The organism is Flavobacterium sp. SLB02 (assembly GCF_009664855.1).
GTDB lineage: Bacteria > Bacteroidota > Bacteroidia > Flavobacteriales > Flavobacteriaceae > Flavobacterium.
Genome location: NZ_CP045928.1, coordinates 173,014 through 288,356, shown reverse-complemented (window position 1 = coordinate 288,356; position 115,343 = coordinate 173,014). Strand labels below are relative to the sequence as shown.

108 protein-coding genes (2 of these 108 only partly in view) are annotated in these 115,343 nt (G+C 34.4%); 67 read left to right on the top strand and 41 right to left on the bottom strand.

The window, feature by feature from the left end:
- The 7 genes from GIY83_RS01295 to GIY83_RS01265 form a co-directional block, all read right to left on the bottom strand.
- Nucleotides 1-266 carry the 5' end (the start) of a peptidase domain-containing ABC transporter gene (locus GIY83_RS01295; protein ID WP_194615617.1) on the bottom strand. 1,390 nt of this gene lie to the left of the window's left edge, so the window shows 266 of its 1,656 coding nt (coding positions 1-266); the start codon lies at nucleotides 264-266; its stop codon lies beyond the left edge, outside the window.
- 107 nt (nucleotides 267-373) lie between these two features.
- On the bottom strand, nucleotides 374-709 hold the full coding sequence (locus GIY83_RS01290) for a hypothetical protein (RefSeq protein ID WP_229029182.1): 336 nt from the start codon (nucleotides 707-709) through the stop codon (nucleotides 374-376).
- A 390-nt stretch (nucleotides 710-1,099) separates the two neighbouring features.
- On the bottom strand, nucleotides 1,100-2,923 hold the full coding sequence (locus GIY83_RS01285) for an alkaline phosphatase (protein ID WP_208684164.1): 1,824 nt from the start codon (nucleotides 2,921-2,923) through the stop codon (nucleotides 1,100-1,102).
- A 441-nt stretch (nucleotides 2,924-3,364) separates the two neighbouring features.
- A complete protein-coding gene (locus GIY83_RS01280) occupies nucleotides 3,365-4,900 on the bottom strand; it encodes a RagB/SusD family nutrient uptake outer membrane protein (RefSeq protein WP_208684162.1) in 1,536 nt (511 codons plus the stop codon).
- Between the two features lie 19 nt (nucleotides 4,901-4,919).
- Nucleotides 4,920-8,309, bottom strand: a complete 3,390-nt coding sequence (locus GIY83_RS01275; protein ID WP_208684160.1) for a SusC/RagA family TonB-linked outer membrane protein — start codon at nucleotides 8,307-8,309, stop codon at nucleotides 4,920-4,922.
- 246 nt (nucleotides 8,310-8,555) lie between these two features.
- A complete protein-coding gene (locus GIY83_RS01270; RefSeq protein WP_208684158.1) occupies nucleotides 8,556-9,476 on the bottom strand; it encodes a FecR family protein in 921 nt (306 codons plus the stop codon).
- A 115-nt stretch (nucleotides 9,477-9,591) separates the two neighbouring features.
- Nucleotides 9,592-10,149 (bottom strand): RNA polymerase sigma-70 factor, encoded by a 558-nt coding sequence (locus tag GIY83_RS01265; protein ID WP_208684156.1) that lies wholly within the window; start codon nucleotides 10,147-10,149, stop codon nucleotides 9,592-9,594.
- A 499-nt stretch (nucleotides 10,150-10,648) separates the two neighbouring features.
- On the opposite strand from GIY83_RS01265, the gene nagA reads away from it, so the two are divergent.
- The 5 genes from nagA (at nucleotide 10,649) to GIY83_RS01240 (ending at nucleotide 16,314) form a co-directional block, all read left to right on the top strand.
- Nucleotides 10,649-11,767, top strand: a complete 1,119-nt coding sequence (nagA, locus tag GIY83_RS01260) for an N-acetylglucosamine-6-phosphate deacetylase (RefSeq protein ID WP_208684153.1) — start codon at nucleotides 10,649-10,651, stop codon at nucleotides 11,765-11,767.
- A 315-nt stretch (nucleotides 11,768-12,082) separates the two neighbouring features.
- Complete coding sequence (locus GIY83_RS01255) at nucleotides 12,083-13,324, top strand: hypothetical protein (RefSeq protein ID WP_208684151.1); 1,242 nt, start codon at nucleotides 12,083-12,085, stop codon at nucleotides 13,322-13,324.
- Nucleotides 13,315-14,343 carry a hypothetical protein gene (locus GIY83_RS01250; RefSeq protein WP_194618566.1) on the top strand — a complete coding sequence of 343 codons (1,029 nt, stop codon included), beginning with the start codon at nucleotides 13,315-13,317 and terminating at the stop codon, nucleotides 14,341-14,343. The genes GIY83_RS01255 and GIY83_RS01250 overlap by 10 nt, the downstream gene beginning before the upstream one ends.
- A gap of 192 nt (nucleotides 14,344-14,535) precedes the next feature.
- On the top strand, nucleotides 14,536-15,414 hold the full coding sequence (locus GIY83_RS01245; RefSeq protein WP_194618564.1) for an AraC family transcriptional regulator: 879 nt from the start codon (nucleotides 14,536-14,538) through the stop codon (nucleotides 15,412-15,414).
- Between the two features lie 72 nt (nucleotides 15,415-15,486).
- Nucleotides 15,487-16,314 carry an SDR family oxidoreductase gene (locus GIY83_RS01240; RefSeq protein WP_208684149.1) on the top strand — a complete coding sequence of 276 codons (828 nt, stop codon included), beginning with the start codon at nucleotides 15,487-15,489 and terminating at the stop codon, nucleotides 16,312-16,314.
- A gap of 399 nt (nucleotides 16,315-16,713) precedes the next feature.
- Here the strand turns inward: GIY83_RS01240 and GIY83_RS01235 are convergent, their stop codons facing one another.
- The 5 genes from GIY83_RS01235 to GIY83_RS01215 form a co-directional block, all read right to left on the bottom strand.
- Nucleotides 16,714-17,967, bottom strand: a complete 1,254-nt coding sequence (locus GIY83_RS01235; RefSeq protein ID WP_208684147.1) for an MFS transporter — start codon at nucleotides 17,965-17,967, stop codon at nucleotides 16,714-16,716.
- Between the two features lie 16 nt (nucleotides 17,968-17,983).
- A complete protein-coding gene (locus GIY83_RS01230) occupies nucleotides 17,984-18,214 on the bottom strand; it encodes a hypothetical protein (protein WP_208684145.1) in 231 nt (76 codons plus the stop codon).
- A gap of 6 nt (nucleotides 18,215-18,220) precedes the next feature.
- Nucleotides 18,221-18,817, bottom strand: coding sequence for a TetR/AcrR family transcriptional regulator (locus tag GIY83_RS01225; protein ID WP_194618555.1), 597 nt, complete (start codon nucleotides 18,815-18,817; stop codon nucleotides 18,221-18,223).
- A gap of 834 nt (nucleotides 18,818-19,651) precedes the next feature.
- Complete coding sequence (locus GIY83_RS01220; protein WP_194618553.1) at nucleotides 19,652-21,106, bottom strand: glycosyltransferase family 2 protein; 1,455 nt, start codon at nucleotides 21,104-21,106, stop codon at nucleotides 19,652-19,654.
- A 569-nt stretch (nucleotides 21,107-21,675) separates the two neighbouring features.
- Nucleotides 21,676-23,277 carry a Na+/H+ antiporter gene (locus GIY83_RS01215; RefSeq protein ID WP_194618551.1) on the bottom strand — a complete coding sequence of 534 codons (1,602 nt, stop codon included), beginning with the start codon at nucleotides 23,275-23,277 and terminating at the stop codon, nucleotides 21,676-21,678.
- Nucleotides 23,278-23,838: 561 nt separating this feature from the next.
- Between GIY83_RS01215 and GIY83_RS01210 the strand changes: the two genes are divergently transcribed.
- The 3 genes from GIY83_RS01210 to GIY83_RS01200 all read left to right on the top strand — a co-directional run bounded on the left by GIY83_RS01210 (nucleotide 23,839) and on the right by GIY83_RS01200 (nucleotide 31,078).
- Nucleotides 23,839-26,229: a mechanosensitive ion channel family protein gene (locus tag GIY83_RS01210; RefSeq protein ID WP_194618549.1), complete on the top strand. Its 2,391-nt coding sequence runs from the start codon at nucleotides 23,839-23,841 to the stop codon at nucleotides 26,227-26,229.
- A 406-nt stretch (nucleotides 26,230-26,635) separates the two neighbouring features.
- Entirely contained in the window at nucleotides 26,636-27,085 is a 450-nt protein-coding gene (locus GIY83_RS01205; protein WP_194618540.1) for a response regulator, read from the top strand.
- Between the two features lie 12 nt (nucleotides 27,086-27,097).
- Entirely contained in the window at nucleotides 27,098-31,078 is a 3,981-nt protein-coding gene (locus GIY83_RS01200; RefSeq protein ID WP_194618538.1) for a PAS domain S-box protein, read from the top strand.
- Between the two features lie 102 nt (nucleotides 31,079-31,180).
- Here GIY83_RS01200 and GIY83_RS01195 read toward each other — a convergent pair whose 3' ends face one another.
- Together GIY83_RS01195 and GIY83_RS01190 are read right to left on the bottom strand one after the other, a co-directional pair.
- On the bottom strand, nucleotides 31,181-31,597 hold the full coding sequence (locus tag GIY83_RS01195) for a lipocalin family protein (RefSeq protein ID WP_194618536.1): 417 nt from the start codon (nucleotides 31,595-31,597) through the stop codon (nucleotides 31,181-31,183).
- 217 nt (nucleotides 31,598-31,814) lie between these two features.
- Complete coding sequence (locus GIY83_RS01190) at nucleotides 31,815-32,843, bottom strand: hypothetical protein (protein ID WP_194618534.1); 1,029 nt, start codon at nucleotides 32,841-32,843, stop codon at nucleotides 31,815-31,817.
- A 356-nt stretch (nucleotides 32,844-33,199) separates the two neighbouring features.
- Between GIY83_RS01190 and GIY83_RS01185 the strand changes: the two genes are divergently transcribed.
- The 12 genes from GIY83_RS01185 to GIY83_RS01130 all read left to right on the top strand — a co-directional run bounded on the left by GIY83_RS01185 (nucleotide 33,200) and on the right by GIY83_RS01130 (nucleotide 42,269).
- Nucleotides 33,200-33,373 (top strand): hypothetical protein, encoded by a 174-nt coding sequence (locus GIY83_RS01185; protein WP_194618531.1) that lies wholly within the window; start codon nucleotides 33,200-33,202, stop codon nucleotides 33,371-33,373.
- A gap of 161 nt (nucleotides 33,374-33,534) precedes the next feature.
- Entirely contained in the window at nucleotides 33,535-35,127 is a 1,593-nt protein-coding gene (locus GIY83_RS01180; protein WP_347349840.1) for an ATP-binding protein, read from the top strand.
- 6 nt (nucleotides 35,128-35,133) lie between these two features.
- Complete coding sequence (locus GIY83_RS01175) at nucleotides 35,134-35,802, top strand: response regulator (RefSeq protein ID WP_208684142.1); 669 nt, start codon at nucleotides 35,134-35,136, stop codon at nucleotides 35,800-35,802.
- 162 nt (nucleotides 35,803-35,964) lie between these two features.
- On the top strand, nucleotides 35,965-36,171 hold the full coding sequence (locus GIY83_RS01170; RefSeq protein ID WP_194618525.1) for a hypothetical protein: 207 nt from the start codon (nucleotides 35,965-35,967) through the stop codon (nucleotides 36,169-36,171).
- A 5-nt stretch (nucleotides 36,172-36,176) separates the two neighbouring features.
- On the top strand, nucleotides 36,177-36,407 hold the full coding sequence (locus tag GIY83_RS25125; RefSeq protein WP_194618523.1) for a DUF4236 domain-containing protein: 231 nt from the start codon (nucleotides 36,177-36,179) through the stop codon (nucleotides 36,405-36,407).
- A gap of 2 nt (nucleotides 36,408-36,409) precedes the next feature.
- A complete protein-coding gene (locus GIY83_RS24810; protein WP_229029181.1) occupies nucleotides 36,410-36,736 on the top strand; it encodes an excalibur calcium-binding domain-containing protein in 327 nt (108 codons plus the stop codon).
- On the top strand, nucleotides 36,733-37,128 hold the full coding sequence (locus GIY83_RS01155) for a hypothetical protein (RefSeq protein ID WP_194618521.1): 396 nt from the start codon (nucleotides 36,733-36,735) through the stop codon (nucleotides 37,126-37,128). The genes GIY83_RS24810 and GIY83_RS01155 overlap by 4 nt, the downstream gene beginning before the upstream one ends.
- A 3-nt stretch (nucleotides 37,129-37,131) precedes the next feature.
- Nucleotides 37,132-38,400 carry an ABC transporter permease gene (locus tag GIY83_RS01150; protein ID WP_194618519.1) on the top strand — a complete coding sequence of 423 codons (1,269 nt, stop codon included), beginning with the start codon at nucleotides 37,132-37,134 and terminating at the stop codon, nucleotides 38,398-38,400.
- Between the two features lie 5 nt (nucleotides 38,401-38,405).
- Nucleotides 38,406-39,305 (top strand): hypothetical protein, encoded by a 900-nt coding sequence (locus GIY83_RS01145; RefSeq protein WP_208684140.1) that lies wholly within the window; start codon nucleotides 38,406-38,408, stop codon nucleotides 39,303-39,305.
- Between the two features lie 189 nt (nucleotides 39,306-39,494).
- Nucleotides 39,495-39,785, top strand: coding sequence for a DUF3892 domain-containing protein (locus GIY83_RS01140; RefSeq protein ID WP_194618515.1), 291 nt, complete (start codon nucleotides 39,495-39,497; stop codon nucleotides 39,783-39,785).
- A 296-nt stretch (nucleotides 39,786-40,081) separates the two neighbouring features.
- On the top strand, nucleotides 40,082-40,492 hold the full coding sequence (locus tag GIY83_RS01135; RefSeq protein WP_194618513.1) for a hypothetical protein: 411 nt from the start codon (nucleotides 40,082-40,084) through the stop codon (nucleotides 40,490-40,492).
- A gap of 424 nt (nucleotides 40,493-40,916) precedes the next feature.
- A complete protein-coding gene (locus GIY83_RS01130; RefSeq protein ID WP_208684138.1) occupies nucleotides 40,917-42,269 on the top strand; it encodes a GH1 family beta-glucosidase in 1,353 nt (450 codons plus the stop codon).
- Between the two features lie 75 nt (nucleotides 42,270-42,344).
- On the opposite strand, the gene GIY83_RS01125 is transcribed toward GIY83_RS01130, so the two are convergent.
- A complete protein-coding gene (locus GIY83_RS01125) occupies nucleotides 42,345-42,713 on the bottom strand; it encodes a hypothetical protein (protein WP_194618509.1) in 369 nt (122 codons plus the stop codon).
- Between the two features lie 1,097 nt (nucleotides 42,714-43,810).
- On the opposite strand from GIY83_RS01125, the gene GIY83_RS01120 reads away from it, so the two are divergent.
- Together GIY83_RS01120 and GIY83_RS01115 are read left to right on the top strand one after the other, a co-directional pair.
- Complete coding sequence (locus GIY83_RS01120) at nucleotides 43,811-43,999, top strand: hypothetical protein (protein ID WP_194618507.1); 189 nt, start codon at nucleotides 43,811-43,813, stop codon at nucleotides 43,997-43,999.
- A 56-nt stretch (nucleotides 44,000-44,055) separates the two neighbouring features.
- Complete coding sequence (locus GIY83_RS01115; protein WP_194618505.1) at nucleotides 44,056-45,780, top strand: ATP-binding protein; 1,725 nt, start codon at nucleotides 44,056-44,058, stop codon at nucleotides 45,778-45,780.
- A gap of 89 nt (nucleotides 45,781-45,869) precedes the next feature.
- Here the strand turns inward: GIY83_RS01115 and GIY83_RS01110 are convergent, their stop codons facing one another.
- The 5 genes from GIY83_RS01110 to GIY83_RS01090 all read right to left on the bottom strand — a co-directional run bounded on the left by GIY83_RS01110 (nucleotide 45,870) and on the right by GIY83_RS01090 (nucleotide 52,812).
- Nucleotides 45,870-47,321: a TolC family protein gene (locus GIY83_RS01110; protein WP_194618502.1), complete on the bottom strand. Its 1,452-nt coding sequence runs from the start codon at nucleotides 47,319-47,321 to the stop codon at nucleotides 45,870-45,872.
- A complete protein-coding gene (locus GIY83_RS01105; protein ID WP_194618500.1) occupies nucleotides 47,314-50,481 on the bottom strand; it encodes an efflux RND transporter permease subunit in 3,168 nt (1,055 codons plus the stop codon). The genes GIY83_RS01110 and GIY83_RS01105 overlap by 8 nt, the downstream gene beginning before the upstream one ends.
- A 25-nt stretch (nucleotides 50,482-50,506) precedes the next feature.
- Nucleotides 50,507-51,589, bottom strand: coding sequence for an efflux RND transporter periplasmic adaptor subunit (locus GIY83_RS01100; protein ID WP_194618498.1), 1,083 nt, complete (start codon nucleotides 51,587-51,589; stop codon nucleotides 50,507-50,509).
- Between the two features lie 176 nt (nucleotides 51,590-51,765).
- The gene (locus tag GIY83_RS01095) at nucleotides 51,766-52,149 is read right to left on the bottom strand and encodes a hypothetical protein (RefSeq protein ID WP_228520553.1); all 384 of its coding nucleotides are present in this window, start codon (nucleotides 52,147-52,149) and stop codon (nucleotides 51,766-51,768) included.
- Nucleotides 52,150-52,407: 258 nt separating this feature from the next.
- The gene (locus tag GIY83_RS01090; RefSeq protein ID WP_194618496.1) at nucleotides 52,408-52,812 is read right to left on the bottom strand and encodes a GNAT family N-acetyltransferase; all 405 of its coding nucleotides are present in this window, start codon (nucleotides 52,810-52,812) and stop codon (nucleotides 52,408-52,410) included.
- 177 nt (nucleotides 52,813-52,989) lie between these two features.
- Between GIY83_RS01090 and GIY83_RS01085 the strand changes: the two genes are divergently transcribed.
- Together GIY83_RS01085 and GIY83_RS01080 are read left to right on the top strand one after the other, a co-directional pair.
- Nucleotides 52,990-53,157, top strand: coding sequence for a hypothetical protein (locus GIY83_RS01085; RefSeq protein ID WP_194618494.1), 168 nt, complete (start codon nucleotides 52,990-52,992; stop codon nucleotides 53,155-53,157).
- Between the two features lie 156 nt (nucleotides 53,158-53,313).
- Nucleotides 53,314-53,553, top strand: coding sequence for a hypothetical protein (locus GIY83_RS01080; RefSeq protein ID WP_194618492.1), 240 nt, complete (start codon nucleotides 53,314-53,316; stop codon nucleotides 53,551-53,553).
- A 171-nt stretch (nucleotides 53,554-53,724) separates the two neighbouring features.
- Here the strand turns inward: GIY83_RS01080 and GIY83_RS01075 are convergent, their stop codons facing one another.
- The 5 genes from GIY83_RS01075 to GIY83_RS01055 form a co-directional block, all read right to left on the bottom strand.
- Nucleotides 53,725-54,975 (bottom strand): alpha/beta hydrolase-fold protein, encoded by a 1,251-nt coding sequence (locus GIY83_RS01075; protein WP_229029180.1) that lies wholly within the window; start codon nucleotides 54,973-54,975, stop codon nucleotides 53,725-53,727.
- A gap of 90 nt (nucleotides 54,976-55,065) precedes the next feature.
- Nucleotides 55,066-56,937, bottom strand: coding sequence for a M1 family metallopeptidase (locus GIY83_RS01070; protein WP_208684136.1), 1,872 nt, complete (start codon nucleotides 56,935-56,937; stop codon nucleotides 55,066-55,068).
- 362 nt (nucleotides 56,938-57,299) lie between these two features.
- The gene (locus tag GIY83_RS01065) at nucleotides 57,300-57,620 is read right to left on the bottom strand and encodes a hypothetical protein (RefSeq protein WP_194618488.1); all 321 of its coding nucleotides are present in this window, start codon (nucleotides 57,618-57,620) and stop codon (nucleotides 57,300-57,302) included.
- Nucleotides 57,621-57,868: 248 nt separating this feature from the next.
- Nucleotides 57,869-59,449 (bottom strand): NADP-dependent glyceraldehyde-3-phosphate dehydrogenase, encoded by a 1,581-nt coding sequence (locus GIY83_RS01060; protein ID WP_208684134.1) that lies wholly within the window; start codon nucleotides 59,447-59,449, stop codon nucleotides 57,869-57,871.
- Nucleotides 59,450-59,527: 78 nt separating this feature from the next.
- A complete protein-coding gene (locus GIY83_RS01055; protein WP_072963814.1) occupies nucleotides 59,528-59,839 on the bottom strand; it encodes a rhodanese-like domain-containing protein in 312 nt (103 codons plus the stop codon).
- Between the two features lie 726 nt (nucleotides 59,840-60,565).
- On the opposite strand from GIY83_RS01055, the gene GIY83_RS01050 reads away from it, so the two are divergent.
- On the top strand, nucleotides 60,566-61,198 hold the full coding sequence (locus tag GIY83_RS01050; protein WP_194618484.1) for a Crp/Fnr family transcriptional regulator: 633 nt from the start codon (nucleotides 60,566-60,568) through the stop codon (nucleotides 61,196-61,198).
- Nucleotides 61,199-61,614: 416 nt separating this feature from the next.
- Nucleotides 61,615-62,400: a sulfite exporter TauE/SafE family protein gene (locus tag GIY83_RS01045; RefSeq protein WP_208684132.1), complete on the top strand. Its 786-nt coding sequence runs from the start codon at nucleotides 61,615-61,617 to the stop codon at nucleotides 62,398-62,400.
- Nucleotides 62,401-62,512: 112 nt separating this feature from the next.
- Here GIY83_RS01045 and GIY83_RS01040 read toward each other — a convergent pair whose 3' ends face one another.
- The 5 genes from GIY83_RS01040 to GIY83_RS01020 all read right to left on the bottom strand — a co-directional run bounded on the left by GIY83_RS01040 (nucleotide 62,513) and on the right by GIY83_RS01020 (nucleotide 67,656).
- Nucleotides 62,513-62,959, bottom strand: a complete 447-nt coding sequence (locus GIY83_RS01040) for a GNAT family N-acetyltransferase (protein WP_194618480.1) — start codon at nucleotides 62,957-62,959, stop codon at nucleotides 62,513-62,515.
- A 381-nt stretch (nucleotides 62,960-63,340) separates the two neighbouring features.
- Nucleotides 63,341-64,324, bottom strand: coding sequence for a DUF6438 domain-containing protein (locus tag GIY83_RS01035; protein ID WP_208684130.1), 984 nt, complete (start codon nucleotides 64,322-64,324; stop codon nucleotides 63,341-63,343).
- Between the two features lie 47 nt (nucleotides 64,325-64,371).
- Nucleotides 64,372-65,448 (bottom strand): cytochrome d ubiquinol oxidase subunit II, encoded by a 1,077-nt coding sequence (cydB, locus tag GIY83_RS01030; protein ID WP_194618476.1) that lies wholly within the window; start codon nucleotides 65,446-65,448, stop codon nucleotides 64,372-64,374.
- A 2-nt stretch (nucleotides 65,449-65,450) separates the two neighbouring features.
- Nucleotides 65,451-66,797 (bottom strand): cytochrome ubiquinol oxidase subunit I, encoded by a 1,347-nt coding sequence (locus GIY83_RS01025; RefSeq protein WP_194618474.1) that lies wholly within the window; start codon nucleotides 66,795-66,797, stop codon nucleotides 65,451-65,453.
- 265 nt (nucleotides 66,798-67,062) lie between these two features.
- The gene (locus GIY83_RS01020; RefSeq protein WP_194618472.1) at nucleotides 67,063-67,656 is read right to left on the bottom strand and encodes an HD family hydrolase; all 594 of its coding nucleotides are present in this window, start codon (nucleotides 67,654-67,656) and stop codon (nucleotides 67,063-67,065) included.
- A 311-nt stretch (nucleotides 67,657-67,967) separates the two neighbouring features.
- Here GIY83_RS01020 and GIY83_RS01015 point away from each other — a divergent pair, with 311 nt between their 5' ends.
- From GIY83_RS01015 to GIY83_RS00995, 5 genes are all read left to right on the top strand, one after another.
- Entirely contained in the window at nucleotides 67,968-69,386 is a 1,419-nt protein-coding gene (locus GIY83_RS01015) for a rhodanese-like domain-containing protein (protein ID WP_208684128.1), read from the top strand.
- 175 nt (nucleotides 69,387-69,561) lie between these two features.
- Complete coding sequence (locus tag GIY83_RS01010; protein ID WP_208684126.1) at nucleotides 69,562-70,131, top strand: YeeE/YedE family protein; 570 nt, start codon at nucleotides 69,562-69,564, stop codon at nucleotides 70,129-70,131.
- 10 nt (nucleotides 70,132-70,141) lie between these two features.
- Complete coding sequence (locus tag GIY83_RS01005) at nucleotides 70,142-70,621, top strand: DUF6691 family protein (protein ID WP_208684124.1); 480 nt, start codon at nucleotides 70,142-70,144, stop codon at nucleotides 70,619-70,621.
- A gap of 17 nt (nucleotides 70,622-70,638) precedes the next feature.
- Nucleotides 70,639-71,160: a GNAT family N-acetyltransferase gene (locus GIY83_RS01000; protein WP_208684122.1), complete on the top strand. Its 522-nt coding sequence runs from the start codon at nucleotides 70,639-70,641 to the stop codon at nucleotides 71,158-71,160.
- A gap of 85 nt (nucleotides 71,161-71,245) precedes the next feature.
- On the top strand, nucleotides 71,246-72,019 hold the full coding sequence (locus tag GIY83_RS00995; protein WP_208684120.1) for an alpha/beta hydrolase: 774 nt from the start codon (nucleotides 71,246-71,248) through the stop codon (nucleotides 72,017-72,019).
- A 203-nt stretch (nucleotides 72,020-72,222) separates the two neighbouring features.
- Here the strand turns inward: GIY83_RS00995 and GIY83_RS00990 are convergent, their stop codons facing one another.
- On the bottom strand, nucleotides 72,223-72,993 hold the full coding sequence (locus GIY83_RS00990) for a DeoR/GlpR family DNA-binding transcription regulator (protein ID WP_194618435.1): 771 nt from the start codon (nucleotides 72,991-72,993) through the stop codon (nucleotides 72,223-72,225).
- 155 nt (nucleotides 72,994-73,148) lie between these two features.
- On the opposite strand from GIY83_RS00990, the gene GIY83_RS00985 reads away from it, so the two are divergent.
- The 23 genes from GIY83_RS00985 to GIY83_RS00875 all read left to right on the top strand — a co-directional run bounded on the left by GIY83_RS00985 (nucleotide 73,149) and on the right by GIY83_RS00875 (nucleotide 95,834).
- A complete protein-coding gene (locus GIY83_RS00985; protein WP_208684118.1) occupies nucleotides 73,149-74,726 on the top strand; it encodes a glycerol-3-phosphate dehydrogenase/oxidase in 1,578 nt (525 codons plus the stop codon).
- Nucleotides 74,727-74,778: 52 nt separating this feature from the next.
- The gene (gene glpK, locus GIY83_RS00980; RefSeq protein ID WP_208684116.1) at nucleotides 74,779-76,275 is read left to right on the top strand and encodes a glycerol kinase GlpK; all 1,497 of its coding nucleotides are present in this window, start codon (nucleotides 74,779-74,781) and stop codon (nucleotides 76,273-76,275) included.
- Nucleotides 76,276-76,287: 12 nt separating this feature from the next.
- Nucleotides 76,288-77,019, top strand: coding sequence for an MIP/aquaporin family protein (locus GIY83_RS00975; RefSeq protein WP_194618428.1), 732 nt, complete (start codon nucleotides 76,288-76,290; stop codon nucleotides 77,017-77,019).
- 28 nt (nucleotides 77,020-77,047) lie between these two features.
- Nucleotides 77,048-77,815 carry a hypothetical protein gene (locus GIY83_RS00970; protein WP_194618426.1) on the top strand — a complete coding sequence of 256 codons (768 nt, stop codon included), beginning with the start codon at nucleotides 77,048-77,050 and terminating at the stop codon, nucleotides 77,813-77,815.
- A 423-nt stretch (nucleotides 77,816-78,238) separates the two neighbouring features.
- Entirely contained in the window at nucleotides 78,239-78,700 is a 462-nt protein-coding gene (locus tag GIY83_RS00965; protein ID WP_068844590.1) for a MarR family winged helix-turn-helix transcriptional regulator, read from the top strand.
- A gap of 4 nt (nucleotides 78,701-78,704) precedes the next feature.
- The gene (locus tag GIY83_RS00960; protein ID WP_194618424.1) at nucleotides 78,705-79,337 is read left to right on the top strand and encodes an NAD(P)H-dependent oxidoreductase; all 633 of its coding nucleotides are present in this window, start codon (nucleotides 78,705-78,707) and stop codon (nucleotides 79,335-79,337) included.
- 31 nt (nucleotides 79,338-79,368) lie between these two features.
- On the top strand, nucleotides 79,369-79,935 hold the full coding sequence (locus tag GIY83_RS00955) for a YceI family protein (protein ID WP_194618422.1): 567 nt from the start codon (nucleotides 79,369-79,371) through the stop codon (nucleotides 79,933-79,935).
- A gap of 209 nt (nucleotides 79,936-80,144) precedes the next feature.
- Entirely contained in the window at nucleotides 80,145-81,425 is a 1,281-nt protein-coding gene (locus tag GIY83_RS00950) for a hypothetical protein (protein WP_194618420.1), read from the top strand.
- A 298-nt stretch (nucleotides 81,426-81,723) separates the two neighbouring features.
- Nucleotides 81,724-83,124: an anthranilate synthase component I family protein gene (locus GIY83_RS00945; protein ID WP_194618418.1), complete on the top strand. Its 1,401-nt coding sequence runs from the start codon at nucleotides 81,724-81,726 to the stop codon at nucleotides 83,122-83,124.
- A 98-nt stretch (nucleotides 83,125-83,222) separates the two neighbouring features.
- Nucleotides 83,223-83,669 carry a hypothetical protein gene (locus GIY83_RS00940; protein WP_194618416.1) on the top strand — a complete coding sequence of 149 codons (447 nt, stop codon included), beginning with the start codon at nucleotides 83,223-83,225 and terminating at the stop codon, nucleotides 83,667-83,669.
- Nucleotides 83,670-83,747: 78 nt separating this feature from the next.
- Nucleotides 83,748-84,314: an aminodeoxychorismate/anthranilate synthase component II gene (locus GIY83_RS00935; protein ID WP_194618414.1), complete on the top strand. Its 567-nt coding sequence runs from the start codon at nucleotides 83,748-83,750 to the stop codon at nucleotides 84,312-84,314.
- Nucleotides 84,315-84,367: 53 nt separating this feature from the next.
- On the top strand, nucleotides 84,368-84,775 hold the full coding sequence (locus tag GIY83_RS00930; RefSeq protein WP_194618412.1) for a GNAT family N-acetyltransferase: 408 nt from the start codon (nucleotides 84,368-84,370) through the stop codon (nucleotides 84,773-84,775).
- Nucleotides 84,776-84,850: 75 nt separating this feature from the next.
- A complete protein-coding gene (trpD, locus tag GIY83_RS00925; RefSeq protein ID WP_194618410.1) occupies nucleotides 84,851-85,843 on the top strand; it encodes an anthranilate phosphoribosyltransferase in 993 nt (330 codons plus the stop codon).
- A gap of 74 nt (nucleotides 85,844-85,917) precedes the next feature.
- Entirely contained in the window at nucleotides 85,918-86,697 is a 780-nt protein-coding gene (gene trpC / locus GIY83_RS00920) for an indole-3-glycerol phosphate synthase TrpC (RefSeq protein ID WP_194618407.1), read from the top strand.
- A gap of 148 nt (nucleotides 86,698-86,845) precedes the next feature.
- A complete protein-coding gene (locus GIY83_RS00915; RefSeq protein ID WP_194618405.1) occupies nucleotides 86,846-87,478 on the top strand; it encodes a phosphoribosylanthranilate isomerase in 633 nt (210 codons plus the stop codon).
- Nucleotides 87,479-87,490: 12 nt separating this feature from the next.
- A complete protein-coding gene (trpB, locus tag GIY83_RS00910; protein ID WP_055095721.1) occupies nucleotides 87,491-88,672 on the top strand; it encodes a tryptophan synthase subunit beta in 1,182 nt (393 codons plus the stop codon).
- 144 nt (nucleotides 88,673-88,816) lie between these two features.
- The gene (locus GIY83_RS00905; protein ID WP_194618403.1) at nucleotides 88,817-89,137 is read left to right on the top strand and encodes a gamma-glutamylcyclotransferase family protein; all 321 of its coding nucleotides are present in this window, start codon (nucleotides 88,817-88,819) and stop codon (nucleotides 89,135-89,137) included.
- Between the two features lie 8 nt (nucleotides 89,138-89,145).
- Nucleotides 89,146-89,883 carry a carbon-nitrogen hydrolase family protein gene (locus GIY83_RS00900; RefSeq protein ID WP_208684114.1) on the top strand — a complete coding sequence of 246 codons (738 nt, stop codon included), beginning with the start codon at nucleotides 89,146-89,148 and terminating at the stop codon, nucleotides 89,881-89,883.
- Nucleotides 89,884-90,114: 231 nt separating this feature from the next.
- A complete protein-coding gene (gene trpA, locus GIY83_RS00895; protein WP_208684112.1) occupies nucleotides 90,115-90,876 on the top strand; it encodes a tryptophan synthase subunit alpha in 762 nt (253 codons plus the stop codon).
- Between the two features lie 336 nt (nucleotides 90,877-91,212).
- Nucleotides 91,213-91,842 (top strand): TetR/AcrR family transcriptional regulator, encoded by a 630-nt coding sequence (locus GIY83_RS00890; RefSeq protein WP_194618397.1) that lies wholly within the window; start codon nucleotides 91,213-91,215, stop codon nucleotides 91,840-91,842.
- The gene (locus GIY83_RS00885; protein ID WP_194618395.1) at nucleotides 91,832-93,151 is read left to right on the top strand and encodes a TolC family protein; all 1,320 of its coding nucleotides are present in this window, start codon (nucleotides 91,832-91,834) and stop codon (nucleotides 93,149-93,151) included. The genes GIY83_RS00890 and GIY83_RS00885 overlap by 11 nt, the downstream gene beginning before the upstream one ends.
- A 12-nt stretch (nucleotides 93,152-93,163) precedes the next feature.
- Nucleotides 93,164-94,243 carry an HlyD family secretion protein gene (locus GIY83_RS00880; RefSeq protein ID WP_194618393.1) on the top strand — a complete coding sequence of 360 codons (1,080 nt, stop codon included), beginning with the start codon at nucleotides 93,164-93,166 and terminating at the stop codon, nucleotides 94,241-94,243.
- A gap of 4 nt (nucleotides 94,244-94,247) precedes the next feature.
- Nucleotides 94,248-95,834 (top strand): DHA2 family efflux MFS transporter permease subunit, encoded by a 1,587-nt coding sequence (locus tag GIY83_RS00875; RefSeq protein ID WP_194618391.1) that lies wholly within the window; start codon nucleotides 94,248-94,250, stop codon nucleotides 95,832-95,834.
- A 261-nt stretch (nucleotides 95,835-96,095) separates the two neighbouring features.
- On the opposite strand, the gene yaaA is transcribed toward GIY83_RS00875, so the two are convergent.
- Nucleotides 96,096-96,854, bottom strand: a complete 759-nt coding sequence (yaaA, locus tag GIY83_RS00870) for a peroxide stress protein YaaA (protein WP_194618390.1) — start codon at nucleotides 96,852-96,854, stop codon at nucleotides 96,096-96,098.
- Between the two features lie 473 nt (nucleotides 96,855-97,327).
- On the opposite strand from yaaA, the gene GIY83_RS00865 reads away from it, so the two are divergent.
- The 3 genes from GIY83_RS00865 to GIY83_RS00855 are packed head-to-tail and all read left to right on the top strand — an operon-like array spanning nucleotide 97,328 to nucleotide 100,151.
- Nucleotides 97,328-98,758: a CCA tRNA nucleotidyltransferase gene (locus tag GIY83_RS00865; protein WP_194618387.1), complete on the top strand. Its 1,431-nt coding sequence runs from the start codon at nucleotides 97,328-97,330 to the stop codon at nucleotides 98,756-98,758.
- Nucleotides 98,758-99,129 carry a hypothetical protein gene (locus GIY83_RS00860; protein WP_194618386.1) on the top strand — a complete coding sequence of 124 codons (372 nt, stop codon included), beginning with the start codon at nucleotides 98,758-98,760 and terminating at the stop codon, nucleotides 99,127-99,129. The genes GIY83_RS00865 and GIY83_RS00860 overlap by 1 nt, the downstream gene beginning before the upstream one ends.
- Nucleotides 99,126-100,151, top strand: coding sequence for a COX15/CtaA family protein (locus GIY83_RS00855; protein WP_194618384.1), 1,026 nt, complete (start codon nucleotides 99,126-99,128; stop codon nucleotides 100,149-100,151). Before GIY83_RS00860 ends, GIY83_RS00855 begins: the two co-directional genes overlap by 4 nt.
- Nucleotides 100,152-100,320: 169 nt before the next feature.
- Here GIY83_RS00855 and GIY83_RS00850 read toward each other — a convergent pair whose 3' ends face one another.
- The 9 genes from GIY83_RS00850 to GIY83_RS00810 all read right to left on the bottom strand — a co-directional run bounded on the left by GIY83_RS00850 (nucleotide 100,321) and on the right by GIY83_RS00810 (nucleotide 107,468).
- Entirely contained in the window at nucleotides 100,321-101,088 is a 768-nt protein-coding gene (locus GIY83_RS00850; protein ID WP_194618382.1) for a LytTR family DNA-binding domain-containing protein, read from the bottom strand.
- A 36-nt stretch (nucleotides 101,089-101,124) separates the two neighbouring features.
- Nucleotides 101,125-101,511, bottom strand: coding sequence for a 2TM domain-containing protein (locus GIY83_RS00845; protein WP_194618380.1), 387 nt, complete (start codon nucleotides 101,509-101,511; stop codon nucleotides 101,125-101,127).
- 16 nt (nucleotides 101,512-101,527) lie between these two features.
- Entirely contained in the window at nucleotides 101,528-101,833 is a 306-nt protein-coding gene (locus tag GIY83_RS00840; protein WP_228520551.1) for a 2TM domain-containing protein, read from the bottom strand.
- 2 nt (nucleotides 101,834-101,835) lie between these two features.
- The gene (locus GIY83_RS00835; protein WP_194618376.1) at nucleotides 101,836-102,165 is read right to left on the bottom strand and encodes a 2TM domain-containing protein; all 330 of its coding nucleotides are present in this window, start codon (nucleotides 102,163-102,165) and stop codon (nucleotides 101,836-101,838) included.
- 2 nt (nucleotides 102,166-102,167) lie between these two features.
- Nucleotides 102,168-102,470, bottom strand: coding sequence for a 2TM domain-containing protein (locus GIY83_RS00830; protein ID WP_194618374.1), 303 nt, complete (start codon nucleotides 102,468-102,470; stop codon nucleotides 102,168-102,170).
- Entirely contained in the window at nucleotides 102,470-103,828 is a 1,359-nt protein-coding gene (locus tag GIY83_RS00825; protein WP_173972694.1) for a 2TM domain-containing protein, read from the bottom strand. The genes GIY83_RS00830 and GIY83_RS00825 overlap by 1 nt, the downstream gene beginning before the upstream one ends.
- Before the next feature lie 23 nt (nucleotides 103,829-103,851).
- Nucleotides 103,852-104,475 carry a hypothetical protein gene (locus GIY83_RS00820; RefSeq protein ID WP_194618372.1) on the bottom strand — a complete coding sequence of 208 codons (624 nt, stop codon included), beginning with the start codon at nucleotides 104,473-104,475 and terminating at the stop codon, nucleotides 103,852-103,854.
- 50 nt (nucleotides 104,476-104,525) lie between these two features.
- Complete coding sequence (locus GIY83_RS00815) at nucleotides 104,526-104,933, bottom strand: DUF2141 domain-containing protein (RefSeq protein WP_194618370.1); 408 nt, start codon at nucleotides 104,931-104,933, stop codon at nucleotides 104,526-104,528.
- A 369-nt stretch (nucleotides 104,934-105,302) separates the two neighbouring features.
- Nucleotides 105,303-107,468, bottom strand: a complete 2,166-nt coding sequence (locus GIY83_RS00810; RefSeq protein ID WP_208684111.1) for a TonB-dependent receptor — start codon at nucleotides 107,466-107,468, stop codon at nucleotides 105,303-105,305.
- 146 nt (nucleotides 107,469-107,614) lie between these two features.
- Here GIY83_RS00810 and GIY83_RS00805 point away from each other — a divergent pair, with 146 nt between their 5' ends.
- From GIY83_RS00805 to GIY83_RS00760, 10 genes are all read left to right on the top strand, one after another.
- Nucleotides 107,615-108,343 carry a carbon-nitrogen hydrolase family protein gene (locus tag GIY83_RS00805; RefSeq protein WP_194618366.1) on the top strand — a complete coding sequence of 243 codons (729 nt, stop codon included), beginning with the start codon at nucleotides 107,615-107,617 and terminating at the stop codon, nucleotides 108,341-108,343.
- A gap of 79 nt (nucleotides 108,344-108,422) precedes the next feature.
- Entirely contained in the window at nucleotides 108,423-108,881 is a 459-nt protein-coding gene (locus GIY83_RS00800) for a DinB family protein (RefSeq protein ID WP_194618365.1), read from the top strand.
- Nucleotides 108,882-109,159: 278 nt separating this feature from the next.
- Nucleotides 109,160-109,618, top strand: a complete 459-nt coding sequence (locus tag GIY83_RS00795) for a YciI family protein (RefSeq protein WP_194618364.1) — start codon at nucleotides 109,160-109,162, stop codon at nucleotides 109,616-109,618.
- 9 nt (nucleotides 109,619-109,627) lie between these two features.
- Nucleotides 109,628-110,200 (top strand): sugar O-acetyltransferase, encoded by a 573-nt coding sequence (locus GIY83_RS00790; RefSeq protein ID WP_194618363.1) that lies wholly within the window; start codon nucleotides 109,628-109,630, stop codon nucleotides 110,198-110,200.
- Nucleotides 110,201-110,590: a VOC family protein gene (locus tag GIY83_RS00785; RefSeq protein WP_194618362.1), complete on the top strand. Its 390-nt coding sequence runs from the start codon at nucleotides 110,201-110,203 to the stop codon at nucleotides 110,588-110,590.
- Nucleotides 110,591-111,082: 492 nt separating this feature from the next.
- A complete protein-coding gene (locus tag GIY83_RS00780; RefSeq protein ID WP_208684109.1) occupies nucleotides 111,083-112,363 on the top strand; it encodes a chloride channel protein in 1,281 nt (426 codons plus the stop codon).
- Nucleotides 112,364-112,444: 81 nt separating this feature from the next.
- Nucleotides 112,445-113,044, top strand: coding sequence for an HPP family protein (locus tag GIY83_RS00775; RefSeq protein WP_194618360.1), 600 nt, complete (start codon nucleotides 112,445-112,447; stop codon nucleotides 113,042-113,044).
- A gap of 207 nt (nucleotides 113,045-113,251) precedes the next feature.
- Nucleotides 113,252-113,791, top strand: a complete 540-nt coding sequence (locus GIY83_RS00770) for a hypothetical protein (RefSeq protein WP_072963653.1) — start codon at nucleotides 113,252-113,254, stop codon at nucleotides 113,789-113,791.
- A 139-nt stretch (nucleotides 113,792-113,930) separates the two neighbouring features.
- A complete protein-coding gene (locus GIY83_RS00765; protein ID WP_208684107.1) occupies nucleotides 113,931-114,251 on the top strand; it encodes a four helix bundle protein in 321 nt (106 codons plus the stop codon).
- Nucleotides 114,252-114,297: 46 nt separating this feature from the next.
- On the top strand, nucleotides 114,298-115,343 hold the 5' portion of the coding sequence (locus GIY83_RS00760; protein ID WP_055095663.1) for a nucleoid-associated protein. 13 nt of this gene lie beyond the right edge of the window; the window shows 1,046 of its 1,059 coding nt (coding positions 1-1,046); the start codon lies at nucleotides 114,298-114,300; its stop codon lies beyond the right edge, outside the window.

The window sequence follows — 115,343 nt, the reverse complement described above, 5'->3', positions numbered from 1 at the left end:
ACAAAAATTCGCTGCTGGAGGTTTTCTACTATTCGGAGTTGTAATATGATCAGAACCCCGCCAAAACCAACTCCAACGGTGACCAAAAATACAAGTACTACCCAGGAAACACTGAGCTGCCCGCTCTGAATAAAATTAATAATAGCCTGAATTCCTAAAGGCAGTGAAAGATTTACAAGACCGGCAAAAGCGGCGTAAAATATAATTTGATATACGTCGCGCTTATCAAGTGCGAGTAAATTATAAAAACGTTTTAATGGTGTCATGAATTTATATATAAATACAAGATTAATAGATAGACATTAACATACGGTAAATACCATATTAAGGTTGGTAGATTTTCATTTAAATCTACAAAAAAAAAGTGAAATATTTATACAATCATCTCAGGTGGAGGCAAATAAATCTTGCCATGAAATGCAAATAAAAAAAGTGGATTGTCTATGTAGTTTTTTCTCTTAGATCCGTTTTTGAAATATAAACCCGCTATAGCTGCATTGTGAGGAACCAGATAATCTAATAAAACAATGCCTTTTGCAAGCTTGGTGGTTTTAGCATCTTTGGTTTCATAATCATCCAGTTCTTCAGCAATTCCGTCGCATTTGAATATTTTTTTCAGGAAATTGCAGGTCATTCCCTTTACGGAATTTACCTCAGCATTATCATTTATAATTTGGCTGAAACTGTTAGACAAATTGATACTGCTCATTAAAAAATAGCCGATCAGCAACGCCTGAAGGCATTTGCATAAAAAACTATTTTTGATTTTATTCAACATTTCTAAAAGTTATATTATTTGCAGCAATCACATTAAAAAAGGGCTATTTCAAATCAATTATTATCTTCAGAAAATAGCCCTGTTTAAAGTTATTTTTTCTCAAAAAAAGTACAAGGGCGCAATTTAAATCTAAATTTTCGCTGCTACATTAGAATAACATTAGAATTTCAGACCTCACCCATAAACCACTGACTTAGAAACGTTTAAAAAACAATCGCTTTATTTATTCCTTTACTTTTTTTGAAGATTCATTTATTTATAAAAAAAAAGAGACAGTTTTATTACAAACTGTCTCTTGAAATTTTTAAAACAAAACCAACACTATTTTTTAGATAAAACCTCCATAATCTTAGTATAAATTTCGGTGTTTTGATACACGCCCATAAAATTCTCTGCACCCGGACCATAAGCAAAAAGCGGAACCGGAACTGCGGTATGATCGTTTGTACTAAAACTTCCGTGTACATATCCTTTTTCTATACTTCCGTCGATTAACGAAAGTCCGCCAGTTTCGTGATCTGCCGTAACGATTAATAAAGTTTCTGGATTTTTATCTACAAATTCCATTGCCTGTCCTACTACTTTATCAAAGTCAAGCATCTCGCGAACTACATATTCTACGTTATTCTGATGTCCGCCATAATCGATTTGTGCGCCTTCAGCCATGATAAAAAACGGATTTTTTGTTTTGGCAAAAGTTGAGGTTGCTTTGGCTAAAGATTTAGATAAAAAATCCCCTCTTCCGTTTTTCATAGACACTACCGAAGCGTCATCCAAAACAATAAATTTGAAGTTTTTGATGGTATCCAAAGAGCTGAATTTATCCGAATAAGTGTAGCCTTTTTGTATCAATAGCTTCGAAAGATCTTTACCATCTTTTCTTGATGTAAATTCTTTTGGCCCTCCTCCTATCAAAATATCGGACGGATTTGCTAAAAAATCTTCGGCAATTGGCTGGCTGTAACTTCTCTCTGGCTGATGTGCGTAAAAACACGACGGAGTAGCATCGGTAATATTTCCGGCGGAGATAATGGCCGTTTTATAATTTTTATTGGCCAATTGCTGGGTGATTAATTCCAATGGTTTTCCGTTTTCATCTACGCTTATAAAACGATTATTGGTTTTATGTCCCGTTGCCATTGCAGTTGCTCCCGCAGCCGAATCGGTAATATAACTGTCTGAAGATTTGGTGATCGAAAATCCCTGAGTTGGAATATTAAACAAACTCAATTGCCCTTTATTTGCTGTGTAGCCTGAATAAATCTGCGTTAACCCCATTCCGTCACCAATTAAAAGAATGACATTTTTGGGTTTCTTTTTGGCTAAAGCCGAAGCATTTTTAGGAACATACGCCTGATGAAATTCGGTATTTTGATAAAATGTAGATTTGATATTGTTGATGAAATGCGTCAGTTCCGGAACATTATCGGTACCAATAAAATCAACTTTTAGGTTCATCAGCGTCATCCATGTATTTACATTATCCTGAGTGGCCCAAAAACGAACTTTTTTATTTTGATCGTGTACTTTTTTAATGATGGCTTGTACTTTTTCAGCATCAGCCTGAGTCATGACACCTTTCCCGTTCCATATCGTAATTTCTTTTAGATCCTCGCTGATCATTTCAACACGGGATAATTGTTCGGGAGAATAATTCTCGTTCAGTCTTCCGTCAAAATAAATAAAATCAGGATAGTCTTTCCAGGTTGTTGGCGAAGGTCGGTTTCCTGAAATTACGACTTTTAGATTTTTGTTCGAAATTAAATCAGGATAGGTTTTAATTTGTTGGGTAATTAATTTTAAAGATGCATCGGCTTCTGTTTTGATATCGATCATTAAAATCAATGGTTTATTACTTGGATATGCTTTTGCGCCCAGACTTTTTAATTTATTAGAAAGCGGATCCAGATATTGATTTTTAAGGGTATTCTGTGGTGTAATTTCTTTTGAGGTATGCGCCACAAAAAGTTCATTATTTACAAGAAAAACATCGGCTTCGATAACACCGGTTTCATTAGAATAAGCTTCGTAAAAAGGAAGTTTACTCGCATAATCATTATGCGAATGAATGTTGGATGAACTGTATTCCTGCCCTTGTGCAAACACAAAGAATTGGAGGCAAAAAAGGGTGATTAATTTTTTCATTGGAAAAATGGGGTTTGTTTATTTTTTTAAAGTTTTTGGAGATTTTTAAGTTGTTAAGGTTCATTTAAGTCCGCAATGAGAATTGCCAATCTTTGTGAGTTTTAATCTCGCAAAGCCGCAGGAGTCGCAAAGTTTTTTCTCATTGTATGTTGTAAAGCTCCATTGGAGCGATATATATGTCACCCTGATGGGGTTCAAATTCTTTTTATCGATTAAATTTCTATAAATATGAGGTCCTGCTGGGACTTTTTTTTATTAATAACTTACAATTAAAATCATTTTTAATCCTTTAATCTGTGGCAAAAAATCAAACAAACCAGCATTTTTCTAAAAAAAAAGACTGGCTTGTTTTTATATCTAAAAATTCATTTATTTTTTCTTACGACTGCAAGCTCCGACAAGCTTGCAGCGTAGAAAAAACAAACAAACTGAAACTACAAATTACCAGCCTTTATTTTGCGTAAGTGCTCCTTTGCTTACTGCTATTTCGTCTGGTGGTATTGGCCAAACATGGTGAATGGCAGGGTTGAAATTACGGGCCGGATAAATCACGGTTCCGTTATAATGGTGTAAAGGTTTTGCGTATGTTGACTGAGCATCGCCCCAACGCACAAGATCGAAATGACGGTCTGTCCATTCTCCGGCCAATTCGCAACGTCTTTCTCTTTTTAAATCGGTTAGTGTTGCTCCGGCAAGATCGCCAAGACCTGCACGGTGACGAATCATATTGATTTCGGTATCGGCGTTTAGACCTTTCATTAATTTGGCTTCGGCCAACATTAAAATCACATCGGCATAACGCAAAAGCGGTACGTTTAAAGCTGTCGAAGGTTTGTCTCCGTTGGCATTTACATAACGAATGTCGATTCCGCCAGAAGTTGTTTTTGGGTAACCAAATGGCTCCATATATTTATTGAACTGATATCCGGTTCTGTTACTGGAACTTACTATGTATTTCCCCTCGTTGAAAGTCACTAATTCTCCAAAATACAGGAACTTATCTCCCTTTTGCAAAATAGTCGCGCTGCGTCTTTTATCTGTTGGATCATAAGTATCAAACAATTCTTTGGTAGGATAAAAATTTCCCCAACCATTGTAAGCTCCCCAACCTTTATCCTCCAGACAAACTCCAGGAAAAATAGAACCTAAAGAAGTATTTTCGGCACTTGAAGTTACAGACCAAATATATTCTGAAGACCAATTATTTTTAATTTTAAATACATCTTCAAAATTATCCAACAGCTTGTGTTTTCCGCTGGCAACAATCATATTGGCATACTTAATGGCATTGTCCCAGTCTTTGGCATACAAATACGTACGAACCAAATATCCCCAGGCTGCTGTTTTATGAGCACGCCCGTAATTGTCTGGAGTTAGTTCATTAAAATAAGGCAATAACTCAGCTGCTTTTACTAAATCTGCTGCGATATAGGCATAGTTTTCAGCTACATTTTTAGCTCTTGGCACATACACATTGGTAGGATTTTCACGATCCTGAATTGGGATTCCGGCGCGATCGTCACCATAATGGTACGCCAATTCTAAATGCATCACGGCGTGGTTAAAATAAGCTTCGCCCAACATGGTGTTTTTAGTTTTTTCATCTAGATTTATCTTGGGAATGTTACGAATCACATCGTTGCAGCGTTTCATGATTTCGTAGTGAATTCTCCAGATATCTTTGGTATCAGATTCTGCACCATCAACAATAAAATTCTTGATACGTTCTGCATTTTGTCTTGGTTTTGTTCCAATATCATCACTTGCATTGTTCAGCCAGAAAAATCCGCGACCGTACATATTATCATCAGAATATAAAGCATAAATCGCGTTTACTCCTGCTTTTGCATCTGCAGGGGTTTTCCAGAAATTTCCGCTTGAAGGTGCTCCTTGCGGAACCAAATCAAGTTCGCTTTCGCAAGCTGTCGCGCCTAGTAAAAGCAAAAAACTCAATACTAAAAGACTTAAATTTTTCATTTTATTTGTTTTATGTTTTTTAAAAAGTTGCATTTACACCCGTCATATAAATACGGGAAAGTGGATATTTTCCTAAGTCCATACCAAAGTTGTTCAGTCCAACCTCAGGATCCATTCCTGAATATTTGGTGATCGTGAAAAGGTTTTGTCCTGAGATAAAGAATCTCAATTTTGCTTTTCCGTTTAGCCATTGGTCTTTAACCGTATATCCAATCGAAAGGTTTCTTAATCTTACGAAAGAAGCATCTTCGATATAAAAATCAGAGATTCTACCAAAGTTATTGTTGTTATCTGTTGATGAGAGTACCGGAATATTAGTATTAGTATTGCTTGGCGACCAGGCATTTTTAGACTCGGCCAATAAGTTGTATCCAGGGAAAGAAGCATTTAATCCAGTATGTCTTACAGCATTAAAAACGCTATTTCCTGCTGCTCCGCTAAAAAATACATTCATATCAAAACCTTTGTACTTAAAGTTCATATTCAAACTAAAAGTGGTTTTAGGAAAAGGACTTCCCAACACAACTCTATCGCTGTTGTTGATGACACCATCTCCGTTTACATCTTTAAATTTAATATCTCCCGCAACAGCGTTGGGCTGATAGACTTCGCCTTTGGTATTTACATACCCTTTTGCCTCTGCATTACTTTGAAACAATCCGTCTGTAGAATAGCCGTAAAAAGCACCAACCGGACTTCCTACCTGATAGATATTGGCCAAAGGCAAACTACGAACACGACTTAAGTTCAATGGCTCAAGAGAGGTTAAATCATCTTTTATCGAAACAATTTTATTACTCAAAAAGGCCGCGTTTGCTGTTACATCAAATTTAAAATCACCACGTGTTTTTTGGTAGGTCAAACTTGCTTCGATTCCTTTGTTTTCTACATTTCCTGAGTTTACAATTCGGCCCAGTGGAGTTCCTGAAACACCCGGAAGCTGATCACGAACCAACATGTCTTTGTTTGTTTTTACATAAGCATCCAAAGATCCTGACAAAGCGCTGTTGAACATCGTGAAATCTAATCCCACGTTGGTTTGCTCAGAGCTTTCCCATCTTAAATTAGGGTTTGATAATTCGCTTTCTGCGTATCCATAATTGATTACCGGAGTTGACCCGATTAAACCTTGAGTTTGAGTCAATGGTACACTAAACTGGTATGGTCCAAGGTTTCCAAGGTTTCCTATTTGTCCCCAACTTCCACGTAATTTTAATGTACTGATTATCGGATTAATACCTTTCATGAAGCCTTCTTCAGAGATCAACCAACCTGCAGAAACAGACGGATAAACTTTCCATCGGTTTTCAGATGTTAGTTTTGAAGTTCCGTCACGACGCACAATTCCTGATATTAAATATTTTTGATTAAAGTCGTAATTCAATCTTCCAACATAAGAAGAAATAATTTCTTCAGACAAACCAGCATTTATTTGCTGTACCAATTTAGCATTCAATAAATAACGTTGTGAGGGATCTTCGTTATCGAAACCTGTACCTTGTATGGTATAAAAATTTCTTTTGGTTTGTTGGTACGTATATCCTGCTAAAGCTTTGAAATTATGTTTGCCTAACGATTTTTCGTAAGAAAGAGTCTGCTCACTTAACAAATCTGTTGTTGTTGAGTTGGTTAAGGTTAATCTATTAAAATCAAACACTTTACCCGGTTCTGTAATTTTAACCGCAAAATCGGTTGAGTTGTTTTGAATTCTGGTATACCCCCAATTTGATTTTACTTTTAATCCTGAAATAATTTCCCATTCGGCATAAGGATTGATCAAAATTGTGGAAACAGGATTTCTGTTGTCCAGTCTTTTTAGATAAGCTACAGGATTAATTACGTCTCCGTAAGAACCAATATATTTTTCAGGAACTCCACCAAATTGTCCTGAACCGTCTTCTCTGTAAATAGTTGCATTTGGCGGATAAAAAATCGCTGCTAAAATTGCACCGGTATAACCACTATTTGTATTTGCCGCCTGTCCATCTGTTAAGGAATACGACATGTTTTCTCCTAATGTAAAATTTGGCGCCAGTTTAAAAGAAGAATTGGCTCTTGCGGTATATCTCGTTCCGAAAGTATTCAATAAAATCCCTTCATTTTTTCTATAACTTCCTGACAAAAAGAAATTTGATTTTTCTGTTTTTCCGTTTACCGAAATAGACAAATCTTGTATTTCACCTGTACGGAAAATTTCATCCATCCAGTTTGTTTTGGTTGTTCTTGCTGTTGGCTCAAATGCAGGATCAAAAGCAGGAATTCTAGGCAGACCGGCATTATCTCTGGCCGTGTTCATAGCATCAGCATATCCTGCAGCATCCAGAACATCCAGTTTTTTGGCCACACTCTGAAAACCTCCCTGATAATTTACATTGACATTAATATGATCTGAAATTCCTTTTTTTGATGTAATTAAAATTACTCCACCAGAAGCCCTTGCCCCATAAATTGCTGCCGAAGCCGCATCTTTTAGCACACTTATCGATGCAATATCATTTGGGTTTAATGTATTTAAAGATCCGCTGTAGATAATTCCGTCTAAAACGATCAAAGGCGTTTCGGCATTCAAAGAACCAATACCACGAATGTTGATGGTTGGTTCTGCCGTAGGATCTCCACCATTATTTATTACGGTAACACCTGCAACTGTACCTTGCAATAATTCAGCTGCACTGTTGTAGGTTCTGCTTGAAGTTTCTTTCATAGAAACCGTTCCAACAGCTCCCAAAACCTCATTCTTTTTTACCGAACCATATCCCATAACCACAACTTCCTGAAGCTGTTTCATATCGGCTAATAGTTTTACGCTTATGTTTTCATCCGAACTCGTAACTTTTACTTCCTGCGTAACATACCCTACGTATGAAAAAACAAGTACAGCTTCTGATGAATTGATTTCCATTTTGAAAGTTCCGTCGAAATCTGTCGTTGCGCTTGCATCAGAATTTTTGTCTTTGATTCCAACACCTGGTAACGGCATTCCGTCATCGCCTCCAAAAACAGTTCCTGAAATGCTTATTTTGCCTTGTCCTGCATCTGCCAGTTTTTGATTTTTTTTGATGACAATATTGTTGCTTACAATTTCGTATTTCAGAAAAAAATTGCTGCATATTTTATCTAATGCTTGTTCTAAGGTTACGTTATTCAGTTTCAAACTAATCTTCTGATTGGTATTGACCTGATTGGTTTCGTACATAAAATGCACATCAGCCTGTTTTTCTATTTTCTGAAAAACACTTTTTATACTTTCGTTTTCTACTTTTAAAGTTACCCTCTTGCTAGTGTCAACTCTTGCTGCTTTCATTGTTGATCCGATAAAAAATAAAGCCAAAAAAAAGAGTGCTTTGGTTAGTACGGATTTTTTAATGCTCTGACAGTTTACGACGTACCGCATTTGTTTTTTAGTCATGTTTTTGGAGTTTTAATTTGTGTTTGGATTATTGCTTGGTTTCTACCTAGATGATTGATTCGTTTTAAATGCTATAATTTGTATTTCTATATTTTTTTTAATGTTTTGATTCTAATCTGATTTTCAAATTAATGTCTGTGTTTATTTTTTTGCACGCAGATTTAGCGGATCAAGCAGATTTTTAATTTTTAATTCTTCGATTTGATTAATTCTTTTATTCTGTATTAAAGATTTTCAACATTTATCTTATTGAATTATATATGTTCCTGCTTCGATTTTATAATTGGCATTGATGATATTGCATAGCAAAGCCACGACCTGATTAACAGGTAATTCTTTGAAATAGGCACTAATTTTTAGATTGTTTAGTTTTTTGTTTTCGATCTGGATCGCCACATTATAATTGCGATTGATTGTGGCAATAACTTCCGGCAATGGCGCATCTTCAAAAACGATGATGTTTTTGCGCCATAGCGAAATAGAATTCACCGGAATATCTGTAAAGGCTTGCAGTTTATTATTTTTAGATTTAAAAACTACTTTTTGTCCCGGCGTTACATACACATTCTCTTCGGTAACAGTCGATTTTACATTTACTCTTCCGGTTAAAACCGAAACTTCCTGTGTGGCGTGATCCGGATAGGCCTGAACATTAAAACTGGTCCCTAATACTTTGGTATCCATTTTATCGGTATGAATGATAAAAGGATGTTTTTTATCTTTGGCTACATCAAAAAAAGCTTCTCCGGTAAGGTATACTTCACGTGTTCCGCCTTTAAATTTTATAGGATATTTTAAATGACTTCCGGCATTGAGCCAAATCTGGCTTCCGTCGCTCAAGGTTATTTTTGCGTGTTCGCCCAATTTGGTGGCATATTCTTTCGAAATTGTTTTTACAAATGACAGATAAAAGAAACAGGACAATCCCATTAAAAAAATGAGTGAAGCTGCCATAACCCATTTTCTGGCATGAAGAAAAATAACTTTATTCGTTTTCTTTATCTGTCTGATTTCTTTTTTTAGTTTCGAACGATCAGATTGTATTAGTAAAGCAGGATCTAAAATTTCTTCCGGGTGATCGTACCAGTTATTCCATAATTCTTCTGCTTTTAAAGAAGGCTTTCCTTCTAAAAAAAGTTGTACGTCTTGATGTAATTTTTCAGGCATTATAATTTTTTTATCTCTTTAATAGTATGTCTTGGGATTGTTACTTTTAGGTAGGCGCTTAAGGTTACGCTTTTGTTAAGAAAAAACGTTGACTCTTAATTTTTAGCAAACAATATCAATTGAATTCGCCCAAATAGTTTCGCATAAATTTTAGCGCGTAGGCAATATGATACTTTACGGTTTCGTGCGATACATTCAGTTCTTCGGCAATCTCTTTGTTGGTGTAATGTTTGATGCGGCTTAGAATAAAAACTTCTTTTGATTTTTTAGGAAGTAACAAAGTAGCTTTGTCAACCGCTTCCTGAAGTTCTTCGTAGTAGATGGAATCTTCGGTGGCATTGGTACTATTGTGATCATTTGTATTTCTGTCGGTAACCTCTTTTATATATTGGTCGGTAATGGTGTGCGATTTGATATAATCTAAAGTCACATAACGAACTGAAGTGTAGATATAAGCCGAAAATTTCTTTTGAATCACCAGGGTCTTCCGACGTTCCCAAATAGTAGTAAAAACTTCCTGAACAATTTCTTCAGCAACGGAAACCGATTTCATTCGCACATAAACAAAGCGAACCAATACATCCCGATACCGAAAATACAATTCATTAAACGCTTTGTCTTTTCCTTGTTTCAGTAATTCAACAAGCTGCTCATCTGTAAATCCTTTATACATGACGCATCACTTTTGGATTATTTGGCGAATGAACGGTGCTGGCTAAAACACCAGTTTCGATTATTTTTTTGCGATGTATTCTTAATTTAAAAAATGACATATACTACAATTGTGTTGTTTATAATATGTCTCCAAAATTAGAAATGAGGGTAGGTCTGCAAGGTTACGTTTACATTAATAAAAATGTCCCGTTATAAAACATTGTATTAACATTTCGTCTCTTAGATGTTATGCACCAGATATTTGTATGATATCGCTTATTAACTTCATAAAAAAAAGGAACAGTTAAAAAACTATTCCCTTTTAAATTTACCTGCACTAATAAAATTATGCCTTAAGCTTTTTTAAAAATTTATTCCCTTCTTAGCATCGCTGTCGTTTTTTTTTGATGGTATAGTTAAAATGTATAATTTTCTAAAATTTAGAATAGGGAAATTATTCTATCTTGTGAACAAATTTCGAAATCAATACGTTTAAAATAATAAAGAGTAGCATTAAAATGAAACAAGCGATTATCAATACGATCATTCATACTGGTGATGAAATTATTACTAACGGAGTTATTATTATAGAAAACGGAAAAATAGTATCGGTTCAGAATGACATTCAGAATAATATTGAAACGATTGATTTAAAAGGAAAACATATTGCTGCGGGATTTATCGATATTCAGATTAACGGCGGAGAAAAGCTATATTTTAGCCAGACTCCTACCGAAGAAACGATTCAGGATATTTATGATGCCAGTTTAAAATACGGAACCACTCATGTACTTCCTTGTTTGATATCTTCCTCGCATGAAACCATTCTTCAGGGAATTGAAGCTGTTCGCAATTACATGAAGAAACACAATAATGGTGTAATCGGAATGCATTTAGAAGGGCCGTTTTTGAATCCGCTAAAACGTGGCGCACATAGTATTGATCAGGTTCGTAAACCCACCAATGCAGAGCTTGAAGAAATTATCAGACTTGGAAAAGATGTTATAAAAGTCATTACCATTGCTCCGGAATGTTTCACAGACAAACAGCTGAATATGTTGCTGGAAAGTGATATTCAAATTTCAATTGGGCATTCTACTATTACGCATAAAGAAGCGCAGGTTTATTTTTCGAAAGGGATAAAACTCGTAACCCATTTATTTAATGCCATGACGCAATTCGGTCATCGTGAACCGGGTTTGGTTGGAGCTACTTTCGAAAACGAAAATGTATATGCCCCCGTAATTCTTGATGGTGCTCATTGCGATTATGCTGCGGCAAAACTAGCGTATAAACTTAAACAGGATAAATTCTTTTTGATTAGTGATGCCACTTTTTTAGGTCGAAAAGTAGCAAATTTTAAATGGGATAATTTTGATGCGCATCTGGACAATGGTTTTTATCGAAATGACGACGGAAATTTGGCCGGAGCCACGATCTCAATGCTCGAAGCGGTTCAAAATGCTTATAATCATTTAGAGGTTTCAGCAGACGAAGCGATCAAAATGGCCACTTCACGCGTTGCAAGTGCGATTGGTTTAGAAGACCTATTCGGAAAAATAAAAGCAGGATTTCCGGCTGCTTTTGTTCAGTTCAACGATGATTTATCCGAAATAGAAACCCTGAATTTTTCTTAAACTAAAACTTCATAAAAGGATTAAGGCAAAAAGACTTCGGCTACCCAAAAATTTTAACATTCGATAATAACATTCCATTTTAGACAAAATCGAAATATTTTTAATCAAAATCGAAAATGTATGTTTCAATAAGGTACTATCTTCGTTTGGTACCAAATTAAAAGGAAGACAAACAATTTAACGAAGAAAAATCTAAAAAAACTTATTATTATTACAAATTAAATACACGTTTTTCTCTCAATATTCTTGTTTTACACAAGTATATTGATAGTTTTGCGTTTTATAAATAAACCCCAAATTTAACCTACAAACCTTATGAGAAAAACCATTTCTTATTTTTTGCCATTGGCATTATTCGCAGGTGTGCTTTTTAGCTGCAGCGATGATGACTCAAAAGGCGACAATTACAACCCCAATTATCTGGCCGTCATTGATGCTACTGCTTTACCCAAAGAAAACAGACCAATGACCATGTTCCAAGACGATGAGAACTCGTCGAAAATGTATGACAACAAGGATCGTTTTTTCCGTGTTAATCAACCCTTGCAGATCATCCAAAAAGGAAAAGATTCTGTACAGGTTTCTCTTTATTCTCCTGTTGGTCTGAGCGATGTAAAAGTCTATGCCAAAATAGCCAACTACGACAAGCGCTTTTTAATTTACGAATTTTCTAAAGTTCCTGCTTTTCACCGTTCTTTTCACCAGCTTCCCTTGGTCGAAGGTAAACACGATTATCAGTTAGAAAACGGTAAAACAGTTACAATTGATAAAATTGGCGGGTTTTCTTCGGGAGCGATCGAATTTTCTGTAGAATCATCAGATCCTTTATTTGCCAAATTCAAGAAAATTAAATCAAATCGACTAGTACAATTCAGCACGCAGTACCACCTTAATAATCCTGCTGATGATCCTAATAAATATTTACCGATGAATCCTGTTTTGGCCAAAGAAGCCATTACAATGATCATCAATTTCTCGTATGCCATTAGTCATCCTTTGTATTATGATACATTCATGAATTTTGACCGATACAAAAGAGAACAGGCTGCAACAGCAGGAACCGCAACCGTTAATGGCGCATTGAACTGGCACGGAAACGCTGATGATGTAGACGGAGTTTACGATTATCTGACCAAAGCTCAAATCGAACAAGCGTATAATACCTATATAGACAGCAGAACTTTGAATATGGCCATGGTGGGCGGAGGTTCTGCCTGGGGCGGAGGTGCTTTGGCATCGCAATGGGAATCAGGTTATGTAACTGGACACTGGAATGGAGAAATGTCGGTTTGGTCACACGAATACTCACATCATAGTGGTTACAGCCACAGCAGTAATTTGGCCAATAGCGGCCAGGGCGGCGGTCAGCAGGAAATGTTAACCGATTTTTATAAATATCTGATTTCTTTAAACGATCTTCCGTTTACAGATCCGGATATTTTAAAAGGATATACGAAGACAGCTTATTTAAATGGTACTTACAAAAAACCTGTCTTTAAGATTAATCCGAAAAATCCATTTTTACTAAAATATAAAGGAGAAGGAAAATGGAACTAACCTACAAAACTATCATGAACAAAATACCATTTTTACTACTAGTACTTTGCCTTTTTACCAATTGCAGCAAAGATTCTAATGGCGATGATCCAACTACTTATAACTACTTCTACCCTACTGATGAGGCTTCGATAACAGCGGCTCAAATTGGGGACGGAACCGGAACTTTAGATCCTAAAGGAATCGCGATTGCCAACGAAAAATTATATGTTGCTAATGGCAATGTACTTGAGGTTTTCAACGCGGTAACTTTGGCACATATCAAAACCATTACCGAATATAAAAAAGGAACTACCACGACTGCGTTGACCGAAATTACTTCTGTTGCTGTTGATAAAGGCCGAATTTATATAGGAAGCCGTGAATCAAGACTTTTTGTAATAGATGAAAATACAAATGCCGGAATCAGCATTGTTGGAAATGGTCAATGGTGGCAAACTTTTGTACACGTTTTTGGTGTTGTGGTAAAAGACGGATTGGTTTTCGTGAAAGAAAAAGAAACTTCGATCAAAGTTTTTGAAACTTCTCAGATCACAACAACCAGCGAGTGGAATCTAAAACCTATTGCCAAACTGAATACATTAAACGGTTTTGATCAGGTATACTCATTAGATGTTGAAGCTGGAAATTTAGTAGTTGCCGGAAGAGATGCAAAAAGTTATTTGTATTATAATATTGCAGCAATAAAAACCAATGCTGCAAGTTCGCTTACTGAAGCTATAAAACCGATTACTTCTACCATAGTGGCTAAACCAATTGCAGTTAGTTTTACCCAGGATTGGGCTGTTACATCTGAAAATGTTGGAAGTGTCAATTTTTTACGCCTTTATCCTAAAGCAGATTTTATGGCACGTAATTATAACGCAAGTGTAAATATTTCTGATGTTTTAGGACAAAATCCATTTGGTAGTATTGTAAGTGTGGCGCAACTTAACGATCGTATATTTTTATCGGATAATACCAATAAAAAAATAAGAATTCTTAAGCTTAATCAATCTGTGATTAAGGAACAGAATTAAAAAATTCCAATTTTTGAAATTCCAAATTTCAAAAAAGCTGAAATCTCAAATTCCTTCATTGGAATTTGGGATTTTTTTTATTTTGGAGTTTTACTTTTGTAGATTGGAATTTGGGATTTTAAAAATTTGGAATTTGCTACTAGATAAATCGTAACTTTTCATGCTTTTTTGATACCAATAACAAAAAAATCCATGACAACAGATATCATCGAATTAAATGATTTTATTGTTTTAATCGAACAATCCAATACCGATAAAACATTTGTTCAGCAATGTGAGATCGATGGCGATGCTGTGGGATTTGCTTTTTATGGTTCGGGGAATGTTGAACTGGAAATCAAACACAACGATCAAACCAAGTATTTAATGAATACGACCGGTTTGGCGATTTGCTTTTTTGGGAATCAAAAAGTAGCTTTCTCGCATAAAATAGAACCCGATAAACCTTTGCAGTCGATCAGTATTTTTACCAAACCCAAACACCTTCATTCTTTGCCTCAGGCAGAAAAAGAGATCTTCGAAAACTATCTTCCCGAATTACTAAATCCGAAAGAACATTTTGTAAAAGGCCCTTCTTTTTATATGACATTGGATATGCAACTGGCGGTTCAGAAAATCTTCAACACCACGTATACCGGCAATACAAGATTGCTGTTTTTAAAAAGTCAGGTCAATGAATTACTGGCCCATTTTTATGGACTTTTAGCAACTGGCCATAAAATTGACTTTTCGGAAATAGACAAAAATAAATTGTATAAAGCGAAAGAAATTGTGACCAACAGTTATTCAAAACCACCTTCGATTACGCAATTATCCCAAATGGTAGGCCTTAACAGTAACAAACTCAAAAAGAATTTTAAGGAGCTTTTTGGCGTTCCGGTTTTCAAATTTGTTCAGGAAGAACGATTGCATAAAGCCTATGAATTACTTCGCGAAAGTGAAAAAACAGTACAGGAATCGGCTTGGGAAGTAGGGTACGAAAGTTTAAGCTCGTTCTCGAATGCCTTTCATAAAAAATTCGGCATGCGTCCTAATGATGTTCGCCAACAATTCCTTTCAAACAAATCTTAATTCTTTTACGACAAATGATTCTTTTTTAATCTCAACATCTTTGTATCAGTAATCATCAAAAAAAAAACTGATATGAAAAATACCACCATTTTAGTTCTGGGTTCCAACGGAAAAACAGGACGCAGAGTAGCCGAAAGATTAGAAAAAATCAAAAATGTCGAAATTCGTTTGGGTTCGCGAAACGATAAAATCCCTTTTGATTGGGAAAAACCGGAAACCTGGCAAAAAATTCTGGAAGATGTCGATGCGGTTTACATCACTTTTCAGCCTGATTTAGCTGTTCCTGCGGCAGCATATTCTATCGAAAATTTTACTCGTCTTGCCACAAAATCAGGCGTTCAGAAAATCATTTTATTATCTGGAAGGGGCGAAAAAGAAGCCCAGGTTTGTGAGGAAATCGTAAAAAAAAATGCCAAAAACTGGACGATTGTTCGTGCCAGCTGGTTCAATCAAAACTTTAGCGAAAGCTTTTTCCTCGATCCTGTTTTGGCTGGAATTGTAGCATTGCCAAGATCTGAAGCTTTAGAACCTTTTATAGATGCCGATGATATTGCTGAGGTGGTTACGGCTTCTCTTCTGGATGACAAACATAACGGACAAACATACGAATTGACGGGTCCGAGATTGTTAACTTTTGAACAGGCCATAAACGAAATTGCCATTGCTTCGGGCAGAAACATCACTTTTCAGGGATTATCTTTAGCAGAATATATCGGGATGTTAAGAGAATATCAGGTTCCAGAAGATTATATTTGGTTGATCAACTATCTTTTCGAACAGGTGCTGGATGGTCGAAATTCGAGTATTACTTCTGATATCGAAAAAGTTCTGGGCAGAAAAGCAAAAGATTTTTCCGCTTACGCGAAAGAAACAGCGACAACTGGGATTTGGAATGTTTGATACTTTCTTTTGTTGTTTGTGAATGTTGGACTCAGATTTAAACGGATTTTTTGTCATTTTTTGTCACTTCGACCCGAGGGAGAAATCACACTCGTAACTCGCCAAAGATTGTCCTTTACTTTGCGGAATTTCTAGTGTGATTTCTCCCTAGGGTCGAAATGAAAACATTGGGAGGCTTCGACTCAGCTCAGCCTGACAATGGGAATAGATTAAAATCCATCCCTACACTATGTTTTGTTCCCATGGAACTCCCCCGAAAAAAATTCCGAGTAAATCCGTTTAATCCGCACAATCCGGGGGCCATTAAAAACTAAGTCACCACGATATTTTCATTCACAGCATAAACCAAAAAAAGACTGCCTTTTCAGACAGTCTTTATATTCTTAAAATACTAATGTATTAGATCTTTACTTCTTTTGCAGCATCTTTCGATTTTACTAACTGATTTACTCTCCAAATAAAAAATATGGAACAAAGTGTAATAATTGCAATTACGTATCCTAAAATATCATAATTTTCCAATGGAGCTGTTTTGGTTTTCTGATGCACGATATATCCGGCACAAACCGCTGCAATTCCGCCTGCAATTTGCTGCAGTGAGGAAGATATCGACATATAAGCGCCACGATCTTCTAATCCAGGAATAGCTGTATTTAGGGTTGTAGCAGGGATCATTCGGCTCATGATTCCCATAAACAAAATCATATTGATAACTACGATTTCCCATAGCGGAATAGGATTCAGGTTGGTATAAATCAAAATCATAATGATAGAGAGTACAGAACCCGCTGCAAACAATTTAAACTTACTTATTTTATCACTTAACTTCCCCACCAAAGGCATGATAAAAAGTACTGAAAGTCCGGTAAAGAAAAATACCATTGGCAATTCTAATTGGCTAATTTTAATATTGTTGACCAAAAACGCACTCCCAAAAGGTTGTAACATAAATCCTCCAACCGAAAGAAATGCAATAGAAGCAAATCCTATTTGGTATTGTTTATTGCTTAACGTATGCCAAAGATGCAAAAACGGACTTTTATCTGATTGTACTTCAAGGTGTTTGATAATAGGCTGCATTTGAGTAATGATAGCAATCAGAATCAGGACTCCTAAAACGGCGATCATGATAAATGCCGAATGCCATCCCCAGTTGTTGGCAAAATACAAACCAACGGGAATTCCCAGAATCTGACTGGTGGCAAAAGCCATTTGTATAAAGCCCATCACACGACCTCTTTGATGAATGACAAATAAATCGGTTACGATGGCCAATGATACAGAACCTATTACACCACCAAAAAGTCCAGTAACAATTCTTGCCATAAGCAGCATGATATAACTCGATGAAAGTGCGCAGAAAACGGTACCAATAATGAATCCTGTGTAAAAGAAAATCAGCAATTTTTTTCGGTCGAATTTATCTGCAAAACCTGCTGCTAATAATCCGGAGATTCCGGCACTAAATGCATAAGCAGAAACGGCAAAACCAAAGTTTGCAGTGGTCATATCGAGTGTTTTCATTAAGATATCTCCCATCGGAGAAATGACCATAAAATCAAGAATTACAGTAAACTGCAAAAGTGCCAGAATGGCGATGATGATTTTTTGGTTAAAAGTAAAAGCGGGGCTGTCCCCTGATGTTTTTTCCATATAAACTGGTTATTTTTTATTCATTTAATTCCTGGCATTCATGACCAAATCCGTTGATCATACCAATGATTGTTTCGGGTTTTAGTACCGATGAAACAACGCGGAGAACACAATCGACATCTTCGTGATCGATACTCCATTGCTGTATATCCTGGTGTTGGTCGAGCGTTTTACGCAGCTGGCAAGCCGGATCTACAGTAGCAATATTTGTTTTAAAAACGTGTATTGTATTTAAATCTGTATCCATAATTTTTCATGGTGTTAAAGCTTTTATGGTTCGGCTAAAAGCTTCTTTCATAATTTCTCTGGTAAGTTTAAATGGCCTTCCTCCCATACTCTTACCCTCAGTATGCATGTTCAACAGCGTGTATAATGGTCCGTAGGCGACAGACCAAAAAGCTTCAAATGTCATGGGAACCAGTTCTCTATTACGGAGTCCGTTATCCATAAACTCAGTCATAATCTTTCTAAAATCTGCAAACTCTTTAATAGAATCCAGAATGATTTCTGAGTGAGGTGAATGTTTGATGATTTCAAAGAAAGCAACTTCCTTGGGATATTTCATGGTAAACGCCGCGCGGTTTTCCCATTGCTTCCATAATCCTTCTTCAAACGACATTTCAGGTGAAAAATTCTTTACCGTGCTGGTAAAATATTCTAATGCTGTTATAGCACCTATTTTTTGTATTAAATCATCTTTGTCTTTGTAGTATATATATAAAGTCCCAACAGAAATCGAACAGGCTTTCGCCAGTTTATTCATGCTGAAACCCTGAAATCCGTCGCGTACGATTTGATCAATTGCAGTTGCAATAACCAGCTTCTCTTTGTCAACATCCCGAATTCTCATGATATTTTTTTGACAAAGATAAAACAATAAATGAATGAACATTCTTTTATTAATTATTTTTTTTAATTTATTTTTTCGAACTTACTTCGGTCTTATTTTGCCACTCCCGATAGCTATCGGGATAAAAGGATTTAAATGATTATGATGTAAAAACATAGCAAAGGACTTCAACCGTTTGGACATAAGATATTTTAAAAATAAATTATTACAGTACGTTATTTACGATATGTTAATTACAGTACGTTCCCCGTGGTTGAAACCACGGGCAATGTTGAAATACGGTAAGTTAAAATTTCAAGAAAGTATATCGCCAAAGTTTCATTTCGACGGAGGAGGGCAATTGAGTATGCATTTATCTTTGTTCAGGATTTTAGTAATCTTGTCATCCTGACGCAGGAAAAATCACACTATCCCGAAGCTTCGGGACGTAAAGAAAATCATCAATCTTTGCCGATTTTCGAGTCTGATTTCTCCTTCGGTCGAGATAACAAAATAAACGAAAATAGTATTATGAAAATGAGTGCCCTAGCCCCGATAGAAGTGGAAATCCTTTTAGGGCGGGGTTCGCCACAAAAGATTAGAACGGATTGCTTCGCCAGTTCGCTCTTTCAGGCTCGGGTGCGGGAAATAGCTCCTAAAAAAATTATAAATCAAATTCCTTTTTTCAAGATATAAGTTAGAAATACACCTAAAATAAAAAATACTTTTTAATGCTTTTAATCAGTGGCTATAAAAAATAACAGACTTTATTCCATAAAAAAACTCCTGCTCAGATGAACAGGAGTTTCAAAAACAAATCTAATTTCAATTTCTAATCTAATTCTAATATTTAATTTATGCTAAACCACGTGTTAACCAGCCTCTTTTGTTGGCTGTAACGATGGCGTATGGTGTAATCCAGAATAAGCTAAAGGTGTAAAAAACACTGTATGAATAGGCCCAAAGCGAATCGGAAAAATTATATCTTTTAGCGTAAAATAAAACCGGGAAGCTCGATACGATTAAGATTCCTAATAGTGTTGAACTTAAAAACAATAACGGATGAATGGCAATAAAAAAGAACATGAAAAGCATAAACGGATACGCCATAACAATTCTTAAAGCCTGGTTGAGCCATAAAAGTCTTGAACCAAATTTAGATTCTTTTCTAAAATCGGTGAAAACATATTTGGCCATTGCGATGTTTTCACGCACATTACTTCTGCTCCATCTGATAAACATTTTGTACAATCCCGTGTATTCTTCAGGAACGTTGGTTAGTACATAGGCATTTCTCTGAAACAATACTTGCTGTCCTTGTTTTAGGATCATATTAGTCATGGCGCGATCTTCACCAATATCTGATGGTTGTCCCATAAAAGTCTGGTTGATCCATTCGTCAAGACAGGCAAAAACGGCTGTTTTACGATATGCCGCAGCTGCTCCCGGAGTACAAAGTACAGAACCCAACTGACTTTCGGCAGAACGCATGAATTCAAAACTCATTACGAAACTTACGTTAAGCATTTTTGGTAAAATTGCTTTTTTGCTGTTTAGAACATGAACGTTACCTGCCACTGCTCCACATTTTTCGTTTACCACAAACGGGCTCACTAAATTACGAAGGGTATCTTTTTTCACGATCGAATCACTATCTACCGTTACAAAAATTTCTCCGGTTCCTAATTCAAATCCGCGGTATAAGGCGTGACGTTTTCCTGCGTTTGCCGGTTGCTGAAAAATTGTTAAACGATCTCCTAATTTTATTTTGGCTTGTTGCATCCAGTACCAGGTATCATCTTTACTTCCGTCATCTACGGCTAGTATTTCAAGTTTATGTGCCGGGAAATCACTGTCGGCTAAACTTAATAAAGTATCCCAAACCAGTTTTCCTTCGTTATACGCAGGAACGATTACAGTAACGGTTGGCAACATTTCATCCGAAACGGATTCGATTGGCTTGTATTTAAAAAACAAGTATAAATTGTACAGGAAAACTCCTGTCTGAAAGAAAAATAATAATCCGGCAACAATCAGGAATGGTAATCCCCAGGAAGAGTTTAATCGCTCAATTTGAAACTGATCGAAGTCGTCCTGCAAATGATATACAGAATACGCTCCCACAAACATTAAGATAAAAGTACTCACTAGCACAAATAACCCAAACTTACTTTTGGTGCGCTCGCTTACTTTTTTTGTTGCTGCATTTGAATTGTTAATACGAAAAATGGAACTGTTTAAAGCTTGTTCGTTGTTAAGATCCGGGTTCGAGGTATAAAATCGTTCTGTTGTTAAGGTTTCACTTTTCATATGACACTACTTTTGATTTGCTTTATATGGCTTTTATTTTATTTACTTTCCTCCCGATTCGTTATTTTCATTTATCGACAGGAATTTACATTATCCCATTTTGCAAGCGTTGTGCCATTATCAGTTTTTACTGGTTTTGAGTTGTTTAGGTGTTTTCATTGCTTTTGACGTGTGTAATTATTATACGGTTTTAGGATACAGTATACAGTTTTACAGCGGTTTTGGGAGGTTTTTTGAGTTGAGGTTTTGTGATCTTTGAAGATGACGAAGTTTAATAAAACGCTTTTTGGAATTTATTATTGTTATGCTGAGAGAAGTCGGAATTTTTGAATTTTAAAAATTTTGGATTTTAATTTTCAGGAACTCTTTCCTGCTGTCCGATTCTAATTCCGACACGGGTAGTAGCGAAATTGATGTTTTTTTAATTAGAAAACAGATCATTTCCCAATTAAAATTAGCTCTTCCTAATTTATTGAAAAATAAACCGCAATTTCTAAATTCCTTTGTATCTCTCATATGACATCATCATCGCATATCGCAATATGCGATGTTAAATACAAACAACTTAATTACTCCTCATACATCTCCATCCACAACCTGGTCTCCTCCAAATCCAGTTCTTTCTCAATCTTCCTGAAAATCTCTTCATTGACAGAACCGGATTTATGCATCGATTCTAGTTTTGCGCGTTCTACGTTTAGGAGATCGATTTGAAGTTTGGTGAAGTCGTTGAAGATCTCGCCGCCCATTAGATTTCCTTTTCCAAAGAAGTTGGCCGGGAGTTCGGTTTTTTGGAGGCGATTGAATTTTACTTCATACTTGCTCTTTATGTTATGAAGTAAGTCGTCGTTGAGTAACGAGAAATTATCTTCGATGTGGGTAATGGTTTGCGAAACAATTACGTTTCTTATTTCGTATTCTTCGGCCAGGATCGAATATTTTTCTATTTTTAGTTTTTTGATTAACCATGGTAATGTCAATCCCTGAATGACCAAAGTCGAAAGAATTACGCAAAATACGAGGTAAATGATGAGGTTTCGTAACGGAAAAGCCTCTGTTTCGTTCATCATTAGCGGAAGCGCCAGAGCCGCAGCCATCGACACTACGCCACGCATTCCGGACCAGCCGAAAACAATCATGTTTCGGAAATCGAATTCTTCCTGCAAACGGATTTTTTTACTGATATATCTTGGCAGTAAAGTCGCGGGAATCACCCATAAAAAACGCACCAGAATCACGACAATACTTACCGAAGCGCCCCAAATAAACAAAGACCAACCCGAGTAATCCCCAATTCCTTCGATAATTTGTCGCAACTGCAATCCGATTAAGATAAAGATCAATCCGTTTAGGATATTGGTCAGAACACTCCAGATGGTTCCCGTCATGATTCGGCTTTCGTGGGTGAAAATCGTTCCTGACCTTGCCGAAAGAAAAAGTCCGGTTGCCACTACGGCCAAAACTCCCGAAGCTTCAAAATGTTCGGCAATTAAGTACGAAGCAAAAGGCGTTAGTAAAGTTAAGGTCGCTTCAATCACCTCATCGCAGACAAACTTTTTATGAATAAAACTCATGATATATCCTACTCCTAAACCAATGGCGATTCCTAAAACCGACATGATAACAAAGTTCAGTCCGGCTTGCCAGAGGACAAAATTTCCTGCGGTAATGGCAGTCAAAGCATATTTGTAAGCGACCAGACCACTGGCATCATTTACCAGACTTTCGCCTTCGAGAATCGCAATTAACCTTGGGTGCAACCCCAAACCTTTTGTAATAGAAGTTGCCGAAACCGCATCAGGCGGCGAAACAATCGCGCCCAGTAAAAAAGCTAACGGCCAGGAGATATCATCTATCAGCATATGTGCGGCAACAGCTACGGCCACGGTGGTAAAAAGTACCAAACCTACAGCGGCCAAAGTAATTGGTCTTATAGTCTGTTTAAAATCTGACCAGCTGGTATACCACGCCGCGTGATATAAAAGTGGCGGCAAGAAGACAATAAATACCACTTCGGGACTTAACGCAATAACCGGAAGCCCCGGAATTACACTAATAATGACTCCGCAAAGCACCAGCACAATCGGAATGGGGAAATTGTACTTTTTACTGATAAGGCTCAAAAAAGCAACCCCGAAAAGTAACATGATAATTACTGTAATATTTTCCATTTTATGATTGTTTTTGTAATTCTGGTATTTAAAGTACGAATATAATAGTTTTTAAACTTTCTTGTAGCTATGCTTTTTATGTGTTCTTTTTTTTGACACTGATTAAAAGTATTAAAAAAGATTTGAAGTAAATGTTTTAACACAAAGTAACCAAGATCATTGTCATTCACAAGGGATGACAAAAATCAGCATAATCGTTGAACGCAAATATTAGGCAAAGTGCTGATGTTCTCATTCGAAAACGACAAACTAGACAAAAATACTATTATAAAAACAATTGCCCTAGCCCCGATAGAAGTGGAAATCCTTTTGTGGTGGGGTTCGCCAGTTCGCACTTTCAGGCTCGGGTGCGGGATTAGCTCCTAAAGAAACTTAGTTTTATCATTTTACCCAAAAATCATAATCATTCTAATCCTTTTAATCATTGGCAAAAAAAATTACACACATAACACAATTAAACTCAAGCCCGCAAAACCTCTTTTAACCAAATTTTATCATACTTTCCATCATAAATAGCCTAAAAAAAATTACATTTGACCCGTAAATTCATTGCCTTACATTATGATTCAGAAAAGAAATTTTATTGGTTTACTGACCTTATTAGCCGTCTTTTTTTACGCGCCGTTAACCTATTCACAAACCAAAGCAGCTACAACTGAAACTGCACCGGTTAAAGCTGATACTACTCCGCCTAAAACCCAAACCAAATCAAAACTTTTTGAAGAAAGTGCTACCGACAGCGATTATTTGATGGCTATCGAAAAAGCGGGTGAGGTTTTGGAATCTGCTCATAATGACACTGAGTTTGATGGAAACAGCCATCATTTGTTTGGAGAAATTAAACGAACGCAAGGCAAACTCGATCTTATTCTGGCGAGTTTAAAAGGGGCGAATCCTAATGTGCGCAACCAGCAAATGTATCGTATTGTCCTGAAAGAAATCGAACAGGAACTGGATGAACAAAACACGGCCATTAATTCCCGAAATCTGGAGCTTGAAAAAATCAAAGGCAGGGTAATTGAGCTGCGCAAGGACAAAACCCTAATGGGTCTTTTGACAGATACCATTAAACGCAAACAATTTAAAAAAGAATTTGCCAACCTAAAAAACAGATACCTGAGTACGGACAGTTTAATGACCAAAAATCAGGGGATTTTAAATACAAATAAAAGACTAACCGTAGAACGAAAAATTGCCGTTTCGAATGCTTTAATTACTGTAGAAAGTAAACTAGAACAGTCCGGAATAAGCATGCTGAAAAAAGAATATCCGGCTTTATGGAGCACCAGCGATTCTACGGCTAAAAAAATAGTCGGAAAAAATATCAAGGCCAAAATCATCATCGAGGAAAATGTGGCTTCCTACTATTTGAGTTATAAAGCAGGCGCATTAATCTTTTTGGTGTTATTAATGGGATTATTGGGCTGGTACATTTTACGCAATTTAAAATACCTTAAAAATAATGGTCATGAAGAACATTTATCTGAGTTTAACTTTAAATATTTAAATCGCGGCATTATCGTTCCGGTAGCTGTAGTGGGCCTTAACATTGCCGTGGTGAGTAATTTATATGCTCCGGCGATGTTTATAGAACTGATTCAGCTGGCTCTTTTGGGACTTATTACTCTACTGTTCAAAAATAATTGGTCAAAAGTGGCGATGCGCAACTGGCTGCTTCTTTTAGTTTTATTTTTTGTATTGTGTTTCCTTGACTTATTTATTGCCGTTGGTTTTATACAACGCTGCGCCTTTATTATCATCAATATTTTGGGCGTTCGTTATGGATTTGTTCAGATTAAAACCCTGAAAGACCAGCTTTACTACAAAGGTTTTTTTAAATGGGCTACGATCATTTTTATTGGTCTGAATGTTCTGGCGATTCTTAATAATCTCTTCGGAAGGGTGTCGCTGGCCAACATGTTAAGTATAACTGCTTTTATATCGCTTACACAAATTGTTGCCTTAAGCGTTCTTTTAAAAATAATTTTAGAGATTATTCTTTTACAAATTTATACCACTCGTGTAAAGCGCGGTATCGAAAAGATTTTTGATTACGAAAGCCTGTCTGAAACACTCAAAAAACCTTTCATCATCGTAATTAGTTATATGTGGATTGTGGTAATCGCCGCCAATTTAAACATATGGGAATCTTTGCGTACCAGTTTAAATTCATTATTAAGTCATCCTAATACCATAGGAAGCATCACTTTTACGTTAGGAAACATCGTTCTGTTTTTTATCATTATCTGGCTTGCGCATTTATTACAGAATTATGTGGCATATTTCTTTGGTGAAGTTGATGATGAAAACGAAGAAAACATCAACAAAAAACAACATTCTAAATTACTGATCACAAGATTGGTGGTTTTAATTTGTGGTTACCTTTTGGCCGTTGCCGCATCCGGAATGCCATTGGATAAACTAAGCATTTTATTAGGAGCGTTGGGTGTTGGTGTTGGACTTGGTCTTCAGAGTGTGGTGAACAATTTCGTTTCGGGTATTATCCTGATTTTTGATAAACCGATACAAATTGGGGACGTAATCAATATTGCTTCAGAATCTGGTCGTGTAAAATCGATGGGATTGCGTACGACGAAAATCAACTCGGCAAACGGTGCCGAAATCATTATACCAAATGGTAATTTATTATCGCAAAACATTACCAACTGGACCTATACAGACAATTATAAACTGGTAGAAACTGCTGTAGAAGTTAGCGGAGATATCATGCCCGACGAGATTAATACCTTAATCTTAGAATCTCTTGAAAGCATGGATTTAGTCAATAACACTAAACCTCCACAAATCTATTACACTGCAATTGCCGATGGAAAATTCAAACTGCAAATAAAATTCTGGTGCAGTATTTACCGTACCGAAGAAACCATTAGTAGTGCGCGTCAGGTACTTTTTAGTAATTTTAAAGCGAAGGGTTTAACCTTATCAACATAAAAAAATATTAGATTATATCTTAAAATCCGTCAAATCAAGTTTTGGCGGATTTTTTTTTGAAGTTGATTTCAGAAATAAAAAAGACATTAACAATTGTTCTAGAAAGCGAAACCAATTTTTTATTTTTAAAATTCATTAAAAAAGAACCCTTTAAAAAACTCTAAACCGTTAATTTTAAAAACAATAACTCCAAATTACAAATTATTGAATTAGAATCTAAAGCGTTAAATTTATCCGTATATTACTGATTAATAGTAATAAAATTAGTTCTATCTTAGCAGAATCAAATCGATTTTGAATTAAATATCAACTTTAATAAAGAGAAAATCAATTCAAAACAGATACAATTAGGAAATCTAAAGGCGAATTTAATTGCTAAAAAAGTAAAAAATTTATAATACTCAAAATGATTAAACAGAATTACAATTTATTGCTGGCAGATGACGATGAAGATGATTGCGATTTTTTTAAAGAAGTACTGGATGAATTATCGCTTCCCGTATCTCTTGTGACTGTTAATGATGGCGTACAGCTTATGGATTTTTTAGCAGATCATTCCGGAGACAATTTACCGGACCTGCTTTTTCTGGATCTTAATATGCCCCGCAAAAATGGTTCTGAATGCCTGAAAGAAATAAAAGAAAGCGAAGCACTCAAAAACCTTCCTGTTATTATTTTTTCGACTTCGCTCGACAATGAGATTGTTGACCTGATGTATGCAAAAGGGGCAACGTATTATATTCGTAAACCGGGCGAATTTTCTAAATTAAAAAAAGTAATCGAAAATGCTCTTACAGCAGTATCCGAAAATAATTTTAAGCAACCTATAAGAGCGCAATTTATCCTCCAACCCTAATTCGTTTCCAGAATGAGCTTTACAGATCATAAACATTATTTTCTATCCGATGGTGGCGAAATGGGCAAATTGATACGCTCAAAAGATTGGAGTAAAACACCTTTAGGCGATCCTGACAACTGGCCTCAAAGTCTTAAAACCATTGTTGCCCTAATGCTCAACAACCCCTTTGGAATGTTAGTGGTATGGGGTAACGATTATACGCAAATATACAACGATACTTACAGCCAGATTCTGGGTTCCAAACATCCTAAAGCCTTAGGAATTAGTTCTCAAATTACATTTTCAGAAGTTTGGGATATCCTTGCTCCTATGTTTCATGATGTTATGAAAGGAAGCTCAGTGAGTTTTCCGGATTTTAAATTAACATTAGACCGAAATGGATATGATGAGGATTGTTATTTCGATTTCTCGTACAGCCACATAAAAAAAGAAGATGGCGTAGTTGGCGGGCTTTTGGTTACGGTGATCGAAACCACAGAAAAAGTGCGGGCAACTGCAGCGCTAAAAGAAAGTAATCTAAGATTTAGAAATAACATCATGCAGGCTCCTGTGGCGATGTGCGTTATGAGAGGAAAAGATCATGTTGTAGAAATTGCCAACGATCAAATGATTCAGTTATGGGGAGTCGAAGCCAGCGAAATTCTTAATAAACCCGTTTTTGATGCTTTACCGGAAACAAGAAATCAATATCTTGAAGATGTACTCAATAATGTATACAAAACGGGTATAAAGTTTGTTGCCAACGAACAGCTGGTTAAGCTGCCTCGTAACGGTAAAATAGAAGATACGTATTTAAATTTTGTTTACGAAGCCCTGAGAGAAACTGATGGTACTATTTCAGGAGTGGTAGGAATTGCTATAGAAGTAACTTCACAGGTACTTTCGCGTTCGAAAGTGGTAGAAAGTGAGCAAAAAGTAAGAGAGTTGGTCGAAAATGCGCCTTTCCCGATTGCATTGTATGCCGGAAAGGAAATGATCGTTGAACTGGCCAATGATTCTATTATAAAAATATGGGGAAAAGGTAATGATGTTATCGGAAAATCATTCAAAGATGTCGTTCCGGAGCTCGATAACCAATTGGTTTTTGAGCAAATTAGTGAAGTCTTAAACAGCGGAAAATCTTTTCATACCCAAAATACGCCTCTTGATCTTACTGTTAATGGAAAATTAGGCACGTATTATTTTAATTACAGCCTAACTCCAATATATGACATAAACGGTAATATATATGGTGTAATGAATACAGGAGTCGATTTGACTGATCTGAATTTAGCCAAGAAAAAAATAGAGGAAAGCGAACAGAATTTGCGCAGTATGGTATCGCAATCTCCCATTGGTATTTGCGTATTGGATGCAGAAACTTTAATAACGGAAATCGTAAATGACAGTTTTATTGAAGTTGCAGGAAAAAAATATGAGGAAATTGCAGGAAAAAACTATTGGGATGCTTTTGCCGAGGTACGATCTGCTTACGAAGTTCCGCTGCAAAGAGTAATCTCCGAAGGAAATCCGTTTTATGCTAATGAGGTCGAAATGCCGCTCATCAGACACGGAAAAAAAGAAACAATTTATGTGACTTTTGTTTATGCTCCGCTAAAAAATATAGAAGGAAAAGTAACCAAAATTGCTATTTGGGTGCTGGACAATACACCGCAGGTAAATGCAAGACGAAAAATTGAGGAGGCCGATAAACGTTTCAGAAACACAGTGAAACAAGCTCCTGTTGGAATTACTATTTTGCGTGGACCTAACCATGTAGCAGAAATGGCCAATGAAGCTTATTTAAAATTGGTAGGCAGAGAAGAAAGTACCTTTATTGGTAAACCTTTGTTCGATTCTTTGCCTGAAGTAAGAGGAACAGTTGGCGAACTTTTGGATACTGTTTACTCCACCGGTGTTGCGTATCACGGAAACGAATTGCCTGTACCCATAAATAGATTTGGAAATCCGGAAATCTTCTATTTTGATTTCTTATACCATCCTTTAAAAGAAGAAAATGGAGAAATTTCAGGTATTATTGTCACCGTAACTGAAGTTACTGAAAAAGTGGAAGCCAGAAAGAAAACAGAACTCAACGAAGAAAGGCTTAATATTATAGTCGAAGCGAGTGAATTGGGTACCTGGGAATTGTATGTAAAGGCAAAAGATCTTCAATATTCTAACCGATATCTGGAAATTGTTACAGGTTATAAAGATGCAGAACATTTAACGCATGCCCAGCTTCTTAGCCATGTTCATCCTGATGACCTGCACATTCGCGAAAAAGCCTTTAAAGAAGCAATTTCTTTAGGAAACATTCATTATGAGGCCAGGGTAATATGGGACGATCAGTCGATTCATTGGGTCGAAGCCAAAGGAAAAGTATTTTACGATTCAGAAAACAATCCTGAAAGATTGTTAGGAACTGTAAGAGATATTACCGACGAAAAAAATCACCAGCAGGAACTTGAAGCAAGCGAAAAAAGATTCCGTAAACTAGTGATGGAATCTCCTGTTCCTAAAGCGATTCTAAAAGGCAAAGACATGGTGATTGAAATGGTCAATGCTGCCATGTTAAAAAATATATGGAGAAAAAATGAAAGTGATGTTCAGGGTAAAAGTATACTAGAAGTATTCCCGGAGCTTAAAAAACAAAAATATGCCAGACTTTTAAATGAAGTCTACAGCACCGGAAACGTACATTCAGAATCTGAATCTTTATTTTATATCATGATCAATAGTATCGAGCATAAAATGTATATTGATTTTGAATTTGCACCTCAACGTGAGTTAGACGATACTATTTCAGGAATAAAAATCACCATGATTGATGTTACCGAAAAAGTAGAAGCAAGAAAAAAAATAGAAGAAAGCGAAAAAAGATTTCGTTCCCTGACCGAAAGTATTCCGCAGCTTATTTGGGAAACAGACGATAAAGGCAATGCATTGTTTACCTCAGGCAAATGGTTCGAATATACTGGAGTAGTTCCTAACGGCGAAGCAGCTTGGAAAGCCATGATTCATCCTGACGATTTTGATGAAAACTCCAGAATATGGAACAAAAGCCTGACAACCGGCACAATATACAAAGCCGATGTGAGGGTTTTAAGAAAAGACGGAACCTATAGATGGCATTCTGTTATTGGTGAACCCGTTTTGAATAAAGACAATAAAATCATTAAATGGGTAGGTGCTTTTACCGATATCCAGACAGAAAAAGCTTTTACCCAGGAATTAGAGAAACAGGTTACAGCACGTACCAAAGAACTGGAGCAAAAAAATGTAGAGCTGGAGCAAATGAACAAAGAGCTTCAGTCGTTTGCTTATATTTCGAGCCATGATTTGCAGGAACCGCTGCGAAAAATTCAAACTTTTGCAACGCAGATTATCGAGAAAGAATCTGAGAATTTATCAGATTCCGGAAAAGATAAATTTCAGCGCATGCAAAATGCAGCACAGCGCATGCAAACGCTTATCAATGATCTGCTCTCTTACTCTAGAACGAATATTCAGGAAAGAAAATTTGAAAAAATTAATCTTTCTAAAATTATCGATGAGGTAAAAGAAGACCTGAAGGAAGAACTGGAGCAAAAAGGAGCCATAATAGAAATTGACAATACCTGCGAAGCGAGTATTATTCCGTTTCAGTTCAGACAATTATTGTATAATCTGGCTAGTAATTCACTAAAATTTGCCAATCCGGATATTCCTACTATCATAAAAATAAACTGTGAATTTACCAAAGGCGAAAATTTAAATAATGAGTCTTTGGCTAAAGAAGCAAATTATTGCCACATTAGTATATCTGATAACGGTATTGGTTTTGAACCACAGTACAGCAAAAAGATATTCGAAGTTTTTCAGCGTTTACACGGAAAACTCGAATACACCGGAACAGGAATTGGACTTGCGATCGTGAAAAAAATTGTAGAAAACCACAACGGAACGATTACCGCAAAAGGCGAAAAAAATAAGGGAGCTACTTTTGATATTTATATCCCGGTAGTTTAAGTTTAAATCTAAAACAATAAAAAACGGAAATAACTTTTAGAAAGTCATTTCCGTTTTCGTTTTTAATCCGTTTAAGGAATTAAAAAATTTACTTCTGATTGATTATCTTGTATAAACAGTAATAATACCAGTAGTTTTGTTTTTAATTTTCAACTCTTTATTAGTAAGATTCATGATATCACTAGTTGAACTTAAAGCACCAATAGTAAGCGTTAAATCATTATGAGATCTTACGTAAGTTCCTGTAGTTTCTACTAAGGCACAATCACTTCCATCATAATCCCCAATAACTGCTGTATTACTTAATCTTAGATCTAAATAATCTCTACTGCATCCAGCTTGGTTTTGTGGAGCATCAAATAAGACCTCTTTCCCATCAACAATTGATCCTGTTTGGCTTAAATTGTATTTACCTTGGATAGGAACGATTGTTTCCCCATCATTGTCATCGCTGCTACAAGATGCTGCAAATAAACCGATGCTCAATAATAATCCGAATAATATTCTTTTAGTTTTCATGTTTGATTTCTTTAAAATTATTTTATGCTAAATTAGTTTTAAAGTCCTCCAACCATGTTCTATAATTTTCGGTTTGATTTACATAATTTCATTTCAGTTTAAAGAATTTATTTACGGGATATTATTTTCGAAACAAATACAGCAGTATTTATCTTATAAAAACATCATACAAACTATTTTTAACGATACATATATAGCTAATTATCTTTACTATGTACTACTCACAAGATTTACCTTTTAAATATCTTTTAAAAATATATTGACTAACTGGTCGCAGCGATTTTTTACATTCTGGATGTCTTCCATTTCCATTATCATTAAAAAAATCTATTCCGTTAGACGTTTTGGCATACCAAACAAAAGCCTCTCCATTTTTCTTAAAACAAGTAGTTGTATCACAAGCATTCAACTTTTTAAAATCAAGAAGATTTTTATCTAATGGGATAATGTCATTTGTGTTTCCATTTTCTGAAGAACAATCTACTACTTCATAATGATCTTGTGACCACTGCATACAATGATTCTTAAAAAAGGCAAAATAGATTACTGCACTAATTAACCCAAAAACAAATACAGTAGCAATTACAGTATTTTTTAATCTATTTAGAAAATTGTGTAAAACTTTTTCTTTAATTTTTTTAAATAAGCTCAATCGCTGTTGCTCTGGGATGTCAGGTGTTATTTCAGAATTACCGAATGTTTTTCCTTTTTCTCCTTCATCCAAATTTGCTGTCTGCGTTGTAAAACTTCCTTTTTCTATTCCTTTTTCTCTTTCCTTTTCATCCAAAAAACCCCCTAAATCTCCTGAACTTTCACTTTGTCTTCTTGGTTGATTTTCTAAGATTATGTCATCATCACTTTTAATTTGATCGGGGTATAAATTGTGAATTCTAAATTTATTAAAAGGTCGTGATTCAAAACCTACTAAAATTGCAGCCATATCTACTACTTCAATACTTAATGGTTCTGTCTCTCCTTTTAAAAAAGTTTCAATTGGTCTAAATTCATTACTATGCTTTTTAAAATTATTTTTTGCATTAATATCAAAAGGAAATCCAAGTAAAGAATTAAAAACAATCAAATCATCAGAACGCATATTTTGTGTTTCAAATAACTCCCAACACAAAGTGCGGAGTTTTCCTCTAGTAGGAGAATTCAAAAAATTAAAATTCACCCCATTTTTAACTTCTTCATATTTTTTTCTAACAGCTTTTTTATAATAATCTTCTACAGTATTGTTACACATAGGCATATTTTTTTTTTTGGAATTTCAAGGAATTTCAAGGACATCAAAGGAATACTAAGGATTGTAAAAAACTAAATCGGAATTCCCGGAATTCCCTCTCTATTCAGGCTCAAAGCCGTTGTTACTTTGCCTCAGAATTAGTTCTTATTCGATATCGGATTAAAACAAAAATACAAAACTAGTTCAATTAAAAGTACGGAAAACCGTAAGACAAGATTTATCCGGGAAGTATAAATCAACCTCTTACAGTTCTACGCACTTCACTTCCCAAAAAAACAATTTGGTATTGCATTAAATCAACCTCCGGAAAAGTTCCGGACAGCAATACCCATGTCCAATTTTTAATTCATAAAATCATGAAAAAAATATTTATTTTGGGTGCGTTTGCACTATTGACAACGACTGTAATTTCTTGCACTTCTGACGATTTCGAAGATACTAAAGCAAATATTAAACCCGAAGTACCAGCGTACGCTGAAGGTCCTGGAGATCTACCAATAACAGTTCCACCACCACCAATAAAAAATTAATTCTAGTAAATATCTATAATTAATTAGTAAATTCGGGGAAAGTATCTTTTATGTTACGGTCCCCGTTTTTTTTATTTATTATATTCCTTTTTTTTGTTTCGTGTAAAGAAACAACAACTCCTTCTATAAAGTCTAAATCGACTTCAAATGAAGCTGGTGTTTTGAGATCTAAAGGAATAAACCACTTTCAATCAAAAAACTTTAATAGTGCTTTTTACTACTTTAACAAATCCAAAATAGCATTTGAGTTCACAAAAGACAGCAGTAATATTGTATACAATCTTATTCAAATGGCCTCTATTCAGCAAATAAACGGCGATTATTATGGAAGTAAAGAAACACTAACAGAAGCTTTGCCTTATCTTAAAAAGAAAGATATATACAGCGCTGCTATAAATAACTTCTTTGGAATTGCGGATAAAGAACTTTCTCTGTATAATGATGCGATCTATTATTACAACGAAGCTATCGCAGATTGTACCGATGAAGTATCAAAACAATCTCCTTTAAATAACATTGCAACTGTTTTTATTCATCAAAAAAAATACGATGAAGCCATTCAAATTTTAGAATCTATACTTGATAAAAAACTTCTTGATAAAGACCTGCAAAAAAAAGCGGGGATATTTGACAACCTAGGTTTTGCTTATTTTAAAAAGGGACAGATTGAAAAGGGACTTTCATTAATGAACGAAGGTTATCAATTAAGAAAACAAATAGATGATTTTTACGGAAGCATCGAAAGCAATTTACACCTCGCAGAATATTTTTTAAAAACCGATTCTAAAAAATCGAATCAATATGCACAATCAGCCTATGAAATCGCTACAAGATTTAATAGTGTTGATGAACGCTTGAAAGCTTTGTCATTTTTAATTTCGAATGATTCGGGAAATAAGAATGTACAATATGCTCAAAAGTATATTACTATAAATGATAGTATTATAAAGGTTCGCAACAACTTTAAAAACAAGTTTGCCAAAATTAAATACGATTCTAAAAAAGAAAAAGACGAAAACCAAAAACTGCGTTTACAAAAAGCGGAGAATGAATTATCGCTGCAGGAAGCAAGATATCAAAGGTTATTTTTTATAATTGGTATCGTTTCATTGTTTCTTTTATTACTGTATTTGAGAAAGTTTTATCAAAATAGAAATCGGATCGAAAAAATAAAAACTGCCTACGATACCGAAACCAGAATTGCCAAAGACATTCATGATGAACTGGCAAATGACGTTTTTTATGCCATAACTTATACACAAACGCAATCTTTGACTAAAGAAGAGGTAAAAGAAAATTTATTACAAAAACTGAATCATATTTATACCCGAGTTCGCGGAATTTCGAGAGAAAACAATAGTATCGATACCGGAATAAATTATGCCGCTAATCTAAAGGAAATGCTTTCGACCTATAATAGTAATGAAACCAATGTTAGTATTACCAACATCGATAAAGTAAATTGGGAAAGCATCGACGAAATTAAAAAAGTGACTATCCAGAGAGTATTACAGGAATTAATGGTCAACATGAAAAAACACAGTAGTGCACACGTAGTGGTTTTAAAGTTCGAAAGTACCACAAATACTATCATAATCAATTATTCAGATAACGGAAAAGGATGTAAAATAGATCAAATTGTAAAAAATGGCTTGCAAAGTATGGAAAACCGTATTTTATCTATAAAAGGAACTATTACTTTTGACTCTGAACCGGAAAAAAGTTTCAAAGTAAAAATAACGCTGCCTAAATAAAAGCCTATGTTTAAAAAAGTAATAATAGCCGAAGATCTTGATGCTATCAGTTTAGGAATTGAACAAGTTTTAAAAGATTTAAATATTGTCGATTTTCAACATTCAAAATATTGTGATGATGCGTTTTTAAAAATACGTGCTGCTATTCATAAAAATGAACCGTATGATTTATTAATTAGTGATCTCTCATTCAAAACAGATCATCGGGAAGTAAAAATTGCCAGTGGTGATGAGCTGGTTCAAAAAGTTAGAGAATTACAGCCTGATATTAAAATTATAGCGTATTCTGTAGAAGATAAAAGTTACCGCATAAAATCTCTTTTTGATAATGCTGATATTGATGGTTTTGTATTAAAAGGTTTGACCAGCATTGAAGAATTAAAAAAAGCAATACATCTTATTTCGACCTCTGAAGGAAAATATATTTCTCCTGAAGTTGCTTCGGCATTGCAGGAAAAAAACAATTACGAGATTGACGATATCGATATTAAAATCTTAAAACATTTGTCTGACGGTACTTCGCAGGATGAGATTGTAGAGATTTTTAAAAACTCCGATGTCAAAGCCAACAGCAAAAGTGCAATGGAAAAAAGACTTTCTAAACTAAAAGATTTTTTTAAAGCAAACAATACTGTTCATCTCGTTTCTATTGCAAAAGATATGGGTATTATTTAAAGTTTCGTTATAATATTATTAATTCTATAAAGCTCCTTCGGGGGCTTTTTTTATGGCTTAAAATTAAAAAAAGGTGATTATGGATTTCCGTAAAATACTGATTTCAAATAGGTTTAAGTTTGAATTGTTAAAAATCATAATGTAACATTAAAACTTAAAATCATGAAAAATTATTATGTAAACAACACTGCACAATCAAGTGGAGATCATGAAGTTCATACTGATGTATGCCAATATTTTCAAAGCATCATAAGTAAGAAATTCTTAGGGAGTTTTGCAAGCTGTGAACCTGCAGTCGAAGAAGCAAAAAAAACATACTCTAAATCAGATGGTTGCAAAAATTGTTGCAACGAATGCCATAAAAGCTAAAATTAATGGGCTTTCGATTTCAAAAAAGAATAAAACTCGGAGGAGGACTTGGATTTAATATCAGTAAATCAGGGATTTCTCCGAGTTTACGAACAAAGATGGGTTCATTTAGTAAAAACGGCTATTCTGTAAAAACTGGTATATCAGGAGTACGATATCAAAATAGCGGCTGTCTTGTACTATTTGGATTTATAGGAATCACCGCATTCTTAATCTTTACAATAAAACATTTATAATCATGGGATACAGAAAAGGATACTTTAAAAAAGACGGAACATATGTTCAACCACATTTTACCAAAACCGGATCTAAATCGTATTCAGGCAAGAATAACGGATGCTTGGTACTGATACTAATAACAATGACAATCGGTTTCGCTATTTCCTGCTCAGACTCATCAGATTCATCCAATTCAAATTGTCCAACTAAAACTTGTGGCGATTTTAAAACACAGGGACAAGCTCAGTCAACGTTTGACAGTAATAGAAGCTGTTACAAAAATCTGGACAATGATAATGACGGAATCGCATGCGAAAATTTACCTAAAAATAACCAAAACCAATGATAACACTAGAACTAAAAAGCCATTTTTTAAGATTATATCAAATGGCATTATCTGATGATCAATTTGATGTTTTAGAACTTCAAATGCTGTATCACTTTGCAGATGAGCGCGGAATTCCGAGAGAGGAACTCGATAAACTTTTTCTGAATCCTATAAATACGGAATTGATTATACCGGAAAACTTAACTATCAAAATCGAATACCTGTACGATTTTACAAGAATTATTTGGGCAGATGGTAAAATTACCGATGACGAAGAAAATATGCTGAAAAAGTATTGCAGGAAATTTAATTTTCTGGATGAAAACATCAATGATTTATCCAGTTATCTTATTGATTGCGTTCAGAAAAATGTTCAGAAAGAAGAAATTATTAGTCAATTAAATTCCTAAGTTATGAAACCACTAGCACATCTATTTAGTTTAAAGAAAACGGAGGATTCTCACATCAAAACTTTAGACGAGAATGAAGATGACAGAGAACAAATCAGAATAACCTATTATCAAAGCGGTTTTGCTGCATCGATAAAAGCAACCGGAAAACCTATTGTTTTAAAAGCCTGTCTGCAAAATTTATACATGAGTTTTGAAGATCAATGCCGAAAACAAAAGTTAGAGCAAGACCGACTCAAACAACCTTATAAAGAAGAGCAGGAAAAAAACAGAACTGAACTTAAAAAATCTGAAGCTGCCATAGGTATTTATGAAAAGAAAGAACAGGATATTAATACTGAAATCGACGAGATTAAAAACGAAATCATCGAAGTAAAACGCAATCCTGATAAGTACGGCATCGAAGATGGTAAAGGTTTAAAAGCGCAGTTTTATATTGGTTTGTTCTTATTATTACCAATAACGCTTTATGTCTTAGTGTTTTATATTTCAGCATCTTATTCAGCATTTTTCAAAGAGTTTGCGAATGACAGTTTAACTGCTGCCATTTTTGATGCCAATGCATTAACGAATTCTTTTAAGGCAAGCTGGCTTGAAGGCGTTTTGGTAACGACGATTCCGTTTGTATTTATGGGACTAGGTTATGTCATTCATATGGTGCAAAAAGGAAAAGGAGTTAAAAATGTTTTCAGGATGATTGCTCTTTTTGTAACCACCTTTTTATTCGATGCTTTATTGGCCTATCAAATCGAAAAGAAAATATATGAGTTTAATAAAACTACAGATTCTGCACCTTACAACTTAAATATTGCTTTAGGCGAAGCTGAATTTTGGATGATTATTTTCGCCGGATTTGTAGTCTATATTATTTGGGGACTTGTTTTTGATTTTGTGATGAAAGAGTTTGAAAACATCGATAAAATAAGAGCATTTATAAGAGGCAAAAGAGAAAACCTCATCGATTTAGAAAAACTAAAAACAGATTATGTAAATAAAGTCAATGATTTCAAACAACAAATAGTTACCATAAACGGAAAGATCTCTGAGCTTCAGTCTAAAATTGATGGTTTTGTATTTCCTGTAAAAGAATATCTGCATTATCATCATCAATATAAAGAAGGATGGTTTCAGGCTATTAATACAGAAATCGCTCTGCCCTACACAGAAAAAACCGAATTACTGGAAAGTTGTGATCTTTCGTCAGAAGAACATTTAAGTAAATTAAACCTGGTTGATCCTGATTTTCAACATTTAGTATATTCTAAAAATTAATGGCTATGAAAAATATTTTTACCATAATGGCGATGTTTTTCTTAGTCGTCTCTACTTTTTCATGCAAGAAAGAATCTTATAAAGAAGAAACAGAAGTTCCTGTAAAAAGTACTGTTTCTGAAGATTATAACATTAGTATACTCCTTGATTTGTCGGATCGAATTAGCCTTGAAAAAAATCCGAACCCCACTATGGAATATTACCAAAGGGATTTAGGCTATATAAAATCAGTTTCTGAAGCTTTTACCCAACATCTAAAATCAAAAAGAATCCGACAGATCAATGATAAGATGCAATTGTTTTTTAACCCGGAACCTCTTGATGCCGCAATTAATACAATTGCACAGAATTTGAGAATTAGTATCGATAAAAATAATGCTTCAAAAGAATTATTAAATTCTATAAATTCAGATTATGCTTCGCAGACATCCAAAATTTATGAGTCGGCCATAAAAGATAATAAATATGTAGGATCAGACATTTGGAGTTTTTTTGACAGTAAAGTAAAGGATCAATGTATTGAAAACAAATACAGAAATATTCTTATCATATTGACTGATGGTTATATGTTTTATGAGACTACTGTAATGAAAGAAGGAAACCGAACCACTTATATTACTCCTGAACTTATTCGAAAAAACGGCTTAAATACAAAAGATTGGGATAAAAAATTTGATGAGCAGGATTTTGGTTTTATTAAAGCCAATGATGATTTATCGAATCTCGAAGTTTTAGTTTTAGGAATAAATCCGGACAAAAAAAATCCATACGAAGAAAAAGTAATCAGAGCGTATTGGTCGAAATGGTTTACTGAAATGAAAATAACCAATTTTGAAATTAAAAATGCTGATTTGCCATCCAATATGGAGAAAATTATTAAAGATTTTATTCTAAATAAAGAATAAGCGCTACCCAAAACTAACGAATTGAAAGAGGAATTTTATTGTCCTCTTTTTTCTATTTATAAAATCTTCAAAAATTATTTCCAAATCTTATCTGATTACGGATTTCCATAAAATACTGGTTTTTATTGGTTTTACATTTGTATAAAAGTTTGATACATAAATAAATTAACTAATTAAAATTAAGAAAAAATGGCAGATTTACATGAAATAAAGTGTATAAATAAATCAGATAGATATAATATACATGAACGTATTTTAAGCATTGGAGGAATAAATTTTAATGGAACAAGATGGAAATTATCTTTAACTGATGCAATTGTGGGCATAGAAAATAATAAGTGGGCATTTTATGTCAACAATTCTTATGGCCAAAAGGTAAATGTGATAATTTCAAAAACTGCAGCTGGTAATAAATACCTCAGGACTGAAGCAGATACTACTGAGAAAAATAATTTATTAGAATTGCCTGAATGTAATTAATAAACAAACGGCTTTTGATTTCAAAAATAATCAAGCTTTGAGGAATTTTGGATTTTACTATTAATAAATATAAAATCCCTTCTAATTTAAACCATCGACAACATTTATCAATTCGAAAAAGAACTCCTGGAAACAGTTGCACTTTACGAAACTGATAAAGGCTAAAAATCAAGTACTAATACGCATTTTAAACAAAGTATTTCTAACTAGATTTAGCACCACAAAGTATCTGCTATTTTTAGATTTCAGATACGGAAAATATTGGTTATATATTTAATTTTTTATCTAAAACGCCTATGCAAAAAAACTACCTTATTTTATTTCTATTACTTGTTACGCTTTCGTGTAGAAAAGCTTCCGCTCCTCCTCCACCGCAAATTAATTCGTTTTTAAAACAAGTAATTACGCCCGATGACCGAAAAACAATTACAGCTGAAGAAGCAAAAACGTATCATGTAAACGACACTTACCAATACAAATACAGAACAGGAGATCCGGGACAATACGAATATAATTACGATGTAAAAGGAATAAATATTGATGGCGATTCGGTTTTTGGGAATATCAATGTTCAGGAAAAATATGGCGCAGGAATTTTACTTGGCGATACTATTCCTGATATTGAAATTAACACCGAATGGGTTTCATACGGAAAACTAGTTGCCACCGATTTAAAAGGAAATAAATACCAATTAATTGTCAAATAAAACCCTGATGAAATATACTTTACTCTTACTATTTATTTTTTTCACCTCTTTTAGACCTCCTGAAGCGGCGGTATATATTTGTGGCCCAACCGGTGCAAAAAAATACCATTATAACCAAACGTGCCGCGGTTTGTCATCCTGTAATCACGGAACTGTAAAAACATCCTTAAAACAGGCACAAGGTTTAGGCCTCACCCTTTGCGGATGGGAAGATTAAAGGATCTTCCCTTTCAAACATTTAATCATTTGATAATAATCACTTTACGTTAAATTCACATTAGTTTTATTAATTTGATTAAAACTAAACGTTATGAAATTCTTCAACCTAAATTTTCTGGTTTCATTCAAAGAATGGCTGTTTTTAAGAGCTATGCAATCGTCTTTCCTTCATTAATAAATTACAATAAAGGAAATACTTATTTGAATGAATAAAATAGAGAACTCATTTTTAAACAAAGACCAATTTGGAGATGATTTCTTGTGGGGTGTTTCAACCGCCGCCTTCCAAATTGAGGGAGCACATGATGCCGATGGAAAAGGTTCTTCGATCTGGGATGTTTTTACGTCTCAAAAAGGGAAAATAAAAAACGGACATCATGCTCTAACGGCCTGCGATTTCTACAATTCGTACCAAAACGATATAGACTTAATCCGGGAATTAAATATTCCGAATTTTAGGTTTTCTATCAGCTGGCCCCGAATCATGCCTACAGGAATTCATCCTGTAAATCAAGCCGGTATCGAATATTACAATAAAATCATTGACTCTTTACTTGCGTCCGGAATAGAACCCTGGATAACGCTTTATCATTGGGATCTGCCACATGCTTTAGAGACAAAAGGGGGCTGGACCAATAGAGAATCGGTTTCATGGTTTTCAGAGTACGTAGAAGTTTGTGCACAATATTTTGGAGATCGTGTAAAAAACTGGATGGTGATCAACGAACCATCTGTTTTTACCGGAGCGGGATATTTTCTGGGCATTCATGCTCCGGGCAAAAAAGGGATCACCAATTATCTTAAAGCCATGCATCACGTAACATTAGCTACTGCTGCCGGCGCAAAAATATTGAGAAACAGAATTCCCGAAGCCAATATTGGTACAACTTTCTCCTGCACGCATATCGAACCTGCAACAGAAAGCGCGAAAGATATCGAAGCCGCAAAACGTGTCGATACTTTACTGAACAGAACTTTTATAGAACCTATTTTAGGATTGGGTTATCCGCAAACTGATTTGCCGGTATTAAAAAAACTCAATAATTATATTTTAGAAGACGATCTCGACAATTTATTTTTCGATTTTGATTTTATAGGCCTGCAATGTTATACTCGTGAAGTTGTAAAATCATCCATGTTGATTCCTTATATAGGCGCTGAACTAATAAGTGCCGAAAAAAGAAACGTAATCTCAACCGAAATGGGCTGGGAAGTTTATCCTCCGGCCTTATATCACGTCCTGAAAAAATTCAACGAATATAAAGGCATTAAAAAGATTATCATTACAGAAAACGGTGCCGCTTTCCCGGACACTTTAAGCAACGGAAAAGTATACGACATCAAACGTACGCATTATATTCAGGATCACTTAGAACAAATTCTTAAAGCCAGAAAAGACGGCCTAAACGTCGAAGGTTATTTCGTATGGAGCCTTACCGATAACTTCGAATGGGCCGAAGGTTATAATGCCCGATTCGGCTTAATTCATGTCGATTTCGACACGCAGCAACGAACCATTAAACATTCAGGATTATGGTTTAAAGATTTTTTATCTTAAAACTGATACTTAAAAATATAAAAAGCCTTTCGCAAGATGAATGTGAAAGGCTTTTTTCGTTTCAAATAAAATCATTTATCGTTGAATTCTAAAAGGATATTGTTGTTTTAAGATTCCAATAGTAATCTTGCCATTATTTTTTAAATGAGCTGTAGCAAGAATATATCTTTCTTCGGGGTACTTTATATCAAAACTAAAGATTGTATCTCTTACTTTTACCTGAAGCAGGTGTTTTCCTGCATCTGAGACCGGCAGTTCTGCTGTTTCATAACCTGGCATTGCATTGGTTGCTTTTAAATTAATATCCTGAACTTTCTTTTTATCCAGAAGTACTTCCAGTTTTAAGTTATCAAGTTTCATCTCTGTTGGCTGTTCAAACGAAACCACGTATTTTTTACAACCAAAAGTGCATAAAACAATTAATAGTAACAGAAGCTTTTTCATAAAAGATGTTTTTAAACTGACGGTGAATAGAAATCAAACCTATTGTAATATTTTATAAATATAGATAATTTTATTACAATCCAACCGCCAAAAAAGTACATTTTATGGCTGCAAAAATTAGTAATTAGCAGGAGAGAAAATTGGTGAAATTATTTGATAAAAAAAGCAAAAAAAACACTTATTTTCCTTGTATTTATTAGGTTTAACGGTTATTTTTTCTTATCTTTATAGTATAAATAACAGATAATATATGCCAAAAAACAAACTATTTAAGCGCCCGGATTACTCCTCAAAAAATTATTTTTTTTACCCTTTTACGCATTTTATTTTTCAAAATGCTTTTAAATTTCATTTCGAAGTTTTTCCATTTAATCTTTTTTCTGCACAAAGTATAAACACGCAGAATACACCGGAGCGATCGCTCCAAATGCAACCATAATTATTTTTCCCCGATATATCTTCTAAGCTGTTTTTTTTTTAGAAAATATATTCCTCAAATTAAAGAAAAGATTTCCTTTTTCAGGATCTTCTTTCGACTCTTCATGTTCATTTTTCATTAAACTAAATTTAATTTCTATGATTCATTTTTCGTTTTTTCAACAATTAGAAGTTTTATAATATTAATCTCAATGTATTGATTCTTCAATACTACATTTTTTTATCTTTTTTTGATAGTCTAATCCAACCTTTTTACAACTTTTTGCCTCTATCTAATAAAGGGCAGATTGTTTTTATATTCCATTAACACGTTCTAAAAAACCTAAATTTATTATGCATTGTATTTTGTTTTTAGGAATTCCTGGGAATCTCAGGAAAATGCGGGAATTCTGGGAATCCCTTATCTACAAAGGCCTCAAAGTGCCTTTCCTTTGCCATAGAAATTAGTTCAGGTTTTGTCTGCAGACTAAAACGAAAATAAAAACTATTTCGAACTAACAGTGTAAAAACCGTAAGACCGAGTTTATTCAGGAAGTATAAATAACGTCTTACTGTTCTACACGATTTACTTCCTAAAAATCAATTTGGTATTGCTCCAAACAAGCTCTGGATAAAGTCCGGACAGCAATACCTATGTCTAATTTCTAAATTAAATCAAAATGAAAAAACTAATACTATTTATCGCTTTTGCGCTATTGTTCACTATATTTTCTTGTACTCCTGATGAATATGAGAGCCAACCAAAAAAGGATACAGAAAAAGCTGTTAATCATATAAAAGCAACTTATGCAGATGGCCCTGGTGATGGAACAACACCACCTCCACCTCCACCAGCTCCAAAAGATTAATAAATATATATTTTTAGTATCTAATTAATTACTATTTTCGGGGAAAGTAAATTTGTATGTTACGGTCCCCGTTTTTTTATTTTATTATACTTCTTTTTCTTTTTTCCTGCGAAGAAAAAAAGACCGTTAATACTAACACAGAATTGATTCGAAAAGAGGCACTTAACTTAAGAAATAAAGGCCTTGAAAATTATGATAAACAAAACTTTAATACCGCTTTTGATGAGTTTTATAAATCAAAACAACTTTATGAAACTTTAAAATACGGTGTAAAAAAAGACAGTGCTAATATTGGCTACATACTTATTATGATGGCAACAATTCAGCAAGTCAACGGTGATTATTACGGTAGTAAAGAAACCGTTACCGAAGCATTAGCTTATGTGAAAAAAAATAGCGTTTATACTGCTTCTATATATAATAGATTAGGCGTTGCCGATAAAGAACTTTCTCTTTATGATGACGCTATTTTTTACTACAAAGAAGCTGCAAAAGATTTCACAGACCCTGTTGAGAGGCAAATCCCTTTAAGCAATATAGCCGCAGTTTATATCCAGCAAAAAAAATACGATAACGCGATCGCTCTTTTAGAATCACTTTTAAACAAAAAATTATTAAACAAAAAAGATTGGGCAATATACGAAGCCATACTTATAGATAATCTGGGTTATGCTTATTTTAAAAAAGGAATGGATGAAAAAGGATTCGGTTTAATGAATGAAGCGCTCCAGACAAGAAATGAATTTGAGGATACATACAGAAGCATTGAAAGTTATCTGCATCTCGCCGATTATTATACTCAAAAAGACATTAAAAGATCGAATAAAAATGCTCTCACTGCTTACAATATTGCCACAAAGCTAAATAGTGTTGACGAAAGATTAGAAGCATTACAAATTTTAATTTCAAATGATCATAGTGCCCAAAACAACCAATATGTACAGAAATATTTTACTTTAAACGACAGCATTATTAAGGTTAGAAATAACTTCAAAAATAAGTTTGCTAAAATTAAGTACGATGCAAAAAAAGAAAAAGATGAAAACGCAAAACTTCGTTTAGAAAAAGCAGAAAACTTATTATCGCTTCAAAAAGCAACCTATCTACGAATTGTTTTTATAATCGTTTTTATTTTTCTGGTCATTTTAATAGCAATCTTAATACGCTATTATAAAAATAAAAACAGGGCGATAGAATTTAAGACTTCCTATAACACCGAAACCCGAATTGCCAAAAAAATTCATGACGAATTGGCCAACGATGTATTTCATGTGATTGCTTTTGCCGAATCTCAGCCTTTATCTACAGAAAGTACAAAAGAGAATCTACTACAAAAATTAGATGACATTTACGGACGCGTGAGAGGAATTTCAAGAGAAAACAATAAAATTGATACCGGTACAGATTTTATCAAAAGCTTAAAAGATATGCTTTCGACTTATAATACCAGCGAAAGAAATATCATGGTTACTAATTTAGAAAGTATACACTGGGAAAGTATCGATGAAATAAAAAAGATTACCATTAGCAGAGTTTTACAGGAACTAATGGTGAATATGAAAAAACACAGCGAGGCAAATCTGGTGGTTATAAAATTTGAAAGTGATACAAAATCAATTGTAATAAATTATAATGATAATGGTAAAGGCTGCGAAAAAACCCTGATGATAAAAAATGGACTCCAAAACATGGAAACCCGTATTCAGGCTGTTAAAGGAACTATCGATTTTGATACCGAACCTGGCAAAGGCTTTAGAGCAAAAATAGTAATGCCCAAATAGTCAAATTAAATTTAGGCATGATAATTACAAAAAAGCCTTTCAAAATTTTACTCTTGAAAGGCCTTTTCTCTACAAATTAACAGGCAATATTATTTCCATCCGCCACCTAAGTCTCTATAAACATGGACAGCAGCATTTAGTTGTTCTTTTTTGGTATCAACCAATTCTAATTTTGCTTCTAATGCATCACGCTGTGTCATTAAAACTTCGAAATAATCTACTCTCGCTGATTTAAACAAATCATTAGAAACATCAATAGAAGTATTTAAAGCGTCTACTTGTTTCGATTTAAGATCGTAACCTTTTTGTAAATTCTCAATTTTAGAAAGCTGGTTTGAAACTTCTAAATAAGCATTCAAAACCGTACGATCGTAGTTATACAACGCCTGAAGTTGTCTTGCATTGGCACTTGCAAACTCTGCTTTTATCGCATTTCTGTTGATCAGTGGCGCAGCAAGATCTCCTGCTAAAGAATACAAAATTGATTCAGGAAACGTAAACAAATAAGATGGTTTAAAAGCCTGAACCCCTACTGCAGCAGAAATATCCAACGATGGATAAAACTCAGCTCTAGCTACTTTTACATCTAATTTTGAAGCTACTAGTTCTAATTCAGCTTGTTTTACATCAGGGCGATTCGCTAATAATTGAGACGGAATTCCTGAACTTACAGCAGCTGGTAATAAACTCAAGAAATTAGTACTGTTTGTTCTCTTGATTTCCTGCGGATATCTACCCAGTAAAAAGTTGATTTTATTCTCTGCTTCTTTGATTTGCTGCAAAATATCAAACTCCATACTTTGAGAAGTCAGCACCTCTGCTTCAAATTTCTTAACCCCAAGTTCTGTTGCTCTTGCAGCCTGCTTTTGAATTTTTACAATTTCTAGAGCATTAGTCTGCAATTTGATCGTTTGTTTTACAATATCCAACTGATTGTCTAAAGCCAGTAACTCATAATAAGAATCGGCAACTTCAGCAATAAGATTGGTAATCACAAAGTTTTTACCTTCAACTGTAGCCAAATATCGGTTTAATGCCGCTTTTTTAGAATTGCGCAGTTTTTTCCAGATATCCACTTCCCAATTGGCGTAAGCCGAAATGGTAAAATCTCCCAACGGATCAGGAGTTTCTACTCCCGGTTTAATTTCGGTAGTAGCATCACCCGCACCCTGGCTGGTATATCTACCCACTTTTTCTACTCCAGCTCCGGCACGAACACCAACTGTTGGCAATAAAAGTCCTTTTTTTACACGAATATCATTCTTAGCAATTTCGATTTCCTGTAAAGTGATATTTAATTCCTGATTGTTTTTCAGGGCAACATCGATCAAATCAACCAGATTTTGATCTTTAAAGTAATCTTTCCAGACTAAAGCTGAGGTATTATTGTTTGTGTCCTGAGTTTGTGTTGTTATACCAAACGATTCAGGAACTGGTGTACTGGTTGTAGGTGCTGCCTCAGGCGCAGGGGCTTTACACCCTGCAATCGTAAGACATATACCTAACGCAATACCATATTGATATGATTTAAATTTATACATGATTATCATCAATTTCTTCTGTTAATGGATTTTCTTCTTCATTTTTTACCAGTTTATACTTTTCTGCAATTTTGGCAAAAATGAAATACAAGCCCGGAATTACAAATACCCCACAAATAGTACCTATAAGCATACCTCCGGCAGCCGCAGTACCAATAGTTCTGTTTCCAATTTTACCCGGACCAGTAGCAAAAGCAAGTGGCAATAATCCCGCAATAAAAGCAAAAGAAGTCATCAAAATAGGACGGAACCTTGCTTTTGCTCCCTCCATTGCGGCTTCAAGTACTGATCTTCCTGCTGCATGTCGCTGTATGGCAAACTCTACAATCAGTACGGCATTTTTACCTAGTAAACCAATAAGCATTACCATCGCTACCTGAGCGTAGATGTTGTTTTCTAATCCTGTTAACTTCAACAATAAGAAAGCTCCAAAAATACCTGCCGGTAAAGAAAGAATTACTGATAATGGTAAAATAAAACTCTCATATTGAGCGGCTAATACTAAATACACGAATCCTAAACAGATCATGAATACCCAAATTGCCTGATTACCCTGAGCCACCTCATCTGCAGAAATACCTGCCCAGTCAATATCATATCCTCTAGGTAATTTTTTAGCCGCAACTTCCTGAATTACTTTAATTGCTGTACCAGAACTATACCCTGATGCAGCAGAACCACTAATTTGTGTAGAAGTGTACATGTTATGTCTTGTAATTTCAGAAAGTCCGTATACTTTTTCTAATCTCATGAAAGCAGAAAAAGGGACCATTTCATCACGATTGTTTTTAACATAAAGCTTTAAAATATCATCCGGCTGAGCGCGATATTCCGGAGAAGCCTGAACAATTACTTTATAGTTAATTCCGTATTTAATAAAACTAATTTCGTAGTTACTACCCACAAGAGTTGACAAAGTATTCATGGCGTTTTCGATAGAAACTCCTTTTTGCTGTGCCATATCATTGTCTACTTTCATCATGTACTGAGGGAAACTAGAGCTATAGAAACTAAATACGTTAGATAATTCCGGATGAGTATTTAACTCCTTAACAAAATCGTTATTTACCTGCTCCATTTTTTTGTAATCATTAGAACCTGTTTTGTCTAACAAACGAAGCTCAAATCCTCCGGCAGCACCATATCCTGGTACAGCAGGCGGTTGAAAGAATTCAATATTAGCTCCCGCAATATCTTTAGATTTTTCTTCTAATTCGGCCATAATCTCAAGAACAGAATGCTTCCTGTCACTCCAGTCTTTAAGGTTAACCAAACAAGTTCCTGAGTTGGATCCCGTACCTTCAGACAGAATTTCATAACCTGCTAATGAAGAAACGGATTTTACTCCATCAATTTTTTCAGCGATTTTCTGTAATCTTTCTGCAATATTATTGGTTCTTTCTAATGATGAACCTGGTGGTGTCTGAATTACAGCATAAAACATACCCTGATCTTCATTCGGGATAAACCCGGAAGGAACGGTACTACTAATCAACCATGTTCCGGCGCAAAACACAAGAAGTGCAATAATAGTCACAGCTCTTCTGTTTACAATTTTACCTAATAGATTTTGGTATTTGCCTTGCGCTAAATTGAATTTATTATTAAAACCATCTATAAATACATTTACAGGGGTTTTCTTTTTAACCTCACCGTGATTGTTTTTTAACATCATCGCACAAAGCGCCGGTGTCAAAGTCAAAGCCACAATACCAGAAAGGATAATAGCCGTTGCCATAGTTACAGAGAACTGTCTGTAAAAGACCCCAACAGGACCAGACATAAATGCAACCGGAATAAATACCGCTGCCATTAAGAATGTAATCGCAATAATTGCTCCTGCAATCTCGTGCATTGCTTTTTTAGTTGCTTTAAGTGGCGAGAGATGCTCTTCCTCCATCTTGGCGTGAACCGCTTCGATTACTACAATCGCATCATCGACGACGACCCCAATTGCTAAAACTAAAGCAAATAAGGTGATTAAGTTTAATGAGATATCAAAGAAAGTCATGAAAACAAACGTACCTATCAAGGATACCGGTACCGCAATTGCCGGAATAACCGTCGAACGCCAATCTCCTAAGAAAAGGAATACCACGATACCTACCAGAATAAAAGCTTCAACAAGTGTATGAATTACTTTTTCGATAGAAGCATCAAGGAATTTAGAAACGTCATACGAAATTTCATAATCCATTCCTTTAGGGAATCTTTGCTTAATTTTTTCCAATTTAGCTTTTACCTCCTCAATAACCTGATTGGCATTACTACCAAAAGACTGTTTTAATACAATCGCTGCCGATGGTCTACCGTTTAAGTTCGAATAAATATCATACATCGAGCTTCCAAATTCTACTTTGGCAACATCTTTCAAACGTAAAAGTTCCCCGTTAGCGTTTGATTTTACCACAATATTCTCATATTGCTCTTTGGTTGTAAAACGTCCTGAATATTTTAATACATATTCAAATGCCTGAGAACGCTTACCAGAACTTTCTCCCGTTTTACCAGGCGAAGCTTCTAAACTCTGACTTGATAAAGCCTCCATGATCTCATCTGCAGAAATTTTATAAGCCAACATACGATCTGGTTTTAACCAGATACGCATAGCATATTCACGTGTTCCTAAGATATCTCCAGAACCAATACCATTTACCCTTTTCAATTCTGAAAGTACGTTGATATCAGCATAATTGTACAAGAACTTCATGTCGGTATTTTTGTCTGTACTGTAAAGATTCACATACATCAACATACTCGGCACTTCTCGTGTAATTTTAATACCTTCCCTAATTACCAAAGGAGGTAATTTATTGGTTACTGAAGCCACACGGTTCTGAACGTTAATCGCAGCCTGATTAGGATCTGTTCCTAAGTTAAACACTACTTTTATAGTAGCCTCACCATCATTTCCCGCATCAGAAGCCATATATTTCATTCCGGGAACCCCATTTAAGGCTCTTTCCAGAGGAATTACAACAGCTTTGATCATCAATTCGCCATTAGATCCTGGATAATCTGCTGTAACATTTACCATTGGTGGTGAGATGGTAGGGAACTGTGTAATAGGTAAACTTAATACCGACAATACCCCTAAAAAGACAATTATAAGCGATATTACTATCGACAATACAGGTCTTTGAATAAATTTATTAAACATTTTTATATTTTTTTAATGATTAAACCTATTCTGCTTTTACGCGCAAATGATTGATAACCGTTTGAGGAGCTTGGTATTCGAATTTAATTTTGTCGTTTTCTTTTACTTTCTGAACTCCTTCAAGTAAAATCTTATCATTTTCAGTAAGTCCGGTTTTAATCACATACAAATCAGGAATTTCGCCTGTAATTGTAATTTCTCTTGAATTTACTTTATTGTTTTTATCAACAACAAAAACATATTTTTTATCCTGAATTTCGTAAGTCGCTTTCTGCGGAATTACGATTGCATTTTTAAGAGGAACTAACATCTGAACTTGTCCGGTTTCGCCATTTCTAAGTAATTTTGCTGAGTTAGGGAATCTTGCTCTAAAAGCAATATTTCCGGTTTCATTATTAAATTCACTTTCGATAACTTCTACGTTTCCTTTTTCTTTAAAAATATCTCCATTCGCTAAAACAAGGCTCACTTTATTATCAGCACGATCTTTTACGTCTGTTTGGTATTGTAGATATTCAGGTTCTGATACGTTGAAGTAGGCAAACATCTGACTGTTGTCTGAAAGACTTGTCAATAATTCGCCTTCATCGATAAGACTTCCTAATTTTAAAGGGATACGGTCGATAGTTCCGTCAAACGGAGCTCTGATTTCAGTGAAAGATAAATGAAGTTTTGCCAAAGCAACTTCAGCTTTTGCTGATTGCAATTTTGCCTGAGCGACACTTAATTCGTTTTTAGAAACGATATTTTTATCTGCCAGTAATTTTGAATTTTGCAATTCAATTTCTACTGATTTTTGTTCAGCCTGTGCTTTAAGCAATTCCGCCTGATACATGTTTGGCATAATTTTAAACAACAGCTGTCCTTTTTTCACAAACTGTCCCTCATCAACATAAATATTTTGTAAAAACCCTTTTTCCTGGGCGCGAAGTTCGATGTTTCGAACAGATTTAATTTGCGAAACATATTCCTTTGTAAACGAAGTATCAATTCTAACCGGATTGGTCACGGTGAATTTTTCTGCTTCTTCTTTTTCTTCTTTTTTAGTTGTACAACTAGTAAGGCACACAAGGGCAAATAAGCCTGTGAACAAGATAATTCTTTTCATGATTTTAATGGAAATTAAGCGATTGAATGCTTGGAATACAGTGATTCCTTTAGATGAAAAAATGCATCAGGCAGCCTTAGTTATAACTTAACTTTCATACAAGAAGAAGTAGAAAAAAATATACATCAACAAGATATGCAGGATTACAACTTAGGTAACCGATGTATACTGTTGAATCAAATTCTTAAAACCTGTTGGGTAATGTAAATAGGATTTGACTGGCCACAGAATGGCGCGAAGATTTTAAAACGATTGTAATCATTTACAATAGTCTGACTTGAAAAGGAAAGGTACCAATTGTCAAGTAAACTATAGTTTGTTGCAAAAAGCTTGTTTGTAAGTCCATCTTTAAGATCATCACTTCCAACATATTCTTCTTCAAGATCTACATCGGCATCTTCAATGATTGAACTGCCCTGATCCTGATTGGTGAATTTCACTCGGTGCTTTTTCTCAAGAGTATGATGGTGAAAGTTTTTAGGAGTACCCGCATTAAGATATTGCCCTCCGCCAAGCAGAAGCAAATTCATGAATACTAAAAATACTATTAACTTTCTCATTTGGGTGCGAAAGTAAGCAAAGTATCTAAACAAAAAAAGATTTTTTTATAAGCTTTAACATTTAACAAAAACGAAAACGTTTTCATTGATTTTTTATTTACGAAATATATTAAATCACTATTTTTTTATGTCCAATTATCTTAAAAATCCTTAATAAAAATAAGTCCCACACGAAAGAAAAGGATTACTTATTTAAAACCATCAAAAACATAATTATTTGATATTGTTTATTTTAAATCAACAATTTCACTTATATTTTTATATTAAAATTTCCATTATTGTAAATTCCTGATTTGCTTTAACAAAAGTTTTACGAGTATCATTCATTCCAAATTTCTCATAAAAAGTTTTTTTACTGGTTCTGGCATTACACCACATTTTGTTCAAATTCTTTTCTTTTGCAAGCTTCAAAATATAGTTTAGAAGCTGAGAAGCAATTCCTTTTCCCTGAAATTCTTCTAAAGTAGCTAATTTTCTAAATTGCATTTCATCATCAACAATAAAGCATGAAACGATCGAAACCAGTTTTTCCTGCTCGAAAACACCAAAATGTAAACCAAAATTGTCTTCTTCCAGCTTAACAAAATCAAAAGGCTGATCCGGCCACATTACTTCATGCCTGATTTGCCAGGTTTGCGAAGCTTTAATTGCTTTAATTTCCATACATTATCATTTTTTCAAGTATACAAATTTACAGGTTTTACAAATCGATTCTTTTAATTAACAACACGCAAACTCTATTCATTATCAAAAAACATACATCAAACAAATAAGATAAATCATTTTTTTCTAATTAATAATATTTATTCTTATGCTATCTAAAAATAAATATATCCAGTTATGAAAAAATTCATTTTAGCAGCATTATTATGTATTAGTGCGAATGGTTTTGCTCAATTGATACAATTTGGACCTCAATTTTCTTATAATATACTTCTCCGCTTACAGATGATTTCAGCTCAAAAAGCTCCAGAACTGGATATGGCGTTGCAGGGTTTGCGCGGGTAAATTTATTGCTTTTTTAGGGACAGGAAGAATTTGGTTATGCTTAATCGGAATTTAGTCTTTCGCAAACCGGAATTGGAGAAACTGAATATAAATTATCAGGAACTGATGCAACTCTCCTTGTTAGTTTTAAAGTTGTGCCTTTAGGAAAATTAGGAAATGTTCGAATTTTTACCGGATATAACTGGAAAAGTTACTCTGATATCAAAGCAAATAATAGCCTTAATTATATTGCCTTCGAAAAAAAATAACAGCAGCATTCTTGGCGGAGTTGGTGTCGATTTATGGAAACTGAATTTAGATTACAGGTATCTGGCAGGAGTTACAGATCTTGATCCTTCGGGCAGAAATGTAAAAACTGTGGTCTTTAATATCTCATTGGGTTTTAAATCTTTATAAAAACGTCTTGCTATATATAAAAAAAAGGTATTCAAAATCACTTAAGTTTACATTTTCTAAAGTTTCGACTTACAAAAAACATAATGGCCCAAAATATGTTCAGGCTTCATACTTTTAAGCAATTGTTATAAATTTTTCTCTCCGCACATTGTATAAGTTGTATTAAATAAATTATTTAAGTTTTTCTAATTTAGCTTTTGTTTCAGGAAATTTTTTGTCCAGGGTCAGTACTTGTTCATAACTGGCAATGGCATTTTTCTTATCGCCCTTAGCCTCATAAAAATCTCCCAGTGAGTCATATACATTTGGACTTTGAGGATAATTGGCAACATTTAGTTTAAACAAATAACCTGCTAAATCCATATCTTTTTTACCAAGAGACTGGTATCCATAAGCATTTACCATATTTTCCGGGGCGCTTACTTTATATCCCAAATGCTTTGAAACGTTATCATAATGCTTTTCTATTTTTGCAAAAACAGCTTTATCAAAATTGATTTGATCTGGTATAGAAAGTTTTAACTGATTAAATTGAAATATAAAACGAATTGCATCATAAGTAGCAATTAGCGGCACAGAACCGTGACTATCATCTTGATAATATTTGTATCCATACTTTAGATTACTGCTTTGATTCTTATCAAAAAAATCATTTAAGTCTAAAATTGATCTGATATGTCTGGTAAAAACAGTAGTATCCTTTCTCACCTTTACAAGATTCATACTATCATCCATAGTATTTGCAGCTCCCATAAACAATGAAACATTAGACAGTTTCTTTCCTGCTAATTTCTTTGTTGTTTCTGCTAAAAATTTCTGATTCCCCCACCACATACTTGGATCGATGGCAACATATGAATTGAATAAATGAGTATGATTGGTCAGAATATTTATGGTTGTTAATCCTCCAAAAGAATGACCTATCAGGGTTTTATAAGGTGCTGTTGGATATTTACTATCAATATATGGCATTAGTTCTTTTTCGAGAAACTCTACAAATTTTTCTCCTCCTCCGGATTGTTCGCTTAATTCTTTCGGCACAAATGGTAAATCAACTTCTGAATAAGTAGGAGTCAGATCTCTATTACGATTGGTGTTTGTAATACCAACAACAATCATTTCAGGACAATTGGTGTTTCCGTTTACTTCGCTTAGTTCTTCTATTAAACCTACAACTGAACTAAAATGTCCCTCTGCGTCTAATAAATACACTACCGGATATTTTTGTTTTGCAAAACCTGTATTTTGAGCACTTTTAGGAAGATGTATCCAGATTTTTCTTTTCTCATTCAAGATTTTAGACGAAATACTATCTATAGTTCCAATCACAATTTTGGTTTTACTTTGTGCAAATCCAAAACCGGTAAGCATTATAAAAAAACAAAAAAGAATTATTTTTTCTCTGAAAATTTCTTTGATCATACCCCTTGAAGTTTTACTATTTATTAATAAAAGAAAAAATTGAAATTAAAAAAGACGTCTTTCTCTATAGAAAAAAGACGTCTTCACTTTTTATTTAGAAGACCAGCTATTATTGTTCGGCGTTGCATCCATAAAAATTCCGCCATCAAGTACTACTTGTTTGATTTCTTTTTTATTTTTTAAAGCTATTGTTGTACGTTTTTGATTCGTTTGCCAAACGGCCGGAGTTTGGTGCAGCGTTTCTATTGTATTGTCTTTGTACGTAACAACTACATCAAACGGAACAGCGAAACCTCCATCATTCTCTACCGAGACTATATTTTTGGCAACATTTTTAACAGATAAATCAATATAGTTATTAGTGAAAAACCAGTTATTAAAAAACCAATTCAGGTTTTGTCCAGAAGCTGTATTTATAGAATTAAAATAATCCCACGGAATTGGGTGCTTACCATTCCAATTATCCATATAGGCATGCAATGATTTTTTGAACAATTCATCACCCAGCATATCTTTTAAAGCCAGGTATGAGAGGGAGGCTTTTCCGTATGAATTATTACCATAACCTGAATCTGACAACTGTGTAGACATGGTAATAATTGGCTGATCTTCTTCTGTTGAGGAATCATTGATGTATTGTTGCACCCTAAACTCTTTGTAAAATTTATCAGCTGCTTCTTTTCCGTGTTCGGCAATTCCAATTAAATATTCAAAAGTTGTCGCCCAGCCTTCGTCCATAAAAGCATAACGCGTTTCGTTGATTCCCATATAAAAAGGAAAATAAGTATGTGCTACTTCATGATCCTGAACCAATTGTGCAAAAATAGGATCGTCCATTTGCGAATCATTACACATCATAGGGTATTCCATATCGGCAAAACCCTGAAAAGCTGTCATTTTAGAAAACGGGTATGGAATTCCCGGCCAATTATTAGAAAACCAATCTAATGCATATTGATTGTTCTTAATCGAATTTACAAAATCAGTTCCTTTTACATCATAAGCCGCCTGTATACTTGCACGTCGATTTGTTTTTTTATCGACTACAACACTGCTGGCATCCCATAAATAATGATCACTTAATCCAAAACAAACATCTGAGATATTCTTCGCTTCGAATTTCCAAACGTTCCAATCGTTCTGTTTCGTTACAAGACCACTTTTCATTTCCTGCTCATTAGCAATGTGCAAAACTTCATCAGTTGTGTATGATTTTTTTAAACGTGAAGAAAATTCAGGTTGTAAAACCTCATCCGGATTTAATAAATCTCCTGTTCCGTAAACCACATAATTTTTTGGGGCTTTTACTGAATAAGTATAATCATTAAAATCATTATAAAACTCCTGACCTGAAGTATGTGGTAGTTGGTCCCAGCCATTGTAATCATCAAAAACAGATACACGTGGATAACTGTAGGCTACAAAAAAAGTGCTTTCATCTATTTGACCTTCTCTTCCGCTGACTTTTGATAGTGGATAATTCCAGTCAATATTAATTTTAGCTTTAGAATGAGGAGCAATACCTTTTTTCATTTTTACAACTCCCACTGTGCCCCATTCCCTGCCATCTTCTTTATAAACTTCCCCTCCAATTTTCAAAGTTGTAATTGTTAAGCCATCAGTAAAAAAACCTTCACTATTTGATACCGCTCTTGGTGAGTTTTTTTTATGAATATTATTTACAAATCTGATTCGTAAATTTTTCAAAGTATCATTACTATTGTTTTCATAAAGGATAGTTTCTGTTCCGCTAACGATTTTGCTAACAGCATCTACACTTAAGTCAATGGTATATTTACCATGATTTTGCCAATAGTTCTTTCCGGGTTTTCCATCCATAGAACGAATACCACTCGCATAAGACTCTTTAATGTTTCTTGGCATGTAAAGTTTTTGTGCAAAACTATTTTGCACTAAAAATAAAAAAGCTATTAATAGCAATTGGGGTGATTTTTTTTTCATAATTCGTTTTAAGATTGATGATTAATACTGATTATGATATTAGTGGCTGGTTTTGTTTTAAAGTTACAATTCACTATAAAATTATACTAATTCAAATAAAAAACATCTAACTCTTAAAAAGAAAAAGATGTTTTCAAATAGTAACACAAGATTATTAAACCCACTTCTATTTAATTCTACTATAATAAGCTTTCTTATTATCTATATCAATCATTTCTCTTCCTGAAGAAGTTACATTACCGGTATGAATTATACGAAGACCATTTAAAGATTCATCTACGATATAAGTCCATAATTCATTCTCTGGATGTACCATTTCTGTTACCGAATTATTAGTATCAAACCCATCATAGAATTCAATTTTATCTGTTTGTAGTAATCTTCTTTCCTTTGTTTTTTATATTTTTCACATAATAAGTAATTTCCTGATTGGTAACTACCATCAAAGTATCATTGCGTTTGGTCTTTTCTAAATCTTTACGAATCCAAATTGGTTCATTACCATTTAGATTCCATGTTCCGATTATTTTATTGATGAGGTTTTCTCTAACAATGGGTTTAAGTAAATCGATTTTATTTTTAGACTTTTTTCCAATTTCTGATTCGGGACTAATTTTATAGGCAAATAAAAGAGGCTCAATAGCTTTGTTATATTGTTTTTTTTGAAAGTAAGATAACCCCAAATTATATTTATTTTGCTGAAGCTATATTTTTTGATCATTTTGAGACCAAGAGTTTAGGGCAAATAAGAGAAGAAAGGCAATTGTAATTTTTTTCATTTTAAACTTCATTTTTTATTAATTAAAAATATAGTAAAAACAATACAATAAATTTATTCAGCAAGAAAATACCTTAATATATTGAAAAGAAAAACCGCCTGATTCTAAAATAGAAAGAGACGGTACCTACAATTAATATATAACCTTGATTACTACAAAATATAATCGGTATTAATAAAATTAGATTCTTTACTGTTAAGCAATTCCTGCAAAATTTCATTATTATAATCGATATCTTTTGAAGCTACAAACGTACGGATTGAGAATGAACGTAAAGCATCAGGAATACTCAAAGTTCCTACAGCCGAATCTTTACGACCTGTGAACGGGAATGCATCCGGACCTCTCTGGCAAGAACTGTTAAGATTTACTCTACACACTAAATTTACCAAAGCATCGATAAGCGGTGCTAAAGTTTTGATATCTTTCCCGAATAAACTTACTTGTTGACCGTAGTTTGATTCGGCCATATCTTCTAGTGGCTCATCAATATCTTTAAAAGAAATAATTGGCACTACGGGTCCAAATTGTTCTTCGTGATACACGCGCATATCTTTATTTACAGGATACAAAACTGCAGGGAAAATATAATTCTCTGTATGTTTTCCTCCTTTTTCGTTCAATATTTTTGCACCTTTACTTGTTGCATCATCAATTAATCCCTGAATATAATTTGGTTTTTCAGTCTCAGGAAGCGGTGTTAAAGAAGCTCCTTTTTCCCAAGGATTTCCAAATACTAAACCATCAACTTTTTCAGAAAAACGTTTATTGAATTCTTCTACAATAGACTCATGCACGTACAATACTTTTAAAGCTGTACAACGTTGTCCGTTGAAAGACAAAGATCCTGCAATACACTCCTGAATAGCTAGATCTAAATCGGCATCCGGTAAAATAATAGCCGGGTTTTTAGCTTCTAAACCTAAAATCAAACGCAATCTGTTTTTATTTGGGTGTTGGTCCTGCAACGCAATCGCAGATTTACTGTTTCCGATTAACGCCAAAACATCAATCTTTCCTGATTTCATGATTGGAGAAGCTACTTCACGGCCTCTTCCATAAACAATATTGATCACCCCTTTTGGGAAACTGCTTCTAAAGGCTTCCAACAATGGCGAAATACATAAAACACCATGTTTAGCTGGTTTGAAGATTACCGTGTTACCCATAATCAAAGCCGGGATAAGTAATGAAAAAGTTTCATTTAAAGGATAATTGTATGGTCCAAGACACAATACAACCCCTAGAGGTCCACGGCGAATCATTGCATTTACACCTTGTACTTTTTCAAAATGCGAACTGCGTCCGTTTAATTCTTTATAACTGGCAATAGTATCATAAATATATTCAACGGTTCTGTCAAATTCTTTTTCAGAATCTCCCAGGTTTTTTCCAATCTCCCACATCAAAAGTTTCACTACTTCCTGACGGGTTTCTTTCATTTGCTTTACGAAATTCTCCATGCATTTGATACGGTCCACCACTTTCATGGTTGGCCATAATCCCTGACCTTTATTATAAGCAGCATTGGCAGCTTCAACCACTTCGGCAGCTTCTTTTTCTGCCATAAACGGAATAGATCCTAATAATGTTGGTGTATATTTTTCTGTAGATGAAATGGTCGAAAACACAGGAGTAGTTTGTCCTGTCCATTGTTTTAGTTCGCCATTTACAAGATAAGTATCTTGGTTTATAAGGGTTTTAATCTGATACTCTTCTGGTATTAAACTCATAATCTGGTAATTTTATGTTTGGTTATTAATAGTTTATTAAAAGAAAAAAGAGGCTTTTTGCGCCTCTTTTTTTTGTTTTTATGGATTTATGGTTTCGCCTTCCCAATCCAGTATACCGCCAAGCAAGTTGTAGGCATTATTGATACCTAACTCGTTCATAATCTGACATGCTTTAGCGCTTCTGGCTCCAGAACGGCAATACACATAATAATTTTTATTTTTATCCAGTTCTTCGATTTCGTAAATAAAACCTTGTCCTTTATTGATATCAATGTTTACGGCATTCTCGATATAGCCGTCATTAAATTCGTCTTCAGTTCTTACGTCCAGTATAACTGCATTCTCGTCAGCAGCAAGCTGATTAACCCAATCTTCTTGTGATAAATTCATAGTATCTGTTTTTTGTAAAATTACGACGTTTCTATTAATTAAAAACGTGCTCAATGCGATTTCGATTATTATTCTCAGAAAACGTTTTAGAGAAAGTATTATAATCAGTGAAACACAAATTTACTTACTATTTTTAAAATTACAGTCTATAAAATCGATAGAAAATAGGATTTTTGCATTTTCATAAAATGCATCTTAAAAATAGTTTTCTGACAATTAATCTGATTTCAATCTGCTATCTTTACATTAAAATACAGACTTAAATCTTAATTTGATAAAAAAAGTGCGTCACGAATATTTTTTTGCCACAGATTAAAATGATTAGAATGATTAAAATTGTTTGCCACGAATTGCACAAATTTTCACTAATTGATTTATGAAACTTGTAGCTAAAAATATTTTTAACCACAGATTAAAATGATTAAAAATGTTCGCCACAAATTGCACTAATTCTCACTCATTAATTCGGGAAAATTTGTGAAATTCGTGGCAAAAAATAAAATTTAAACATATAGAGGCATATTTTTTTAAGTTTAGAGCAAAATAAATAACACTTTATTTACACATAGATATGTGCATTCATGTCAAGTGAAACGCCTTTTTCGAGTAACTAAAAGCTATGTTTCTATGTGTTAAACCGTTTTAATGCTTGATTTTTAAAAATTATATCTGTAAAAACCAGTTCAATCCGTAAAATCCGTGGGCTATTATTTCCACAATTCATCCATGCAAAACTCACTTAAAAATATATTTCCTAATTTCTCCAACGAACTTATTTCGACTATCGAAGAAAACGGAAGTCTGCAAGATTTTGAAGCCGGAACCATTTTAATGCGAACCGGACAATACATAAAAAACACGGTGCTAATAACCAAAGGAAAAATCAAGATCTATCGCGAGGGCGAAGATGGCGGCGAATTTCTTATGTATTATCTACAACCCGGACAAGCCTGCGCCATTTCGATGATTTGTACTGCCAAAAGCGAAAAAAGCCAAATCATGGCAAAGGTTGTCGAAGATGTTTCTGTCATGATGATTCCGCTGCAAATGATGGACAAATGGATGATGGAACACAGATCATGGTACGAATTTGTCATCGAAACTTATAGAAGCAGGTTCGAAGAAGTTCTGGAAGTGGTTGATAATATCGCGTTTAGATCTATGGATGAGCGTTTAGAATTTTACTTAAAAAGACATTCCGACGCCTGTGGTTGCTCTGAAGTAAAATTATCTCATCAGGAAATCGCAACTGAACTGAATACCTCAAGAGAAGTCGTGTCCAGATTACTCAAAAAAATGGAACAAAGAGGTTTGGTCAAACTCAACCGAAACCAAATTGAATTATTAAACACGAATTAACACTAAGTTTTTTTTAACCATTACGAAATTAATTACCCACGGACTTTACGGATTAAACGGGTTTTCGCTGGTTTATTTTGGCTTGTGAAATTGAGCGAAGTCGAAATACTCTATGCGTTTTCTCCCGAAGCCTCGGGACGCTCAAACTTACAAACGTTGTGCTTAAATAGTTTTTTTACCATTAAGATATTAAGAAAGTTAAGTTTAGGCTTTTTTATCTTAATGTGTAATAAGGAAATTCAGCAGTTTGGCTTAATTTTTCTTAATCTCTTAATGGTTAATAAAAAGCAAACCTGCGAAAACCCGTTTAATCCGTAAAATCCGTGGGCAAAAAATCAGTAACAAAAATATCTTTATGTGATAAATGTTACTGTACATTTCTATTTATCAAAGCAACTTTGCATAAAACAAATGCAATGGAATATTTAGGTTATTTTGCTTCGATTATTATAGGGATTTCCCTCGGCTTAATTGGTGGAGGCGGATCTATCTTAACCATTCCTATTTTAGTGTATTTATTTAAGGTAAATCCGGAGCAAGCTACCTCCTATTCTTTGTTCATTGTTGGACTAAATGCTATGTTTGGTAGTTACAGCCATTACAAAATGGGAAATCTAAAACTCAAATCGGCATTGTACTTTGCGATTCCGTCTGTAATTTCGATTTTGATTATTCGTGAAGTGATCTTTCCTCAAATTGCTTCGACATTATTTTCTATCGCTTCGTATTCCGTTTCAAAAGATTTTCTGATCATGATTATTTTCTCCGTACTAATGATCACAGCAGCAATCTCGATGATCCGAAAAAACAAACCTGAAATAAAAGCAACCGAAACCAATTACACACAACTAAGCATAATAGGTTTCGTAGTCGGAATCATAACCGGATTTCTGGGTGCCGGTGGTGGATTTTTAATCATTCCTGCCCTGCTCTTTTTCGCCAATCTACCCATGAAACAAGCCGTAGGAACATCATTATTGATCATTACTATAAATTCGACCATAGGTTTTGGAGGCGATTTATACATTGGTACACCCATAAATTATCCGTTTTTATTAGGCGTTTCTTCCATGGCCCTTTTCGGAATGATTATAGGAAGTCAGCTTTCTAAAAAAATTGACGGTACCAAACTAAAACCCATTTTTGGCTGGTTTGTTTTGGTAATGGGATTTTATATTATTACTAAGGAGGTTTTGTTTTAAGATTTTGTTTTCTCGCAGATTTAGGAGATTCAGAAGATTTTTTTTATAACTTTAATTTGTAGATTAAAAGCAAAAATGGGGAAACGAATGCTGCTTCCCCATTATTTATTCTTTATTTCCACCAGTGATAATAATTATGTAAACCGTCATATTCAAATCCACAACGCGGATATAAAGTATTGCCTATGTCATTTGTCTTTTCAGTTTCCAGCATCAAACCACAGGCATTTGTTTCCTCGCACCATTGTTTACTGCGATCAATCAGCGCTACCGAAAGTCCTTTGCCTCTATAATCCGGATGTACAAAAAGATCACTCAACAACCATTGTTTTTGTAATTTTGTGTAGTGAAATAATTTGTAAAGCTGTACAAAACCAACAGCCTTTCCGCCCATAATCGCTAAAAAAATATCAGATTCATGGTTCAGTAATCGTTCTTTAAGAAATACTTTTCCTTTTTCGACATCAGATTCCTGACGGTAAAAAACACGATAAAGGTTAAAAAGTTCCGCTGCTTCGTCAAGATCTTCAATACTTGCTTTTTTGATTTGGTAATTCATTGTTTTAGATATTTTGATTAAAAAAGCGAAAGTATAGCAAAGAGCCAACTCACTTATAGTCCAGTTTATATAAAACAAGATCATCCAGTATTTACAACGTCAAAAAGACCTTTTTGTAATGAACAAATCGACAAATGATTTTTCTGTAAATCAATTTCTATTTAAGTTTCGAACTTTGACAAACAGAAAAAATCCGTTTTCCTGAGAGTAAACGGATTTTTATATTTTCGGCGTTTTCGCCGTGGCGAACGGGCTATCCGCTAAATTCCCGATTAACAAAAACTACGGCTAAAAAGCCTTGTTTTTCTAAATCGGGAGATACCACTCCTGTCGCTAACGGACTCGGGTAAAAATAAATATTTTAGAATTTCATTAATAAATTTAATTCCATTTCTGATTCATTCTTAATTCAAATAATAATTCATACAATTTTCTCAAACTGTAACTTCCTACTATTCCATAATCCTCAATAATTTTCTCTTTACCATTGTCATATGTAATTTTCAGAATTGAACTACCACTATCTTCTTCATATAACATGTTTTCATTTTGAAAATTTGCAAAATTCATGTATTCTAATAGTGCCAAAATTTGGTTATAATTTTCTTCTGTAATTACAGTTTTGAAAGTACCTTCCCTATTGTTATTGAAAAAAGACGACATTTTCTTCATATTTTCTTCCTCTGTTCCAAAATTAAAACGTTCAGCAAAAAAAGTTGAATTTCTTTCTTTATCAATTACTAATGAAAATACTGGACAAGTTCCATAACAGCCAAAAGTTGAAAACTCTATTTTTTCGATAGAATGCTTTACAGGTCGCTTATTATAATCAATAAATCCATCACATTTATAGATTAATGTGTGCTGTTCTACATTATTGCCTTTAGCACTCAAAACTCCTCTTCTCCGGTTATAAATTTGTAATACCGTTTGATTATTTTTCTGTGCAATCTTTGTAACAAAACATCCGTCACCTAAATTAATATTATACATTTTTACCGAATCTTTTGGAAAACTCATCAAAACTAAAGAACAGAAGTTGCATCTAATACTTCTTGATTCATCACAATTATGGTCATCTCCTATTAGTAAAAAATCTAACAAACCATTATTATCAAAATCTGCTTTATAATAATATTCGTTGATTTTAAGAGAATCACCTATTCTTCTACAGATAGAATCTTGAGCATCGCTTTCAGGCGCAAAATCATGTATTTTTTTTAGCTCAAATTTTGCAAATCTTTTACTATTTACACGAACATAATTTTCTAATTCCGTTTTACTTTTTAATGTATTGCTTTCATTTTTCTGAGAATAGCAATTTATAAAAAGGATTTGTATGGTTATGAAAATTATTCTTTTCATGATTAAAATTTAAAATATAATTCGTCCTTTTTACACATCCCGAACAATCAATGTTCCCCATACCCCACATCATCCATCTTCCCGCTAAAAACTCTGTACTGAATAATAAAATAAATAATCACCAAAAACAAAGCGATAAAAAACCAACTCATTCCGGCATTCAGCCCGTATGCTCCGGCGGCAGTATTATAAATCGTTAATGACGGATTTACATTATTTGTAGAAGGCAAAACATTCGGGAAAATCGAAACGGCTGTTGAGGCAAAACCTCCAACTAAAAATAAAGTTGAAAACAAAAATCCCATTCCGTCTTTTTGCCAGGAACGAACTTTAAACAAACCTAAAATTCCAACAAAAGTCATTAGTGGAAAAAACCAAAGAATTGGATTCTCGACAAAATTATGAAATGGTTTTGGCTCAATAAAATGCCAGATTTGAAGTGAAATACAAACTAAAACCAGTAACACTATATTCAGTTTAAAAACTACATTTTTCAGTTTTGGGTTCAACGCCGAATTCGTTTTATAAATAATCCAGTTCGCACCATGAATTGTCAAGGCAACAACACTTACAATTCCTAAAAAGAGGGTGAACCAGTCTATAATTCCCAATTCATTTGCTTGCGGACTAAAAGTAGGATTCCATAAAGGCAAAAAGAAATAATGCGCCTCTTGCGTCGAAACGCCATTGGTTACCATTCCTAAGTTTACACCACGAACAATATTCCCCAAAGCAATCCCGAAGAATAAGGCCAAAAGTAAACTGGCGATCCCAAAAGCTTTATCCCAAATGGCTTCCCACATGGGGTGGTGCACTTGTCCGCGCATTTCCAGACCAATTGCACGAAAAATCAACAACCATAAAATCATGATCAACGGCAAATAAAATCCGCTAAAAGATGAAGCGTATAAAGTAGGGAAAGCAAAAAACAAAACACCTCCGGCGGCAATAATCCAAACCTCATTGGCATCCCAAAACGGACCAATGGCGCTTGTAATTGCTTTTTTATCTTTCTCTTCTTTAGCAAAAAATAAATGAATAATTCCTGCTCCAAAATCGTAACCGTCTAATACAATATAAACGGCCAGAATTCCCATTAAAACAACGTACCAAAAAAATTCCATAATTATATTTTTTCTGAATTCAGTTCAACATTATGAGGCCCTTTATTGATGATTTTTCCAATCAAAAGCAAAAACAACATTCCAAGTAAAAGATACAATCCTATAAAACCTAATAAAGTAAATAAGGTATTTCCCGATGAAACAGTTGGTGAAGCTCCCGCTGTTGTTCTCAATAAATTATAAACGAGCCACGGTTGTCTTCCTAATTCGGCCGTATACCAACCTGTGGTATTGGCGATGTACGGAAATGGCATCATAAACATCAAAGACCATAAAATCCATTTGGTTTCGAATAATTTCTTTCTAAAAAGCTGTACAAGCGCTAAAGTCATCAAACCTATAAATATGGTTCCGAGTCCTACCATAATATGATAGGCATAATACAAACCGGAAATATTAGTAGGATGCAGATCTTCTTCAAACTGATCCAGACCTTTTATTTCCTGATGCCAGCTTCCGTAAGTAAGGAAACTCAGTATATTAGGAACAGCGATTTTATTGTCCAGTTTTTTGTCTTTTACATCAGGCTGACCTATTAAAACAATCTCAGAACCTTTCTTTTCGGTATGAAAAATTCCTTCCATTGCAGCAAAAGTTACCGGCTGGTATTTTACGACATTTTTAGCCAGTAAATCTCCCGTAGGAACTGCCACAATAAGACTCGAAATCAATCCGAAGATTACGCCGGTTTTCACAAACATTCTTCCAAAAGAAACATTCTTTTTACTTAAAATATAAAATGCCCCAATTCCGGCTACTACAAATGAACTTGTTACCAAAGATGCAGCCTGATTGTGTAAATAAGAAGGCCATAACCAAGGGTTAAGGAATAAAGCTTTGAAATTCGTCAAAACAAATTTACCGTTTTCCAGAATTTCATAACCTACCGGATTTTGCATCCACGAATGTGTGGCTATAATAAGGTATCCGCTGGCCCAGGAACCAATCATAATTAATAATCCCGTTACAAAATGCCATTTATGTCCAATTATTTTTTCTCCAAACAAAAAGATTCCCAGAAAAGAGGATTCTAAGAAAAAGGAGAACATACCTTCCATCGCCAGAGTCTGCCCGATGATTCCACCAGTTAACTCAGAGAATTTTGCCCAATTGGTTCCAAACTGAAATTCCATTGGGATTCCGGTTACCACACCCATCGCAAAATTCAGAGCGAAAATTTTCATCCAAAAATGCGTGGCGTGATTGTATTGATCGTCTTTAGTTTTAAGATATTTCCATTTAAAATAAACAATGATCAGCGAAAGACCCATTGTAAGTTGCGGAAAAAGATAGTGAAAAGTAATGGTGAAGGCGAATTGCATTCGGTCATAAAAAAGCATTTCTTCCATAGCGGTATTTTATTTATGAAGTCTCCTCAAATTTACCTATTAAAACATGAATTCCCTGTCTTTAAAAGAAGTTTTTTCTTTTTCAAACCATATAAGTTATATAAGAAAAATAAGCTTAGCCTTAATTACAAAAGGTTAAACATAATGCAATAAAAAAAATCTTTTAATACATTTAATATAAATTTAAAATTCGCAAAACCTAAAACAAATCTGTATCACTTATATTCAAAATTGATATTTACTTAAAAATCTATATTTTAGAAATTTACTCTTCTTTCAAAATTCCTTTTACTAGACTTTCGTTTATTAAACCCTCGGCATAATTCCATAAAGTTTTTGAACCTTCTTTTATGATGCTCTTTTTTTCATACACTTTTTTATAAGGTACATCAAACTCTTTCCAGGTTCCTCCGTTATTAGAGGTGTTTTGCAATAAAGGCTCTAATCTGTCCATCGACCTTGCAAATTTGGCTTCGTTGGTTTCTCCTGCTTCAAATTCTTCCCAAATGGCAATCATTTCCTGAGCTTGCTTTTCGGGCAATAATCCAAAAATACGATTGGCCGCTAGTCGTTCCTCATCGGTATTATCGTGGCTTTTTTGTGTATCATACATAAAGACATCTCCAGCATCGATTTCGACAATATCATGCATCAAAACCATTTTTACGACTCTTAAGACATCAATTGGCTCGTTTGAATGTTCAGCCAAAACAATCGCCATCAAAGCCAGATGCCAACTGTGTTCCGCATCGTTTTCGTTTCGGTCGCTATTAAATAATTTCGTTTTGCGCTGAATGTATTTGACCTTATCAATTTCTTTTATAAAAGCAATCTGATTCAATAAATCTTCTGTGTTCATGACAATGAATTTTATAGATGTAAAATTACGTAGATTATTTTTTTACCATATAAGTGATATAAGTTCATTTTAGCATAAGACCAATTACGTGACTTAAATTTACTTATATCACTTATATGGTTAAATTCGTCAATCTTGTTTCAATCTTAAATCATTTTATATACGATTTTTTTTTGAATTTCCTATGGGCTTTATATAGTAAAACCATCCAACGCTTTTTTGCATAAAAATCAAATTTGTGTAACATAAGTCACCCATTTTAAGCAAAAAGTAGGTTACCTTTGTATTCCCTTATTTTTAGAATACATATCATGAAAATAGAACAAATTTACACCGGATGTTTAGCACAAGGTGCTTATTATATAACTTCGAATGGCGAAGCTGCCATTATTGATCCACTTAGAGAAATTCAGCCTTATCTGGATCGTTTAGAACGTGATAACGTCAAATTGAAATACATTTTCGAAACGCATTTTCACGCTGATTTTGTTTCAGGTCATATCGATTTGAGCAAAGAAACTCAGGCGCCAATTGTTTACGGACCTAATGCGGCTTGTGAATTTGATTGCATTTCTGCGAAAGACGGACAAGAATTCAAAATTGGAAAAATTACGATTAAGGCGTTGCATACTCCTGGTCATACCATGGAAAGCACGACTTATTTATTGATTGAAGAAAACGGAAAAGATCACGCTATTTTCTCTGGAGACACTTTATTTATTGGTGATGTGGGTCGTCCCGATTTGGCTCAAAAAGCTGCAGAAATGACACAAGATCAATTGGCGGGAATTTTATTTCATTCGCTAAGAGATAAAATTATGACTCTGGCTGATGATGTGATTGTTTACCCTGCTCATGGTGCGGGAAGCGCTTGCGGAAAAAACATGAGTAAAGAAACAGTCTCAACAATAGGCAATCAAAAAGCAACGAATTATGCTTTGCGCGCCAATATGACCCAAGCCGAATTTATCGAAGAAGTTACCGATGGTTTATTGCCTCCTCCAGCTTATTTCAGTATGAATGTGGCCATGAACAAACAAGGTTACGAAAGTTTCGAATCGGTTTTACACAACGGAATGAAAGCCATTGATGTAAGAGAATTTGAGGCTGTAGCCGAAGAAACCGGAGCGTTAATTTTAGATACCAGAAAAAGTGCCGATTTCTATAAAGGATTTATTCCGCAATCGATCAATATCGGAATCAACGGTGATTTTGCGCCATGGGTTGGAACTCTAGTTGCCGATGTAAAACAACCTATTATATTAGTTACTGAGGTTGGTCTTGAAGAAGAAACCGTAACCCGTTTAAGCCGTGTTGGTTTCGATTCGATCATCGGACATCTGGACGGTGGTTTTGAAGCCTGGGAAAAAGCCGGTTTTGAAACTGATACCGTAAATAGAATTTCGGCAGAACAATTCGACAGTGAGTTTAAAATTGAAGAAGACAAAGTAATCGACATTCGTAAAGAAACCGAATACGAAGCTGAACATATCGAGGATGCTTATAGCAAACCTTTAGCTTATATCAACGACTGGGTAAAAGACATCGACCCTAACGAGCATTTTTATTTGCATTGCGCCGGAGGATATCGCAGTATGATCGCAGCTTCGATTTTGCAAGCCCGTGGTTTCAGAAACTTTACAGAAATCGAAGGTGGTTTTGGTGCAATCGCAAAAACAAGTATTCCAAAATCAGATTTTGTTTGTCAAAGTAAGATTTTAAAAGCATAAGATTTTTTCTACCATTAAGATTTTAAGAGAATTAAGTTGGTAGCTTTTAAAAGTGAAGTTTAAAAAGCATAAATTAAACATAATTTCTTACCATTAAGTTTATTAATCAAGGTATTCTTAATCCCCTTAATATCTTAATGGTAAAAAAATAAAAATCTAATTTTTAAATTAAAACATGAGTCTAATCGAAATCATCAAAGAACCTTGGCCTTGGTACGTTTCAGGCCCGCTAATTGGATTAACAGTTCCTATTTTATTGATTATCGGAAACAAATCTTTCGGGATTAGTTCTTCCCTTCGTCATATTTGCGCGGCTTGTATTCCGGCCAATATTTCGTTTTTTAAATACGACTGGAAAAAAGAAAGCTGGAATTTATTTTTCGTTTTCGGAATTTTCCTTGGCGGAGTGATCGCTGCCTATTTTCTGGCCAATCCAAATCCGGTCGAAATCTCACCCCAACTTTCGGAGCAATTAGCTACTTACGGGATCACCGATCATTCGGGATTATTGCCAAAACAACTTTTCTCTTGGGAAAGTCTATTCACGCTTCGCGGATTCATTATGATTGTTGTTGGAGGATTTTTAGTTGGTTTTGGAACGCGTTATGCCGGCGGTTGTACAAGCGGACATGCGATTATGGGAATTTCAAATTTGCAATGGCCTTCATTAGTCGCTACGATCTGTTTTATGATTGGCGGTTTTATTATGGCCAATTTGATTTTGCCTTATATTCTTTCACTTTAAAATTTCAAAAATGAATAATTTAGAAAATAAAAATACAGATACAGAAGGAACCAACGGAAGTCAGATAAAAGATTCAGGATTCTCGAATCTTAAATACATGCTGGTAGGAATCGTTTTTGGAATCGTATTCGTAAAAGCCGAAATCATCAGCTGGTACCGAATTCAGGAAATGTTTCAATTGCAATCTTTCTTTATGTATGGCGTAATTGGCAGCGCGGTTGTCGTTGGAGTTATATCCGTTCAGATCATAAAAAGATTCAATATCAAAACCCTTCAGGGAGAAAAAATCGAAATCCAGCCTAAAACTTTCAACAAAGGACAAATTTATGGCGGATTATTATTCGGTTTCGGCTGGGCAATCACGGGAGCTTGTCCCGGACCACTTTTCGCTCAAATTGGGACTGGAGTTACTGTAATTGCAGTTACTTTAGTAAGTGCCATTTTAGGAACCTGGGTTTACGGTTATTTCAAAGACAAACTTCCTCATTAAGATTTAATACATAAAAAATGAGCAACACAACAGAACAACTACTATTAAGAAAAGCGAATATTACAGACTTGCCAGTTATCTGGACCATCATACAAGATGCCATCGAACAAAGACGTCAGGAAGGAAGTTCACAATGGCAAGATGGTTATCCTAACGAACTTAGCATTACCAACGATATAAATAATGGTTACGGATATGTACTTACAGAAAACGAAACCATTTTATCTTATTCTGCCATTATATTCGACAAAGAACCCGCTTACGAAGACATAGAATGCGAATGGCTTACCAATGGAGATTATGGCGTTGTACATCGCGTAGCCGTATCAAAATGGGCAAAAGGAAAAGGTATTGCAACAAAGCTTTTTAAAAACATAGAAGGTTTATGCCTCGAAAAAAATATTCATAGCATAAAAGTAGACACCAACTTTGACAATGTGCCTATGCTTAAAATTTTAGAACGATTAGAATATACCTATTGTGGCGAAGTCTATTTTAGAGGAGCAGCCCGAAAAGCTTTCGAAAAAAAGCTAGCTTAAAAAATATACAATCTCATAATTACAAATCAAACCCGGCAGAATTCAAAAAACTGTCGGGTTTCTTATTAAAAGCGTATCAAAAAAAATGAACAAAATATATTTTCAGATTTTATTATCCTTATTTTTAATAAGTTGCTCCAATACTAAAAAATCAACAGTTCACACATCAAATAAAACCTATGATATTCAGCTTGATAGTTTAGAGTTATTTGATAAATCCAGAAACCGCAAAATTCCGGTCGCAATGTATCATCCAAAATCTGATACGAAAATAAACAACCAGCAGGTGATAATTTTCAGTCACGGATACGGAGAAAATAAAGGCGGAGACAATAAAATTTATTCTTACTTAACAGAACATTTAGCATCGCAAGGATATTTCGTTATCAGCATTCAGCACGAATTACCTACAGATGATCTTTTGGCAATGGAAGGAGATCTAAAAGTTACAAGAAGACCAAATTGGGAACGAGGTACAGAAAACATTCTTTATGTTTTAAACGAATTCAAAACAATCAATCCCGAATTAGATTTCAAGCACCTAACACTAATTGGCCATTCGAACGGTGGAGACATGACAGCTTTATTTGCTACCAAATATCCTAAGCTGGTTTATAAAATAATCACAATGGACAATCGAAGAATGCCTCTTCCAAGATTTAAGCATCCTATAATATACACGTTGCGCTCTAAAAACTATGCTGCAGACGAAGGCGTGTTACCCAACGAGCAAGAACAGAAAAAATACGGAATGACGGTTCAGTTCACCCCGATCAACCATAGTGATATGGATAATGACGCAACAACCGAAGAACGAAAAACACTATTTACCCACATCGAAAAATACTTAAGCGAGTAAATTCAGAAATCTAAAATTAAACTGGGCGTGCCACCATCCCGATAAGAGGACAAATATACTTTGCGCTTATACGCCCTCTTATCGGCATGCTGTCAGGCTATCCGCACTGCTTCGGCAGCCAGCTCTTATCCCTCACGCGAACGAGTAAACTAGAAATTTTAAAAAAACTAGACGTTTCTTTCTTTCTAATCTGTAGAAAAAAACTATTTTGAGGCAATTATAACCTCTACTCCCATTTCTTCTAGTTTCGTTTTGGTTTCGATATCGATCCCATCATCGGTAATCAAAACATCGATCTTATCCAAATTACATATTTTACCAAAACCTCTCACATTCATTTTTGTAGAATCGACCAAGATAATAACCTTTTCCGCGACCGAAATCATGGCTTGATTAAGATGCGCTTCTAATGCATTTGAAGTACTTAATCCAAAATCTAAATGAAGTCCGTCAGCTCCTAAAAACAATTTATTACAGGAAAACTGGCTCAAAATTGCTTCCGATATAGGACCAACCGCCGAGTTTGAGCTCTTACGAACATCACCACCCAATTGAATTGTATCCACATTTGGCTCCTTACTCAATTCTAAAGACACCTTTAAAGAAGGCGTAATCACTGTTAATTTCTGAAATCCCGAAATAATTTGTGCCAGATAATGAACATTAGATCCTGAACCCAATATGATATAATCGAAATTATTAATATACTTTAAAGCTTCTTTTGCTATCTGTTTTTTTTGCTCTACCTGCAAACCTTCTTTATCACTTAAATCTCTTTCGAAAGCATAAATAGGCTGTTTACTGGCACCGCCATGGGTACGGTGGAGCAGTTTCTCATTTTCTAAAAAATTCAAATCCTTTCGTATCGTTACGGTTGAAACATTTAGAATTTCACATAAATCGGCCACATTTACATGTCCGTTTTTATCCAGTTCTTTAAGTATTTCTTCTTGTCTTTTATTTATAATAACCATAATAGCCTGATAATATTAAGATTTTTGAAGGTATAAATGTACGATAAAAAAATAATTCAAAAAAAACCTTATTCTATTACTTTAGTTTCGTTTAGTTTCATTAATTTTGCTTTAAAGAAATAAAAAACAGAAAAAGAAACAAAAACAAACACTATATGAAACGTTCAGAACAGTTATCGAAACTAAAAGACACTGAAAAGTGGGATGTAATTGTAATAGGAGGCGGAGCAAGCGGTCTGGGAACAGCTCTTGATGCAGCAAGCAGAGGCTACAAAACAATTTTGGTCGAAGCAGTAGATTTCGCCAAAGGAACTTCAAGCAGAAGTACAAAATTAGTGCATGGCGGCGTACGTTACTTAGAACAAGGAGATGTGCACTTAGTAAAAGAAGCTCTTAAAGAAAGAGGTTTAATGGCACAAAATGCCGGTCACCTGGTTAAAAACCAATCTTTTGTAATTCCAAATTACAATTGGTGGGGCGGTTATTTTTATACCATAGGTTTAACTATTTATGATTTACTAGCCGGACGTTTAAGTTTAGGCCGTTCAAAATACATTTCGAAAAGAAAAACAATCGAAATGCTTCCTAACGTAGAAGAAAAAGGTTTATCAAGCGGTGTTATTTATCATGACGGACAATTTGATGATTCACGTCTTGCCATAAATATTGCTCAGACTGCAGCAGAAAAAGGCGCTTGTATTATAAATTACTGTAAAGTTGTCAACTTATTAAAAGACGATAACAATCAGGTTACCGGTGTTCAGGTGCTGGATCAGGAAACTGGAGACAAATACGATTTAAAAGGATCTGCTATTATAAATGCAACGGGAGTTTTTACCAATGCAATAATGAAACTAAACGATACTGTTTATAAAAAATATATCGTTCCAAGTCAGGGAATTCACCTGGTGTTTGATAAATCATTTTTACCTGGCGACCATGCGTTAATGATTCCTAAAACAAGTGATGGAAGAGTTTTGTTTGCTGTGCCATGGCATAACCGAATCGTAGTAGGAACAACAGATACCTTAATCAAAAAACAAAGCTTAGAGCCTATTGCCTTAGAAACCGAAATTGAATTTGTACTGGAAACAGCACAACGCTTTTTAGCAAAAAAACCAACCAGAGCCGACGTTCTGTCTGTTTTTGCAGGTCTGCGTCCTTTAGCTGCTCCGGAAGAAGAAGGAAAAAGCACCAAAGAAGTATCAAGAAGCCATAAAATCATAGTTTCTGAAACTGGTTTAATCACGATAACAGGTGGAAAATGGACCACTTACAGAAAAATTGCGGAAGACATTATAGACAAAGCCATTAAAACAAGAAAAATTCCGGCAAAAGGATGTAATACAGAGCATCTTGCTATTCACGGAAATCAGCCTACCACAACTTTAGACAGAGAAAATCACTTATATATTTATGGTTCTGATATTCCTAAAATACGCCAATTGCAACAAAGCGAACCAGAATTAAAAGAAAAAGTACATCCTGATCATGAATTTACAATGGCAGAAGTAGCCTGGGCTATTCGATACGAAATGGCCAGAACTGTAGATGATATTCTGGCAAGACGTGTTCGTTTATTATTCTTAGATGCAAGAGCTGCAGTTCAGTCTTCGGAAAAAGTAGCAAGATTATTAGCTAAAGAATTAGGACATGACGAAGCCTGGATAACTCAGGAAATTGAAAATTTCAAAGATATTTCAAAAGGATTTTTTCTGTCAGAATTTCGATAAAACGATCTGAATCTCAATAGAACTTTATTAACTTAATTATATACTATCAATCATGGAGAACAAATTAATTTTAGCTCTTGACCAGGGGACAACTTCCTCCAGAGCTATTCTCTTTAATCATGGCGGAGAAATCGTAAGCCTTTCTCAAAAACCATTTGAACAAATTTTCCCAAAACCAGGATGGGTAGAACACGACCCAAACGAAATCTGGTCTTCGCAAATAAGCACAGCTGCCGAAGTAATTGCAAAAGTAGGTATCTCAGGTAGAGAAGTCGCAGCAATTGGAATCACCAATCAGCGTGAAACTACTATTGTATGGGACAGGGAAACAAGTGAACCTATTTATAATGCCATTGTTTGGCAAGATCGTAGAACAGCAAAATTTTGTGACGAACTAAAAGCACAAGGCCATGCTGATATGATTCAGAAAAAAACAGGCTTAATTCTGGATGCTTATTTCTCCGGAACAAAAGTAAAATGGATTTTGGATAATGTTCCCGGAGCACGTAAAAAAGCAGAAGAAGGAAAGCTTTGTTTTGGAACTGTTGATACGTGGCTAATCTGGAAACTTACCCGCAGTAAGTTGTTTATGACCGATGTTTCTAATGCCAGCAGAACTTTACTATTCAATATTCATACTTTAGAATGGGATAATGAACTATTAGAATTATTCGATATTCCAAGAGCGATGTTGCCTGAAGTAAAAGAAAGCAGTGAAATTTACGGAGAAACCTGCACTACTCTATTTGCAACAAAAATTCCTATTGCCGGAGTTGCCGGAGATCAGCAAGCTGCTCTTTTTGGTCAATTGTGTACCAGTTCTGGGATGGTAAAAAATACTTACGGAACGGGTTGTTTTATGCTAATGAATACCGGCGAAAAACCTATTCTTTCCAGAAATAATTTATTGACTACAGTAGCCTGGAAAATCAACGGGAAAACAACTTATGCTTTAGAAGGAAGTGTTTTTGTTGGCGGTGCAGCTGTACAATGGTTACGAGACGGAGCAAAAATGATTAACTCATCAGAAGAAATCGAATCTCTGGCAGCAAGCGTGCCGGACAACGGCGGAGTTTATTTTGTTCCAGCCTTAACTGGTTTAGGAGCTCCATACTGGGATCAATATGCGAGAGGTGCAATGTTTGGCATCACCAGAGGAACCACTAATGCGCATATTGCCAGAGCAACTTTGGAAGGAATTGCCTATCAGGTAAATGACTTAGTAAAAGCTATGGAAGCAGATTTTGGAGATGAAGGAAAAGAACTAAGAGTTGACGGAGGAGCTGCAACAAATAATTTATTGATGCAATTTCAATCAGATATTTTTGAAAAAACAGTTACAAGACCAAAAACACTTGAAACAACTGCTTTAGGAGCTGCTTATCTTGCAGGACTTGCTGTAGGTTACTGGGAGAATCTGGATGCCTTGAAAGAGCAATGGTCTATAGATAAGGTATTTTCTCCAGAAATGGAAAAACCAAAAGTAGACAATCTGGTAAAAAACTGGAACAAAGCGGTTGGACGCGCATCTCAATGGATTGAAGACTAAAAAATATACATTATGACTCCCTTTATAGCAGAAATTTTAGGTACAATGGTAATGATTTTATTAGGAAATGGCGTTGTTGCAAACGTCAATCTTAAAGGTACGAACGGAAACAGTTCAGGTTGGATTGTAATTACCAGCGCGTGGGCATTTGCCGTTTTTGTAGGTGTAACTATTGCAGGACCTACTAGCGGGGCACATTTAAATCCTGTGGTTACTCTTGGATTGGCACTGATAGGAAAGTTTAGCTGGGATTTAGTTCCTACTTATATCCTTGGTGAAATGATTGGGGCAATGTTAGGTGCTTTTTTAGTGTGGTTATCACATAAAGACCATTTTGCTGCAACAGAAGATGAAGGCGCAAAACTTTCTTGTTTTTCTACAGGACCAGCCATCAAAAACAATTTTTCTAATTTGTTAAGTGAAGCAATTGCAACTTTCGTTTTGATTTTTTCAATATTCTATATTGCAGGACCCAGCTTACAAATTGCAGCTGATACCAAAGCAACAATTGGTCTAGGAACTATAGGCGCACTTCCTGTTGCTATAGTCGTATGGGCCATTGGTCTTTCATTAGGAGGCACGACTGGATACGCTATAAACCCTGCAAGGGATTTAGGACCAAGAATAATGCATGCTATTTTACCTATAAAAGGAACTAGCAACTGGGGATACGCCTGGATACCTATCGTAGGCCCAATAATTGGAGCTTCGTTGGCTGCTGCATTATACCTCACGCTTAATTAACAACATCTTCTTTTAATCTAAAAATTTCATGAAAAATATTTTTCTTTCTATGGTATTAATCATAGGACTAGCTGGCTATGCTCAGGAAACAAAGCCTGAAAGCACGATAAGTAAAGAGCCAAGCCGATTAAATTTTAATGTTACTCTTGCAACCAGTCATCTCTGGAGAGGATTAATCATTAGCCCAAGCATGACCGCTATGGGAGATCTTCATTATACCTTTGATAAAAACCGAAACTTTTCGGTTGGAGTTTGGGGTGGTAATAGTTTTGATGGTAAATATACTGAGGTCGATTATTACGTTCAATACAAAAATAAAGGGCTGACAATTGGTCTTTGGGATTTGTTCAATACTACAAATGTTGAACATCCGGAAGTTTTTAATTATGACAAAAACACCACAACGCACCTTATCGATTTGAGAACTTCGTATCGTTTTTCTCAGGAATTTCCTTTACGAATTGAAGCTGATATTATTCTTTATGGAAATGATAAGGAATTACAACCTGATCTTGATTATAAAAACAGATATTCCACTTATGTAGAGTTAGGATATCCGTTGATAAAAAATGATCAAATTACATTAGATACTTATATAGGTGCAGGATTTTCGCTTGACGGAAAATCAAATCTATATTCTTCGAATACAGATCATAATTTCAACATAGTCAATGCAGGCTTTAAAGCTTCTAAGGATATTTCGATATTTCAATATAAACTTCCTGTTTTTGCAGGCATTATGTGGAATCCGGCTGAAAAATATACCCGTATGCAATTAGGAGTTTCATTATTCTAAAAACCGGAACTCATTATTTTTATCAAACCCGACACGTCTTTATGACCTGTCGGGTTTCTTGCATACGGGATTCGCATGAGGGATAGAAGTAAACTGCCGAAGCAGTGCGGATAGCCCGACAGCATCCCCTCATAATTTTAAATTTCTGATTTTAAATTTTAGATTCCTGATAAACCCGACAGATTCTATTGAATAATTATCAAAGCTCTATTTTAGCAAAACCAACACTGTTATTAAACAATCGTTAAATATTTACCAGACAGTATTTTAAGTAAAAAATTATATTATTTTTATACTAATTATATAGAGTTTATGTAGCTAGTTATTTCGCCTTTTTTGAATTAACAAAAATTTAACATGACATTTGTATATACAACTATTAAAAGATATACATTTGTATATACAAATTATACACTTACGACTATGACAATTGAAGAGGTTATAAAAAGTACAGTTAAGATGGATAATGCGAAAAAAGTTATTCTGAATATCATGTACACGCAAAACGTGATTCAGGATCATTTCAACGAGTTGATAAAACCGTATGATTTATCCGGAGAACAATATAATGTGTTACGTATATTAAGAGGACAAAAAGGAAATCCTGCTAATATGTGTGTAATACAGGAACGTATGCTGGCCAAAACAAGTAATACAACCCGATTGGTAGACAAATTATTACTAAAGGATTTTGTTACGAGAAATGTTTGCCCCGGCAATCGACGTAAAATTGAAGTTTTGATCACCCAAAAGGGATTAGATGTTTTGAAAGAATTAGACCCGAAAGTAGATGAACACGAGCGTGCATTTGCTGAGAATATAAGTCCTGAAGAATTAGAATTATTAAATAAATTATTAGAAAAATACCGAACCCAACAAAATTAATATTATGAGCACATTATTAGACAATCTAAACTGGAGATATGCAACAAAGAAGTTTGATGCAACAAAAAAAATATCTTCGGCAGATTTGAATACTTTAAAAGAGGCTGTTAGACTAGCTGCTTCTTCATACGGATTACAACCTTATAAAGTTGTTATTGTAGAAAATCCTGAAATTAGAGAGCAATTAAAAGCTGCTGCTTACGGTCAGACTCAAATTACTGACGCTTCTCAAATTTTTATTTTTGCTAACGACTTAAATGCCGGAGCAGAATCTGTAGATACTTACATCAAAAATATTAGCGAAACAAGAGGTGTTCCTGCTGATGCTTTGGCTGGATTTGCTGACATGATGAAAGGTACAATTGCTAACTTATCTCAGGATGCTAAAAATATCTGGACAGCAAAACAAACTTATATTGCTCTAGGAACTTTATTGGCTGCTGCTGCTGAATTGAAAATCGATGCAACACCAATGGAAGGATTTAATGCTGCTGCATTTAATGAAATCTTAGGTTTCGATAAATTAGGCTTAAACGCATCTGTTATCGCTACTGTAGGTTACAGACATGACGAAGATGACACACAACACTACAAAAAAGTTAGAAAATCTCACGAGGAATTATTTATCACTATATAATTATTATTAATCCAAAATCAATTTAAACAACATGAAAAATTTAAAAACAATTGCAATAGCATTATTCGTAGCAGCGGCTAGTATTTCAGTAAATGCTCAAACTAAAAAAATCGACGTAAAAGCATCTACTATCAAATGGGTAGGTAAAAAAGTAACTGGAGAACACTCTGGAACTGTAAACTTTAAAGACGGAGCTGTAGTTTTTAAAGGAAAAAAATTAACTGGTGGTTCTTTCACTGTTGATATGACTTCTTTAACTTCAACTGATTTAACTGGAGAATACCAAGGAAAATTGAATGGCCACTTAAAAGCTGACGATTTCTTTGGAACTGACAAATTCCCAACTGCAAAATTAGTTTTCAAAACTATCGGAGCTAAATCTACTGATGTTTACACAGTAACTGCTGATTTAACTATCAAAGGAATTACTAAACCAGTAACTTTTGACATCACTGTAGCAGGAAACACTGCAACTACTGCATTCAAAGTTGACAGAACTAAATACGGTATCAAATACAACTCTGGTAACTTCTTCGAAAACTTAGGAGATAAAACTATCAATGATGATTTCGAATTAACTGTAGCTTTAAAATTCTAATATTTTAAAATTCACACACAATTCTAATTATTATAAGAAAAACCCCAATGGTTCAAAACCATTGGGGTTTCTTTTTACATTATTTTCAAAAAGATAACATCCTTAATATTCGCATAACACTTTCGTAATAACATCTAATACTTTGATTAACATTGGGCTTCTAATTTTGGGCTAACTAAAAAAACAACCCTGGAATCAAAATTATAGTTATGAAAGCAAAAATACATATTGCAATTATTACTCTTCTAAGTACTTTATTTTTACAAGCACAACAGCAACCTAAAGGAATTATTGGCAACTCGAACTGGATGGGTAACTGGACCAATTTTAAGCCAGCCAATACTGAATATAACGAAGCAACAAATATTATTGCAGGTACTATCGACAAAGACACCAAATTATTAAAACGAAATACATATCAGTTAGTTGGCGTTGTTTACGTGACCAAAAATGCTGTTTTAACGATAGAACCCGGAACCGTTATTCGAGGAGACGACAAAACTTGCGGAACTCTTGTAATAACCAACGGAGCAAAAATTGTGGCCGAAGGTTTAGAAACTGATCCTATCGTTTTTACTTCAAATAAAGAAATTGCAGATAGAAAACCCGGAGATTGGGGAGGAATCATCATACTGGGAAAAGCGCCTATTAATACTATAGGTGGTGTACATACGCTACCTTTTGATCTGGAACCAATGCTAAATCATTACGGAGGTCAGGATGCCGAAGACAATTCAGGAATTTTAAAATATGTAAGAATTGAATATTCCGGTAGAAAACTGAGTGCTGCCAAAGAACTTAACGGACTTTCACTAGCCGGAGTGGGCCGAAAAACAGTTTTGAGCAATATCCAGATTAGTTTTTCAAACGATGATTCGTTCGAATGTTATGGCGGAGATTTAAATATGAACAATCTTGTTTCGTACAGAACTACAGATGATGATTTCGATTTTACACAAGGGGTTCAAATCAACATCAATAACAGTATTGCTATTCGTCATCCTTTTTCATCAGATATTTCAGGTTCAAGATGTTTCGAGGTAGATTCTTATGACAAAATTGGAAATACAGATATGAGCAAAAAATTGACTAAAATAAATGCGAGCAATATTACTCTTGTAAACTTGGAAGAAAACAATCAGGGACTTGTACGTGAGTCTGTTTACGTTAGAGAAAATACGCTGTTTAATTTATCGAACAGTATCATTTCAGGTTTTTCTCCCTTTGTTTTATTGGAAGGAAATATTGGAAACGGCGATTTTAATTTAGCTAAAATTACATTCAAAAACTTAATCGTTAACAATTGTAATGGTGGAATTGTAAGCGAAGCGGGTGGTGCAAATCCGTCAATTCAAAAATTCTATAGCAATCCTGATTTCGAAATAAATTATACAAAGCTCAAAAACAGCGAATTGTTTACAACGCCTAATATCAAAGGAAATCCGGATTTTAGAATGAACCAAAACAATACAATTGCGATTGGAAATTAGATCTTTAAAGTAATTTAAAACAGTAGAATTTAACAAATTTTAAAATTTAGAAAAGATTTTTTTGAAATTTTATGTATTCTAATCCAAATTACATTTATATCTTTGTCACATCAAAATAAAGAAATGAAAACATTAATGAACAATACTTGGTGGTGGAAGAATTTACGTCAAACGTCGTGAACGAAGCTTCCTATGGTACTGTAAAACTATAAATATAAAGGGCTTGTCATCACGACAAGCCCTTTTTTTTTGGTCGAAACTAAAACAAGAAAATATTAAAAATCAAAAACAACATACTTTGAAACCTTTTATACTCAACACACACTACAAACAAATTCTGGCAGACACGATTACGCCGGTAAGTATTTATTTTAAAATAAGAGATAAATTCCCGAATAGTTTATTACTGGAAAGTAGTGATTATCACGGAAATGACAACAGTTTCTCATACATCTGCTGCAACCCGATTGCAACGATTAAAATCGAAAACGAAATCATCTCAAAAACTTTTCCTGACGGAACAACAGAACAAATTGCAATCGATGCTTCTACCAATATTCCTCAGGTAATTCAGGAATTTTCAAGTCAGTTTCAATCCGAGAAAAACGATTTTAAATTCATTAATAATGGATTATTCGGATACATTTCTTACGATGCCGTTCGTTATTTCGAGAAAGTTTCGATTGCCAAAAAAGATACTGCGACTTTAATTCCTGATGTATTTTATGCAGTTTATCAAAACATCATCGCTATCAATCACTTTAAAAACGAAGCGTATATTTTCTGCCACAGCGTAGACGGAAAAAACAATATTGCCGAAATCGAGCAATTACTTCAATCCAGAAATATTGCATCCTACAAATTCACCAAAGAAGGCGAAGGTTTCTCTAACCTAACTGATGAGGAATTCAAACACAATGTGGCTTTAGCTAAAAAACATTGCTTCCGCGGAGATGTTTTTCAATTGGTATTATCACGCCGATTTACTCAAGGTTTTAAAGGTGATGAATTCAACGTTTACAGAGCTTTAAGAAGTATTAATCCATCTCCTTATTTATTCTTTTTTGATTATGGAGATTTCAAAATATTTGGGTCTTCGCCCGAAGCACAAATTATCGTAAAAAACAGAAAAGCTGAGATTCACCCCATCGCCGGAACATTCAAAAGAACCGGAAATGACGAACGCGATGCTGTCTTAGCCAAACAACTTTCTGAGGATAAAAAAGAAAATAGTGAACATGTCATGTTGGTTGATTTAGCCAGAAATGATTTAAGTAGAAATGGTCACAATGTAAACGTAGAAAAATATAGAGAAGTTCAGTTTTTCTCTCACGTAATTCACTTAGTTTCTAAAGTTACAGGACATTTACACGATAAAGCTACCACGATGCAAGTCGTTGCAGATACTTTCCCGGCAGGAACTTTAAGCGGTGCTCCAAAACACAGAGCGATGCAATTGATTGAAGATTACGAAAAAACAAATCGTAATTTCTACGGAGGAGCTATAGGTTTCATGGATTTTGAAGGCAACTTTAATCACGCGATTATGATTCGAACTTTCCTTAGTAAAAACCATCAATTACATTGTCAGGCGGGTGCCGGAATTGTTGCCAGTTCTGACGAAGAAAGTGAAATGCAGGAAGTTTATAATAAATTAAGAGCATTGAATACGGCCCTTGAAATGGCGGAGAAAATATAGAAAAAATTAGTTTCAAGTTTTTTTAATTTCAAATTTCAAGCTGTTGGAACGTGAAACCTGAAACTTGAAACAACAAAAACAAACCAAAAACATAACCTATGAAAAATATAATTCCTTTTTTTATCGCTTTCGTTCTTTTAGTATCATGTGAATCTAAGAAAGAAACAACGACAATTCCGTTAACAGGAACTTGGCGTCTGATATCAGCAGAAACCACTGAAAAAGATTCAACGTTTTCTACTTTCAATCCAAAAACAAAAATGATTAAAATTATAAATGACACCCATTTTGCTTTTTTTAATCATGATTTGAATAACGGAAAAGACAGTACGGCAGTATTCTTTGGCGGAGGTGGAAAATATACTTTAAAGGATAGTATTTATACAGAGAATTTAGAGTTTTTTAATAACAGACAATGGGAAAACGGAAAATTTGAGTTTACAGTAAAAATTAAAAATGACACACTGACTCAGAAAGGAATCGAAAAAGTAGAAAAATTAGGAATCGACCGCATTATTACTGAAAAATACGTTCGAGAAAAATAAAAATCAGTTTTCAGTCGCAGTTTTCAGTCACAGAACTTGAAACTTGAAACAAAGAAAACCTGAAACAAAACAAAAGACATGAAAAAAATATTAGTTATAGACAATTACGATAGTTTCACTTATAATTTAGTGCACTATTTAGAGGATTTAAACTGCGAAGTTACCGTATACAGAAACGATGAATTCGAAATTGACGAAATCGCTTCTTTCGATAAAATATTACTTTCTCCGGGTCCTGGAATTCCGGATGAAGCAGGTTTATTAAAAGCTGTAATTGCAAAATATGCTCCAACAAAAAGCATCTTAGGAGTTTGTTTAGGTCAACAAGCCATTGGGGAAGTTTTTGGAGGAACGCTTTCTAACCTTGATAAAGTATATCACGGAGTTGCTACAAATGTAAAAACCGTAGTTGCAGATGAAATTTTGTTTGAAGGTTTAGGAAACAAATTCGAAGTTGGGCGTTATCATTCATGGGTTGTTGATGCTAATTTGCCTGATGTTCTTGAAGCAACTTCAATAGACGAAAACGGACAAATTATGTCATTAAGACACAAAACTTTTGATGTTCGCGGAGTGCAGTTTCACCCCGAAAGTGTTTTGACGCCAAACGGAAAAAGAATTTTAGAGAACTGGATAAAGAGCTAGTTTACAATATTCAGTCGCAGTATTCAGTCTCAGAAAAAAAAACTTAGAATCTCATGAAAATAACTATTTCAGCAACTAAAGAAATCAACATTGAAGATATACTGATTTTATACCAAGCAAATGAATGGAGTTCAGCCAGTAAGCCCAATGAATTGTATAATGGCCTTTTGAATTCTGAAACTTTAATAACTGCCTGGGACGGAAAAAAGTTAGTGGGATTAGGAAATGCAATTTCCGATGGTTATTTAACCGTTTATTATCCACATTTATTGGTACTTCCTGATTATCAGGGAAAAGGAATTGGAAAATTGATTATGGATAAAATGCAGGAGAAATACAGTCACTTTCATATGCAAATGCTAACCGCCGACGGAAAATCAGTTGATTTCTATAAGAAAAACGGATTTGAACGTGCCGGAAAAACAGAACCTATGTGGATTTATCAGGGGAATGAACATTAAAAAAGTAGGCAGTCTCAGTCACAGTTTACAGTCTTAGCAACTTAGAGTCTTAGTAACTCAGAACCTTAAAGAAAAATGAAAAATATATTAAACAAATTAATCAGTCACGAAGTGCTTTCAAAAGAAGAAGCAAAAAACGTATTGATTAATATTTCAAGCGGTCAATACAATCCGAGCCAGATTTCGGCATTTTTGACTGTATTTATGATGCGAAGCATTACAATTGATGAACTTTCGGGCTTTCGTGAAGCTTTGTTAGAATTGTGCGTTCGCGTTGATTTATCAGCTTATAATACGATCGATTTATGCGGAACAGGTGGTGACGGAAAAGATACTTTCAACATCTCGACTTTAGCATCATTTATATCCGCCGGAGCGGGAATAAAGGTGGCCAAACACGGAAATTACGGCGTTTCATCGATTTCAGGTTCGAGCAACGTAATGGAAAAAATGGGAATCAAATTCAGCAATGATGCTTCGTTTTTAGAAAAATGTATTGACAAAGCTGGAATTTGTGTTTTGCACGCTCCCCTATTTCACCCGGCAATGAAAAACGTTGGGCCTATTCGTAAAGAATTAGCGGTAAAAACGTTCTTTAATATGTTGGGACCAATGGTAAATCCGTCATTTCCACAAAATCAATTGGTAGGTGTTTTCAATCTGGAACTAGCCAGAATGTATGCGTATTTATATCAAAATACTGATATAAATTTCACCATTTTACATTCGCTTGACGGATATGACGAAATCTCTTTAACAGGCCCGACCAAAACGATAACCTCACATATGGAAGGCATGCTAAAACCGGAAGATTTTGGCGTTCGTCTTTTATTGCAAAGCGAAATTGAAGGCGGAAAAACCATCGAAGAATCAGCAGATATGTTTACCAATATCATTTCTGGAAAAGGAACCGAAGCGCAGAACAATGTAGTATTGGCCAATGCTGCAATGGCGATTGCAACAGTTACAAAGTGTTCTCCTCTCGAAGGATTTGAATTGGCAAAAGAGAGTCTGTTCTCAGGAAAGGGATTAAAAGCATTGCAGACATTACAAGAATTAAGCAAATAAGAAACAAACACAAATTTCACGAATTAGCACAAATTAACTTTGCATCTTTGTGACTTTGTGGCAAAAGAAAAGCCATGAATATTTTAGATAAAATAATAGTTGATAAAAAACGAGAAGTCGTTCTTAAAAAATCAATCATTCCGGTTTCGCAATTGGAAAGTTCAGTATTTTTTGGAAGAGAAACCATTTCTTTAAGTCAAAAATTAAAAGCAAGTTCAACCGGAATTATTGCAGAACACAAACGTCGTTCTCCATCTAAATCAGTAATCAATCATAGTTTTACTGTTGAAGAAGTGGTGAAAGGATATGAAAATGCAGGAGCTTGCGGAATTTCGGTTTTAACGGATGGAAAATATTTCGGTGGTTCTCTTGACGATTTACTTTTGGCAAGAGCATCAGTAAATATTCCGCTATTGCGAAAAGAATTTATTGTCGACGAATACCAAATTCTGGAAGCCAAAGCTTTTGGAGCCGATTTAATTTTATTGATTGCAGCAGTTTTAACTCGCGAGGAAATCAAATCATTATCAGAATTTGCAAAGAAATTAGGTTTAGAAGTTCTACTGGAAGTTCACAATCAGGAAGAATTAGAAAAATCGATTATGCCAAGTTTAGATATGATTGGCGTAAACAACCGAAACCTAAAAACATTTGAAGTAAGCTTAGATTTCAGCAAACAATTGGCATCGCAAATTCCGGACGATTTCGTAAAAGTTTCCGAAAGCGGCATCTCATCAATCGAAGCCATTTCTGAACTACGTCCTTACGGTTATAACGGTTTCCTAATTGGAGAAAACTTCATGAAAACTGATAACGCCGGACAAGCAGCTATTGACTTTATTAGTCAGCTGTAGGCTTAAAAGTTCGCCACGAATTTCACGAATTAGCACCAATTGAACTAGTGCAATTCTTTGCAAAAAAACTTTGCGCCCCTGAGCCTTCGTGGCAAAAAACAAAAAAACTTAGTGTCTTAGAGCCTTCGTGGCAAAAACATCAAAAAAAATGAAACTCAAAATATGCGGCATGAAATATCCAGAAAACATTCTCGAAATAGGAGCGCTCCTACCCGATTATATGGGATTTATTTTCTGGGAGAAATCCGCACGATACTTTAACGGAACCATTCCTGAATTGATCAAAACCATCAAAAAAGTCGGTGTTTTTGTTGATCAGAGTCAGCAAGAAATTCTGAAAAAAGTAGCACAATACAATTTACAAGCTGTTCAGTTACACGGAAATGAGTCGGTTGAATTTTTATCAGAATTAAAAAAACAACTGCCTAAAAAAACCGAAATCATAAAAGTATTTTCGGCCGATAATGACTTTGATTTCGAAATCATAAAACCTTTCGAACCGGTTTGCGATTATTTTCTGTTTGATACCAAAGGAAAATTACCTGGCGGAAACGGAACCACTTTTGACTGGACGATATTAAAAAAATACAAATCTGATAAACCCTTCTTTTTGAGTGGCGGAATCGGAATGAACGAATTAAAAGCCATCGAAGAAATTTCAAAAACCAATCTTCCTATTTATGCTGTCGATATAAATAGTAAATTTGAAATCGAACCTGGTCTAAAAAACAAAAATCTATTTAGCAATTTCAAACGAAAATTTGATGTTGCCAACTTTTAAAATTGGAATAAAATGAATTTTAACGTTAACGAAAAAGGATATTACGGAGAATTTGGAGGAGCTTACATTCCTGAAATGCTGTACCCAAATGTAGAAGAATTACGCCAGAATTATTTAAAAATTACCAGCGAACCTGATTTTAAAGCCGAGTTCGATCAGTTACTAAAAGATTACGTTGGCCGCCCAAGTCCGCTTTATTTCGCCAAGCGTTTATCTGAAAAATACAATACAAAAGTTTACTTAAAAAGAGAAGACTTAAACCATACCGGAGCACACAAAGTCAATAACACCATTGGGCAAATATTAGTTGCCAAACGTTTGGGCAAAAAAAGAATCATTGCCGAAACTGGAGCGGGTCAGCACGGTGTAGCAACGGCGACAGTTTGTGCCCTTATGGGAATGGAATGTATCGTATACATGGGAGAAATCGACATTGCGCGTCAGGCGCCAAACGTGGCGCGTATGAAAATGTTAGGCGCTGAGGTACGTCCGGCACTTTCGGGTTCAAGAACTTTAAAAGACGCTACAAACGAAGCAATTCGTGACTGGATCAATAATCCGGTTGACACCCATTATATTATTGGATCTGCGATTGGGCCGCATCCTTATCCGGATATGGTGACACGTTTTCAGAGTGTAATTTCTGAAGAAATAAAATGGCAGTTAAAAGAAAAAGAAGGACGTGAAAATCCTGATTATGTTGTCGCTTGTATTGGTGGCGGAAGTAATGCTGCCGGAACGTATTATCACTTTTTGCACGAACCAGAAGTGGGTATTATTGCCGTTGAAGCAGCCGGAAAAGGCGTAGATAGCGGTCATAGTGCAGCAACCAGTAAATTAGGAAAAGTGGGCGTTATTCACGGTTGCAAAACCCTTTTAATGCAAACTCCTGACGGACAAATTACCGAGCCATATTCAATTTCGGCAGGTTTAGATTATCCGGGAGTTGGACCAATGCACGCACATTTGGCACAAACCGGTCGTGGCGAATTTTTCTCTGTGACTGATGATGATGCTATGAATGCCGGATTGCAATTAACGAAATTAGAAGGAATTATCCCGGCAATAGAGAGCGCGCATGCTTTTGCAGTTTTAGATCAAAAGAAATTTAAGCCAACTGATATTGTCGTTATAAGTCTTTCTGGTCGTGGAGACAAAGATTTAGATAATTATATCGATTACTTTAAATTATAAGATTAATTTGGGCGTTACCTCCCGCGCGGGCTATCCGCTATATTCCCGATTAACAAAAACTACGGCTAAAAAGCCTTGTTTTTCTAAATCGGGAGATACCGCTCCTATCCCTAACGCAAACAAACAACGAGAAAAATAATAATTATGGAAAAGTTATTTTCATACGGAACATTAAGATCGAAACAAATTCAAATGCAGCTTTTCAAAAAGCTATTAACGGGAATACCGGATCAGTTACTTGGCCACAAACTAAAAAGTCTTCAAATCGAAGAAGAATTTGGAATGGCAGACTATGTTGTAGCTGTACCGAGCGCAGATTCTTCAGATCCTATACATGGTGTTGCTTTTAATATTTCGGCTTCGGATTTAGCTAAAGTAGATATATTCGAATCTAATGCTTATAAAAGAGTTCAGGTTACGTTGAAGTCTGGAACAGTTGCCTGGGTTTATATCGAAAATAAATAAAAGTCGATATGATTTTAGCCGCTGCACAAACAAAACCAACCCGAGGAGATATTGAAGCTAATTTATTAGATCATTATCGCCTTATAGAATTAGCTGTGCAAAATAGAGTACAATTAATCGCATTTCCTGAAATGTCAATTACAGGTTACGAAAGAGAAAATGCTCAACAACTAGCTTTCAAAAAAGACGATTCCCGTTTGGATTATTTAAGACAATTGGCTGTCGAAAATAATATCATTATTGTTGCTGGAGCACCAATTGAGATCGAAACGAAATTGTTTATTGGCGAATTTATTATCACACCGGATAATTCAGTTACAGTTTATACAAAACAATTTTTACATGAAGGCGAAGATGAGTTTTTCCAATCTTCTTTCGATTACAATCCGATGATTACAATTGAAGATAAAAAGATTTCGTTTGCCATTTGTGCTGATATTGATAATCCGCTGCATTCGGAAAATGCCTGTAAAAAAGAAACTGATATTTATATCGCAAGCATCTTTTTTACTCCAAACGGAATTCCGAATGCCTATAGAGATTTACAAAGCTATGCTCAAAAGCATAAAATGAATGTTTTGATGTCTAATTTTGCTGGAGAATCATGGGGTTATCCTTCAGCAGGACAAAGTGCATTTTGGAATAACAAAGGTGAATTGATTGCTCAAATGAACGATTCAGATTCCGGATTATTATTAATCGAAAATAAAAATGATAATTGGATAAGTAAAATTATAAAAAAATAATGCCACAGATTTCACAGATTAGAACAGATTTTTTGTTTCGCGCAGATTCTGCAGATTACAGCAGATTTAATTAAAAAAATCTGCATGAAGCAGCTTAAATCAATTTAAATCTGCGTGAAACAAATTTTCAGCAGTAATCAGTAAAAATCTTTTAATCTGTGGCAAAAAAAAACTCAAAAAACACCTACAAGGTTTTGAAAACCTTGCAGGAGTAAATAAAAAGATAAAAAAATGAACAGAATAACTCAAAAATTACAAGAAGATAAAAAGATACTTTCTATTTATTTTTCGGCTGGATATCCTAACTTAAATGATACCGTTCAGATCATTCAGGATTTAGAAAAAAATGGCGTTGACTTAATCGAAATTGGTTTGCCTTTTAGCGATCCTTTGGCCGACGGACCAACGATTCAGGCGAGTTCGACTAAGGCGCTTCATAACGGAATGACGACTCAAATTCTATTCGATCAATTGAAGAACATCCGCGAAAGCGTAAAAATTCCGTTGATTATTATGGGATATTTCAACCCGATGTTACAATACGGAGTTGAAGAATTTTGTAAAAAATGTGCTGAAATTGGTATCGATGGTTTAATTATTCCTGATTTACCGGTAGATGTTTACGCAGACGAATATAAATCAATTTTCGAAAAATACGGATTGATAAACGTGTTCCTGATTACGCCACAAACTTCTGACCAACGTATTGGTTTTATCGACAGTGTTTCAAACGGATTCATTTATATGGTAAGTTCTGCAAGTGTTACAGGATCTCAATCAGGTTTTGGAAACGTTCAGGAAGATTATTTCGAAAGAATTTCAAACATGAATCTTAAAAATCCACAAATTATTGGTTTCGGAATTTCGAATAAAGAAACTTTTACACAGGCAACTAAGTTTGCAAAAGGAGCTATTATTGGTAGCGCTTTTATTAAACATTTAAGCGAGAATGGTTCTGGTAAAATTGCGGAATTTGTTGGGGAAATTCGATAAAACTAATTTTTCTAACATATATAATAACGTCTAGTCTGTCATTCCGACGAAGGAGGAATCTCCGTTGCAAAATCACCAAAGATTGACTCTTGATTACGGAGTTACTTGAGAAGATTCCTCCTCCGTCGGAATGACAAGATTAGGAAAAATACATAGCTGAAATAATATCATTCATAATATTATTTCAGCTTTTTTTGTTGATAAACATTGGCTTCAAAGAGTGTTTTCACTCTAAAACCACTACAAGGTTTTCTGTTAAAATTATGTTAAAATAAAATTAAACAACTGTTTAATTTAAACGCTTGTTTAATTTTGTGGCCAATTAGAAACAATACCATGTCAAACTTCGAATTAAACGATAAAAAAATTCAAATTCTTGAGGTTGCTGAAAAGCTATTCTCTGAAAAAGGATTCGAAGGAACTTCTATACGAGACATCTCAAAACATGCCAAAATAAATATTGCCATGGTTTCGTATTATTTTGGTTCTAAAGAAAGACTGCTTGAAGCGTTAATTATCTACAAAACTTCTGATTTAAAATTACAACTCGAAAATTTATTACAGGAAAATCTCGAACCTATTGAAAAAGTCAATAAATTAATCGAAATTTACATTAACCGAATAAGTTGTAACAAAGGGATTTTCAGAGTGTTGCATTTTGAAATCAACGCAAAAAAAAGAGAGAAAAGTTTTATTGCTTTTACAGAATTAAAAAAAGGAAATCTAAAATCTGTTGAGAGTATTATTGCTCAAGGTCAGGCTAAAGGCGTTTTCAGGAAAGATGTTATTATCCCGCTGATTACTCCAACCATTATTGGAACCTTTTTTCACTTTCATATGAACAAACCTTTCTTCGAAGAATTACTGAATTTAAAAACAGAAGCTCTGTACAATGATTACATTAAAACCAGTCTTACAAAGCACATTCAACAAACTATAAAAGCTCTACTTGTTTATGAAAATTAATCAATTAATGCTCTTTGGTATTTTCTTTATCGGAATTTCATCAATAGAAGCACAAGAAAAAACAAGTTTAACCTTAGACGAAGCCGTGAAGTTGGCTTGGGAAAAAAGTAACGAAGTTACTCTTGCCAGTACTAAGGTAAACACAAAAAAGTACGAATTACAAGAAGTTAAAAACAATCAGTATCCGGATATTAAAGTTTCGGGACAATACCAACGCCTTACAAAAGCGTCGATTGATATGCCAAATCAGGGAGAAAACGCATCTTTAGCCTCTCCTGACAGAGCAATGATTGGAATGGCAAATTTAAGCTTGCCTCTTTTTGCAGGATTTAAAATTCAAAATAGCATTAACGCATCGGACAATTTATATGAAGCAGAAAATGCAAATGCTGCTAAAACAAAAGAAGATGTTGCTTTAAGAGTTATTACTTATTATACTGCTCTATATAAAGCTCAAAAAACTTTGGATGTTTTAAATGAAAATCAAAAAAGCGCGAAACAGCGTGTTACTGATTTTACAGAATTAGAGAAAAACGGAATTATCCCGAGAAATGATTTATTAAAGTCACAATTATTAGTTTCAAAAACGCAATTATCTATTGATGAAGCTACTAACAACCTTAATAATATCAACTTTTATCTGACTACTTTATTGAAGCTGGATCCAAGTACAAAACTTCAGGTTAACGAAGCTGATTTCTTTAATTTAAAAACGAATAATGCACCAACATCTGATGTTTTAGCACTTCAAAACAGAAAAGATTTAGAAGCGATTCGTTTTCAACAAAAAGCTTCTGAAGCCAATATCAAAGTGGCAAGAGCAGCATACTATCCTACATTAGCATTACTTGGCGGATATACTGCTTTAGATCTTAAAGATATTATTACTGTAAAATATGCCATGAACTTTGGTCTGGGTTTAACTTATGATATCTCTGGAATTTACAAAAACAGCGCTCATGTAAGAGAAGCTGAAAGCAGAGCTTTGGAGGTTAAAAATACAGAAGCCGTAATGACAGATCGTATTAAAGTTGAAGTTCAAAAATCTATTGAAGATTATGACCTGGCTATTAATCAAAGTGTGGTTTATGACGAAGCGCTTCAACAGGCATCGGAAAATTACAGACTTGTAAAAGATAAGTTCGACAATGGTTTAGCGGATACCAATGATTTGGTTGAAGCCGATGTTGAGCAATTAAGCGCTAAGATCAATACCGCTGTATCTAAGGCAACAATTATTCAAAAATATTACGAATTACTTTCAGTATCAGGACAATTATCACAATCATTCAATCTTTCTAAAATATAATCGATAGCTCTCATGGAAAAGAAAAAAACAAATACTAAATTCATCATTATACTAACCGTGTTGGTTTTAGTGGGCGGAACTTACGGAATAACAAAATACATGCACTCCTTAGCCCACGAAGAAACAGATGATGCTCAGATCGAGAAAAAAATGAATCCAATTATTCCTAGAGTATCTGGATATATTAGCAAAGTGTATGTAAAAGATAATGATTTTGTAAAAAAAGGAGATACTTTATTTACTATCGATAAAAGAGATTACCAATTAAAAATCGATGAAGCGAATGCTGCATTATTAGGTGCTGAAGGTCAATACGAAGCTGCAAAAGCAGATATTGGGAGTGCAAATGCAAACATTTCGGTTTCTGATGCTCAAATGAGATCTGCAACGGGGTCTATCGAAAGTGCAAAAATCAGATTAAGACAAATTACTAACGATTACAACCGTTACAATAATCTTTACAAAACGCACACGATTACAAAACAACAATATGAGCAGGCATTATCTGCAAAAGATGAAGCTGAAAACCAGGTTCGTGTTTTAGAACAACAACAAAGAGCAAGTTCTTACCAAAAATCAGTAATTCAGTCAAAATCTAAAGTTTCTGACAAACAAACTGAAGTTGCTGCTGCAAATATCAAAAGAGCTAAAACAATGTTGGATGTTGCTCATTTGAACCTAACGTATACTGTTGTAACTGCAGCAATTGACGGTCAGGTTTCTAAAGTTGATATTCAGCCAGGACAATTGGTTCAGCCAGGACAATCTTTATTTTATATCATCAATAACAATGAAGCATGGGTTGTAGCAAACTTTAAAGAAACACAATTAAACAAAATGGTTGTGGGACAAAAAGTAAGCTTAAAAGTAGATGCTTATCCGAACTACGAATTCAAAGGTACCTTAACTTCATTTTCTCCTGCAACAGGATCACGTTTTTCATTATTACCTCCTGATAATGCAACAGGTAACTTCGTAAAAACAATTCAGAGATTACCGGTAAAAATTAGTTTAGATGAATCAAACGATCCTGAAAAAGTAAAATTACTAAGACCGGGAATGAATGTTGACGTAGATGTACATTTAAAATAAAATAATGACAGCAGTACAAGGAGACGACGATTTAGTAGAATACGGTTACAGACGTGTCATTATTACGATTACTGCAGTACTTTGTGCACTGTTGGAAATTGTAGATACCACGATTGTAAACGTAGCACTAACAGACATGCGAGGTAGCCTTGGTGCTACTTTGACTGATGTGGCTTGGGTAATTACAGCATACGCAATTGCGAATGTTATTGTAATTCCGATGACGAGTTGGCTTTCGCAGCAATTTGGAAGACGTAACTATTTTGTGGCTTCTATCATAATATTTACAGTCTGCTCCTTTTTGTGTGGTAATGCCAGTAATATTTGGGAACTGGTGGCTTTTAGGTTTGTACAAGGTATGGGTGGTGGCGCCTTATTGGTAACCGCTCAAACCATTATCACCGAGAGTTATCCCGTGGCAAAACGTGGTATGGCGCAAGCTATTTACGGTATGGGTGTAATTGTTGGTCCAACTTTAGGTCCGCCTTTAGGAGGATATTTAGTAGATAATTACTCTTGGCCTTATATATTTTATATCAATATACCGTTAGGGATTATTGCAACTATTTTGGCTCTTACTTTTGTAAGAAGTCCAAAATACGGAGAGAAATTAAAAGCAAATCAGGTTGACTGGTGGGGAATCATATTGTTGGCCGCTTTTATTGGTTCATTACAATTTGTTCTGGAACACGGACAACAAGACGATTGGTTTAACGATTCGACAATTGTAACCCTAAGTGTTGTTACAGTTCTTGGATTGGTATTGTTTATCTGGAGGGAGCTTACTTATAAACATCCAATTGTAAATTTAAGTGTTTTAAAAGACGGGAATTTAAGAATTGGAACCGTAATGTGTTTTATTCTTGGTTTCGGTTTATACGGATCGACTTTGATTATCCCGATTTATACGCAATCTATTTTAGGATGGACTGCAACTGATGCCGGATTATTACTGATCCCTGGTTCGATTACAACAGCGATCATGATGCCATTTGTTGGTAATATGATTCAAAAAGGGGTTCCGCAAGGATATATGGTGGGAGTAGGATTTTTAATTTTCTTCTTCTTTACCTTTATGATGCGAAACCGTCTTACGCCTGATACCGGAGTTGAACATATGTACTGGCCTTTGATTTTAAGAGGAATTGGTTTAGGATTACTTTTTGTACCTATTACAACACTTTCGCTTTCTACATTAAAAGGAAAACATATTGGTGAAGGTGCTGCTTTTACTGGAATGATGAGACAATTAGGTGGTTCATTTGGTATTGCCATTATTACCACTTTTATCACTCGTTTAAGTCAGGAACACAGAGTTAATTTATTAACGAATTTAGATCCTGCCAATTATCAGGTGCAACAACGTATACTAGGAATGCAAAGAGCTTTTGAAGCGAAAGGTTATAGTGCCGATGTTGCCCTTAAAAAAGCCTATCAGGCAATAGATTACGCAGTTTTGAAACAAAGTACAGTGATGTCGTATATGGATATTTTTATGTATCTGGGAATCATGTTCTTATTCTGTATACCAATTATTCTTTTCATTAAAAAAGGAAAAAACAAAATTAATCCTGCGGATGCAATGCATTAATAATAATTGATTTATAATACGAAAAATCCGGACTATTTATTTAGTCCGGATTTTTTATTTTTATATAATGATCTTCTGGATTTGAAGAGATTGAAATTGTTTCCTACAATATTTTTTGAATCTGAAGGATTAAAATCCCTGCCTACAATATGTCCCGAGTCTCCAACTCTCTAGTCAAAACTTTAAACCTTAGCAGTTTCTAAAAAAAACCTCTGTCCCTTTGCCACTTGCCACTTTGAACCTTTGTCCCTCAAAAAAAAACTATCTCGTAAACACCAAATGATTTCCTTCTGAAAGATTAGCATCAAAATGATATCCTTCATAATTGAATCCTTTTAGGTCATCAATAGTTTCCGCATTCGTATCAATAATGTAACGTACCATCATCCCTCTCGCTTTTTTAGCAAAAAAACTGATTATTTTTAGTTTTCCATCTTTATAATCTTTAAAGTCCGGAGTAATTACAGGAACTTTTAGAGCCTTAACATCTACTGCTGAAAAATATTCGTTACTGGCCAAATTCACAAACAATTCTCCTTTTTCTAATTCTTTGTTTAAAGCTTTAGTAACGGTTGGTTTCCAGAATTCGTGCAGATTTTTGTATTCACCAACTGGCAATTTAGTCCCCATTTCTAAACGGTATGCCTGCATTAAATCTAATGGTTTTAAAACACCGTAAAGACCTGAAAGAATTCTAAGTTTGCTTTGTAAAACATCTAACTTTTCAAGCGGAATTGTGTAAGCATCCAATCCTGTATATACATCTCCGTCAAAAGTATAAATTGCTGGATGTGCATTTTCAGGCGTAAAAGGTGTTTTCCAATCCTGATTTCTCTTCCAGTTTAAATCTGATAATTTATCTGAGATTGACATTAAGTCTGATAATTCAGCTGGTTTTTTTTCTTTTAAAACTTTATGAACCTGACGTGCTTCTTTCAAAAAAGCCGGTTCTGTATATTGAGTTGTTGGTAATTCTTTTTCGAAATTTAATGACTTCGCTGGCGATATAACAATTTTCATGTGTGCGTTTTTATATGATTCAAAAATACAAATTGAAATTTTAAAAATTATCGTTTACAATTGATTTGTTTTATTGCTGCATAGTTTTTTCCGCCACGAATTGCACGAATTTCCACGAATTATTTTTTTATTAAGATTGCGAAGATTTTTGTGCCATAGATTAAAAGATTTCCACAGATTTTTTTTAAAATCCATTTAAACCTTTAATCTGCGGCTATATTTTTTACGCCAAGAATTGCACTAATTTTTTAATCCTTTTTATTTCATTAATCTGTGGCTGAAAAAAATTAATTAGTGGAAATTCGTGCAATTCGTGGCAACTCTTTCTCAATTCATAAAAATTGACGTTACAAAATGTGAAATTGTTCAAAAAAGTCAACAATACATTATTATAGGCATTTTCTATGTTGTAAATTTGCAGACGTTTCATTCTCTTCAAGAAAAGAAATGTAATATTTAAAATTAGTGAATTCGTGGCTATACAAACAAATTATAAAACAGCATTACAACATAAAATCTTCGAAATAATTTCGAAAGCATCTCAGGAACTCAATGTCGATAGTTATGTTATTGGCGGTTTTGTTCGGGATTTGCTTTTAAATCGGGGTTCAAAAAAAGACATTGATGTGGTTGCTGTTGGCAGTGGTATAGAATTGGCTTTGAAAGTTTCTGAATTACTTCCTAAAAAACCAAAAGTACAGGTTTTTAAAACTTACGGAACGGCAATGTTGCGTTTTGAAGATACTGATATAGAATTTGTAGGAGCACGAAAAGAGTCTTATAATTTTGACAGCAGAAATCCTATTGTCGAAAACGGAACGCTTGAAGACGATCAAAACCGTCGTGATTTTACCATCAATGCTTTGGCTTTATCTCTAAACGAAAAAACATTCGGAGATCTTTCTGATCCTTTTAATGGTTTGGCTGATTTAGAGAACAAAACGATTAAAACGCCTTTAAATCCTGACATTACTTACTCTGATGATCCTTTGAGAATGTTGCGTGCGATTCGTTTTGCAACGCAATTGAATTTCGAAATCGAAGAGAATTCATTGAATGCTATCACCAAAAATGCAGATCGTATCAAAATTATCTCTGGCGAAAGAATTGTAGACGAATTAAACAAAATTTTATCTACACTTAAACCGTCAACAGGATTTTTACTTTTATATAAAACTGGGCTTTTGGATATTATTTTACCCGAGTTAACAGCGCTTAATCAGGTCGAAGAAATTGAAGGTCATACTCATAAAAACAACTTTTATCATACACTTGAAGTGGTTGATAATATCTGCCCAAATACAGATGATGTCTGGTTACGCTGGTCGGCTTTGTTGCATGATATTGGGAAAGCGCCAACAAAACGGTTTAATAAAAAACAAGGATGGACTTTTCACGGACATGAGTTTTTAGGTGGTAAAATGGCTAAAAAAATATTCGAACGTTTGCATATGCCATTGAATCACAAAATGAAATTTGTGCAAAAAATGGTTATTATGAGTTCGCGGCCGATTGTTTTGGCACAGGATATTGTAACCGATAGCGCAGTTCGTCGTTTGGTTTTTGATGCCGGTGAAGATGTAGATGATTTAATGACGTTATGTGAAGCTGATATTACAACCAAAAATCCGTCGAAGTTTAAGAAATATCATAAAAACTTTGAAATCGTTCGCAAGAAAATTGTTGAAGTAGAAGAACGTGATCATGTTCGTAATTTTCAACCGCCAATTTCAGGTGAAGAAATTATGGAATTGTTCGATTTAAAACCTTCACGCGAGATTGGAGTTTTGAAAGAAGCGGTGAAAGAAGCTATTTTAGAAGGTGATATCCCGAATGAATATCAGGCTGCTTATGATTTTATTATTAAAAGAGCTGCAAAATTAAATTTAACGCCTAAAAAGTAATGGATCTATTAGGGGCTATTTTTTCTATTATTTTAATATTAATAGTTTTAGTAACTAATATTATTTTTATTAGAAAAATTAATAGAACTAACAGTAGTCACTATAAATATAAAATCTTCTTTTTTTTAATCAGTATTGCTTCCATATCTGCTATAATGATTATAGGCGCGATTTTTCAAAATGCAGTTCTAATTGATTATTTTAAAATAACAATGAACATTGAAAGCTATCAATATAGAATAATAGTTATGACAGTGATCCTAATTATCAACATTATAGCAAACTTTACTTTATTAAAACTTTATTTAAAAAGAAGAGAACGAAAAAGCAAAAACAAAATTAACGAGATTGAATTAATTGGAAAAGAATGAAAAAAGAGAATAAATCAGTAATCATTTGGTTACTATCAGGTTGTGTTTTATTGTTTTTAATGGTTGTTGTTGGCGGAATTACCCGTTTGACTAATTCAGGTTTATCAATGACCGATTGGCATTTGGTAACCGACACCTTCCCTCCTTTGACGGATGCAAAATGGAATGAAGCTTTCGAGCAATACAAAAAATTTCCTGAGTATCAAAAAATCAACATTCATAACGATTTTCAACTAGCAGATTATAAGTTTATTTACTTCTGGGAATGGTTCCACCGTTTTATTGGTAGAATCATAGGATTGGTTTTCTTTGTTCCTTTTGTTTATTTTTTAATGAAAAAGAAACTGGACCGTGCAACTGTCAAAAAATGTATCGTTCTTTTGGCAATGGGAGCATTTCAGGGTTTCCTTGGATGGTTCATGGTTCGCAGCGGATTAATCGATAATCCAGACGTAAGTCACTTTAGACTTTCTTTGCACCTTACTTTTGCATTTATCACTTTCGCCTATACTTTATGGGTTGCATTGGATTTAATTTATCCTGAAAGAACGATTACTAAAGTAATTCCGCTTCGTAATATTGCAAGATTTGCTTTAGTTGCTTTATTAATTCAAATTATTTATGGTGGTTTTGTAGCAGGATTAAATGCAGGATTAATTCACAATCATTGGCCATTAATGAGCGATGGAGAATTTATACATGATTCTGTTTTTATTGAACAATCTACTTTGGTCAAAAATTTAATCGAAGGTAAAAGCGGTGTTCAGTTTGTACACAGAACTTTTGCTTATGTAGTGGTTGCTTTTATCTTATTTTTATATTACAAAAGCACTCAATTTTCACTTTCAAGAACACAGGTAAACGGAATTAAAACTTTAGTTCTTTTTGTATTTATTCAATTTGCGTTGGGTGTATTTACGCTATTGTACAGTATTCCATTGGCTTTAGGATTAATTCACCAAATTATGGCGTTCTTCCTTTTAAGTGCCATGACGTTTACCTTGCATAGATTGAGTAAATAAAAAAAATCTTCAAATAAAAAAATCCTTCAACCGAAGGATTTTTTTTTATTTTTAATTAATGCTAAATATTTGGCTAATCTTTGTGTTAACCGGATTAAAATCAGGTGCTACAAAATAGATCGAGCCGATGGCTCTTTAATTTAAGGTTGAATTCTGGATGGAATAAAATTTACCCCAACCAACTTTTAAAATCCTGTACTTTCTCGCGGCTTACAATTACCTCATCTTCTTTGTAAGTAGGTAAAATAACTTTGAGGCGAGAATTGGTATATACCTGGATTTCTTTTATTGCCGTAAGCGGAATAATAAATTTTCTGCTTACGCGAAAGAAATCCTTCATGTCTAATTCCTGCTCCAGAACTTCTAAAGTAGAATCGATCAGATAGTTTCTATTATCGAAAGTATGAATATAAGTTCCTTTGTTTTCACTAAAAAAACATTCGATTTCATCGGTTGTAATCACTTTTAAATGCTGCCCTATTTTTACGGTGAAACGTTTTTTGTAACTCTTTTCGAAAGGATTAGATAACATCTGACGTATTTGCTCAAAATCAAGCTGTAGATTTTGATTTCCTGAATTTGCTTTCGGAATTCGGTTTTTGAATTTAGTCACCGCTACTTCTAAATCATCCTCGTCAATAGGTTTTAAAAGATAATCGATACTGTTTAATTTGAATGCCTTTAAAGCATATTCATCATAAGCTGTAGTAAAAATAATAGCGCTTTGAATGTTTATCTTTTCGAAGATTTCAAACGACAAACCATCTGATAACTGAATATCCAGAAAAATTAAATCAGGATGTTCATTATTGCTAAACCAGTGAACTGATTCTTCTACAGAGTGCAGCATGGTTTCTACGGCAATATCTAACTTTTCTAGTTTACGCTGCAATAATCTTGCTGCCGGTTTTTCGTCTTCTATAATTAATGTGGTCATTTAGTACAATGCAAAAATTGAAATTTTAGTTTAAAATTACTCCCATTTATTTTTATTCTGAGCCTCTCTCTCCATATATTTTTGAATTTTCTTTTGTTCCCAGTCTCTGCCGAAAAATATATCCGGTCCAAAAACTGTAAAGGCATGAATCAATAAAGCTATTCCCCAAAACAGTGCTGTAGAATAAATTTCCCAATTATTTAAACTTCTTATCGTAAAATGATTTCCATTATTAAAATCATATCCAACAAAATTCCTGTTTACACTAGTGATAATGATAATAGCATTTACTATAATATAAACCTTCAGGTGCGAATAAAATCCTTTGATTTTTTTTACTTTTTTATACGCAATATTATAACTTTCGTCTGTACTAAATTCTTGTCTGTATTCATCATACATACGTTGTCTAAATCGTCCCATTTTATTTTGAATTAAATTATTGCCATTTATTTTTACCTTCTTTTTCTTTTTCCATCAGTTCTTTGATTTTCCGTTCTTCCCATTCTTTTCCAAGAACCGGAAATATTTTAAAAACTTTCATTCCGTGAAAAACAACTCCAACTCCCCACCACATTAAAGGCCAATAGAACCATAAATGATCCGGTGATGTGTATAAATTGACAAAAATAAGAACAACATTTACACCAATAAAAGCGGTTAAATTTCCGTAAAAGCCTTTAATTTCTTCAACTCTCTTTTTTGCCAGATAATATCTGTCTTCTTCATTTAAATTAACTTCCATGATTACTCCCATTTTTGTGTTTTTTCTTTTTTCTCTAAAATACTTTTCACTTTTCGCTCTTCCCATTCTTCTCCAAAAATTTTAAAAGAAGCGAATAAATCTACCGCAGAAACTAAAAAAGCGGTTGTCCAGATGATCATTACAAAACAATTTATATATTTAAACGGCAGGAAATTTAAAGGTAATCCTGCGTATTCTTTTAAAATAAAAATGATCATTCCGATAGCATAAACAAATGCATGCGAATAAAATGCCTTAAGTTTAAGTACTTTTTTATTGGCCATTTTTTGAAGTTCGAATTCTTCCTCGCTATTGTTAAAATTATTTTCCATGATTACTCCCATTTTTGTTTTGGATTCTCTTTTTCTAAAAGCGCCTGAATTTTTCGTTCTTCCCAATCTTTATTAAAAATAGGCGAAAACCCAAAAGCTTTCATGCCATGCAAAATGATCGGAATTGCCCATCCTATTACAGAATATATACACCACAAATACCCAGGAGATGTCATAAGATTAACCACTATAACAATGGGATTACAAAGAAGATAAACCGTTAGGTGCTGGTAAAACTTTTTTATTTCGACGACTCTTTTCTGAGCCTCGTAATAGCGTTTTGCTTCATTATAATTGGGTTCCATTATTTCCAGTTTTTTTGTTGTTTTTCTTTTTCAAGAATCTCTCTTATTTTTCGTTCTTCCCAATCTGAGCTGTAACCAAAGACTTTAAAAGCATGCATTACCACTCCAAACCCCCAGCCCAAAGCCGAAAACCAAAACCATTGAAATCCAGGAGAATACCTCAAATTTATAAAAATTAAGAATGGAATTACACAACAATATGAAATAACATTCCCGTAAAAACCTTTTAATTCTTCTACTCTTTTTTTAGCTCTGAAATAAGCCTTATTCTCATCGCTATATTCTGCACTTGTTTCCATAACTGTAATTTGTTTGGTCAAAATTGGAATTTTAACTGTAAAAGTTTTTTCATTTTGTTCGATCAAAACTTTTCGGTTTGTTATAATCCCGTATCGATTTACAATATTTTGCAATCCGACTCCCTGCCTGTCCTGCAAAACTTCTTTTTTCTGAAAATCATTCTGAATTGCTAAATAATCTCCGTCAATAAAAATTCTGATATGCAACGGTTTTTGTTCGCTTACGATGTTATGTTTCACTGTATTTTCCAGCAAAAGCTGCAAAGACAGCGGAACCACTTTTGCATCAGGGTTTATATTTGTGGTGGGCAATTCGTAAAATAAACTATTTTCGAAACGCATCTTCAGCAAATTCATATAAGTTTTTGCAAACGACAATTCATCTTCTACAGATACTAGTTCTTTATCTTTTTGTTCTAAAACGTAGCGGTAAATTTTAGATAAAGAAGTCGTAAATCGTTGCGCATTATCCGGATTTTCTTCGATTAAAGAACTTAATACATTTAAACTATTAAAAAGAAAATGTGGATCTATTTGATTTTTTAAACTTTCGAATTTTGCATTTGCTGTTCCTGCAATAATCTTTTGTTGTGTAATTTCGAATTTTGATGCCTGTTTCCACTTTACCATAAAACTTCTGGCCTGCATAAAAGTCGAAACTCCCAACGCGAGTATGATATAAAACAAGTGTACCCAAATCATCTTATCGCTAAAAAAAACTTCTAGAGATACATCCTGCAAAATAACATAGATGTAATAGTTAATTCCTAAAACGATCGGAACTGTATACAAAACAGTAACCAAAATTCCGTAATATACCCTTAAGTTCGTTTGCTCTAACCAATCCCATTTTTTATCTAAGTAAACATTAATATATCCGTTACCAAAACCTACAAGGAAGGAATAAAGACAGCTGATAAAAAAAGTAATAAGAACGTTTCTGACATTTAAATCACCTCCTAAACAAGCTGAAAATATTACCGTAAAAATCATAGAAATCTTGAACGAAACTATTGTTCCACTTTTTAAATCTCCATAAACAGTTCCGCGATCTTTCATTATATTATCAGCTTAAATTAATTTTATTTTTTACAATTCTTTTGAGTTTCTAAAGCTCTTTCTAATCCCCATTTTGGCGAAAAAGGAGTTTCTGGTTTAAAAGTAGCAAAAAGTTCAACAGCTTTATCAACTTGTGCACAAAGAGGTTTTGTATCAACTCCTGTCCATTTTGCGCCACCTAACTGGTAATCAGCCTCACCAAAAACAATTCGCGGATTGTTTGGATCTATGGCTTTTCCTTTTGCGTAAGCTTCCATCACTTTAGCCGAATATTTCATTCCGTTTGTCATTGGGTCTGCTACTACCCAGGCCGTATAGATTAGAGCCTGCATGGCATATAATTCGGCATTGTTTTGATCTTTTATCAATTCAACATCCAATGCGTCTTGTGCTTTTGTCAGCAACAAATCTATTTTTGTTTTATCTTTTTCAGAAAACGCCGATATAGTATTGATTAAAGAGATATAATAATTAGGCAGATAACTTGTTTTTTCTGCTGCAGCAATTCTTTCGAACAATGCCGAAGCTTCTGTATTTTTTCCTTCTTTCCAAAGCCCTAACGCTTTTCCCATTCCTTGTTCAAACTGTGTTTGTGCAGAACTTATTGTTACTACGAATAATGCGATTAAAGTGATGATTTTTTTCATTTTATAAGTAATTAAAATGGTTGTTTTTATTTTGTTTTGTTAGTTATTATTTATAATGTAATTTCAATTTTTGAATCTTTCGCAATGACAAATTTAGCATCTTTATAAGCCGGAGGTCCCATAAATCCTTTTGCATTGTTTGAAGCTGCATAATCTTCAGAAGGAATTCCCATCATATTTTTATCCAGTTTTCCGTTATTGTTTTCATCGTGATACGTTGAAATTGCATATTCTCCTGCCGGAATATTGTCGAATTTTACAACTGCTTTGTTGTTTTTAATTTCAGACCCAACACTTTTATAGGTTGTTTTAAGAAAGGTCCCATCTGAGTTGTACAAACCTACTTTAACAGTTCCTGCATTATTTTTTAAACCCGAAACAGAAACAGTCAGTTTTACATTTTGAGCAGATATCAGACTGCAGATAAATAATGTGATTAAGGTAATAATTTTGGTCATGATTTCTTTTTTTTTTAGTTACTAAGATGCTAAGGTTCTGAGATTCTAAGTTTTGTTGATGATTAAAACTCTTCTTTTTAAGTATTAAGGTTTTAAGGAGATAAGCTTCTTTTTTCTTAGTGTCTTAGAGGCTTAGTCGCTTATTATTTTATACTTCAAAAGTATATTGATTTTTAATGCTTTAAAATTAAATAATACTGAGTTGTTGATTTTGATGACTGAATTGTTTTTTTTAAAGGTGCAAAGGTTCAGAGTAGCAAAGGGACAAAGGTTTTAAGTTTGCATCCGTTTTTTAATTCTAAAGCTTGTTAAGTACTTGCATTTTTTTTCAAATCCAAGCTCGACAAACCTTTGTCACTTTGAACCTTCCTAAAGATTCTTCAATTGATTCTCATTTTTATTATCACTAATCGTCCAGAAGAAACCTACGAAAAAGAATCGGTCTGCGGTTGGTACAACGGCTTGTCTGTTATAAACTCCGTTAGGGTCCGGTAATTTTGCGTAGTCGTAACCAAAAACATTTTGGGTTCCTAATACATTCGAAACCGAGAAATACAGGATTTTTTGTGTTGTTAGTAAATACGCCCAGTTAAAACTCAAACTATTATATGACTTTGTTTTCCCGTTCATGAATTGTGTTTGGTTGGGATCGTTATAAGGTCTTCCTGAACTATAACTGTTGGTGAAACCTATTTGCGATTTCCAATCGGTGATAAAATATTTGGTTACGATGGATAAACTGTGATTTGCCACAAAATTTGGAGTTGCCATCATTGGAAAATTCTTGTATTGTCTCTCTGAATCGATATAAGAATACGAAATCCAATATTCTAAGTTTTTATACAAATTACTGTCTCTCCAAAATAAATCCAATCCTTTTGCATAACCCGAACCATTGTTATTGAAAACCGAATTGTACTGAATATCTCTCGTATTATACTGAACCAAATTGCTGTAATCTTTGTAATATGCTTCTGCCCTGAAAGTTTGCCCTGGTTTTGTAAACTGATAATTCAAAATATAATGTCTCGCTTTTTCACTTTCGAACTGATGGTATTTTGAATATTTAATATAATCAACAACAGGAGTTTGAGAAAAATCTCCGTAAGCAAATGAAAACTGACTGTTTTTAGAAACTTTATAAGCGATTGAAGCTCTTGGCGCTATATTGGTCTCGTCAAGCAAACTATTATTCGAAAGCCTGAAACCTACTTTCATCGCCAGGTTTTTCGAGAACAAAATATCCCCTTCGGTATAAAGAGCAGCGATATTTGAGTCGTAACCATTGGCTGTTTTTATCGAAATGTTATCATCAAAATTTTCATTGTATCTGGTCATAAAATAATCGGCTCCAAAAGACAATTTAAAATAGTTGGAAATGTTTTTTCTTAATTTCAACTTCAGCTGTGCTGCATTTTCGTTACTGTCAACATCATTGATGTCATATTTGACTTTGTTTTTGCTATACCCGTAACTAATTCCTGATGTTAGCTGCCAGCCCGTTCCAAAATCTCCTTTGTAAGAGGCATTCAAATAAAAATTATTATTGTTTAAATCGGTTCTGATGGGGTCAACGAAGTTTACATTCTTCTGATTCAAATCAAATTTTTCAGCATCAAAAGCGGCGTATAATTTAAAAATACCTCTTTCAAAATGATATCGGTAAACCGCTTCACCTCCCAAAGACTGATAAGGATTATTCCAATCTACATTCTGAGGAATTACCGCCTGATAAGGTGCCAGGTTTATATAATTGGTATTAATACTAAAAGAACTTTTTTTCCATTTTTGCGTATTTCCAACTCCTAAACCTACGGTCATTAAAGCAATATCTGTTTTATTCTGGTCCGGTTCATCTTGCGTATTCAATAATAAAACACTTGATAAAGCTTCTCCATATTCGGCAGAATATCCTCCGGTAGAAAAAGCAATTCCGCTAAACAAAAAAGGCGAAAACCTGCTGCGGGTTGGTAAATTATTTGTTGTTGCGCCATAAGGCTGTGCTACACGAAGTCCATCTACAAAAGTCTGAGTTTCGCTGGCTTCTCCTCCACGTACAAACAAACGTCCGTCTTCTCCAACAGTTTGAGTTCCCGGCAAGGTTTGCAAAGCGGCAATAATATTTCCCGCAGAACCTGCTGTGGTTACAATATCTAAAGGTTTTAGGACCGAAACTCTTGCTTTGTCTCCTGATTCTAATGTTCCGGCAGTAATTACAACAGCGTCAAGTGCATTTACGTTTTCTCTAAGTTTTACGGTTTGATCTTTATAGTTGGCAACATCAATTTCTTTTTTGAAAGTATCGTACAATAAAAAACTTATTACTAAAGTCTTATTTCCTGTTTCTGATGTTTCAAACGAAAAATCTCCTGTTTCAGAACTTGTAGCTCCGTCATAAGTTCCGTCGATATAAATATTAGCTCCCGGAACAGGTTTTCCTTTTTGATCTAATACTTTACCCGAAATAGTATTTTGGGCAAAAATAAAACAGGTAAAAAATAAAAAGCTAATGGTAAAAAGTAATTTGGTTGTCATGGTATTTTGTTTTTGATGGTGCAAATATATTTTAACAGTTTTTGTTAAAAAATATTAAATAACCCAATTGTAGAATTTCGAGGATGAGTTGTAAAATACTTATTTGTATCTTAGCTATTAGTTCTTCGTCTTTAATAAAACTCCAAATGAACATAGGAATCGCACAAATAAAACCTTTTAAAGGAGATATTTCAGCTAACATAAAAAAACACATAAAATTTATAGAACTTGCTTCCTCATTAAATGCAACTTCGATTTTTTTTCCTGAACTTTCATTAACTGGTTACGAACCCGAATTGGCCAAAGATCTTGCAACTCATCAAGATGATAATCGATTTGATTATTTTGAGAAAACTAGTACTCTTAAGAATATCACTATTGGAGTTGGGATTCCATTAAAAACCGAAAATGGAATACGAATTAGTATGCTTATATTTCGACCAAACCAAGAAAGACTTTCCTATTCAAAACAACAACTTCACGAAGATGAATTTCCCTATTTTGAAAATGGAAATGAACAAGTTATAATCCAAATTGAGAATCAAAAAATTATTCCTGCTATTTGTTATGAAAGCCTACAAACAGAACATGCCGAAAAAGCAAACAAACTTGGAGGGGATATATATCTGGCCAGTGTTGCCAAATCACAAAACGGAATACATAAAGCTTTTAAACATTATCCTGAAATTGCTAAAAAATACACCATTCCGGTTCTAATGTCCAATTGTATTGGAGAATGTGATAATTTTGTAAGTGTTGGGTTTAGTTCGATTTGGACAAAAGAAGGAAAATTAGCGGAACAACTTGACAACAAAAATGAAGGTATACTAGTTTTTAATACTGAGACTGAAAAAGTTGTAAAACAGATTATCTAGAAATTGATTTTATATCTTTGATAATCACTAAGACCGAAAGTTTAATTTTTTTAAATAAAACAAATAAACCATAGCAGTTATGTCAGAAAGCAAAAGAGTTTCGAATTTATATCAATCCATTTATAATGGACATCCATGGCTGGAGGTTACTTTGGCACATACTTTAGAAAATGTAACGGCTGAGCAGGCTTACAGAAAAATAAATCCAAAATTAAATACGATTTGGGAAATTGTCAATCATTTAATTCAATGGAGAAGAAATATTTTAAGACGTGTGCAGGGCGAAATTGTTACAACTCCTGATCATAATTATTTCGTTCCTATTTTGGATTCATCTGAAGCTTCATGGGAACAATCACTACAAAGTCTCGCTAAATCTCAGGAATTATGGAGTGCCTTTTTGAGTGATTTTGATGATGCTGGCTTTGATAAAATAGATCCAAATAACAATCATAATTTTTATGAAGATATTCATGGTATTATTCAGCATGATATTTATCATTTAGGACAGATTGTTATTTTGAAGAAGTTATTATAGTAGATAATTTTGTGCAACCTTGTGATTCCGATTTCTGTGATAAAACCTTTTTTTAGGAGCTAATCCCGAGCCTGAAAGTGCACTGGCGAAGCAATCCGTTTTCAATCTTTTGTGGCTCCCGATAGCTATCGGGACGCCACAAAAGGATTTACACTTTTATTGGGTCTAGAACAATCCTTTTCATAACAATATTTTCGTATAGTTTGCCATTCCGAATGAGGAATGAAAATTGGGAGTTATTTAAAATACAAAACATCTTTTTCTAAATAAACATTCAAATGAAAAAATCAGGACTGTTACTCGCATTTTTATTTATAAATGTTATCGGATTTTCTCAGGAAACTGAAATGAAATTCGATGAAAATCTGGCAAAATCACTGAAAGCCGATGAATACGGTATGAAGAAATATATATTTTGTCTTTTAAAATCAGGAACCCATACAAGCGCATCAAAAGAAGAAAGCAAAAAATTATTCGAAGGTCATATGGCGAACATCAACAAACTAGCCCAGGAAGGAAAACTGGTTGTTGCCGGACCATTTATGAAAAATGACAGAAATTACAGAGGCATATATATTTTTAATGTAGAAACCGTCGAAGAAGCAAAAGCACTTGTTGCCACAGATCCGGCAATAAAAGCCAATTTGCTCGAAGCCGAATTAACACCCTGGTATGCGACGGCTGCTTTGCAGGAAACATTAAAAATTCATGAAAAGATTGCTAAGAAAAAAATATAATTACATTTTATGAAGACTGAGAAAGAAAAAATGATTGGCGGAGAATACTACCTTGCAGGAGATCCTGTTTTAGTAAAAGAACGCCGAAAGGCTAAAAATCTACTTCACCGTTTAAACGTAACTGAATATCGCCTGACAAAAAAAGCAAAACTAATTTTAGAGGAGTTAATTCCTAATGTAGGTAAGAGTTTCTACATAGAACCTCCATTTCATTGTGATTACGGTTACAATATTTCTTGTGGTGACAACGTTTATTTTAATGTAAATTGTGTTGTTTTAGATTGTGCGCCCGTAAATATTGGATCGAATGTGTTTTTTGCACCAAACGTTCAAATTTATACTGCCACTCATCCGCTTGATGCCGAATTAAGAAAAACACTCGAAAATGCATTACCCATTTCTATTGGTGATGATTGCTGGATTGGCGGAAATTCTGTTATTTGTCCGGGAGTAACTATTGGCAAAGGATGTGTTATTGGAGCCGGATCTGTAGTGACCAAAGACATTCCGGCCAATTCATTGGCTGTTGGAAATCCGGCCAAAATAATTCGAAAATTAAATCAAGAACCTGAATCTAAATAAATGCTTACCTTAAATAAAGTTCATCATATCGCCATTTTATGTTCCGATTATCAAAAATCTAAAACTTTCTATACCGAAGTTTTGGGATTAATGATTATTAGAGAAATCTATCGCGAAGAACGTCAATCGTATAAACTTGATCTGGCCTTAAATGGCATTTATGTCATAGAATTATTTTCTTTTCCAAATCCGCCGCAACGTCCTTCCCGACCTGAAGCTGTTGGTTTGCGTCATTTGGCTTTTGAAGTAATTAATCTGGAAGAAACAATTGCTTTTTTGAATACTAAGAATATCGAATCAGAACCTATTCGAATTGATGAAACAACCAATAAGCGATTTACTTTTATCGCCGATCCTGATTTGTTGCCTATTGAGTTTTATGAAAGATAAGTTTAAAATAATCTCGCAAAGGCGCGAAGACGCTAAGTTTTTCATATTTTGATTCAACGTTATTTGAATAGCTTCCTGCTTTAGCTGGATGTGTAAATAAACAAAAGCAAAAAGGCTTTAGCCGAACAAATAAAATTTGGCTAAAGCCTTTTCTATATAAAATAATGTATCTCTAGCTAAAGCTGGAGGCTATTCAAATTGTTATGGAAATCTCGCGCAAAGAGTCGTAGAGTAGCAAAGAAAATTAACTTAACAACTTTGCGACTCTGCGACTCTGCGACTTTGCGAGATTTGTTTACCAATTTTTACTTATCAATTGATTAAAAAAACTTAGAGTCTTTGTGCCTTTGTGGCCAATCCCGTAAGCGAAAGAAAATTCTTAAAACGAGAACTTTAACACAATATAATGACTGATTTTTATTAAAAACCGACTTTGATTCTCTAATTTTGTAATCCGCATAAAAAAAATGCGATTGAAAAAATCCACAACTGATGAACAAAACGGCGAAAATCAAAAAAAATCATCAATTTATTGTCTTCCAAAAATTAGTTATTGTTTCTGTTTTAATTGGCTTTCTTTCGGCCTTTTTAGGAATATCACTAAAAAAAATTACAGAATATTACGAAGAAATCTTCTTTCATGAAGTCTCCGTAAACCCGATTTTTTATATCATTTTCCCCGTCTTCGGATTATCTGTTATTTATTTTCTAAGACAATATTTATTCAATAAAAAAGAAAATAAAGGCATCAAAGAAGTTTTTGAAAGCACCAAATCAACTTCAAAAAATTTACCTTCATATAAAATACCCTCTCACTTTATAAACGGATTACTAACTGTCGCTTTTGGAGGTTCAACGGGAATCGAAGTTTCAACCGTAGTTGCCACCGCTACAATTGGATCTGTTGCACAACAAAAAGAAAATGTATTTCGCAAATACAAAACCGAATTGATTTGTGCGGGAGTTGCAGCTGGTGTTACGGCATTATTCAGCAGTCCAATTGCAGGGATTTTATTTGCTCTCGAAGTAATTTCCAGAAAAGTGACCCGAGCTTTTGTGATTTCGAACATCATTGCGGTTTCAGTGGCTTTTGGATTATTAACGATATTAAAAGAAGAACCTTTATTTGCTGTTTCTATTACAACCTGGCATCTAAAAGCGATTCCGTATTTTATCCTTTTAGGAATTTTAGCCGGAATAAATTCAGTTTATCTAACCCGTTGCGTTTTATTTTTTAAATCTCAATTCGGAAGAATCGATACACATTATTATAAAATCTTAATTGGTTCTGTGGTTTTAAGCGTTTCACTTTTTATTTTTCCTCAATTGTATGGAGAAGGTTATCACGCTATAAAAGGTATTGTTGGCAACTCAGCCGAAATTACCTTAACCCTTACTTTGGCTTTTACTTTTGTTGGAGTTTTACTTCTAAAACCTATCGTGACTTCTATAACATTAGCTTCGGGAGGAGACGGAGGCGTGTTTGCTCCAAGTCTTTTTATTGGTGCTTTTCTGGGATTATTATTAGCATCTATATTAAACACGTTTTTTCAGGTTCATGTACTTCCGGTTAACTTTATGATCATCGGGATGGCAGCAGTTTTAAGCGCCAGTATTCATGCCCCTTTTACCGCCATATTTTTAGTATGCGGACTAACAAACGATTATACTTTGTTTTTACCAATTATGGTGGTTTGCTTAATTTCAAAGTACACGGCAAAAATGATTTATCCCTATACGGTATACTCTTATACTCCAAGTCTAATAAAATAAATTATCAAATACTGATTGCACAGGTTTTTAACATCGCTTAAATCTGTGATAAAATAATACCACAAAAAATATTTAGCAAATATGCCCACTCCAAAAATTAAAAGAAGCTATCGCAAAACCCGTTACATTCTTTACAAGGAAACTCTAATCGATTTTAAGGAACACTTTTGGTCTTTTTTAGGTTCGTTCGTAGGAATTGGAATTTTGGCTTATGTACAGTCAATTCACTTTTCAGGAAATGATGCTGTGTATTTAATTGGTTCTTTTGGCGCTTCGAGTGTATTGGTTTACGGAATTATTCAAAGTCCGTTCTCACAGCCCCGAAATTTAGTTGGAGGTCACGTAATTTCTGCCTTTATTGGTGTTACAGTTCACAAATTAGCTCCAGACATTATCTGGGTTGCTGCTCCTTTGGCCGTTTCGCTTGCCATAATTTCTATGCAAATTACAAAAACACTTCATCCTCCCGGAGGCGCAACTGCTTTAATTGCTGTTATTGGCACAGAAAAAGTAAAAGCGTTAGGATATATGTATGTGATTTCACCTGTTTTAGTTGGAACTTTGATTTTACTTTTAACGGCTTTGATTTTTAATAATATGACTTCAAGCAGAAGTTATCCTACTCATAGTACTTATCATAAGCATTATCACAAAATTAGAAAACGATTGGTTGGGAGATAGTTTTTTTTTTGAAACACGGTTGTCATCCTGAGTTTAGTGAGACTTGAGGAGAGGACTTGCCAATTGGAATGGGCTTCGACTCCGCTCAGCCTGACAGATCTATTTCGCTCAATCTGACAAATAAAAATCTTTTCAACAAATCTCAATTCCTAATTCATAAATCCTTTTTTATATTTTACCTTTGACCTCTCAATAAAAACAAAGATTATGGTTTATAAATTTAGAGTAATTCTAGACGCCGAAGAAGATATTTTTAGAGACATTGCAATTCTTGAAGATGATACTCTTGAAGATTTACACAATGCTATCTTCAACGCTTTTGGTTTTGACGGAATGGAAGTAGCTTCGTTTTATACCTGCGATGAAACTTGGAATCAGGAAGATGAAATTGCACTTTTTGATACTGGCGACGTTCCGGGAGAACAAAGAACCATGAGCGATTATAAATTATCTGATCTCTTAGATGAGCAAAATACTAAAATTATCTACGTATATGATTTCATCAATATGTGGACATTCTTAGTTGAATTGGCCGCTATCGAAGATCAAATTGCAGGAGTTCCTTACCCGGAAACTTTATTCTCTCACGGAGAAATGCCTGATGAAGCCATAGAAAAAAGCTTTGAAGCCGATATGCACGACGATATCTACGGAGAATTTGAAGATGATCTCGACGAAGACGATCTAGACATGTTCGAAGGAGACGATAGCTTTGAAGATTTTGGATTTGAGGAAAATTGGAATTAAAGAAAGAGGTTCAAAGGTTCAGAGGTTTTCTTTAAAACCTGCGGTTTTAAAAAGTAATAAAATTCTTATTTTTACATTTATTTTTTTTAATGTACTAATGATGAATACTTTTCGAGACCTTTTAATCTGGTAAAAATCGATGAACATAGTAACTGAAATTTACCAATTAACAAATTCATTTCCAAAAGAAGAATTTTATGGACTATCTTCACAAATCAGAAGATGTTCAGTATCAATACCCAGCAATATTGCGGAAGGTTATGGCAGAGACGGAAATAATGATTATCTGAGATTTTTAAATATTTCAATGTCATCGTTATTCGAGATGCAAACCCAACTTGAAATCTCATTCAATTTAAAATTTTTAAGCGAGAATCAATTTAATAAAATAAATGGAGAAAGCAGAGAACTAGAGCGCATGTTAATTGCCTTTATTCGAAAGATAAAAGACAGAAACTAAACCTTTGTGCCTTTGAACCTTTGCCACTCTGAACCTAAATAGAAACATGATCAACTTATTCAACACCCACATCGAGACGCTTGCGATACACCGCGTAGGAAACAAAAGCAGAAACGAAGCGATTTTTTTATCGGAACAACCATTTAATCTAAATGATGAAATTGTGCCTTTGATAAAAGAGTACTTTTTTAAGCCTTTTAGAGAGAAAGAAGAAAACTATTATCAGTTTGCGCACGAAGTCGATTTGGATTACAACGACATGTTTAAGTATGCTACGGAGATTTTTGATAATCCGAATAACTTGCAGGAGATTTCTAAAAGAATCACCACGCATTTATTCGAGCAATCAAATCATCCGCACATTAAAAACGGAGAAGTTTACGTAACGTATTTAACAAACTTAAGTATCGATAATAATGTTGTTGATGCGATCGGAATTTTTAAAAGTGAGTTACAAGCTGACTTTTTACAGTTTGAAGAAAAAAACAGTAACCTTGAGATGATCTTGCAGCAAGGTATCAACCTAAGCAAATTAGACAAAGGTTGTTTGATTTTTAATTATAAAAAAGAAGAAGGATATAAAATTCTAACTGTTGACAGTAACCGTTATGATGCGCGTTACTGGTTAGAGCACTTTTTATCTGTTGATGCTTTTGAAGATGAAAACTTCATCACTAAAAAATACTTGAAATTCTGTCAAAACTTCGCAAAAGATGTTGTTTTGCCAGCAGAAGACAAAAAAGAAGAAGTAATGTTTATGAACAGATCTGTGAATTATTTTGCTAAAAATGATCAGTTCGAAGAACAAAACTTTTTGAATGAAGTATTAGACAATCCTGACTTGATTCCTGAATTCAAAAATTATAAAGTTGATAAAGGAGAAAAATACAGCATCGAAGATGTAACCTCATTCCCTATTGCCAACGCAGCAGTTTCTGACGCTAGAAAATCGATTAAAAACGTTATTAACCTGGATACCCATATTCAGATTAAGATGGATTTTATCAACCCTGAAAGCGCTGAAAAATTTGTTGAAAAAGGCTGGGATGAAGAAAAACAAATGTATTACTACTTAGTTTATTTCAATAAAGA

What these genes read in the sequence shown, in the direction of transcription:
- GIY83_RS01290 (WP_229029182.1), bottom strand. Translation starts at nt 709, where the DNA reads ATGAGCAGTATCAATTTGTCTAACAGTTTCAGCCAAATTATAAATGAT.
- GIY83_RS01285 (WP_208684164.1), bottom strand. Translation starts at nt 2,923, where the DNA reads ATGAAAAAATTAATCACCCTTTTTTGCCTCCAATTCTTTGTGTTTGCA.
- GIY83_RS01280 (WP_208684162.1), bottom strand. Translation starts at nt 4,900, where the DNA reads ATGAAAAATTTAAGTCTTTTAGTATTGAGTTTTTTGCTTTTACTAGGC.
- GIY83_RS01275 (WP_208684160.1), bottom strand. Translation starts at nt 8,309, where the DNA reads ATGACTAAAAAACAAATGCGGTACGTCGTAAACTGTCAGAGCATTAAA.
- GIY83_RS01270 (WP_208684158.1), bottom strand. Translation starts at nt 9,476, where the DNA reads ATGCCTGAAAAATTACATCAAGACGTACAACTTTTTTTAGAAGGAAAG.
- GIY83_RS01265 (WP_208684156.1), bottom strand. Translation starts at nt 10,149, where the DNA reads ATGTATAAAGGATTTACAGATGAGCAGCTTGTTGAATTACTGAAACAA.
- nagA (WP_208684153.1), top strand. Translation starts at nt 10,649, where the DNA reads ATGAAACAAGCGATTATCAATACGATCATTCATACTGGTGATGAAATT.
- GIY83_RS01255 (WP_208684151.1), top strand. Translation starts at nt 12,083, where the DNA reads ATGAGAAAAACCATTTCTTATTTTTTGCCATTGGCATTATTCGCAGGT.
- GIY83_RS01250 (WP_194618566.1), top strand. Translation starts at nt 13,315, where the DNA reads ATGGAACTAACCTACAAAACTATCATGAACAAAATACCATTTTTACTA.
- GIY83_RS01245 (WP_194618564.1), top strand. Translation starts at nt 14,536, where the DNA reads ATGACAACAGATATCATCGAATTAAATGATTTTATTGTTTTAATCGAA.
- GIY83_RS01240 (WP_208684149.1), top strand. Translation starts at nt 15,487, where the DNA reads ATGAAAAATACCACCATTTTAGTTCTGGGTTCCAACGGAAAAACAGGA.
- GIY83_RS01235 (WP_208684147.1), bottom strand. Translation starts at nt 17,967, where the DNA reads ATGGAAAAAACATCAGGGGACAGCCCCGCTTTTACTTTTAACCAAAAA.
- GIY83_RS01230 (WP_208684145.1), bottom strand. Translation starts at nt 18,214, where the DNA reads ATGGATACAGATTTAAATACAATACACGTTTTTAAAACAAATATTGCT.
- GIY83_RS01225 (WP_194618555.1), bottom strand. Translation starts at nt 18,817, where the DNA reads ATGAGAATTCGGGATGTTGACAAAGAGAAGCTGGTTATTGCAACTGCA.
- GIY83_RS01220 (WP_194618553.1), bottom strand. Translation starts at nt 21,106, where the DNA reads ATGAAAAGTGAAACCTTAACAACAGAACGATTTTATACCTCGAACCCG.
- GIY83_RS01215 (WP_194618551.1), bottom strand. Translation starts at nt 23,277, where the DNA reads ATGGAAAATATTACAGTAATTATCATGTTACTTTTCGGGGTTGCTTTT.
- GIY83_RS01210 (WP_194618549.1), top strand. Translation starts at nt 23,839, where the DNA reads ATGATTCAGAAAAGAAATTTTATTGGTTTACTGACCTTATTAGCCGTC.
- GIY83_RS01205 (WP_194618540.1), top strand. Translation starts at nt 26,636, where the DNA reads ATGATTAAACAGAATTACAATTTATTGCTGGCAGATGACGATGAAGAT.
- GIY83_RS01200 (WP_194618538.1), top strand. Translation starts at nt 27,098, where the DNA reads ATGAGCTTTACAGATCATAAACATTATTTTCTATCCGATGGTGGCGAA.
- GIY83_RS01195 (WP_194618536.1), bottom strand. Translation starts at nt 31,597, where the DNA reads ATGAAAACTAAAAGAATATTATTCGGATTATTATTGAGCATCGGTTTA.
- GIY83_RS01190 (WP_194618534.1), bottom strand. Translation starts at nt 32,843, where the DNA reads ATGTGTAACAATACTGTAGAAGATTATTATAAAAAAGCTGTTAGAAAA.
- GIY83_RS01185 (WP_194618531.1), top strand. Translation starts at nt 33,200, where the DNA reads ATGAAAAAAATATTTATTTTGGGTGCGTTTGCACTATTGACAACGACT.
- GIY83_RS01175 (WP_208684142.1), top strand. Translation starts at nt 35,134, where the DNA reads ATGTTTAAAAAAGTAATAATAGCCGAAGATCTTGATGCTATCAGTTTA.
- GIY83_RS01170 (WP_194618525.1), top strand. Translation starts at nt 35,965, where the DNA reads ATGAAAAATTATTATGTAAACAACACTGCACAATCAAGTGGAGATCAT.
- GIY83_RS25125 (WP_194618523.1), top strand. Translation starts at nt 36,177, where the DNA reads ATGGGCTTTCGATTTCAAAAAAGAATAAAACTCGGAGGAGGACTTGGA.
- GIY83_RS24810 (WP_229029181.1), top strand. Translation starts at nt 36,410, where the DNA reads ATGGGATACAGAAAAGGATACTTTAAAAAAGACGGAACATATGTTCAA.
- GIY83_RS01155 (WP_194618521.1), top strand. Translation starts at nt 36,733, where the DNA reads ATGATAACACTAGAACTAAAAAGCCATTTTTTAAGATTATATCAAATG.
- GIY83_RS01150 (WP_194618519.1), top strand. Translation starts at nt 37,132, where the DNA reads ATGAAACCACTAGCACATCTATTTAGTTTAAAGAAAACGGAGGATTCT.
- GIY83_RS01145 (WP_208684140.1), top strand. Translation starts at nt 38,406, where the DNA reads ATGAAAAATATTTTTACCATAATGGCGATGTTTTTCTTAGTCGTCTCT.
- GIY83_RS01140 (WP_194618515.1), top strand. Translation starts at nt 39,495, where the DNA reads ATGGCAGATTTACATGAAATAAAGTGTATAAATAAATCAGATAGATAT.
- GIY83_RS01135 (WP_194618513.1), top strand. Translation starts at nt 40,082, where the DNA reads ATGCAAAAAAACTACCTTATTTTATTTCTATTACTTGTTACGCTTTCG.
- GIY83_RS01130 (WP_208684138.1), top strand. Translation starts at nt 40,917, where the DNA reads ATGAATAAAATAGAGAACTCATTTTTAAACAAAGACCAATTTGGAGAT.
- GIY83_RS01125 (WP_194618509.1), bottom strand. Translation starts at nt 42,713, where the DNA reads ATGAAAAAGCTTCTGTTACTATTAATTGTTTTATGCACTTTTGGTTGT.
- GIY83_RS01120 (WP_194618507.1), top strand. Translation starts at nt 43,811, where the DNA reads ATGAAAAAACTAATACTATTTATCGCTTTTGCGCTATTGTTCACTATA.
- GIY83_RS01115 (WP_194618505.1), top strand. Translation starts at nt 44,056, where the DNA reads ATGTTACGGTCCCCGTTTTTTTATTTTATTATACTTCTTTTTCTTTTT.
- GIY83_RS01110 (WP_194618502.1), bottom strand. Translation starts at nt 47,321, where the DNA reads ATGTATAAATTTAAATCATATCAATATGGTATTGCGTTAGGTATATGT.
- GIY83_RS01105 (WP_194618500.1), bottom strand. Translation starts at nt 50,481, where the DNA reads ATGTTTAATAAATTTATTCAAAGACCTGTATTGTCGATAGTAATATCG.
- GIY83_RS01100 (WP_194618498.1), bottom strand. Translation starts at nt 51,589, where the DNA reads ATGAAAAGAATTATCTTGTTCACAGGCTTATTTGCCCTTGTGTGCCTT.
- GIY83_RS01095 (WP_228520553.1), bottom strand. Translation starts at nt 52,149, where the DNA reads ATGAGAAAGTTAATAGTATTTTTAGTATTCATGAATTTGCTTCTGCTT.
- GIY83_RS01090 (WP_194618496.1), bottom strand. Translation starts at nt 52,812, where the DNA reads ATGGAAATTAAAGCAATTAAAGCTTCGCAAACCTGGCAAATCAGGCAT.
- GIY83_RS01085 (WP_194618494.1), top strand. Translation starts at nt 52,990, where the DNA reads ATGAAAAAATTCATTTTAGCAGCATTATTATGTATTAGTGCGAATGGT.
- GIY83_RS01080 (WP_194618492.1), top strand. Translation starts at nt 53,314, where the DNA reads ATGTTCGAATTTTTACCGGATATAACTGGAAAAGTTACTCTGATATCA.
- GIY83_RS01075 (WP_229029180.1), bottom strand. Translation starts at nt 54,975, where the DNA reads ATGATCAAAGAAATTTTCAGAGAAAAAATAATTCTTTTTTGTTTTTTT.
- GIY83_RS01070 (WP_208684136.1), bottom strand. Translation starts at nt 56,937, where the DNA reads ATGAAAAAAAAATCACCCCAATTGCTATTAATAGCTTTTTTATTTTTA.
- GIY83_RS01060 (WP_208684134.1), bottom strand. Translation starts at nt 59,449, where the DNA reads ATGAGTTTAATACCAGAAGAGTATCAGATTAAAACCCTTATAAACCAA.
- GIY83_RS01055 (WP_072963814.1), bottom strand. Translation starts at nt 59,839, where the DNA reads ATGAATTTATCACAAGAAGATTGGGTTAATCAGCTTGCTGCTGACGAG.
- GIY83_RS01050 (WP_194618484.1), top strand. Translation starts at nt 60,566, where the DNA reads ATGCAAAACTCACTTAAAAATATATTTCCTAATTTCTCCAACGAACTT.
- GIY83_RS01045 (WP_208684132.1), top strand. Translation starts at nt 61,615, where the DNA reads ATGGAATATTTAGGTTATTTTGCTTCGATTATTATAGGGATTTCCCTC.
- GIY83_RS01040 (WP_194618480.1), bottom strand. Translation starts at nt 62,959, where the DNA reads ATGAATTACCAAATCAAAAAAGCAAGTATTGAAGATCTTGACGAAGCA.
- GIY83_RS01035 (WP_208684130.1), bottom strand. Translation starts at nt 64,324, where the DNA reads ATGAAAAGAATAATTTTCATAACCATACAAATCCTTTTTATAAATTGC.
- cydB (WP_194618476.1), bottom strand. Translation starts at nt 65,448, where the DNA reads ATGGAATTTTTTTGGTACGTTGTTTTAATGGGAATTCTGGCCGTTTAT.
- GIY83_RS01025 (WP_194618474.1), bottom strand. Translation starts at nt 66,797, where the DNA reads ATGGAAGAAATGCTTTTTTATGACCGAATGCAATTCGCCTTCACCATT.
- GIY83_RS01020 (WP_194618472.1), bottom strand. Translation starts at nt 67,656, where the DNA reads ATGAACACAGAAGATTTATTGAATCAGATTGCTTTTATAAAAGAAATT.
- GIY83_RS01015 (WP_208684128.1), top strand. Translation starts at nt 67,968, where the DNA reads ATGAAAATAGAACAAATTTACACCGGATGTTTAGCACAAGGTGCTTAT.
- GIY83_RS01010 (WP_208684126.1), top strand. Translation starts at nt 69,562, where the DNA reads ATGAGTCTAATCGAAATCATCAAAGAACCTTGGCCTTGGTACGTTTCA.
- GIY83_RS01005 (WP_208684124.1), top strand. Translation starts at nt 70,142, where the DNA reads ATGAATAATTTAGAAAATAAAAATACAGATACAGAAGGAACCAACGGA.
- GIY83_RS01000 (WP_208684122.1), top strand. Translation starts at nt 70,639, where the DNA reads ATGAGCAACACAACAGAACAACTACTATTAAGAAAAGCGAATATTACA.
- GIY83_RS00995 (WP_208684120.1), top strand. Translation starts at nt 71,246, where the DNA reads ATGAACAAAATATATTTTCAGATTTTATTATCCTTATTTTTAATAAGT.
- GIY83_RS00990 (WP_194618435.1), bottom strand. Translation starts at nt 72,993, where the DNA reads ATGGTTATTATAAATAAAAGACAAGAAGAAATACTTAAAGAACTGGAT.
- GIY83_RS00985 (WP_208684118.1), top strand. Translation starts at nt 73,149, where the DNA reads ATGAAACGTTCAGAACAGTTATCGAAACTAAAAGACACTGAAAAGTGG.
- glpK (WP_208684116.1), top strand. Translation starts at nt 74,779, where the DNA reads ATGGAGAACAAATTAATTTTAGCTCTTGACCAGGGGACAACTTCCTCC.
- GIY83_RS00975 (WP_194618428.1), top strand. Translation starts at nt 76,288, where the DNA reads ATGACTCCCTTTATAGCAGAAATTTTAGGTACAATGGTAATGATTTTA.
- GIY83_RS00970 (WP_194618426.1), top strand. Translation starts at nt 77,048, where the DNA reads ATGAAAAATATTTTTCTTTCTATGGTATTAATCATAGGACTAGCTGGC.
- GIY83_RS00965 (WP_068844590.1), top strand. Translation starts at nt 78,239, where the DNA reads ATGACAATTGAAGAGGTTATAAAAAGTACAGTTAAGATGGATAATGCG.
- GIY83_RS00960 (WP_194618424.1), top strand. Translation starts at nt 78,705, where the DNA reads ATGAGCACATTATTAGACAATCTAAACTGGAGATATGCAACAAAGAAG.
- GIY83_RS00955 (WP_194618422.1), top strand. Translation starts at nt 79,369, where the DNA reads ATGAAAAATTTAAAAACAATTGCAATAGCATTATTCGTAGCAGCGGCT.
- GIY83_RS00950 (WP_194618420.1), top strand. Translation starts at nt 80,145, where the DNA reads ATGAAAGCAAAAATACATATTGCAATTATTACTCTTCTAAGTACTTTA.
- GIY83_RS00940 (WP_194618416.1), top strand. Translation starts at nt 83,223, where the DNA reads ATGAAAAATATAATTCCTTTTTTTATCGCTTTCGTTCTTTTAGTATCA.
- GIY83_RS00935 (WP_194618414.1), top strand. Translation starts at nt 83,748, where the DNA reads ATGAAAAAAATATTAGTTATAGACAATTACGATAGTTTCACTTATAAT.
- GIY83_RS00930 (WP_194618412.1), top strand. Translation starts at nt 84,368, where the DNA reads ATGAAAATAACTATTTCAGCAACTAAAGAAATCAACATTGAAGATATA.
- trpD (WP_194618410.1), top strand. Translation starts at nt 84,851, where the DNA reads ATGAAAAATATATTAAACAAATTAATCAGTCACGAAGTGCTTTCAAAA.
- trpC (WP_194618407.1), top strand. Translation starts at nt 85,918, where the DNA reads ATGAATATTTTAGATAAAATAATAGTTGATAAAAAACGAGAAGTCGTT.
- GIY83_RS00915 (WP_194618405.1), top strand. Translation starts at nt 86,846, where the DNA reads ATGAAACTCAAAATATGCGGCATGAAATATCCAGAAAACATTCTCGAA.
- trpB (WP_055095721.1), top strand. Translation starts at nt 87,491, where the DNA reads ATGAATTTTAACGTTAACGAAAAAGGATATTACGGAGAATTTGGAGGA.
- GIY83_RS00905 (WP_194618403.1), top strand. Translation starts at nt 88,817, where the DNA reads ATGGAAAAGTTATTTTCATACGGAACATTAAGATCGAAACAAATTCAA.
- GIY83_RS00900 (WP_208684114.1), top strand. Translation starts at nt 89,146, where the DNA reads ATGATTTTAGCCGCTGCACAAACAAAACCAACCCGAGGAGATATTGAA.
- trpA (WP_208684112.1), top strand. Translation starts at nt 90,115, where the DNA reads ATGAACAGAATAACTCAAAAATTACAAGAAGATAAAAAGATACTTTCT.
- GIY83_RS00890 (WP_194618397.1), top strand. Translation starts at nt 91,213, where the DNA reads ATGTCAAACTTCGAATTAAACGATAAAAAAATTCAAATTCTTGAGGTT.
- GIY83_RS00885 (WP_194618395.1), top strand. Translation starts at nt 91,832, where the DNA reads ATGAAAATTAATCAATTAATGCTCTTTGGTATTTTCTTTATCGGAATT.
- GIY83_RS00880 (WP_194618393.1), top strand. Translation starts at nt 93,164, where the DNA reads ATGGAAAAGAAAAAAACAAATACTAAATTCATCATTATACTAACCGTG.
- GIY83_RS00875 (WP_194618391.1), top strand. Translation starts at nt 94,248, where the DNA reads ATGACAGCAGTACAAGGAGACGACGATTTAGTAGAATACGGTTACAGA.
- yaaA (WP_194618390.1), bottom strand. Translation starts at nt 96,854, where the DNA reads ATGAAAATTGTTATATCGCCAGCGAAGTCATTAAATTTCGAAAAAGAA.
- GIY83_RS00860 (WP_194618386.1), top strand. Translation starts at nt 98,758, where the DNA reads ATGGATCTATTAGGGGCTATTTTTTCTATTATTTTAATATTAATAGTT.
- GIY83_RS00855 (WP_194618384.1), top strand. Translation starts at nt 99,126, where the DNA reads ATGAAAAAAGAGAATAAATCAGTAATCATTTGGTTACTATCAGGTTGT.
- GIY83_RS00850 (WP_194618382.1), bottom strand. Translation starts at nt 101,088, where the DNA reads ATGACCACATTAATTATAGAAGACGAAAAACCGGCAGCAAGATTATTG.
- GIY83_RS00845 (WP_194618380.1), bottom strand. Translation starts at nt 101,511, where the DNA reads ATGGGACGATTTAGACAACGTATGTATGATGAATACAGACAAGAATTT.
- GIY83_RS00840 (WP_228520551.1), bottom strand. Translation starts at nt 101,833, where the DNA reads ATGGAAGTTAATTTAAATGAAGAAGACAGATATTATCTGGCAAAAAAG.
- GIY83_RS00835 (WP_194618376.1), bottom strand. Translation starts at nt 102,165, where the DNA reads ATGGAAAATAATTTTAACAATAGCGAGGAAGAATTCGAACTTCAAAAA.
- GIY83_RS00830 (WP_194618374.1), bottom strand. Translation starts at nt 102,470, where the DNA reads ATGGAACCCAATTATAATGAAGCAAAACGCTATTACGAGGCTCAGAAA.
- GIY83_RS00825 (WP_173972694.1), bottom strand. Translation starts at nt 103,828, where the DNA reads ATGAAAGATCGCGGAACTGTTTATGGAGATTTAAAAAGTGGAACAATA.
- GIY83_RS00820 (WP_194618372.1), bottom strand. Translation starts at nt 104,475, where the DNA reads ATGAAAAAAATCATCACTTTAATCGCATTATTCGTAGTAACAATAAGT.
- GIY83_RS00815 (WP_194618370.1), bottom strand. Translation starts at nt 104,933, where the DNA reads ATGACCAAAATTATTACCTTAATCACATTATTTATCTGCAGTCTGATA.
- GIY83_RS00810 (WP_208684111.1), bottom strand. Translation starts at nt 107,468, where the DNA reads ATGACAACCAAATTACTTTTTACCATTAGCTTTTTATTTTTTACCTGT.
- GIY83_RS00805 (WP_194618366.1), top strand. Translation starts at nt 107,615, where the DNA reads ATGAACATAGGAATCGCACAAATAAAACCTTTTAAAGGAGATATTTCA.
- GIY83_RS00800 (WP_194618365.1), top strand. Translation starts at nt 108,423, where the DNA reads ATGTCAGAAAGCAAAAGAGTTTCGAATTTATATCAATCCATTTATAAT.
- GIY83_RS00795 (WP_194618364.1), top strand. Translation starts at nt 109,160, where the DNA reads ATGAAAAAATCAGGACTGTTACTCGCATTTTTATTTATAAATGTTATC.
- GIY83_RS00790 (WP_194618363.1), top strand. Translation starts at nt 109,628, where the DNA reads ATGAAGACTGAGAAAGAAAAAATGATTGGCGGAGAATACTACCTTGCA.
- GIY83_RS00785 (WP_194618362.1), top strand. Translation starts at nt 110,201, where the DNA reads ATGCTTACCTTAAATAAAGTTCATCATATCGCCATTTTATGTTCCGAT.
- GIY83_RS00780 (WP_208684109.1), top strand. Translation starts at nt 111,083, where the DNA reads ATGAACAAAACGGCGAAAATCAAAAAAAATCATCAATTTATTGTCTTC.
- GIY83_RS00775 (WP_194618360.1), top strand. Translation starts at nt 112,445, where the DNA reads ATGCCCACTCCAAAAATTAAAAGAAGCTATCGCAAAACCCGTTACATT.
- GIY83_RS00770 (WP_072963653.1), top strand. Translation starts at nt 113,252, where the DNA reads ATGGTTTATAAATTTAGAGTAATTCTAGACGCCGAAGAAGATATTTTT.
- GIY83_RS00765 (WP_208684107.1), top strand. Translation starts at nt 113,931, where the DNA reads ATGAACATAGTAACTGAAATTTACCAATTAACAAATTCATTTCCAAAA.